Annotated in this window: 74 protein-coding genes, 1 tRNA gene and 4 pseudogenes; 38 read left to right on the top strand and 41 right to left on the bottom strand. The window is 63.3% G+C overall.

Annotated elements, in window-relative coordinates:
* Nucleotides 1-1,726 (top strand): hypothetical protein (locus BEN49_RS28305; RefSeq protein ID WP_158023000.1); only part of this gene is annotated, 1,726 nt, incomplete at its 5' end.
* Between the two features lie 39 nt (nucleotides 1,727-1,765).
* On the opposite strand, the gene BEN49_RS18005 is transcribed toward BEN49_RS28305, so the two are convergent.
* The gene (locus BEN49_RS18005; protein WP_070745841.1) at nucleotides 1,766-3,178 is read right to left on the bottom strand and encodes a carbohydrate porin; all 1,413 of its coding nucleotides are present in this window, start codon (nucleotides 3,176-3,178) and stop codon (nucleotides 1,766-1,768) included.
* Between the two features lie 222 nt (nucleotides 3,179-3,400).
* Nucleotides 3,401-5,449 (bottom strand): M13 family metallopeptidase, encoded by a 2,049-nt coding sequence (locus tag BEN49_RS18010; RefSeq protein WP_239691991.1) that lies wholly within the window; start codon nucleotides 5,447-5,449, stop codon nucleotides 3,401-3,403.
* 153 nt (nucleotides 5,450-5,602) lie between these two features.
* Here BEN49_RS18010 and BEN49_RS18015 point away from each other — a divergent pair, with 153 nt between their 5' ends.
* A complete protein-coding gene (locus BEN49_RS18015) occupies nucleotides 5,603-6,034 on the top strand; it encodes a hypothetical protein (RefSeq protein ID WP_070745842.1) in 432 nt (143 codons plus the stop codon).
* A 177-nt stretch (nucleotides 6,035-6,211) separates the two neighbouring features.
* On the opposite strand, the gene BEN49_RS18020 is transcribed toward BEN49_RS18015, so the two are convergent.
* The 3 genes from BEN49_RS18020 to BEN49_RS18030 form a co-directional block, all read right to left on the bottom strand.
* A complete protein-coding gene (locus BEN49_RS18020) occupies nucleotides 6,212-6,514 on the bottom strand; it encodes a DUF4286 family protein (RefSeq protein WP_070745843.1) in 303 nt (100 codons plus the stop codon).
* Nucleotides 6,515-6,617: 103 nt separating this feature from the next.
* Nucleotides 6,618-7,058 (bottom strand): DUF6526 family protein, encoded by a 441-nt coding sequence (locus BEN49_RS18025; RefSeq protein WP_070745903.1) that lies wholly within the window; start codon nucleotides 7,056-7,058, stop codon nucleotides 6,618-6,620.
* A gap of 83 nt (nucleotides 7,059-7,141) precedes the next feature.
* The gene (locus BEN49_RS18030; RefSeq protein WP_070745844.1) at nucleotides 7,142-7,549 is read right to left on the bottom strand and encodes a hypothetical protein; all 408 of its coding nucleotides are present in this window, start codon (nucleotides 7,547-7,549) and stop codon (nucleotides 7,142-7,144) included.
* A gap of 204 nt (nucleotides 7,550-7,753) precedes the next feature.
* On the opposite strand from BEN49_RS18030, the gene BEN49_RS18035 reads away from it, so the two are divergent.
* The gene (locus BEN49_RS18035) at nucleotides 7,754-8,197 is read left to right on the top strand and encodes a GNAT family N-acetyltransferase (protein ID WP_070745845.1); all 444 of its coding nucleotides are present in this window, start codon (nucleotides 7,754-7,756) and stop codon (nucleotides 8,195-8,197) included.
* 111 nt (nucleotides 8,198-8,308) lie between these two features.
* On the opposite strand, the gene BEN49_RS18040 is transcribed toward BEN49_RS18035, so the two are convergent.
* Nucleotides 8,309-10,888 (bottom strand): TonB-dependent receptor, encoded by a 2,580-nt coding sequence (locus BEN49_RS18040; RefSeq protein WP_239691992.1) that lies wholly within the window; start codon nucleotides 10,886-10,888, stop codon nucleotides 8,309-8,311.
* Between the two features lie 233 nt (nucleotides 10,889-11,121).
* Nucleotides 11,122-11,463, bottom strand: a complete 342-nt coding sequence (locus BEN49_RS18045; protein ID WP_125916998.1) for a hypothetical protein — start codon at nucleotides 11,461-11,463, stop codon at nucleotides 11,122-11,124.
* A 317-nt stretch (nucleotides 11,464-11,780) separates the two neighbouring features.
* Between BEN49_RS18045 and BEN49_RS18050 the strand changes: the two genes are divergently transcribed.
* The 6 genes from BEN49_RS18050 to BEN49_RS30210 all read left to right on the top strand — a co-directional run bounded on the left by BEN49_RS18050 (nucleotide 11,781) and on the right by BEN49_RS30210 (nucleotide 18,177).
* Nucleotides 11,781-12,692 carry an NAD(P)/FAD-dependent oxidoreductase gene (locus BEN49_RS18050; RefSeq protein ID WP_070745847.1) on the top strand — a complete coding sequence of 304 codons (912 nt, stop codon included), beginning with the start codon at nucleotides 11,781-11,783 and terminating at the stop codon, nucleotides 12,690-12,692.
* 684 nt (nucleotides 12,693-13,376) lie between these two features.
* Nucleotides 13,377-13,820, top strand: coding sequence for a Fur family transcriptional regulator (locus tag BEN49_RS18055; RefSeq protein ID WP_070745848.1), 444 nt, complete (start codon nucleotides 13,377-13,379; stop codon nucleotides 13,818-13,820).
* Between the two features lie 184 nt (nucleotides 13,821-14,004).
* Nucleotides 14,005-14,508 (top strand): hypothetical protein, encoded by a 504-nt coding sequence (locus tag BEN49_RS18060; protein ID WP_070745849.1) that lies wholly within the window; start codon nucleotides 14,005-14,007, stop codon nucleotides 14,506-14,508.
* Between the two features lie 128 nt (nucleotides 14,509-14,636).
* On the top strand, nucleotides 14,637-16,466 hold the full coding sequence (gene htpG / locus BEN49_RS18065; protein ID WP_070745850.1) for a molecular chaperone HtpG: 1,830 nt from the start codon (nucleotides 14,637-14,639) through the stop codon (nucleotides 16,464-16,466).
* A gap of 89 nt (nucleotides 16,467-16,555) precedes the next feature.
* Nucleotides 16,556-17,422 carry a carboxylesterase/lipase family protein gene (locus BEN49_RS30205; RefSeq protein ID WP_262490217.1) on the top strand — a complete coding sequence of 289 codons (867 nt, stop codon included), beginning with the start codon at nucleotides 16,556-16,558 and terminating at the stop codon, nucleotides 17,420-17,422.
* Nucleotides 17,401-18,177 carry a carboxylesterase family protein gene (locus tag BEN49_RS30210; RefSeq protein ID WP_262490218.1) on the top strand — a complete coding sequence of 259 codons (777 nt, stop codon included), beginning with the start codon at nucleotides 17,401-17,403 and terminating at the stop codon, nucleotides 18,175-18,177. Before BEN49_RS30205 ends, BEN49_RS30210 begins: the two co-directional genes overlap by 22 nt.
* 38 nt (nucleotides 18,178-18,215) lie before the next feature.
* On the opposite strand, the gene BEN49_RS18075 is transcribed toward BEN49_RS30210, so the two are convergent.
* Nucleotides 18,216-19,130 (bottom strand): class I SAM-dependent methyltransferase, encoded by a 915-nt coding sequence (locus BEN49_RS18075; protein WP_125917000.1) that lies wholly within the window; start codon nucleotides 19,128-19,130, stop codon nucleotides 18,216-18,218.
* Nucleotides 19,131-19,246: 116 nt separating this feature from the next.
* Here BEN49_RS18075 and BEN49_RS18080 point away from each other — a divergent pair, with 116 nt between their 5' ends.
* Nucleotides 19,247-20,215, top strand: coding sequence for a YpdA family putative bacillithiol disulfide reductase (locus tag BEN49_RS18080; protein WP_070745852.1), 969 nt, complete (start codon nucleotides 19,247-19,249; stop codon nucleotides 20,213-20,215).
* 90 nt (nucleotides 20,216-20,305) lie between these two features.
* Here BEN49_RS18080 and BEN49_RS18085 read toward each other — a convergent pair whose 3' ends face one another.
* A complete protein-coding gene (locus tag BEN49_RS18085) occupies nucleotides 20,306-21,691 on the bottom strand; it encodes an SGNH/GDSL hydrolase family protein (protein ID WP_070745853.1) in 1,386 nt (461 codons plus the stop codon).
* A 33-nt stretch (nucleotides 21,692-21,724) separates the two neighbouring features.
* A complete protein-coding gene (locus BEN49_RS18090) occupies nucleotides 21,725-23,032 on the bottom strand; it encodes an OmpP1/FadL family transporter (RefSeq protein ID WP_070745854.1) in 1,308 nt (435 codons plus the stop codon).
* 196 nt (nucleotides 23,033-23,228) lie between these two features.
* Here BEN49_RS18090 and BEN49_RS18095 point away from each other — a divergent pair.
* Together BEN49_RS18095 and BEN49_RS18100 are read left to right on the top strand one after the other, a co-directional pair.
* Nucleotides 23,229-24,388, top strand: a pseudogene (locus BEN49_RS18095) (acyl-CoA dehydrogenase).
* Between the two features lie 166 nt (nucleotides 24,389-24,554).
* Nucleotides 24,555-25,481 (top strand): AraC family transcriptional regulator, encoded by a 927-nt coding sequence (locus tag BEN49_RS18100; protein WP_070745855.1) that lies wholly within the window; start codon nucleotides 24,555-24,557, stop codon nucleotides 25,479-25,481.
* 117 nt (nucleotides 25,482-25,598) lie between these two features.
* Here the strand turns inward: BEN49_RS18100 and BEN49_RS18105 are convergent, their stop codons facing one another.
* The 3 genes from BEN49_RS18105 to BEN49_RS18115 are packed head-to-tail and all read right to left on the bottom strand — an operon-like array spanning nucleotide 25,599 to nucleotide 27,501.
* Nucleotides 25,599-26,366: a geranylgeranylglyceryl/heptaprenylglyceryl phosphate synthase gene (locus BEN49_RS18105; RefSeq protein WP_070745856.1), complete on the bottom strand. Its 768-nt coding sequence runs from the start codon at nucleotides 26,364-26,366 to the stop codon at nucleotides 25,599-25,601.
* Nucleotides 26,341-27,102: a hypothetical protein gene (locus tag BEN49_RS18110; protein ID WP_070745857.1), complete on the bottom strand. Its 762-nt coding sequence runs from the start codon at nucleotides 27,100-27,102 to the stop codon at nucleotides 26,341-26,343. The genes BEN49_RS18105 and BEN49_RS18110 overlap by 26 nt, the downstream gene beginning before the upstream one ends.
* A 30-nt stretch (nucleotides 27,103-27,132) precedes the next feature.
* Entirely contained in the window at nucleotides 27,133-27,501 is a 369-nt protein-coding gene (locus tag BEN49_RS18115) for a phage holin family protein (protein ID WP_070745858.1), read from the bottom strand.
* 182 nt (nucleotides 27,502-27,683) lie between these two features.
* On the opposite strand from BEN49_RS18115, the gene BEN49_RS18120 reads away from it, so the two are divergent.
* On the top strand, nucleotides 27,684-28,826 hold the full coding sequence (locus tag BEN49_RS18120; protein ID WP_070745859.1) for a J domain-containing protein: 1,143 nt from the start codon (nucleotides 27,684-27,686) through the stop codon (nucleotides 28,824-28,826).
* Nucleotides 28,827-29,009: 183 nt separating this feature from the next.
* Here BEN49_RS18120 and BEN49_RS18125 read toward each other — a convergent pair whose 3' ends face one another.
* Both BEN49_RS18125 and BEN49_RS18130 read right to left on the bottom strand, forming a co-directional pair.
* Entirely contained in the window at nucleotides 29,010-29,579 is a 570-nt protein-coding gene (locus tag BEN49_RS18125) for a fasciclin domain-containing protein (RefSeq protein ID WP_070745860.1), read from the bottom strand.
* Nucleotides 29,580-29,765: 186 nt separating this feature from the next.
* Nucleotides 29,766-29,838, bottom strand: a tRNA-Phe gene (locus BEN49_RS18130).
* A 173-nt stretch (nucleotides 29,839-30,011) separates the two neighbouring features.
* Between BEN49_RS18130 and BEN49_RS18135 the strand changes: the two genes are divergently transcribed.
* The 7 genes from BEN49_RS18135 (at nucleotide 30,012) to BEN49_RS18160 (ending at nucleotide 36,405) form a co-directional block, all read left to right on the top strand.
* The gene (locus tag BEN49_RS18135; RefSeq protein ID WP_070745861.1) at nucleotides 30,012-31,415 is read left to right on the top strand and encodes a 4Fe-4S dicluster domain-containing protein; all 1,404 of its coding nucleotides are present in this window, start codon (nucleotides 30,012-30,014) and stop codon (nucleotides 31,413-31,415) included.
* A gap of 59 nt (nucleotides 31,416-31,474) precedes the next feature.
* Nucleotides 31,475-31,699, top strand: a complete 225-nt coding sequence (locus tag BEN49_RS18140) for a hypothetical protein (protein WP_070745862.1) — start codon at nucleotides 31,475-31,477, stop codon at nucleotides 31,697-31,699.
* Nucleotides 31,700-31,795: 96 nt separating this feature from the next.
* A complete protein-coding gene (locus BEN49_RS18145; RefSeq protein WP_070745905.1) occupies nucleotides 31,796-32,647 on the top strand; it encodes a (Fe-S)-binding protein in 852 nt (283 codons plus the stop codon).
* A gap of 160 nt (nucleotides 32,648-32,807) precedes the next feature.
* Nucleotides 32,808-33,134: a hypothetical protein gene (locus BEN49_RS18150; protein ID WP_083326223.1), complete on the top strand. Its 327-nt coding sequence runs from the start codon at nucleotides 32,808-32,810 to the stop codon at nucleotides 33,132-33,134.
* Between the two features lie 5 nt (nucleotides 33,135-33,139).
* On the top strand, nucleotides 33,140-33,304 hold the full coding sequence (locus tag BEN49_RS28310; RefSeq protein ID WP_158023001.1) for a hypothetical protein: 165 nt from the start codon (nucleotides 33,140-33,142) through the stop codon (nucleotides 33,302-33,304).
* A 107-nt stretch (nucleotides 33,305-33,411) separates the two neighbouring features.
* The gene (locus BEN49_RS18155) at nucleotides 33,412-35,325 is read left to right on the top strand and encodes a CHU_0125 family OmpA-like outer membrane integrity protein (RefSeq protein ID WP_070745863.1); all 1,914 of its coding nucleotides are present in this window, start codon (nucleotides 33,412-33,414) and stop codon (nucleotides 35,323-35,325) included.
* Between the two features lie 165 nt (nucleotides 35,326-35,490).
* Nucleotides 35,491-36,405, top strand: coding sequence for a proline and serine-rich protein 1 family protein (locus tag BEN49_RS18160; RefSeq protein ID WP_125917002.1), 915 nt, complete (start codon nucleotides 35,491-35,493; stop codon nucleotides 36,403-36,405).
* 82 nt (nucleotides 36,406-36,487) lie between these two features.
* Here the strand turns inward: BEN49_RS18160 and BEN49_RS18165 are convergent, their stop codons facing one another.
* Nucleotides 36,488-36,964, bottom strand: coding sequence for a DUF4293 family protein (locus BEN49_RS18165; RefSeq protein ID WP_070745865.1), 477 nt, complete (start codon nucleotides 36,962-36,964; stop codon nucleotides 36,488-36,490).
* Nucleotides 36,965-37,057: 93 nt separating this feature from the next.
* Here BEN49_RS18165 and BEN49_RS18170 point away from each other — a divergent pair, with 93 nt between their 5' ends.
* From BEN49_RS18170 to BEN49_RS18180, 3 genes are all read left to right on the top strand, one after another.
* Nucleotides 37,058-38,260 carry a thiolase family protein gene (locus BEN49_RS18170; RefSeq protein WP_070745866.1) on the top strand — a complete coding sequence of 401 codons (1,203 nt, stop codon included), beginning with the start codon at nucleotides 37,058-37,060 and terminating at the stop codon, nucleotides 38,258-38,260.
* An 88-nt stretch (nucleotides 38,261-38,348) separates the two neighbouring features.
* Nucleotides 38,349-39,110 (top strand): tRNA pseudouridine(38-40) synthase TruA, encoded by a 762-nt coding sequence (gene truA, locus BEN49_RS18175; protein ID WP_070745867.1) that lies wholly within the window; start codon nucleotides 38,349-38,351, stop codon nucleotides 39,108-39,110.
* Nucleotides 39,111-39,240: 130 nt separating this feature from the next.
* Nucleotides 39,241-41,028, top strand: coding sequence for an ABC transporter ATP-binding protein (locus BEN49_RS18180; protein WP_070745868.1), 1,788 nt, complete (start codon nucleotides 39,241-39,243; stop codon nucleotides 41,026-41,028).
* Nucleotides 41,029-41,244: 216 nt separating this feature from the next.
* Here BEN49_RS18180 and BEN49_RS18185 read toward each other — a convergent pair whose 3' ends face one another.
* From BEN49_RS18185 to BEN49_RS18210, 6 genes and pseudogenes are all read right to left on the bottom strand, one after another.
* Nucleotides 41,245-41,955, bottom strand: coding sequence for a hypothetical protein (locus BEN49_RS18185; protein ID WP_070745869.1), 711 nt, complete (start codon nucleotides 41,953-41,955; stop codon nucleotides 41,245-41,247).
* A 120-nt stretch (nucleotides 41,956-42,075) separates the two neighbouring features.
* The gene (kynU, locus tag BEN49_RS18190; protein WP_070745870.1) at nucleotides 42,076-43,356 is read right to left on the bottom strand and encodes a kynureninase; all 1,281 of its coding nucleotides are present in this window, start codon (nucleotides 43,354-43,356) and stop codon (nucleotides 42,076-42,078) included.
* Between the two features lie 265 nt (nucleotides 43,357-43,621).
* Nucleotides 43,622-44,154 (bottom strand): annotated as a pseudogene (locus BEN49_RS18195) (3-hydroxyanthranilate 3,4-dioxygenase).
* A gap of 124 nt (nucleotides 44,155-44,278) precedes the next feature.
* On the bottom strand, nucleotides 44,279-45,724 hold the full coding sequence (locus BEN49_RS18200; RefSeq protein ID WP_070745871.1) for a hypothetical protein: 1,446 nt from the start codon (nucleotides 45,722-45,724) through the stop codon (nucleotides 44,279-44,281).
* A gap of 363 nt (nucleotides 45,725-46,087) precedes the next feature.
* Nucleotides 46,088-46,399 carry a hypothetical protein gene (locus BEN49_RS18205; RefSeq protein ID WP_125917006.1) on the bottom strand — a complete coding sequence of 104 codons (312 nt, stop codon included), beginning with the start codon at nucleotides 46,397-46,399 and terminating at the stop codon, nucleotides 46,088-46,090.
* A 280-nt stretch (nucleotides 46,400-46,679) separates the two neighbouring features.
* Nucleotides 46,680-48,035: a glycosyltransferase family 39 protein gene (locus tag BEN49_RS18210; protein ID WP_158023002.1), complete on the bottom strand. Its 1,356-nt coding sequence runs from the start codon at nucleotides 48,033-48,035 to the stop codon at nucleotides 46,680-46,682.
* A 655-nt stretch (nucleotides 48,036-48,690) separates the two neighbouring features.
* On the opposite strand from BEN49_RS18210, the gene BEN49_RS18215 reads away from it, so the two are divergent.
* Both BEN49_RS18215 and BEN49_RS18220 read left to right on the top strand, forming a co-directional pair.
* Nucleotides 48,691-49,458 (top strand): class I SAM-dependent methyltransferase, encoded by a 768-nt coding sequence (locus BEN49_RS18215; protein WP_070745874.1) that lies wholly within the window; start codon nucleotides 48,691-48,693, stop codon nucleotides 49,456-49,458.
* Nucleotides 49,459-49,519: 61 nt separating this feature from the next.
* The gene (locus tag BEN49_RS18220) at nucleotides 49,520-50,485 is read left to right on the top strand and encodes a glycosyltransferase family 2 protein (protein ID WP_070745875.1); all 966 of its coding nucleotides are present in this window, start codon (nucleotides 49,520-49,522) and stop codon (nucleotides 50,483-50,485) included.
* Between the two features lie 169 nt (nucleotides 50,486-50,654).
* Here BEN49_RS18220 and BEN49_RS18225 read toward each other — a convergent pair whose 3' ends face one another.
* On the bottom strand, nucleotides 50,655-51,254 hold the full coding sequence (locus BEN49_RS18225; protein ID WP_070745876.1) for a Uma2 family endonuclease: 600 nt from the start codon (nucleotides 51,252-51,254) through the stop codon (nucleotides 50,655-50,657).
* 102 nt (nucleotides 51,255-51,356) lie between these two features.
* On the opposite strand from BEN49_RS18225, the gene BEN49_RS18230 reads away from it, so the two are divergent.
* From BEN49_RS18230 to BEN49_RS18260, 7 genes are all read left to right on the top strand, one after another.
* A complete protein-coding gene (locus tag BEN49_RS18230) occupies nucleotides 51,357-51,986 on the top strand; it encodes an acyltransferase (protein ID WP_070745877.1) in 630 nt (209 codons plus the stop codon).
* A gap of 38 nt (nucleotides 51,987-52,024) precedes the next feature.
* A complete protein-coding gene (locus BEN49_RS18235) occupies nucleotides 52,025-53,320 on the top strand; it encodes a nucleotide sugar dehydrogenase (RefSeq protein WP_070745878.1) in 1,296 nt (431 codons plus the stop codon).
* Nucleotides 53,321-53,338: 18 nt separating this feature from the next.
* Complete coding sequence (gene galE / locus BEN49_RS18240) at nucleotides 53,339-54,361, top strand: UDP-glucose 4-epimerase GalE (RefSeq protein ID WP_070745879.1); 1,023 nt, start codon at nucleotides 53,339-53,341, stop codon at nucleotides 54,359-54,361.
* Between the two features lie 69 nt (nucleotides 54,362-54,430).
* Entirely contained in the window at nucleotides 54,431-55,486 is a 1,056-nt protein-coding gene (gene rfbB, locus BEN49_RS18245) for a dTDP-glucose 4,6-dehydratase (protein WP_070745880.1), read from the top strand.
* Between the two features lie 97 nt (nucleotides 55,487-55,583).
* The gene (locus BEN49_RS18250; protein ID WP_070745881.1) at nucleotides 55,584-56,591 is read left to right on the top strand and encodes an SDR family oxidoreductase; all 1,008 of its coding nucleotides are present in this window, start codon (nucleotides 55,584-55,586) and stop codon (nucleotides 56,589-56,591) included.
* A 127-nt stretch (nucleotides 56,592-56,718) separates the two neighbouring features.
* Nucleotides 56,719-57,600: a glucose-1-phosphate thymidylyltransferase RfbA gene (gene rfbA / locus BEN49_RS18255; protein ID WP_070745882.1), complete on the top strand. Its 882-nt coding sequence runs from the start codon at nucleotides 56,719-56,721 to the stop codon at nucleotides 57,598-57,600.
* 169 nt (nucleotides 57,601-57,769) lie between these two features.
* Entirely contained in the window at nucleotides 57,770-59,845 is a 2,076-nt protein-coding gene (locus tag BEN49_RS18260; RefSeq protein ID WP_070745883.1) for an OmpA family protein, read from the top strand.
* An 81-nt stretch (nucleotides 59,846-59,926) separates the two neighbouring features.
* On the opposite strand, the gene BEN49_RS18265 is transcribed toward BEN49_RS18260, so the two are convergent.
* From BEN49_RS18265 to rsmI, 5 genes and pseudogenes are all read right to left on the bottom strand, one after another.
* A complete protein-coding gene (locus BEN49_RS18265; protein WP_070745884.1) occupies nucleotides 59,927-60,268 on the bottom strand; it encodes a hypothetical protein in 342 nt (113 codons plus the stop codon).
* 117 nt (nucleotides 60,269-60,385) lie between these two features.
* Nucleotides 60,386-60,568 carry a FeoB-associated Cys-rich membrane protein gene (locus tag BEN49_RS28315; protein WP_070745885.1) on the bottom strand — a complete coding sequence of 61 codons (183 nt, stop codon included), beginning with the start codon at nucleotides 60,566-60,568 and terminating at the stop codon, nucleotides 60,386-60,388.
* A 170-nt stretch (nucleotides 60,569-60,738) separates the two neighbouring features.
* Nucleotides 60,739-61,539: an inositol monophosphatase family protein gene (locus BEN49_RS18275; RefSeq protein ID WP_070745886.1), complete on the bottom strand. Its 801-nt coding sequence runs from the start codon at nucleotides 61,537-61,539 to the stop codon at nucleotides 60,739-60,741.
* A 169-nt stretch (nucleotides 61,540-61,708) separates the two neighbouring features.
* The gene (lnt, locus tag BEN49_RS18280; RefSeq protein WP_070745887.1) at nucleotides 61,709-63,421 is read right to left on the bottom strand and encodes an apolipoprotein N-acyltransferase; all 1,713 of its coding nucleotides are present in this window, start codon (nucleotides 63,419-63,421) and stop codon (nucleotides 61,709-61,711) included.
* Nucleotides 63,408-64,203, bottom strand: a pseudogene (gene rsmI, locus BEN49_RS18285) (16S rRNA (cytidine(1402)-2'-O)-methyltransferase). The gene lnt and the pseudogene rsmI overlap by 14 nt, the downstream one beginning before the upstream one ends.
* 113 nt (nucleotides 64,204-64,316) lie before the next feature.
* Here rsmI and BEN49_RS18290 point away from each other — a divergent pair.
* Together BEN49_RS18290 and BEN49_RS18295 are read left to right on the top strand one after the other, a co-directional pair.
* Nucleotides 64,317-64,835, top strand: coding sequence for a hypothetical protein (locus BEN49_RS18290; protein ID WP_070745888.1), 519 nt, complete (start codon nucleotides 64,317-64,319; stop codon nucleotides 64,833-64,835).
* 54 nt (nucleotides 64,836-64,889) lie between these two features.
* Complete coding sequence (locus BEN49_RS18295) at nucleotides 64,890-65,096, top strand: hypothetical protein (RefSeq protein ID WP_070745889.1); 207 nt, start codon at nucleotides 64,890-64,892, stop codon at nucleotides 65,094-65,096.
* Nucleotides 65,097-65,246: 150 nt separating this feature from the next.
* Here the strand turns inward: BEN49_RS18295 and crtD are convergent, their stop codons facing one another.
* From crtD to BEN49_RS18310, 3 genes are all read right to left on the bottom strand, one after another.
* A complete protein-coding gene (crtD, locus tag BEN49_RS18300) occupies nucleotides 65,247-66,740 on the bottom strand; it encodes a 1-hydroxycarotenoid 3,4-desaturase CrtD (RefSeq protein WP_070745890.1) in 1,494 nt (497 codons plus the stop codon).
* Nucleotides 66,741-66,883: 143 nt separating this feature from the next.
* Nucleotides 66,884-67,351: an IS200/IS605 family transposase gene (gene tnpA, locus BEN49_RS18305; protein WP_070745891.1), complete on the bottom strand. Its 468-nt coding sequence runs from the start codon at nucleotides 67,349-67,351 to the stop codon at nucleotides 66,884-66,886.
* A 150-nt stretch (nucleotides 67,352-67,501) separates the two neighbouring features.
* Nucleotides 67,502-68,701, bottom strand: a complete 1,200-nt coding sequence (locus BEN49_RS18310; protein ID WP_070745892.1) for a class I SAM-dependent rRNA methyltransferase — start codon at nucleotides 68,699-68,701, stop codon at nucleotides 67,502-67,504.
* An 83-nt stretch (nucleotides 68,702-68,784) separates the two neighbouring features.
* On the opposite strand from BEN49_RS18310, the gene BEN49_RS29735 reads away from it, so the two are divergent.
* Both BEN49_RS29735 and BEN49_RS29740 read left to right on the top strand, forming a co-directional pair.
* Nucleotides 68,785-69,075 (top strand): hypothetical protein, encoded by a 291-nt coding sequence (locus tag BEN49_RS29735; RefSeq protein WP_239691994.1) that lies wholly within the window; start codon nucleotides 68,785-68,787, stop codon nucleotides 69,073-69,075.
* Complete coding sequence (locus tag BEN49_RS29740) at nucleotides 69,027-69,260, top strand: GNAT family N-acetyltransferase (protein ID WP_239691995.1); 234 nt, start codon at nucleotides 69,027-69,029, stop codon at nucleotides 69,258-69,260. The genes BEN49_RS29735 and BEN49_RS29740 overlap by 49 nt, the downstream gene beginning before the upstream one ends.
* 1 nt (nucleotide 69,261) lies before the next feature.
* On the opposite strand, the gene BEN49_RS18320 is transcribed toward BEN49_RS29740, so the two are convergent.
* On the bottom strand, nucleotides 69,262-69,702 hold the full coding sequence (locus tag BEN49_RS18320) for an SRPBCC family protein (protein ID WP_070745893.1): 441 nt from the start codon (nucleotides 69,700-69,702) through the stop codon (nucleotides 69,262-69,264).
* Nucleotides 69,703-69,782: 80 nt separating this feature from the next.
* Here BEN49_RS18320 and BEN49_RS18325 point away from each other — a divergent pair, with 80 nt between their 5' ends.
* Nucleotides 69,783-70,856 carry an aminotransferase class I/II-fold pyridoxal phosphate-dependent enzyme gene (locus BEN49_RS18325; protein ID WP_070745894.1) on the top strand — a complete coding sequence of 358 codons (1,074 nt, stop codon included), beginning with the start codon at nucleotides 69,783-69,785 and terminating at the stop codon, nucleotides 70,854-70,856.
* A gap of 125 nt (nucleotides 70,857-70,981) precedes the next feature.
* On the opposite strand, the gene BEN49_RS18330 is transcribed toward BEN49_RS18325, so the two are convergent.
* The 8 genes from BEN49_RS18330 to BEN49_RS18360 all read right to left on the bottom strand — a co-directional run bounded on the left by BEN49_RS18330 (nucleotide 70,982) and on the right by BEN49_RS18360 (nucleotide 79,241).
* Complete coding sequence (locus BEN49_RS18330) at nucleotides 70,982-72,103, bottom strand: putative sensor domain DACNV-containing protein (protein WP_070745895.1); 1,122 nt, start codon at nucleotides 72,101-72,103, stop codon at nucleotides 70,982-70,984.
* A 106-nt stretch (nucleotides 72,104-72,209) separates the two neighbouring features.
* The gene (locus BEN49_RS18335) at nucleotides 72,210-72,761 is read right to left on the bottom strand and encodes a hypothetical protein (RefSeq protein ID WP_070745896.1); all 552 of its coding nucleotides are present in this window, start codon (nucleotides 72,759-72,761) and stop codon (nucleotides 72,210-72,212) included.
* Nucleotides 72,762-73,101: 340 nt separating this feature from the next.
* Nucleotides 73,102-74,919: a DEAD/DEAH box helicase gene (locus BEN49_RS30625; protein WP_317040474.1), complete on the bottom strand. Its 1,818-nt coding sequence runs from the start codon at nucleotides 74,917-74,919 to the stop codon at nucleotides 73,102-73,104.
* Nucleotides 74,813-76,075, bottom strand: a complete 1,263-nt coding sequence (locus BEN49_RS30630) for a type 1 periplasmic-binding domain-containing protein (RefSeq protein ID WP_317040473.1) — start codon at nucleotides 76,073-76,075, stop codon at nucleotides 74,813-74,815. Before BEN49_RS30630 ends, BEN49_RS30625 begins: the two co-directional genes overlap by 107 nt.
* Nucleotides 76,076-76,205: 130 nt before the next feature.
* Complete coding sequence (locus BEN49_RS18345; protein ID WP_070745897.1) at nucleotides 76,206-77,438, bottom strand: ABC transporter permease; 1,233 nt, start codon at nucleotides 77,436-77,438, stop codon at nucleotides 76,206-76,208.
* Between the two features lie 9 nt (nucleotides 77,439-77,447).
* Nucleotides 77,448-77,819, bottom strand: coding sequence for a hypothetical protein (locus tag BEN49_RS18350; protein WP_070745898.1), 372 nt, complete (start codon nucleotides 77,817-77,819; stop codon nucleotides 77,448-77,450).
* A 91-nt stretch (nucleotides 77,820-77,910) separates the two neighbouring features.
* Complete coding sequence (locus BEN49_RS18355) at nucleotides 77,911-78,720, bottom strand: class I SAM-dependent methyltransferase (protein WP_070745899.1); 810 nt, start codon at nucleotides 78,718-78,720, stop codon at nucleotides 77,911-77,913.
* 89 nt (nucleotides 78,721-78,809) lie between these two features.
* On the bottom strand, nucleotides 78,810-79,241 hold the full coding sequence (locus tag BEN49_RS18360; RefSeq protein WP_070745900.1) for a ribosome-binding factor A: 432 nt from the start codon (nucleotides 79,239-79,241) through the stop codon (nucleotides 78,810-78,812).
* 144 nt (nucleotides 79,242-79,385) lie between these two features.
* Here BEN49_RS18360 and BEN49_RS18365 point away from each other — a divergent pair, with 144 nt between their 5' ends.
* On the top strand, nucleotides 79,386-80,819 hold the full coding sequence (locus BEN49_RS18365; RefSeq protein ID WP_125917008.1) for a hypothetical protein: 1,434 nt from the start codon (nucleotides 79,386-79,388) through the stop codon (nucleotides 80,817-80,819).
* Nucleotides 80,820-80,823: 4 nt separating this feature from the next.
* Here BEN49_RS18365 and BEN49_RS18370 read toward each other — a convergent pair.
* Nucleotides 80,824-80,986: pseudogene (locus tag BEN49_RS18370) on the bottom strand (IS5/IS1182 family transposase); the annotation flags it as partial.

Here is an 80,986-nt window from a genome sequence, read left to right on the forward strand (position 1 = left end):
GCGGCGGCGCGGCTGGGGCTACGTGGCGCTGCGGGCGCGCCAGCGGCAGCTTCGGCCCGGCCGGGGCCCCAGTGGGTGCACTGGCCGCGGCGACGTGGTGGCCCGCGACGTGCTGTTTACTTCGGCCGGAGCGGCTGACTCGGCGCGGCTGGGCTTTGCGGCGGCGTGGCGCGCCACGTTGCGCGAGCCCACGGGCCAGCTAGGTGGGCACCGGCTGGGGGCCCGGCAGGTTTATTTTTCGAGCCAGGAACAAGTATTTCGCCTCGATTCCATGCGCATTGCGCCGCCCGCACCGGGGCAGGGCAAGCCGGGGGCGGTGCGCGTGGCGATGGCGCTGCCACACCTGGTGGTGCGCGGCCTGCGGGCGGCCACCTGGCAGCACCAGCACCGCCTCGTGGTCGATTCGGCGCGGCTGGCGGGGGCCCAACTCACGTTTCGGCCGCCGAAGCAGGCCCCGCCGCCGCTGTGGCAGCTGCTGGCGCCCCTCGCCAAGCGCATCGATTTGGGTCGCCTGACCATTGCCGACGGCTACCTGGCGGTGGCGGGGCTGCGCCACCGGCCGGCGGTACGGCACGTGTACGCCGAGGCCCGGGCCCTGCGCGTGGACTCCGCTGCGGGGCAGGCCGGGGCCCGGCGCATTGTGTACGCCCGCGCCTGGAAGGGGCACACGGGGCGCCTGTCGGCCGTGTTCGACGCGCCAGTGTACCCAACCAGCGCCGAACGCATGACGGTTGACACGGACGCGCACCTGCTTCAAATCAACAAGTTATTGGTGCGGCCCGTGATGACGGCGGCCCAGCTCAACCTGCACAAAGGCTACCAACTGTCGCAGCTGACGATTCGGCTTGACGTACTGCGGGCCCAAGGCTTTGACTTCTCCACGCTGTCTGACCGCAGCGAGGTGCACATGGCGCGGCTGATGCTGGAGAGGCCCTGGATGCTGGTAGGCAGCGACGGCCGGGGGCCCCTAAACCCGCACATTTCCATTATGACGCCCGAAGCCCTGCGTAAGCTCAAGCTGGTGGTGGACGTGCGGCGGGTGGACGTGCGCAACGGCACCATTGCCACGAGCTACCGCAGCACGAGCACGCCCCTGGTGGGCACGTTCAACATCACCCGCTTCAACGCCACGCTGCACAACTTCAGCAACGATCCGCGGCGGCAGTCGTTGCAGCACCCGCTCACGGGCACGGCCACCGCTTATTTGCAGGACAGCTGCCGGATGGAGCTACACCTCTCGGCGCCCATGCTCGACCCCCAGGGCCACCACCGCCTCTGGGGCAGCTTCGGGCCGGCGTCGCTCAGCATCCTCAACCCCATGACGCAGCCCACGCGCTTAATTGCCTTCAAAGGCGGTGCCGTGCAGCAGATTCGCTTTGCTTTAAACGTTGACCGCCAGCAAGCTACCGGCCAGGTCTGGGCCGAGTACACGGGCTTGAAATTCGACCTCTTGAGCTATAAAGAAGGCGAGGTGAAGAAGACATTGTGGAGCCGCGCCAAGAGTGGGCTGGTGAACGGCTTGGTGATCCGCGACGACAACCCGCGCCCCAGCGGCCGCCTGGTGATGGGCGACATGCAGGTGCGCCGCGACCTGCGGGCCTCCGTAGTTACGGTGTGGCGGCAGGGCCTCATCCGGGGCGTGCTGCACAGCGCCGGCGTGCCCGGCCCACTCGCCCAAAAGCTCAGCCAGAAGGCCGACCAGGGCCCCCTGCCCAACCGTAAGTAGGGCCCCGGGGGCCCTAATTTGTGGCCGGGTGGGGGCTTGTTAAAACTCGACGTGCACCCGTAGGCCCACCACGTGCACCGGGCCCGGCAGGCGGCCAGTGTTGTAGCCGGGGTTGAAAATAATTTGGTAATCAGGGCTTAGCGCGGCGTGGTAGCGCGGGAAGTCGATGCTGTAGTACACCTCGCCGATGTACTCCAGGCCGTAATCCAGCCGCCCATCGCCGAGTATGAAGCCCGAGCCGCCGGCCGCCAGGTAGGCGCGGTGGTCTTTGGAAAGGCCGTTGGCCACCAGGGCCCCGCCGAGGCGGTCGGTGGGGCGCTTCCAACGGGCCCCGGTGCTGGTGAGGCCCACGCTCAGGCTCCGGTCAATTTCGGTGAAGGCCCAGGTTTCGTTGTGGCCGTCGTTGTAGCTGAAGCGACCGAACACCCCCACTTCTTTGCTGATTTCCTGCTCGGCGTTCACCACGAAGCCGTACTTGGTGCGGCGCTCGGCGCGCACGGCCGTCACGTCGGGTAGGGCCCCGGCGGCATTGCGCACGGCCAGCACGTAGCTGCCCATCGCCGCCTGGTTGCGGAAGCCCAGCAGGCGCACCGCGCCGGGGTGGCCGCCCAGAGTGTAAGGCTTGGTGGCCTCCACGGTGAGGGCCTGGGCTTTGCCGTAGTGAAAATCGAGGGTGGGGCCGTTGGCATCGGTGGGCATGGCCCCAATGCCGGCGCGCAGGGCCACCCCGGGGGCTACGTACTCCAGCACCGCGCCCACGGTGTAGCCGCGCACGTTGGCCGGGTAGTCCCAACCGCCGGCGCTCATCAGGCTCCAGTTAAAAAACTGGGTGCGCGGGTCGTGCGAGTAGCTGTTCTGGTCGAAATAATCGGCCACGCTGAACTTGCCCGCGTTCAGGGCCAGGTAGCGCCGGGGGCGCAGGCCGGCCACCTGGTTGAGGTCGTCGTCAAACTCTTTCTCCTGCTCGGCGCCCAGCGCCCACAGCTGCCGGAAATAGAGCCGCGCCAGGTACACCTGGGGCGCGGGGTCGCCAATGCGGAAGGTTTCGCCGTTGGGGGCCCCACCGATGCCGGTGGCCCCGCTCAGGCCGCTGCCGCCGGCTACTTCGGGGTTGAAATACACGGCCGCATTTTTCCACAGCCGCCGCCCGATGAAGAGCGTGGTGGTGAGCGAAAGCTTGGCCTGCTCCCGCGCCTGCAAGCTGAACGGCCCGGCGTAACGCGGGCTCAAATCATTGTGCCACTGCTGAATAATGGTCTGCTGAAAGTGCAGGCTCCAGTTGCTGGCCGCGTCGTGGTCGTGGTGCACGGGCTCCTGGGCCGAGGCAGCGGCGGGTAGCTGCGCGGGCAAACTACCCACGGGCGAGGTAACGCCGCCCTGGGCCAGGGCGCGGCCCGCGAGCAGCAGGGTGGCTCCTGCCAGCCCCAGCGGGCGGAAAAAATAGCGTGGCATCAAATCAAAAACAGAAATCACCGCAACCGTTGCGGGTGGCAAAGGTACCGGCCAGCCAAGGGCCTCACCACGTTTTCACAAAACTTTCATCTTGACAGTCAACCACTCACGCCTAAAGTTGAACTTATCCAGGGCCCCAACAACAAACCGGGCCCCGGGCCGCCAGTACGGCGCCCGGGGCCCGGTCTTCAGGTATCACCGCTGACGAAAACGCGGCTTTTCCTACCAGATTTTCACCCGCGCCGAGTCCGGAATGAACAGCTTCTGGCCGGGCTTCACCCCAAAGGCTTCGTAAAAGGCGGGCACGTCGGCCATCGGGCCGTTCACGCGGTACTGGGCCGGCGAGTGCACGTCGGTAAGCAGCTGCGAGGCCAGGGCTTCGTCGCGCACGTGCATCTGCCAGCCCAGCGCGTAGCCGAGGAAGTAGCGCTGCACGGGTGTGAGGCCGGCCACTTTTTTACCTTCCTTGTACTCCTTGGTCTTCTTAAAAGCGTCGAGGCCAATGACGATGCCGCCGAGGTCAGCAATGTTTTCGCCGGCCGTGGCCTTGCCGTTGATGTGCATGCTATCGAGCAGCGTGTAGCCATTGAACTGCTTGACAATCACGGCCACGCGCTGGTTAAAGTGTTCGCGGTCGGCCTTGCTCCACCACTCGTGCAGGTTGCCGTGGGCGTCGTACTGGCTGCCCTCGTCATCAAAGCCGTGGGTCAGCTCGTGGCCGATGGTACTGGCCCCGGCGTAGCCGTACACCAGCGCGTCGTCGGCATCAGCGTCGAGCAGCGTGGGGATGGCGAAGGCGGCGGCGGGCAGCACAATCTCGTTGTTCGAGCCGTTGTAGTAGGCGTTGTAGGTCTGGGGCGTCATGCCCCACTCAGTGCGGTCCACGGGCCGGCCCAGCTTGTGCAGCTGGTAGTTGTACTGCCACTGGTTGGCGCGCATCACATTGGCGGCCAGTGAGCTGCGGTCAATGGTCAGGGACGAATAATCCTTCCACTTGTTGGGGTAGCCCACCTTCGGCGCTATTTTGTGGAGCTTGTCAAGGGCCACTACTTTGGTGGGCGCGCTCATCCAGTCCACATTTTTGATGTGCTCGGTAAAGGAGGCCACCACGTTTTTCACCAGCGTGTCGTAGCGGGCCTTGGCCTCGGGCTTGAAGTACTCCTTCACGAACAGCTGGCCCAGCGCGTCGCCCAGCGCGTCTTCCTCCATGTCGAGCACACGCTTCCAGCGGGGGCGCATGGCCTTGGCCCCACGCAGCGTGGTACCGTAAAACTTAAAGCTCTCGTCGGCAAATGGCTGGCTTAGCGTGGGCGAATACTCGCGGGCCACCGCCCAGGTCAGGTAGGCTTGCCAATCGGCCACCGGCTTGGTTTTCAGCAGCTGGCCCACCGTTTGGTAAAACTCGGGCTGGCCCACAATCACGGTATCCACGCGGGGGGCCCCCAGCTGGCCGAACCAGGTTTGCCAGTCAATGCCCGGCGTCAGCTTGTCGAGCTGCGCGATGGTCATCTTGTTGTAGTTTTTGTAGGGGTCGCGCAGGGCTTCGAGCTTGCGCGACGACTTAGCCAGCGTGGTTTCCAGGGCCATCACCCGGGCCGCATTGGCGTTGGCAGCAGTCGAGTCCTGGCCTAGCAGCTTGAAGACGCTGGCCACGTGGCGCACGTAGGCGCGGCGGATGTTTTTGGTGCGCGTATCGGTGTTGAAGTAGTAGTCGCGGTTGGGCAGGCCCAGGCCGCTCTGGTACAAGTACAGCGCCATTTTATCGCTGTTCTTGTCGTCCTGGCTCACCCGAGGCCCTATCAGGGCGCGCACGCCCAGCTGGATTTCGTGGGCGACGACGGCTGGCACCTCGGCCACCGTTTTCATCGCCGCAATCCGTTCCAGCTCGGCCTTGATGGGTGTGGCCCCCAGCTTATCGGCCTTCACTGAGTCGATGCCTACGGCCCAGAAGTCGCCGATTTTCTGCTGGTTGCTGCCGGCCGCGGCGCTGGCTTTGGCCGCCTCCACGCTGGTTTCGCGCAGGCGGGCGTAAATTTCCTTCTGCACCTCAATGCCGATGCCCGCGTTGCTTTCCGAGGCCGGAATCGGATGGTTCTTGATCCAGGTGCCGTTGGCGTAGCTGAAAAAGTCGTCGCCCGGGGCCACCGTGGTGTCGAGGGCGGCGCGCAGCAAATCGGGCTTGGCGCCGGCGTCGCCCGCGGTGGGCGCCGAATTGCAGGCGGTGGCCAGGGCCGCCAGCAGCGGCAGGGCCAGGAGGTTTCGGTTCATCATGGGGCGGTGGCGTAGGGCCCCGGGCGGGGCGCGGTGGTCGGTTCGGCAATGTTAAGCCGAAACCGGGCCCCAGGGCCCCTTGGTGGCCCAGCAATAGATGAAGGGTTGGTGTTTTGCGTACACGGCGCATCTTCCACCGCTACCGTTTCCGCCGTGTCGCTCCGCCTGCTGCTATTGCTCAATTTTGCCCTGGCTGCCTACCTCACCGGCCTCATCTGGACGGTGCAGGTGGTGCATTACCCTAGCTTCGCGCTGGTGGGCAAGGCCGAATTTCCGCGCTACCACGCCGCCCATACCGAGCGCATGAGCTACGTGGTGCTAGCCCCTATGGTGGTGGAACTGGCCCTGGCGGCGTGGCTAGCCTGGGCCGGGCGCGGGGCCCTGCCCCACGGCGCCAGCTGGTGGAGCTTCGGGTTGGTGGTATTCGTCTGGGCCGTCACGTTTTTCGTGTCCGTTCCGTTCCACAACCGCCTGGAGGCCAACGGCTACGATTACATCACCATCGACGGCCTCATACGCACCAACTGGTTGCGCACCCTGGCCTGGTCGGCCCGGCTAGCGCTGCTCGGCTGGCTGCTAAAGTAGGGCCCCCAGGCGGGCGGGTGCCGGTAGCCGCCCAGGGGCCCTAAAAAGGCTGTCATTCCGACGAAGGAGGAATCTGAATAAACCCGTCAAAGAACAGTTTCCAGATTCCTCCTTCGTCGGAATGACAAACGCTTTTACTTGGATAACGCCAAAGCAAAAAGACCCCGGGGGCCCTGGCTACGCCACTATTTCCAGCGTGGTGCGGAACGAGGCGTACTTGCCGGCGAAGCGCCGGTCCATGTCGGCGCGCAGGGCCGGGGCAAAGTGCTCCTGGTAAGCTTCGAGCTGCTCCAGGCTCAGGCAGTAGTACTGCGAGGCGTAGGTGATGCCGTCGTCCTCCTCGTTGAGCAGGCGGCAGAGCTGGTTTTTGATGAAACAGCCCGTGGCCATTACCTCTGGCATGTGGGTGTCGCGCATGTAGGCCACCCATTCGTCTGCCGCGGCGGGCTCTAGGCTGGTCGTAACGTTGTAAAGAATCATAACAAACTATAAATCAGTAAGCAAGAGCAGCCAGCATCGAGAAACCGGCCCGCCCAGCGCACAAAGCAAGCGCCGCGGGGGCCCTCTTTCCAAGTGGCCGGTCTCAGACCCGCATGGCGTCAAATTGGAAATCGTTGATGCGCGCTTTAATGTCGGCCGGCGAAAGCTGTTCCTTTACCGCGGCTTGGGCCAGCGCGGGCAGTTCGGCATCGCCGGCCAGGCGCAGGGTGAGAATCTGCTTCAGCGACAGGTTTTTTTCGAGCGGGGCGAAGCGCTGGCCGCTCACCTCAAAGTAACGCTGGCGCACTTCGAGGCGGCAAATGCGGTCTTGCAGCACGAGGGCGTAGTGCTGGCGCAGCATCAGAAGCACCCCCAGCCCCACCACCGCCAGGGCCGCCACCGTGAACCACAGGCGGGCAATCTGGTCGTCGTCGCCGGCCACGTGCACGTAGCGGGTAATGCCGTAGCCCGCCACAATAAAGGCGGCGGGCAGCAGCACGAAATGGTGCCAGGGGTACAATTGAACGGGATTTTTAGCAGCCATGAAAAAAGCCAAGAGTCAGCGGGGTGGGCAATAAAAAAGCCCCGGCGCGGGGCCGGGGCTTTTCCTACGGGCAAGCCCAGCGATTAGTTCGCGGCCTTGGCGGCCTTTTCTTGGGCTTTTTCCATCTGTTTAGCGGCTTTGGCCTGCTGCTTGGCGGCCTTTTCCTGGTCCTTAGCAGCCTTTTCAGCCGTCTTCTGCTGCTTCATCTGCTCCTTGGCCATTTTAGCCTGCGAGCGTTGGGCACGCATCTGGCTCTTCTGGTCCTTCAGCACGCGCTGCTGCTCTTTGTAAGCGTTTTTGCTTTCGCGAGTTGCCTGGCTGGCATCCTTTGCCTGAGCTTGCTGCTGCTTGTAAGTGTCGCGCGCTTCGGCAGCTGTGGGCGTAGGCACGGCCATGGCGGGGTCGGCCGTGGTGGTTGCGGGAACGGTGGTCTGGGCGTGGGCGGCGGTGCCGGCCATTACCAAAGCGGCCAATACAAAAATCTTTTTCATGGCGAATAACTGGGCAGCGGAATTGAACTGCGCGCCTATTACGCAGACGGCCAAGCTCAAGTTCAAGCTGGTAGAATAATGCGCGGCGCTGGGGCCCCGGGGCGGCTCTCGGCACAAGCCAGCAATAAATTTGCGCGTCGCGCCCACAGTGGGGGTACGACACACTTTTGCACCTTTGCCTACAGGCCCTCGCCTGCTTTCGTTATGGCCCCGCTTTCTGCTTTTACCATCAGCACCGACCCCGCCCGGCTCGACGTGGCCGCCGTGCACCGCTACCTCAGTGAGGAATCGTACTGGGCGCGCCACATTCCCTACGCCACGGTAGCCAGGGCCCTGTCCAACTCCCTGTGCTTCGGGGCCTACGCTGCGGATGGCCGCTTGGCTGGTTTCGCCCGCGTTGTGACGGACAGGGCCACGTTTGCCTGGCTGTGCGACGTATTTGTGCTGCCCGAGTTCCGGGGCCAGGGCCTGTCCAAGCAGTTGGTAAGCACCGTGCTGGCCCACCCCGACTTGCAAAACCTGCGCCGCCACCTACTGGCCACGCTCGATGCCCACACCCTCTACCAGCAACATGGCTACACACCCCTGAAAAACACCGAGCGCTGGCTGGAAATTGCGCACCCCAACCCCTACCCGGGGCCCGAGTAAATGTAGCGCGGACTTTGTAGTCCGCGGCTCTCGCTTCGTCCTGCCGATAATCGTACAGCGACCGGGCAGCGCCGCGGACTACAAAGTCCACGCTACAGTTGTGCTACATCCTTACTTGAAGCTCAGCGGTACCACCACTTTCACGCTTACTGTGCGGCCCATGTTGAAGACGCCCATGCGGCCGGTGGTGTAGTTCAGGTCGGCGTATTTGAGGCGGCTGAGGTGGCTTTGGTAGGCCACGTCGAACAGGTTGTTGGCCGTGACGAAGAGCGAGAACAGCGTGCGGCCCCGGGCGTCGGCCACGTCGGTACCCACGCCGGCGTTGAAGAGCGTGTAGCCAGGCGTGGCGGTTTCGGTATCGAAGGCCGAGAAATAGCGATTTTGGGCAAACGTGTGCTCCACTTGGAAGCGCACGTAGCTGTTGGTGAGGCGTTTGCCCTGGCGGCGGAAGTTGCCGCGCAACTCCGACTGCAAGCGGTCGGCGGGGATGAAGGGCAGGTAGCGCTCGGCATCACTCACGCCCAGCTGGTGGGCGCGCACCATCGAAAAAGAGTTCTCGAAGTGCAGCCAGTCGAAGGGGTGCGGGTGCACGTCGAAGGTGGCCTCGCCGCCCACTAGGCGGGCGCGGCCCTGAGCGTACTCGTACACGCCCACGCTGGGGTCTTCGGCCGTGGCCACGGTCATCGAGTCGGTGCCGGCGCGGTTGAGGATGCGGCGCGTAAAGATGTAGTTGTCAATGCTGTTCTCAAAGGCGTCCAAGGTCAGGCGCACGTGGTCGGTGGCGTAGCTGATACCGCCGTCGACCTGCAAGCTGGTTTCGGCCTTGAGGTCGGACTGGCCAATTTCGTAGCGAATCGTGCCCTCGTGGCGGCCGTTCGAGCCCAGCTCGGCAATGTTGGGGGCCCTAAAGCCGCGGGCCACGTTGGCCTTCACCGTGAGCCGGTCGCTCAGGTTATAGGCCGCGCCTAGGCTGCCGCTGTAGTTTTTAAACGTGCTGCGAAAGCCGCCGAACTTGGTTTCGGAATCGGGGGCCCCGGAGGTGGTGGGCCGGCCGTCGGTGTCCAGAAATAGGGCATCGGCCCCGATGCGGCGTACGTCGTAGCGCAGGCCGCCGCTGAGGTCGAGGTTGCCGATGGATTTTTTGGCCACGCCAAACAGGCCGGCCTCGTTCATCACGTAGCCCGGGATGAGAAATTCCTGGCCCAGGTTGCGGTTTTGCTGGTGCAGGCCGCTGGTGCCCACGGTCAGGTTCCAGCCGGCCATTTCGGGCAGGTAGTAGCGCAGGGCGTAGTCGAGGGTGCGGAGCTGGAAGTAGAGGCTGGTTTCGGCGGGGTCGAGGGCGTTGCCGAACTCGCGGCGCAGGTTCTGCTGGTAGTTCACTTGCAGCGCCAGCCGGGCCCCACGGTCACCGAGGATGAAGCTGTTGTCGGCACCGATACGCAGGTGGTTGATTTGCTGGCGCGGCACGGCCAGCTCGTAGCCGCTGAACCCGGTGTTGGCCACCGGCACCGAGACCAGGGCCCCGGCAACGGAATAATCGCGCACGAAGCGCCCGCTGGCCGAGTCGCGGGCCCCCTCAATCAGGCCCAGCTGCTGGTTGAAGGTGCTGAAGGTGAGGTGCGAGTAGCCCCAGCTTTTGTTCAGGCCCACGTAGCCGTTGGCATCCCACTCGTTGAAGCCCGAATTGAAAACGCGGCCATCGTAGCGGTTCTGGTAATCGCCGGCCACCTTTCGGCTACCGCGGGCCAGCCAGTTCAGGCCGTTCAGGTTGCCCGCGTTTTCGAAGGAGTAGCCCTGCTGGCGGTTGTTGGTCTGGTAGTTGGCCGTGGCCGAGCCGGTGATGTGGCCCTCGGCAATGGGCTCGGGGGCCAGAAAGTTGATGACGCCGGCCATGGCGTCGGAGCCGTACAGCAGCGAGCCGGGGCCCTTGATGATCTCGGCCCGGTCGATGCTGAACTCGTCGATTTCGATGCCGTGCTCGTCGCCCCACTGCTGGCCTTCCTGCTTGGCGCCGTTGTTCAGGGTCGTCACGCGGTTGTAGCCCAGCCCGCGCACCACCGGCTTGCTGATGGCGGCCCCGGTGGTGATCTGGCTCACGCCCGGCGTGTGGGCAATGGCGTCAATCACGTTGGTGCCCGAGGTTTGGTTGAGGCGGGTGCGGTCAATAACCGTGGTGGGCACCGGCGAGCGACGCGCCTCGGTAGCCGCCGACACGCCCGTGACCACCACCTGGCCAATTTCGGTGGCCGCTGGGGTCAGCTTCACGGCCAGCGGCTGGCCCGCGCCCGTGTCCACGGTCAGGCTTACGGTGGTGTAGCCCAGCGAGCGAATCTGCACCCCGAACCGCCCCCTTGGCAGGTTGGCAAAGCTGAAATTGCCGGCCCCGTCGGTGGCCGTGCCCTGCTTGAGGTCGGTGAAGAGCACGGTGGCCCCCGGCACGGCCTCGCCGGTGGCGGCATCGGTTACGTGGCCGGTGAAGGCCATTGCGGCCGCTGGCCGGGTCCGCGGCGCGGGGGCTGGGGTTTGGGCCCCGACGTGCAGCGCCAGCCCGCTTAGCAGCAAGGTGTTGATGGCCACCAAGCGCAAGCCGTTGCGGGCCCCCAGCGGGGCGAGGAAAGTGGCGCGCGACCAGCTAGCTGCCGCGAAAGAAAGCCCCGGCCAAGGGCCGGAGCCTTCCCGCAATTTCTCCAAAACCAAACGGGAGAAGGCAGAAGCCGCCGAACGCGGCAAGGCGTATTTATTGAGTCGTGCGTGAGTCCCCATACCAAGTTGTGTTATTTAAATGCGTGGCCATCAGCGGCAAGCCTTGCGCAAAGCAGTGGGCAAACCGCCCCCGGCGCCAAGCCAGTGGGCGCAGCCGATAGCCCCAGAAAATTAAGTGAGCGGCCGGGGCCCCAGGGGCCCTGCCAGGTAATGCGGCGGCGCTATGCCAGCGGGGGCCCCCGCAGGCAGCGCTGCGCCGCCACGGCCTCGGCCCACACCGACGCCGCAAAGGGCGTGCGCAGTCCCACCACAGCCGAGCGCGTGGGCACGGGCACCGCCACCGGCGCGGCCGGCTGGAAAGGTGCGTCGTAGAGCACGTCTTCGTGGCAGTGCTTGTGCTGAGCCGTCAGCAAGGCCTTGCCCTTGACTGGGCCGAAGCTGGCGCGCCGCGCCGGCTCGGCGGTAGTGTGCACGTGGGCGTGCAGTGCCAGTACCCACGCCTCGGGCAGCAGCACCCGCACGAAGCAGAGCAGCAAGAAAGCAGCGCAGAGTTGGCGACGCAAGAGCACGAATAACGCGGGCAAGGGGCTACGTGGCAGGGCCACGCGGCCCGCAGGCCGGCAGCCCACCGGGTCCCCAAAGGTATGGCGCTGCAACATAATTGCGCCAAGTTGCAGCGGACATTCTTTTTCTGATCAATTAATTAAGCTCAACCATACTTTATTGTCAGTAGCCAGCAACAAGTAGTTAGCAGGCACGTAGCAGGCATTATCACAAATGCAACTAAGTTGCATTTGTGATAATGCCTGCTACCTTCGCAATACCAATGGGCCCCAGGCGACCAATGCCCACCTGAACCAATCAATTTTTGCCTTATCCTATGCTGCACGAAGTCATTATTGTGGGCGGTAGCTACGCCGGACTAAGCGCCGCTATGGCCCTGGGCCGGGCCCGCTGCCGGGTGCTGGTCATCGATGCGGGCCTGCCGCGTAACCGCTTTGCGCCCCACGCCCACAACTTGTTGCTGCATGACGGCGACGCCCCCGCCGACCTGGCGGCCCAGGCCCGCCAGCAGCTGGCCACCTACCCCACCGTGCAGTTGCTCGCCGCCGAAGCCACGACGGCCGAGAAGCTGCCCGACGGCACATTTGCCATCGGCACAGCCCGGCACGGGAGCTTCCGGGGCGAGGTACTGGCCCTGGCTACCGGCCTGCGCGATGAGCTGCCGCCCGTGCCCGGCTTTGCCGAATGCTGGGGCAAGAGCATCATCCACTGCCCGTACTGCCACGGCTACGAGGTGGCCGACCAGCCCACCGGCCTGTGGTTCAACGGCGATGCCGTGGGCGAAGTGGCCCAGCTGCTCCTCAACTGGACCCGCGACCTGACGGTGTTCACCAACGGCCCGGCCACGTTTGGGGCCCCCGTGCGGGCGCAGCTCGCCGCCTGGCGCGTGCCCGTGGTCGAAACGCCCATTGCCGCCGTGGCGCAGGCCGGGGGCTGGCTCCAGGGCCTGCGCTTGGCCGACGGCCGGCTGGTCGCCGCGGCGGTTCTATACGCCCGGCTGCCCTGGCGGCAGGCCAGTGCGCTGCCCGCCCAGCTGGTTTGCGCCCTCACGGAGAACAACTTACTCCAAATTGATGCGCAAAACCAAACCACCGTGCCCGGCGTGTACGCCCTGGGCGATAACTGCTCGCCACTGCACCAACTGGTGCAGGCCATGGCCGCTGGCAACGCCGTGGGCGCAGGGCTGAGCAAGCTGTTCATCGCCAAAATGCGGCGCTGGGCGGCCTGAGGGTTTAGCGAGAACTCCACTGGCGCGGGCGGTGCAAGTGCACGGGGGCCCCGGGCGCACTTGCAAAATGAGGAGCTTATCGCCGTATTTTTACCGGCTGCCCTTCGCGCCCTACCTGCTCATGCTCCTTCCCATTATCGATTCGCTCGTGGCGCAAGCCGACGCGGAGCTGTGCCTGCTGCGCTTCCAGTGGGCGGTGCCATCGGAAGACCATACCCGGCCAGCATTCATGCGGGGGCTGGTCTTGCTGGCCGAGCGCCAGGCCGTCCGGGTGCTGGTCGATTTTACAGGGATGCCGCCCACCTCCGTTACCGAAGAAGTTTGGCTGGCCCAGCACTGGGTGCCGGGTATTCTCCGGCAGGCGTGCCTACTGCAAGCAGCCATGGTGTTCGACAATGAGTACGATTTGCATAATTGGGCCAAGATAGAAAATATGCTGGGCCCCAGTCACTTGCGCAGCTTTCAGTTTCAATTTTTCGACGACGCGGCGGCGGCCCTGCACTGGCTCACCGGCTCCGACGCGGCCGTGCGGCGCCTGCAAGCCGAGTGGTTTGGCGCGCCCGCCGGGGGCCCCCGGGGCGTGAGTTGGGGGCCCCCGGCGGGCGCGGCCGGAAACCCTGCGCGGCAGGTAGGGGTTTTCGCAGCGGGGCGGCGCATGCCGCCCCTTACCCATAGTTTTGACCCATGCCCCCCGCCGCTCCTGCCCCCGACCGCCTCGCCCAAACCATCACCCGCCACGGGCTGCGCCAAACGCCCGTGCGTCGCGCCGTGCTGGCCGCCCTCACGGGCAAGGGCTACGCCCTCACCGGGGCCGAGATTGAGCAGGAAACGGGCCCCGGCACCGACCGCATCACCCTGTACCGCACCCTCAAAAGCTTCGAGCAAAGCGGCCTCATCCACCGCGTCATCGACGATTCGGACGTGCTGCGCTACGCGGCCTGCTCCATCGAGTGCAGCGCCGGGGCCCACTTCGACAACCACGTGCACTTCAAGTGCGGCACCTGCGCCCACACGTATTGCCTGAGCCAAGTCGCCATCCCGGCCGTAACGCTGCCCGGCGGCTTCCAGGCCGAGCGGCGCGACTACCTGCTTTCGGGCACGTGCCAGCTTTGCCAGCCTGCTGGCTAACCCCAATTGGCCGAGTGAAGCAGTGCATCAGTCGGGTTTTTCGCCCCATTGGCCGTAGTACCAAATCCGGAAGCGGCGTTTTTTAGTAGTTTGGGCCCGTAAGCAATGCACAATTTTATACTGGCCTTTGCGTACTATTGCACTAACCTTGCAGGGCCCCGCGCCGTTAGGCGCTATATCTTATATGATTATCAACGAAATTGGCGAACTGCTGATGCAACACAGCGAGCCCTTGGGTTTGCTGCGCACCAATTGGGCCGCGGGCCGCGACATGAGCCATTTCCGCGACGCCCTCACCCGGGCCCAGGCGGTAGCCCAGCGCCTGAGCGTGCGCCGGTGCTTGATTGAGCTAGATGCTCTGCCCGATATTTCGGCCTACGACCAGGCTTGGCTGGCCACCCAGTGGATTCCAAATTCGCTGCATCTATCTCTAAAACAGGTAGTTATTGTGCTTTCGCCCCGGCGCATCTACAACCAGCAAGCCGTGGAGGGCCTGCTGTTGATGGCCCGGCCGTTCATCAAGTTCGACGTGCAGTTTTTCTCGCAGCCCGTGGCCGGCCTGCGCTGGCTCACCGACTACTCGCCGCTAGTGCCCGAGTTGCTGCACGAGTGGGACGTGGCCTTCGGCCCCACGCCCCCGCCGCCGGGCGGCGTGCAGGAGCCCCGCGCCTACTACGACCGCCCCTGAGGGCCCTCACGCTGTCAACCTGACAGTTTTTTTCGGCTTGGAACGCACTTTGAAGCGGCCCCCGTGGCGGCTCGCCTCGGCGTGCCCGGCCAAAATTTCCACTTTGCCTTCACCCAACCCATTCTGCCATGCAGGAAACCGGCTCCATCTCGATCCACACCGAGAACATCTTCCCGATCATTAAGAAGTTCTTGTATTCCGACCACGAAATCTTCCTGCGCGAGCTGGTAAGCAACGCCGTCGATGCCACCCAGAAGCTCCAGAGCCTGGCCCGCCAAGGCGAGTTTCAGGGCGAGTTGGGCGAGCTGAAGGTGCGCGTGACCGTGGACAAGGACACCCGCAAAATCACGGTGTCGGACCACGGCCTGGGCATGAGCGCCGAGGAAATCAAGAAGTACATCAACCAGATTGCCTTCTCCGGGGCCACCGAGTTTGTGGAGAAGTATAAGGAGACGGACGCCACGGCCAAAGACCAGATCATCGGGCAGTTCGGCCTGGGCTTCTACTCGGCCTTCATGGTGGCCAAGGAAGTAGAAATCTGGTCGCAGTCATTTAAGGAAGGGGCCCTGACGGCCCACTGGACCTGCGACGGCAGCACGTCGTACACCATCGACGAGCCCACCGGCGAGCACGCCAAAGCCGAGCGCGGCACCGACGTGGTGCTGCACGTGGCCGATGACTCGGACGAGTTCTTAGAGGTAGAGCGGCTGCGCACCATCCTCACCAAGTACTGCAAATTCCTGCCGGTGCCGATTGAACTGGAAGGCCAGCTCATCAACGACACCACGCCCATCTGGACCAAGCAGCCAAGCGAGCTGACCGACGAGGACTACCTGAAGTTTTACCAGGAGCTGTACCCCATGTCGATGGACGCGCCGCTGTTCTGGATTCACCTGAACGTGGACTACCCGTTCAACCTGACCGGCATCCTGTACTTCCCCAAGGTGAAGGACGAGCTGCAATTCTCGCGCAACAAGATTCAACTCTACTCGCGCCAAGTCTTTATTACCGACGAGGTGAAGGACGTGGTGCCCGAGTTTTTAATGCTGCTGCACGGCGTAATTGACTCGCCCGATATTCCGCTGAACGTGTCGCGCAGCTTCTTGCAGGCCGACGCGGCGGTGCGCAAAATCAACACCTACATCACCCGCAAGGTGGCCGACAAGCTCGGCGACCTGTTCAAGAAGGACCGCGCTGGTTACGAAGAGAAGTGGTCCGACATTGGCATGTTCGTGAAGTACGGCATGCTGTCGGACGAGAAGTTTTACGACCGCGCCAAGGACTTCGTGCTGCTGAAGAATGTGGCTGGCAAGCTGTTCACCATCAGCGAGTACACCGAGCACATCCAGGCCAACCAGCAGGACAAGGACGGCAACACCGTGGTGCTGTACACCAACGACGCCGAGGCCCAGCACGGCTTCGTGGCCGCCGCCCAGGAGCGCGGCTACGACGTACTGAATTTCGACCACATCCTCGACCCGCATTTCATCGGCCAACTGGAGCAGAAGCTGGAGAAAACCAGCTTCAAGCGCGTGGACGCCGACACGGTGGGCAAGCTCATCGAGAAAGACGAAACCACCGAGAGCGTGCTCAGCGAGGACGACCAAACCAAGGTGGCTGAGGCCTTTAAAACGGCCATTGCCAACGATGCCATGCACGTAAAAGTGGCCGCCTTGAGCCCACAGGACGCGCCGGTGGTCATCACCCAGAACGAGTTCATGCGCCGCATGAAGGACATGCAGCGCACCGGCGGCGGGGGCGGCATGCAGATGTTCGGTGCCTTCCCCGAAAGCTTCGACGTGACCGTGAACGCCAACCACCCCGTGGCCCAGCGCGTGCTGGCCGAGGGCGGTGAGCAATTGGCCCGGCAAGCCTTCGATTTGGCCCGCCTGGCTCAAGGCATGCTGAAAGGCGAAGCCCTCACGGCCTTTGTGAAGCGCAGCACCGAGCTGCTGTAAGTCACTAGCAAAAAGCTAAAAAGCCCTGCTGCCCATTCGGTAGCGGGGCTTTTTTGTGGGCAAATGCCAAGCTTTACGTAGCTTGCTGCATGAAAATATTTCTTGCCATTGCCCTACTCACGGGCACGCTGGCGGCCACGGCCCAACCCGTCAAAAATGCGCCTACGGGCCTGCAAAACAACCAAGTGAAGGTAGCCAGCGGCCCGCTAGCCGGTGGCCTGGCCGCCAGCGGCATCCGCGAGTTTAAAGGCGTGCCGTACGCCGCGCCGCCCGTGGGGCCCCGGCGCTGGCAGGCCCCGCAGCCGGTGCAGCCGTGGACGACCGTGCGCGCGGCCACGCAGTTTGGGCCCCGGGCCATGCAACTGCCGCTGTTCGGCGACATGAACTTCCGCTCGGACGGCGTGAGCGAGGACTGCCTGTACCTGAACGTATGGACGGGTGCGAAGTCGGCCCAGGAGCGCAGGCCGGTGCTGGTGTACTTCTACGGCGGGGGCTTCGTGGCCGGCGACGGCTCGGAGCCGCGCTACGACGGCGAGGCCATGGCCAAGCGCGGCATCGTGGCTGTGACGGTAAACTACCGGCTCGGCGTGTTCGGCTTCATGGCCCACCCCGAGCTGACCCAGGAATCGCCTCACCACGCCTCCGGCAACTACGGCCTGCTCGACCAGGCCGCGGCCCTGGCCTGGGTGAAGGCGAACATCGCGGCCTTCGGCGGCGACCCGCAGCACGTCACCATCGCCGGCGAGTCGGCCGGATCATTCTCGGTGAGCGCCCAGATGGCGTCGCCGCTCTCCAAAAACCTGATGGTGGGCGCCATTGGCGAAAGCGGCTCGCTGCTGGGCTTGCAGCCGCTGCCCACGCTGGCCCAGGCCGAGCAAACCGGCACAACCTTCGCCGCTGCGGTGGGGCCCCCACGCTGGCTGCCCTACGCGCAATGCCGGCTGAGCAACTGCTAGCCGCCACCGGCAAGCCCGACGCGCCCCGCTTCTCGACCAACGTGGACGGCTACTTCCTGCCCCAATCGCCCACCGAAATCTTCACCGCCGGCAAGCAGGCGCACGTGCCGCTGCTGGTGGGCTGGAACTCGCAGGAAATGGCCTACCAGATGGTGATGGGCCCCAACGCGCCCACCGCCGAGAACTACCAGGCCGCTGTGCAAAAGCTGTACGGCGAGCGCGCCGCCGGGGCCCTAAAGCTCTACCCCGCCGCTACGGCCGAGCAGTCGGCCACCGACCTGGCCAGCGACCGGTTCATCGCCTACAGCACCTGGAAATGGGCCGATTTGCAGACCCAAACCGGGGGCAAGCCCGTGTACCGCTACCTCTACGCCCGCCCCCGCCCGGCCATGACGCCCGAAATGGGCAACGCCACCGCCAACCTAGCCGGCGGCATCACCAAGAGCACCGGGCCGGTCGCCGCGCCCGCGCCGCCGGCCAAGGGCGCCGTGCACTCGGCTGAGATTGAGTACGCGCTGGGCAACCTGCCCACCAACAAAGTATTTGCCTGGACGCCCGACGATTACAAAGTATCGGAGCAGCTGCAAGCGTATTTCGCCAACTTCATCAAAAACGGCAACCCCAACGGCAGCGGCCTGCCCACTTGGCCCGCCGCCAAGGCCGGCGCCGGCGGGCAGCTGCTGCGCGTGGACGTGAACACTCGCGTTGAAGCCGACCAAACGCGCGCCCGCTACCTTTTCCTGGAGCAGAAATAGCCAACTCGCTGGGGGCCCGGGGCAGCCGCACCGGGGCCCTATTTCAGGTTTTTAGCCACCACAAACATCCGGTCGCCGAAGCGGCCGGTGAGCTTGTTGAGGTAGTAGGTGGGGTACTGGCCGGCCAGCTTGCTCACCTTCTCGATCAGGCTGCCGCCCAGGCGAATGTGCTTGGGCGGCTTCACGGGGTTCAGCAGGTCAACCACTTCGAACCCGTTCTTCTCCAGCATCTTGCGGATGGTGTTGGGCGTGAACTCGAACAAGTGGTAGGGCGGTATGTCCATCTTGCGCTCCTTGCCCAGGGCCCCGTACGCGGCAAAACCTAAGCGCACCGAGGGTAGATTCAGTACCGAGGGCAGGGCCAGCACCAGCAGCCCACCGGGGCCCAAAATGCGGTGGAACTTGGCCAGCGTGGCCGAGGGCGAGCGCAGGTGCTCCAGCACGTCGCCCATGTAGGCCAAGTCGAACTGGTCGGCGTGGAAGTCCTCGGTGGTTTCGATGTTGCCGGTCACCACGGGCAGGTGCAGCTCGCGGCGGGCAAAGTCTGCGGCATGCTCGGATATTTCGAGGCCGTGGGTGGTCCAGCCCAGGGCTTGCAGGCTCTTGAGGGTGTAGCCCGGGCCGCAGCCCACCTCCAGGTACCGGAATTTCCGGCCCGGGTAGTGGGCCAGCACGTAGTCGGTGAACTTGTCGGGCCGCAGCTGGTTTAAAGCTTCGTTCTTCTGCCCGTCTTCGATGAACTTGACTTCCCGCTGGGTACGGTCGTAGTTGGGCCGGTCGGTGAAATATTCTTTGCCGTAGAGCCGCTCCAGCTGGGCCGGCGTGGGCTGGGGGTCGAGGAACATCAGCTCGCAACGGCGGCAGCGGGTGCCTTGCAGCTTTTCGCCCTCAAATTCGTAGTAGAAAGGCAGCTTTTTAAAATCGGAGCTGCCGCACAAGTCGCAGGTACGCATGGCAAGGACGCGGATTGACTGGTTGGCGCCGCTGCCCAATCCATTTGGTACAACAACGCGGGGACGCGCCCCGCAAAGGTCGCCCTACTTTACGCAATTAGCTTAGCTCCTTCTTTATGCTCGATGTTCTTGTGATTGGGGCCGGCCCCGTGGGCCTGGCCTGCGCCCTCGAAGCCCAGCGCCGCGGCCTGCAAGTGGCCGTGGTGGACAAAGGGGCCCTGGTAAATTCCATCGTGGGCTACCCCTACAACATGGAGTTTTTCTCCACGCCCGAGCTGCTCGAAATCGGCGGCTACCCCTTCCCCACCTACCACTACAAGCCCCTGCGCGAAGACGCCCTGGACTACTACCAGCGCGTGGCCCGCGCTGAGAACCTGGTTCTGCGCCTGCACGAGCGGGTGTTGAGCATGAGTGGCGAGCAGGGCAACTTCCTGGTAACGACCGACAAGGGCAGCATCCCGGCCCGGAACGTGGTGGTGGCCACCGGCTTCTACGACCTGCCCAACCCGCTGGGTGTGCCGGGCGAAGACCTGCCCCACGTGAGCCACTATTACCGCGAGCCTTACCTGCACGTGGCGCAGCGCGTGGTGGTCATCGGCGCCAAAAACTCGTCGGCCAAAGCAGCCTTGCAGCTCACCCGCGCCGGGGCCCAGGTCACGCTCCTCGTGCGGGGCCCCGAGGTGAGCGACTCGGTGAAATACTGGATCCGGCCCGACCTGGTGAACCGCATCAAAGAAGGCAAAATCACAGCTCACTTCAATACCACCATCACCGCCATCCGGCCCGATGCCGTGGAAATCCTTACCCCCGAGGGCCCCCGGGAAGTGCCCACCGACTACGTGTACGCCCTCACCGGCTACCACCCCGACGAGGCCCTGCTCGGCCGCCTGGGCGTCGAGCCCGACCCCGCCGACGAGGCCCGCGCGCCCCTCTTCGACCCCGCCACGCACGAAACCACCAACCCCGGCGTGTTCGTGGCCGGCACCGTGTGCGGCGGCCGCGCCACCAGCCGCTGGTTCATCGAGAACGGTCGTCACCACGCCCAGCTCATCGCCGCGCACCTCGCGGCCAGCGTGCCCGCGTAGGGGCCCCAGCAGTTTGGTTCCAACGCAAAAAAGCCTCCTTCCCCAGCCGTGGGAAAGGAGGCTTTTGCTTGAGGCCCCAGGGGCCCAAGCTTACTGCGGGAAGACCACGCCGCGGTATTCGTTGATGTTTACCGTTGGGATGGATGCGCCATAAAAGTTATTGATGTTTCGAATAAGCTCGTTGGCTACCAAAGCGTAACCGCGGGGCGTGGGGTGCACCCCGTCGAGGCCAAACAGGTTGCCACTAGCGAAAACAGCTGTGTTTGATACGGCGTTAAACGCTACGCCTTGCTGCGCTACGGTCGTGAAAAACGTGTTCATATCAGCCAGCGCCACCTTATTCTGGCGGGCAGTTTTGGCGATAATGGCGTTGAGCTGGGTAGTGCGGGCCACCACCGCGGCTACTTCCGCTTCGTCGAGCACATACTTGCTGGGCAACGGATTGGACTGCGTAGCCGAATATCCCACGCCTACAGGAAAGGGGTTGGCCGTGCCGCTGGCCGTACCAATAACTGCCTGGGCTGTAAGGGTCAATAGATCTGCCGAGGTAGCCACGCGCACGGTACCAGTACCTGTGGTGATGTACAGGCTGGCCGCGGCAGCGTTGGGCAATTGCGGGTTGGCCTTAATACTCGCAATAACGGTGGCTACCGGCACAGTGGTGAAATACGGAATTCCGGTCACGTTCGGGATGTTGGCCGCAATGCCGGCCACCGTGCCCCTTTTCGACATAGTACTCAGAATGGCCCGGTAGCCGATGCCAAAGCGCGTAGTATCCGTAAGGTTGCTGAAAGGATCGGCCGCACTGGCCACCCCGCCGTTGGAGGCGTAGGTCAACACGTCGTTGTTACCCATCCAGCAGGTGAAGAAGGTTGGCGTCTTCTGGCCGATGTACGTCACGTAGTCCTTGCTGGGCTTTTCAGCAGCCGTTAGCAAACGCTCGTAAAAAGGGTTGAGCAAACCGTAAGGTGCCAACCCGTTGGTGAGCGCTGATAAGCTGCTCAGCACCGAAATACCGGGTACGCCAAGGTTATCGGGCTGGGCACCGCTATAAGCCGCTAGTTGCAGCTGGCCACTGGCCAAAACACTGCCAGTAGCGGCCAGTTTCTCGCCCAAGTAGCTATTGGCCGCAGAGGGTATTACGGGCGCCAGGGCCCCATTCACGACCTGTAGCTTGATGTAGCCCGACCCATCTTGCTGGGCAGGGGCGAACGAGGGCTGCATGAAGCTGGCGGGGCCCTTGCCCGTCTTACCGAATTGCTGGGCCAGGATGGCGGGGTACGACGTGGCCTGCGCCTCATTGTAGAGGCCCCCGTCGGAGTAGCCCGACGTGAGCGAGTTGCCCACGGCCACGTAGCTGGTAAAATCGGCCGAGCCAGCCGCAGCCGCGGGCGCGTCGATGTTGGGCTGGCAGCCGCCCAGCGCCAAACCCAGCAGGGCCAGGGCCGGCGCAGAATACTTAACTATCGGTTTCATAGATATTTATGCTTGTAGCGAAAAGAAGATCCGTTAGAACGAGTAGCGCACCCCGATGCCGGGAATGAAGATATCGGTGCGGTAGGTGCCGGCCACGCGGTCGGTGGTGCCGTTGTTCAGCAAGTCGGCCTGCGACTGGCTGCGCTTGGCGAAGCGCTCGAACTGAAACGAGGCGTCGATTCCCAGGTGCGGGTTGGGCTGGTAGGTGAGGCCGGCGGTGGCGATGTAACGGCCGGCGTCGGGGGTTTCGGGCGTCACGTAGCCGTCCTTTACCGCCGCAAAGTCATAGGCCGAGCCCAGGCGTACAATCAATTGTTCGGTGGCTTTGTACTGGCCACCCACGCGGAAGGCCAGCGCGTCCTGGTAGTAGCGCTTCGAAGTGCTGGTGGTGCTGCCGCCCACCAGGCCGGTGTTGGCAGGGGTGGGGGTGCCGGCGTTGCCGTTGTTGCCCGAAAAGTTAAAATCGAGGGTACGGTAGGCGCTCCAGAACACCAGCGAGGCGTCGACGCCAATGGTGAGCCGGTCGGTGGGCATGATGCCAATGCCCACCGATGCGGTGGCCGGCAGCGGCAGCGTGGCGTCAAAGTTGGTGGCCGTAAAACCACGGTTGATGGCGGCAGCGGAGGCCCCGGTGGGCAGGCCGGCGTAGCTCACACTGCCCCCTTTCACTTGGGCGTCGATTTTCGAGCGATAGCTGATGCCCAGGCTTAGCTTATCCGAAGGCTTAAAGTACAAGCCAGCGTTGACGCCCATCTGGAACTTGGTGGTGCCGTCGAGGGTGATATGGCCAGGGCCCGTGGGCAGCGGAATATCTTTTTGCAAGTTCACAGAGCCGTAGGCCAGCATCGTCACGCCCACGCCCACGCTGAACTGGGGCGAAAACGCGTAGGAGAACGTGGGCTGCACGTACACCGACTGTAAATTAATTTCCGTCAGGCTGTAGCGGCCCTCCCAGTTGTCGGCGTAGCGCAGCTGGCTGCCGTAGGGCGTGTACACGCCCACCCCAAACTTGTACTTGCCCTCCTTGCCAAACGCGGCGTAGAGGTTGAAGGGCGTTACCAACAGGTGCTGCAGGTCGCGCTGGGCCCCGCCGTTTTCGCTCGTATAAGCCCCGCGGGCCAAGGCAAAATTAGCGCCCACCTGCACGCCGTTGGCGCGCACCATGGCCAGGGCCCCGGGGTTGTAGAACATGGCCGCCTGATCCAGCGAGAGGCCCACGCCCACGCCGCCCATGCCAATATTTTGCTGCCCGCCCAGGTTCACCTGGAAGCCACTGGCCGCAGCCGTGGCGGCACTGCCCAGCAGGGCCCCGCTGGCAAGGAGTAAAGTTTTTAGCGTCATAAAAGAAGAAACATGGAGTAAATAGTGATTCCGGGCCCTAAATGTAGCGGCAAATACGCAATCGATTTCCAAAACTGTTCGGCGTGCCGACTATATTATTTGAGTTTTGTATCTTAGTACTGCCAAAAGGCGCTAGGCGGCGTATTTTTGGGTTTTTCTTATCCATTTCCCACTTTTGGCCCCGGCCGCCCACGCTATGCTACCCGACGTCATTTCTTCTATCTACCAACTTAGTGAGGAGCAGCTAGCCGTGCGCGACGCGGCCGCGACTTTGCCCAGTCCGAGCTGTGGGCCGGCGTGATTGAGCGCGACGAGCACCAGAAATTCCCGGCCGAACAGGTCAAGAAAATGGGCGAACTGGGCTTCATGGGCATGATGGTGAGCCCCGAGTACGGCGGCTCGGGCCTCGACACCGTCAGCTACGTGCTGGCGATGGAGGAAATCAGCAAGGTCGATGCTTCGTGCTCGGTTATTATGAGCGTGAACAACTCGCTCGTGTGCTGGGGCCTAGAGGAGTACGGCACTGAGGAGCAGAAGCAGAAGTACCTGCCGCGCCTGTGCTCGGGCGAAATCATCGGGGCTTTCGCCCTGAGCGAGCCCGAGGCGGGCTCCGACGCCACCAGCCAGCGCACCACCGCCGAGGACATGGGCGACCACTACCTGTTGAATGGCACCAAGAACTGGATTACTAACGGCACCACGGCCTCGGTGTACCTGGTCATCGCCCAGACCAACCCCGAGCTAAAGTCGCGCGGCATCAACGTGTTGATTGTGGACAAGAACACGCCCGGCTTCATCCAGGGCCCCAAGGAGAACAAGCTCGGCATCCGCGGCTCCGACACGTGCTCGCTGATGTTTACCGATGTGGTGGTGCCCAAGGAGAACCGCATTGGGGCCGACGGCTTCGGTTTTAAGTTTGCCATGCAGGTGCTGGCTGGGGGCCGCATCGGCATCGCGGCGCAGGCGCTGGGCATTGCCTCGGGGGCCCTGGAGCTCAGCCTGAAGTATGCCAAGGAGCGCAAAGCCTTCGGCGTGGCCATTGCCCAGCACCAAGCAATCCAATTTAAGCTCGCCGACATGGCCACCAATATTGACGCCGCGCGTTTGTTGTGCTTACAAGCCGCCGCCGACAAGGACCGCCACGGCGATTATGCTAAATCCGGGGCCATGGCCAAGCTCTTCGCCTCGAAAACGGCGATGGACGCGGCGGTGGAAGCCGTGCAAATTCACGGCGGGTACGGCTTCGTGAAGGAATACCACGTCGAACGCTTCATGCGGGACGCCAAAATCACCCAGATTTACGAGGGAACTTCAGAGATTCAGAAAATTGTAATCTCGCGGGAAATCCTCAAATAGGGCGAATTGCCACATTTTCAGATTATTTGCACAAAACCCAGCTAAAAAAAGGCTGGGTTTTTAGTTTTTCTCGCTGTTTATACGTTGTATTGTACTCGGATTGTATCATTTACTAGAATTTGCATTAGAACTACACTTACTAACCGCCCTACAAGGATATTTTAAAATGGAAGATTACAATAAAGTCATTGAATCGTTAGGTGTTCGCTACATCAAGTCCAAGAATTTGGTGTTGCAGCAGCCCTTTACCGTGCGCAATTCTTATGATGTCGGCAACACCCTTATCCTGTTGCACAAAGGCCGCATCTCCTTCGGCGAAGACTCGCACGTAGTCGAGGAGGGCGAAATGCTATTCGTGCCCGGTGGCCGGGCTACCCGCGTGGGCTACGGCAATGAGCCGGGCGGCCGCGTGATCACCAACGACGACCTGATTACCAACAAAGACAAGTTTTTCTCCTCCAACGACCACATCGACCTGATCGGCGACGCCGAGCAGAGCCACAGCTTCGTAAGCTTCGACGCCAAGGTATTTGACTCGGTAAACTTCTTCGCGTCGCTCGACGTGCCGGCGTTCCTGATCAGCAAGAACAAGAAGATGGCCAACCTGATCCGGCAGGTGGTTGAGGAGAGCATCCAGGACCTGCCCGGCCGCGAGCGGCTCATCAGCATCTACACCGAGAACCTGGTGGTGGAAGTAGTGCGCTACGTGTTGCAAAACAACATGTTTGTGGAGCAGCTGGCCACCAACAGCACCTACTTCAAGGACCCGCGCCTGATTGACCTGTTCAACTACATCAAGGAGCACCTCGGCGGCGACTTGTCGAACAAGGTGCTTAGCGGCGTGGCCAACGTGAGCGAAGACTACGTGGGCCAGTATTTTAAAATGCTGACCAACATCAACCCGCAGGACTATATCGAGTACCAGCGCATGGAGCGCGCGGTGTTCCTGCTGCGCACCACCAAAAAGAGCATCCGCGAAATTGGCAAGGATGTGGGCTACAAGGACACGGCCTATTTCTGCCGCCGCTTCAAGATGATGTTCGGCATTCCGGCCGGCAAGATGCGCCGCCGCGAGTCGGCGATGAACATCTAGCAGCGCCAGGTAATCGGTTGTAGTTAATTCGGTAGTTAGTTAGGGACCCCACGGCCAGTAGTGCTGTGGGGTCCCTGCTGTTTTGGGGCCCCGGGGCCAGCCCACTGGGGCCCACCTCTACTCGGCAGCCACCGCCGCGGCCCCGCGCACCGCGGCCACCGCGGCGGCCAGAAACGCCGGTTCCTCGGCAATGCGGTTGCCCACCACTACCACGTCGGCCCCGGCTGTGAGGGTGGCCGTGATTTTCTCGGCGGTGTTGAGGCCCCCGCCCACGATGAGGGGTGTGGCCACTGTGGCCCGCACCGCGGCCACCATGGCCGCCGACACGGGGTGCAGGGCCCCACTGCCGCCGTCGAGGTAGGTGAGGCGCAGGCCCAGCTGCTCGCCGGCCAGGGCCGTGGTAGCGGCAATCCCGGGTTTGTCGTGCGGCAGCGGGGCCGTGCCGCTCATGTAGGAAGCCGTAGTAGGCCGACCGCTGTCGACGAGCAGGTAGCCGGTAGGCAGCAGCTCCAGCCCGCTGGCACGCAGGCGCGGGGCAGCCACCACGTGCTGCCCAATCAGGAACTCGGGGTTGCGGCCCGAAATGAGGGAGAGCAGCAGCAGGCCATCGGCGGGGCCCTCCAAGTGCAGGCTGTGGCTCGGAAATAGTAGCACCGGCACCAGGCTATTGGCCTTTAGCAACGCCAGAAGGGCAGCCTGATGCGCGCTTAGCACCAGGCTGCCCCCCACAAAAAAGTAATCAATTGGGTGCTCAGCTACACGCACCAGCAGTTCACGCAGGCTGGATTCGGTAAAATCATCGGGGTCGAGCAGCACCGCCAGCGCTTTGCGGCCGTGCTGCCGGTGGGCAATAAACGAATCAAGCAGGGTGCTGGCGGGGCGCATCCGGGGAGCTGGGCTGGGCGGGGGAAAACGGCCCCGCGGCTCCCGCACCAGCGGCAGCCGCGTCGGCGCGGGCCGCAAGGTCGGGATTTTTGGGCGCTTGCGCGTCCTCTACAGCCGATTCCACCGCTTTGTGACCCACTAGCGCCGCAATGCTTACTGCTGCGGCCTGCGAAATCAGGCCCCGGGCCACATCCGACTGCCACGCGGCTTTCGCCAACGAGCCCAGCGTGCTGGCAGCTTCTGATTTAAACCAAGATTCTTTGGGCGCCGGCTTGGCATCGGTAGCTTTTTTAGCTCCAGGCTCCGACCGAAGGGCCGGGGGACGGGAAGGCTGCGCGGCCGGCTGGGGCTCAAATGGATCGGGCTCGTGCGCGGCAGCGGGGCCCTTGGGGGCCGCATCGAAACCCATTGCTTCTTGGAACACGGCTGCCGAAGCGGCCGCCGATTTGGGGGCGTTGGGGTCGCGGGGGCCCTTCTTGTCTTTTTTACCTTTGGGTGGCGCCGTGGGACCACTTTCGTTAGCGTAGCGACGGGGCTTGGATTTGCTGCTGAACAGCTTAGTAATCAGCCATATGCTGCCAGTCAGCCCGGCGCCGGCAATCACTACCTTCCCCACTTGCACGGTTTTTTCTTTTATCTGTTCGACGTCACCGCGCAAGGCACGCTCGTACTCAAGTTTTTTTTGCTCCAAGAACTCTTTTTCGCTGTCGAAAAGCGGGTTGTGCAGGTCACTCATGGCGAAAGGATAGGAAAGAGGCAGAGGGTATTAGTGCTTGTTCGATTTGTAAATAGTGTCCTTCAGCGTTTTGTCAGCTAAGCCTTGAAACGCTTTTTTATCAATGCCCACTAGTACCAGCACCAATAGTAGCAGGTAGAAGCCAGCTACGGCCGCGAAGCCCAGCGAATGGCTGTCGAACACGTCGTTCAGGGCCAGCGCGGCGTACAGGTTGAGAAATAAGAAGAACATCAACCCGAAGAAGGCCAAGAATATGCCGTGCGCCACGCTGACGAACAGGCCATTGGTGCGCTGCTGCAACTCCAGCCGGATCAGGTCGATGCGGGTATCGACGTAACCGGTGAGGTTGCTGATGAGGGTTTCGGGGCGCGGGGCGGAAGAATGGTCGTCGTGGGCCATAGGTGCGGGGGAGAAACAGAGAATAGCAGATAGGCAGTGCCTACAGGTGGCACTGGCCACTTCTACGCAAAAATGCCAGCCAGGGCTGACTTTTGCTCCGGACGAGTACGCAACCCCGCCGGTTACTTTGCTGTTGCGTGGGCTATGGGGGCCCTGGGCCCCGTTCCGCTTCTAGTTTTCTCGTGAGCCAAACCCATTACCAAGTGCTGGGCGTTGCCCCAACCGCCTCGGCCGCCGATGTGAAGCGCGCCTACCGGCAGTTGGTGGTGCGCTACCACCCCGACAAGCACGGCGGCGACGTGCGCTACGAGGAGCAGTTCAAGGCCGTGGCCGCGGCTTACCGCGTGCTGGGCGACGCCGGCCGGCGCGCCACCTACGATTTTCAGCTGGCCCAGGCCCTCCGCCGCGCCGACGATGAGCGCCGCCAGCAGCAATACCGGCCCGCCGGCCAGCACGTGTACGGCGTGCCCATGCCGCCGCCCGCGCCGCTGCGTACGCGCCCACCCGCCAGCAGCCGCGAGCGTCACTACCAAAGCATTCCGCGGCAGCGCGTGCGCTTCGTGCGGCGCGACTGGCTGCTCACGCTGGCCTTTTTTGCCGCGACGGCGCTGTTTAGCCTGGCGGTGAAGGCCACAATGGACCGCGTGACGGCCAATGCTCACTACCGCCGAGGCCTGGCCGCCTACGGACGCAGCGACTTCAGCGCGGCCTATTTGGCGTTTGGCCAAACGCTCGACTTCCGCACCGACGCCGCGGGGGCCCTGCGCCGCCGCGGCGAGTTGCGCTTACTAGTAATCCACGACCCCGAGGGGGCCCGCACCGACCTGCAAGCCGCGCTGCAACAGGAAAACCCGCCCGCCGTGCGTTCCCAGCTCTACTATTACCTCGGCCGCTGCGAAACGGCGCTGGGCCACCCCCCGCAGGCCGATGCGCAATATTCGCAGGCCCTGGCCATCGACTCGGTCTTCAGCGCCGCTTGGCTAGCCCGGGGCCAGGGCCGCCTGCTTGACCTGCGCCGTCCCGCCGCCGCCCTGGCCGATTTCAACCAGAGCTTGGCTCAAGCACAGGCCGCTGGACAGCCGGGGCCCTGGCGGGCGGCGCAACTGCGCGGCTTGGCCCTGGCCACGCTCGGCCGCTACCCCGAAGCGCGCGCTGCCTACGAGGCTGCCCTGCTGGCCCACCCGCGCGATGGCCAAACCCATTTCTTACTCGGCCGCCTGGCCCAGCACCTGGGCGACGCCCCGGCGGCGTGCGAGTTCTTCCGGCGGTCGCTGGAACTGGGCTACGCTTTTGCCGCCGCGGCTTATGAGCAAAGCTGCCCTTGATTATTGGGCTGTTGGCTTTTGGATGATGGCCGGTGGCTTTCTCGTTGACAACGAGCTGTTTCGGCTTAATTAAGTACAGATCTGGTTCAGGCTAGGCACTTGGCTGGGCCCCAACGCACAACAAAAAACCCCGCTGGCTTTGCGCCAGCGGGGTTTTATTTTTTTCGAGCGGGTTAACGCAAGTTAGGGCATCAGCACGCTGTCCACTACGTGAATTACGCCGTTGCTCTGCATCACGTCGGCGATGGTCACGGTCGAAATACCGCCTTTCTCGTCCTTCAGCTCGATGTTTTTGCCTTTCATCATAGCCGTCAGGGTACCGCCGCTCACGGTTTTGAGGGTCGCCGTGCCTTTGCCGGCTTTGATGGCCTTCTTGAGGTCAGCGGCCGTCATACGGCCAGCTACTACGTGGTAGGTCAGGATTTTGGTAAGGGTCTCCTTGTTCTCGGGCTTCACCAGGGTCTCTACCGTACCGGCGGGCAGCTTGTTGAAAGCCTCGTTGGTAGGAGCAAATACGGTGAACGGACCGGCGCTTTGCAAGGTCTCTACCAGGCCCGCAGCTTTCACAGCAGCTACCAGCGTGGTGTGGTCCTTCGAATTAACGGCGTTTTCAACAATATTTTTCGTGGGGTACATGGCTGCGCCGCCTACCATTACGGTGCCGGCGGTCATCTTGGACTGGGCCATAGCAGCGGTCGAAACACCAGCGCTCAAAAGCACAACAGTAGCCAGGGAAAGAATCGTCTTTTTCATTGGGTTAACAGATAGAATGGGGGGTTTGAAATTGATACCCCACCTACGCCGGGTGCAGGCCCAGCGGATTTCGGCACGGTATTTTTTTTCGTTGCCGGAGTGGCTACCCTCTCTATTTGCCTGACTAAGGGGGCCCCAAGAGGCATAAAAAAAGCCCGCAGCAGAACGCTACGGGCTTTTTGGAAGTGGCAACAGTTGGAATCGAACCAACGACACCAGCATTTTCAGTGCTGTGCTCTACCAACTGAGCTATGTTGCCGTGTCCCGAAGCCAAACTTTCTTTGGCTTCGGGACCGCAAAGGTAAGCAGGCAAAACCAGGGCGCAAGAATTTCAGTAAAAAAAATGCGTCGGGGCCCTTGCCGAACACATTTTGTTCGGCATGCCTACTAAATTGCGTTCCCAAACGGTCCCGATTGGCTATATTTACTGCTATGTTGCAATCCATTCTCTTTGCGCTGCTACTGGTGGCCGCGTTCGGCCTATTTGCCTGGCAGGTCCGGAAAATCCGGGCCAATGTCCTCGTTGGGCGCGATCGGGACGCGGGCGGCCATCCCGCCGAGCGCCTGCGCAAAACTATTCTCGTGGCCTTTGGGCAGCAGAAAATGTTCAAGCGCCTCACCCCAGCGCTACTCCACTTGGTGGTGTACGTGGGCTTTCTGGTCATCAACATCGAGGTGATTGAAATCGTCATCGATGGGCTATTCGGTAATCTTTTTGGGTTTCACCGCTCGCTCCAATTCCTGGGGCCCGTGTACGATGGGCTAATGGCGACCAACGAGGTGCTGGCCGCGCTAGTAATTGTGGCGGTGGCAGCCTTCTGGTGGCGCCGTAACAGCAAGCCGCCGCTCAAGCGCTTCACGGGCCCCGAGCTGCGGCTGTGGCCCAAGCTCGACGCTAACATCATCCTCTACGTTGAAGTAGTGCTGATGGTGGCCCTGTTTTTTATGAACACGGCCGACCTGAAACTGCACCAGATGCGTGGTGAAGACCTGCCCGGCACCTTCCCAATCAGCAACCTGCTGGTAGGGCTGCTGCCCACTGGCCAGGGCACGCTGCACGTGCTGGAGCGCATCGGGTGGTGGGCGCACATCACCGGCATTTTGCTGTTTTTGAACTACTTGCCCAGTTCAAAGCATTTCCATATTATCCTGGCGTTCCCCAACGTGTGGTACTCGCGCCTGGTGCCGCAGGGGCAGTTTTCCAACGTGGAGAGCATTACCCACGAGGTGAAGGCCATGATGGACCCGAGCTACGAGGTGCCCGCCGCGCCGGTGGGCCCCGACGGCTCGGCGTTGGCCCCTACGTCCTTCGGCGCGAAGGATGTGGACGACTTGCCCTGGACCAACCTGCTGAGCGCTTACTCCTGCACCGAGTGCGGCCGCTGCACCTCGGTGTGCCCGGCCAACCTGACGGGCAAGCTGCTCTCGCCCCGCAAAATCATCATGGACACCCGGGACCGGATGGAGGAGAAATATAATTCGCCGCTCATTTTCCGGCCCAACGTGTACGGCGCCGAGGCCAAGCACGAGCCCATTACCGACCTGGCCAACGCCACGCTGCTGCGCGGCAAGGTGACGCCCGAGGAGCTGTGGGCCTGCACCACCTGCAACGCCTGCGTGGAAAGCTGCCCCGTGAACATCAACCCGCTCGAAAGCATCATCGAAATGCGCCGCTTTTTGGTGCTCGAAGAATCGGCGGCTCCGAACTCGCTCAACGTCATGTTCTCTAATATTGAAAACAACGGGGCCCCGTGGGCCTTCTCCCCTTCCGACCGCTTCAACTGGGCCGACGATTTATACGTAAAAGGCTCCACTCCAGTAGCCGCCGCGGTGTAGCCGCCTGCGCGCGGCCCGATTGGTATTCTAAAAATCCCACCCTTTTTCCGTTTCGCGCCATGCAAAAGCCCACCGATTCCTCGCAATCCGCTGCTTCGACCGACTCGTCCGCGGGATTTACCACGACCACCGCCACGCGCCTCAGCCCACCGGTGGCCACCTTTCGGCAATATCTCGAAGGGCCTGCAGAAGCCTTTGAAGTAGCCCGCCGCCAAGCTAAGGCCGCCCGCGCCCTGCCCGGCGGGGCCCCCGACGCCGACGTGCGGCGCTTGTACGCCCGCTAATCCTCTCCCACCCCGGGCCTCCCTGGTCCGTCTGCCTTTTCTGCCCGTATGCTGCCCGAAACTGCCCCGGCCCCGCGCCAGATTACCGTTCCCGTCATGGCCGATTTGGCGGCCCGCAACGAGTCGCCCGAAATCCTGTTCTGGGTAGGCTGCGCCGGCGCCTTCGATGACCGCTACAAGCGCGTGACGCGCGCCTTTGTGCGCATACTGGACCATGTGGGCACCAAGTACGCGGTGTTGGGCCTGGAAGAATCGTGCACCGGCGACCCCGCCAAGCGGGCCGGCAACGAGTTTCTGTTCCAGATGCAAGCCATGCAGAACATCACGACGATGAACGGCTATGGGATTAAAAAAATCGTGACGGCCTGCCCGCACTGCTTCAACACAATTAAGAATGAATACCCGGCGCTGGGCGGTGATTACGAGGTGATTCACCACAGCACGTACTTGCAGCAGCTCATCAACGAGGGTAAAGTAGGCGTAACCGGGGGCGAAAGCTTCAAGGGCCGCCGCATCACCTTCCACGACAGCTGCTACCTGGGCCGCGCCAACAACATTTACGAAGCCCCGCGCGACGTGCTGGCGGCCCTCGACGCCGACCTAGTGGAGATGAAGCGCAGCCGCGCCAACGGCTTGTGCTGCGGCGCTGGCGGGGCCCAAATGTGGAAGGAAGCCGAGCCGGGCAAGAAGGAAATCAACATCGAGCGCACCGAAGAGGCCCTGGCCACGCTGAGCGGCGCCGCCGCTGCGCTGGCCAACCTGGGCGGCGTAGAAACCGAAACCACCGCCCCGGGGCCCCACGATTTGCAGGGTAGCATCATTGCCGTGTCGTGCCCGTTTTGCATGACAATGATGAGCGACGGCGTAAAGAACAAGGAGCAGGAAGGCAAAGTGCAGGTGTTCGACCTGGCCGAGCTGGTGGCTTCTGCCGAGGGCATCAACGCCTAAAATCGCAGATTTTGCAGATTTGATGGATTTCACGGATTTTTTTGGGTGATTTTTGTTTTCTCCTTCGCCGGGCGGCACTGTTTGAGAGAACAAAGCTGTTGCGCTAAGGCAAGCCAAAAGCCTGCGAAATCTTCCTGAACATCTGCGAAATCTGCGATTTATGAATGTGCCTTTTGCTGACTTACCCGCCACCGCGCGGGTGTGGATCTACCAAGCCAACCGGCCCCTGACCGAGGTAGAACTGGCCGCTGTGGGGCCCCATTTGGCCCAGTTTGCCACGGCCTGGACCAGCCATGGCGCGGCCCTGTGTGCAGCGGCCGAGTTCCGGCACAGTCAGTTTCTGGTCATTGGGCTCGATGAAGCAGTGGCCGGGGCCAGCGGCTGCTCCATCGACGCTTCGGTGCGCTTCGTGCACGAGCTGGAAAATGCGCTGTCCATCAGCTTGCTAGACAAGGCATACCTGGCCTTTGGGGCCCCGGCGGCCTAGAGCTGTTGGAGCGCCGCGCCCTGAAGCCCGCCGTGGCCGCCGGCACCTTGGGTCCCGACACGCCCTATTTCGACAATACCGTGGCCACCAAAGCCGAAATGGCGGCCCGGTGGCCCGCGCCGGCCGGCCGCACGTGGCTGGCACGCTACTTTGCACCGGCCGCGGCCTAGCTGGCCAGGGCCCCGCGGGGGCCCAAACCCTGCGGAAACGTAGTATCATTGCTAACCCAAAACGGTGCCCGAACGGGTCGCCTAGGGTCGCTTCCCCTTCCTTGCCCATGAGAAATACCTTATTCGTTTGCGCGGCGGCTGGCTCGGCGGCGCTGCTGAGCGGCTGCGCAACGTCCGGCAAAGCCGACAAACGCTTCGCGCGCGGCGAGTACGAGGCCGCCATTGGCCTCTACAAAGCCGAGGTAGCCAAAGGCAAAGCGGCCCCCATGGCCAACTACCGCATCGCCCAAGCCTACCGCCTGTCCAACCGCGTCGAGCAATCCGAGCCGTTTTACAAAGCGGCGCTCGACGGCAAAGTGCGGGCCCCTGACGCGGGTTTCTACTACGCCGAGGCGCTGCGGGCCAACGGTAAGTTTGACGAGGCCGCGGCCCAGTTTAGCGCTTATGCCACCAGCGGCACCAACCGCACCCTGGCCGCCCGTGCCGAAACCGACGCCAAGAACGCCTTGACCAGCAAGGAGCTGGTGGGCCAGGCCAGCGGCTACGCCGTGCGCCCGCTCGATTCGCTAAACACGGCCGCCTCGGATTTTGGGGCTACCATAAAGCCTGACACCAAAGAATTCGTGTTTGCCTCGGGGCGCACCGGCAAGAAATATCCCGGCAACGGCGAGAATTTCACCGACCTCTACGCCGTCACCTTCACCGATGCCACGGCCATGACTGGCGGCACGGTGGCTCCATTGGCGGGGCCCTTTAACTCGCCCGGACGCCTGGAAGCCAGCGCCACCTACACGCCCGACGGCAAAACAGTGGTGTTTGCCCGCTCGAACGACGGCAGCAAGAAAGGCTACCTGAGCGTCGATTTGTGGATTTCATACTTCAAAACCGGGGCGTGGACGGAACCCGTTCTGGCTAACATCAACGACCGGACGGCGGATGACTTTTCGCCGGTGTTTGCGCCCGACGGCGTGACGCTGTACTTCGCCTCGGGCCGCCGCAGCGGGCTGGGCGGCAACGACTTGTTTAAGGCCACGCTGGGGCCCAACGGGCGCTTTTCGGCAGCTGAAAACCTGGGCGACGCCATCAACACGGCCGGCAACGACAACTTTCCCGGCGTGGCGCCCGACGGCACCCTGTACTTCTCGTCGGATGGACGGCCGGGCTACGGTAAGCTCGACATTTTTATGGTGCAAGCCGGCAAGCCCGTCAACCTGGGCCCCGACGTGAACAGCTCCGCCGACGACTTTGCGCCGCTGCCGATGAACGCCGAAACGGGCGTGTTCAGCTCGAACCGCGCCGGTGGCAAGGGTTCGGATGACCTGTACGCCTACAAAAAGAAGTCGCTGAAAACGGTCAACTTCTTCGTGGACGGCACCATTTTGGAGCGCGACGCCAAGCGCAACACCACGGCCCCCGTACCCGGCGAAACGGTGACAATTACCGACAGCAAGGGCCGCAAAACCGATGTGGTGGCGGGCCCCGACGGCAAGTTTACCGCCCCGCTCGACTCCGTAACCAGCTACGCCTTCCTTAGCGACCGGGCCGGCTACTTCACGGCGCGCGCTTCGCTGAGCACCGTGGGCCGCAAGCCGGCGCAGGCGCAACTCACGCAGCCCCAGACCGATATCCGGCTGCCGGTGACCCTCACGCTGAATAAAATCGTCGTGAACCGGGCCATTGAGGTGAAGGATATTTTCTACGATTACGACAAGTTCAACATCCGGCCCGATGCCGCTATCCGCCTCGATACGCTGGTGCAGACGCTGGCCGACAACCCAAAAATCAACATCGAGCTGAGTTCGCACACCGACCAGCGCGGCAAGGACGCCTACAACCTCAAGCTCTCGCAGCGGCGGGCCGAGGCAGCCGTGGATTACATCGTGAGCAAGGGCATTGACCGGGCCCGCATCACGGCCCGCGGCTACGGCGAAACCCGCCCGATCATTATCAAGCCTACCTCGGAGGCTGAGTACCAGCGTAACCGCCGCACCGAGTTCAAGGTGACGCGAATTGACAAGTAAACCGCTCACCGCAAGCCGTTTTCGCAAAAGACCCAGCCCGACCGGCTGGGTCTTTTGCGTTGGTGGGGCCCCTGAGCCACCGGCGAATTTCTCCCCTGGCACGGCGTTTGGATTTGGCTGATGCAGGCCGTTGAAACCCCTCGCTGCCCGCCCATTCGCCCCGCCATGAAGACGCTTCTTACCCTCGCTGCTACCAGCTGGCTCGCCCTGGGGCTAGCCACGGCCGGCCACGCCCAGCCCGCCGGGCCGCCTACGGCCGTCAACTTCACGTCGGAGCGCGGGGTACCGTTTGGCCTGGTGCTGGACGGGCAGCTGCTGGCGGCCCCGGTGGTACGCGCGCTGCGCCTCGACTACCTGGCCCCAGGCCAGCACTGGGCCGAGTTCAGCGTGCCCACGGGCGCGGGCCTGCAACGCACCCGGGTGAGCGTGTGGCTGGAACCGGGCCTGGAAACCAGCTTTGTGCTGGTGCAGCGCCCCGGCCGGCCCACGCAGCTGCGGCAGGTGAGCCGGGGCCCCCTGCTGCCCCGCACCTACCCCGCCTGGGCCCCGGGCCCCGACGACTACGGCCCCGGACAGGGCCCCTACGGCGACAACGACAGCGGTGGCGGCGACTACGGCGGCGCTTACCCGCCGGCTGGGCCAGGCGGCTACCCCGCGCCGGGCAACACGAGTGGCTACCCAGGCCCCGGCAACGCGCCCAATTATCCGGGCTCCGGCAACCAACCTAACTACCCAAACCCAGCCGGCCCGGGCTACGGCACCGCGGCCCCGGGCGGTAACTACCTGGCCCCGCTGGATCCGCGCGACGCTGCTGAGCTAGCGCAGGCGCTGAGCCGCTGCCCGTTTGATGAACAGCGACTGGCCACGGCGCACCAGGCCCTGGAGCGCAGCAGCCTGCGGGCCAATGAATTGGCGGCCTTGGTACGAACGTTATCGTTCGACAAGTCGCAAAAAGAGCTGGCCATTTTTGGCTACAACCACTTGGTCGATCCGCAAAATTTCTACCGCGTGTGCGAATCCCTCACCTTCCCAACGAGCGTGCGGGAAGTGCAGCAAGCCGTGGGGCTGCTGCGCAATTAGCCCTTTGGAACCCTGCAAAAAGGTCGCCCGCTTCTCCTTACTGAGATACGGGCCGGCCTTTTTTTATGATGCGACAGGGCCCCTAGCGCAAGCGGTCCATGCTGCGCACAAGGCGCTCATCCTGGCGGATGTAGCGGCTGGCCAGCAGGTTGAGCACTAGGGCCAGCGTGGGCAGGTAGAAGCCGGCCAGGTAGTGGCCTTCCATTTTCACGTTCAGCATGGCATCGGCGCGGCTCGAGTACAGGAAGGCGGCTCCCAGCGTGGCTACCACCAGCAGCAGGTTGAGTGAGCACACCAGCAGCTGCACCGAGCGGCGGCGGTACTGGAAAATGGCGTAGAGGGCCGTGGCCGCTGCCGTAATTGCCAGCGCGCCGATGGGCCAGGCCGAGGCCACCACCTCGCCCGCGGCGGCCGAGGGGCCCCGGTAGAGGTTGAAGGCCGTGAGGGTGAGGCTGCCGTTGGTAAGGGGGTCGGTTTTCGTCCAGAGGGGCAGGGCGGCGGTGGCCAGCATGGCCAGGGCCAGGAGCAGTAAAAACACGCTTTGGATTCTTTGTATCATCTTTGTCGTTGTGGTTATGATGCCGGCCCGTGCGGGGCCGGGCCGCAAATTTAGCCTGTACCGGGGCTTTGCGCCCCTCTATTCTTCTTGCTGATGCCAAGTGCTTACATCGTGGACGCGGTGCGTACCCCGATTGGAAAATTCGGCGGTGCGCTGAGCAGCGTCCGCCCCGACGACCTGGCCGCGCTCGTGCTGCGCGAGCTCATGCGCCGCAACCCCACCGTCGACAAAAATGCTGTGGAAGACGTCATCATGGGGGCCGCCAACCAGGCCGGCGAGGACAACCGCAACGTGGCCCGCATGGCGGCCCTGTTGGCCGGCCTGCCCATCACGGTGCCCGGCGTAACGGTGAACCGCTTGTGCGCCAGCGGTTTGCAGAGCATTATTGATGCCTCGCGGGCCATTAAGTCCGGCGAGGGCGACGTGTACCTGGCCGGCGGCTCGGAGAGCATGACCCGGGCCCCGTTCGTGATGGCCAAGTCGGAAACGGCCTACGCCCGCGACTTTATGGCCCACGACACCACCCTCGGCTCGCGCTTCACCAACCCCAAGCTGAACCGCATGCACTTCCCCTACAACATGGGGCAGACGGCCGAGAACGTGGCCAAGCAGTTCAACGTCAGCCGCGAAGAGCAGGACGCCTTTGCCTTTGAGAGCCAGCGCAAGTACCACCGCGCGGCCGAGAAGGGGCGCTTCCGTAAGGAAATCGTGCCCGTGTTCCTGCCGCAACCCATCGGCGACACGGCTTTGTTCGACACCGACGAGCAGCCGCGCATCTCGACTTTGGAAAAGCTGGCCTCCCTCAAACCCGTGTTCCAGCCCGACGGCGGCACCGTGACGGCTGGCAACTCGACCGGCATCAACGACGGCGCGGCGGCCGTGCTGATGGTGAGCGACGAGGCCCTGAAACGCTACAACCTCAAGCCCATGGCCCGGGTGATAACCTCGGCCGTAGTCGGCGTGGACCCCGCCGTAATGGGCCTGGGCCCCATCACGGCTATCCGCAAGGCGCTGGCCCGCGCCGGCCTCACGCTGGCCGACATGGACCTGATTGAGCTGAACGAAGCCTTTGCGGCCCAGACCATTGCCTGCATCCGCGAGTTGGGCATGGACACCGAGAAGATGAACGTGAACGGCGGCTCCATCGCCATTGGCCACCCGCTGGGCTCGTCGGGCTCGCGCATCACGGCCACGCTGCTGCACGAGATGCAGCGCCGCGAAGGGGCCCGCTACGGCCTCGCCGCCATGTGCGTGGGCGTGGGCCAGGGCGCCGCCGTAATTTACGAAAAGGCCTGATTTTTCAGTTATCAGTTAACAGTGAGCAGTTATCAAAGGATAAATAGCCATTTTGATAACTGCTCACTGTTAACTGATAACTAACTTGATGCGTTATTTCCTTCACCTCGCCTACGACGGCACGGCGTACTCTGGCTGGCAGGTGCAACCCAACGCGCCCACCGTGCAAGCGGCCCTCAACGGGGCCCTGGCCAAGGTGTTGCGCCAGCCCATTGCCACCCTCGGCAGCGGGCGCACCGACGCCGGCGTACACGCCCGCCACCAGGTAGCGCACTTCGAGGCCGAGCTGCCGGCCGGCATGGACGAGGCCTTGCTGCTCTACCGCCTGCGCCGCACCTTGCCCGCCGATGTGGCGCCGCTGCGCCTGCACCCGGTGCCGCCGTCGGCCAATGCGCGCTTCGACGCCTTTGCCCGCACCTACGAGTATTTCTTATTGAGCGCGCCCGACCCTTTTCGGCGCAACCAGGCCCTGTACCTGGACCGGGCCCCCGACGTGGCCTTGATGAACGCCGCCGCCGCCCACCTGGTGGGGCAGTTCGATTTCACCACGTTTTCGAAGGCCAAGGGGGCCGAAACGCACTACGTGTGCCGCTGCACCGAGGCGGCCTGGCACCCCGTGCCGGGCGGCTGGGTGTTCCGCATCCGGGCCAACCGCTTCGTGCGCGGCATGGTGCGGCTGGTGGTGGGCACGCTGCTCGACGTGGGCCGCGGCAAGCACACGCCAGTGCAGTTCCAGCAGTTACTGTGGGCCCAGCAGCGGGTGGCGGCCGGCACAGCAGCCCCGGCCCAGGGCTTGTTCCTGAGCCGCGTGGAGTACGAGCCGGGGCTGATACCGGAGGGGATGGAATAGGGTCCGGGGGCGGGCAGCCGGCGAAAAGCCAGCAGTCCGCCCCGCCTGGGGCCCCAGCGGCGCCTTCCAGAACGATTCAACCAAACGTTGATTCGCCCCAACTTTTTGGGCTGGCGTAACTTTGTACCCTATGCAACCCCAACCCGCTACTTCCGCGACCAAAACCGGCCAGGTGTTCGACTGGCAGGTGCTGCGCCGCCTGCTCAGCTACGTGACGCCCTACCGCGGCGTATTCATCGGCCTGATTGTGCTCACTGTGGCCACGGCCGCGCTGGGTACGCTGCGGCCCTTCCTCATCCAGAAGATGGTGGACGTGAGCATCGAGCAGGGCGACCGTACCGGCCTGAACCACATGTTTTTGTGGCTGCTGGGCCTACTGGTGGCCCACGCCGGCGTGAGCTACTTGCAGACCTACTACGGCGGCTGGCTGGGCCAGTATATCGTGCGCGACATCCGCACCGACCTCTACCGCCACCTGCTGGGCCTGAAGCTGAGCTTTTTTGACCGCACGCCCATCGGCGTGCTCGTGACGCGCAACATCTCGGACGTGGAAACGCTGTCCGACGTGTTTAGCGAAGGATTGGCGGCGATGGTGGGCGACATCCTGCAAATCCTGTTCATCATGGCGTTCATGTTCTACATCGACTGGCGCCTGACTCTCATCAGTTTATCGGTGATTCCGCCGCTGCTTTTCTCCACCTACGTGTTCAAGGAAAAGGTGAAAGTGTCGTTTCAGGACGTGCGCAATGCGGTGGCCAAGCTCAACTCGTTCGTGCAAGAGCACCTGACGGGCATGAGCGTAGTGCAGATTTTTGGCAACGAGCAGCGCGAATTCAAGAAGTTTGAGAAGATAAACCGCGAGCACACCGACGCCAACATCCGCTCGGTGCTGTACTATTCGGTGTATTACCCGGTGGCCGAAGTGCTGGGGGCCATCGGCGTGGGCTTGCTTGTCTGGTACGCGGCCCAAGGCCAGATCGAGGGCACGATTTCCAAGGGGGCCCTCATTGCGTTTATCATGTACAACGCGCTGTTCTTTCGGCCCATCCGCCAAATTGCCGACCGCTTCAATACCCTGCAGTTGGGCCTGGTGAGCACCGAGCGCCTGCTGAAACTGCTCGACAGCGACGACCTGGTGGCCACCACCGGCGACTACGTGCCCGCCGCGCCGCTGGAAGGTGACGTGCGCTTCGACCACGTGAAATTTGCCTATAACCCGCCCGAGTGGGTGCTGAAAAACATCAGCTTCCACGCCAAGCCGGGCCAAACCATTGCCTTCGTGGGGGCCACCGGGGCGGGCAAAACCAGCATCATCAACCTGCTGAGCCGGTTCTACGACATCCAGGAAGGCAGCATTTTGGTGGACGGGCGCGACCTGCGCGACTACGACCTGAGCGTGCTGCGCCGCCAGATTGGCGTGGTGCTGCAAGACGTGTTCCTGTTTGCGGGCAGCATCCGCGACAACATCACGCTGGGCAACCAGGAAATCGGCGACGCGCAGATTTGGGAGGCGGCCGACCTCGTGGGGGCCCGGCGCTTCATGGAGCGCCTGCCCGGGGCCCTGGACTACCCGGTGATGGAGCGCGGCGCCACGCTTTCGGTGGGCCAGCGGCAGCTCATCAGCTTCGTGCGGGCCCTGGTATACCAGCCGCGCGTAATTGTGCTCGACGAAGCCACCTCGTCAGTTGATTCCGAAACGGAGGAGATGATCCAGAACGCCATCGAGAAGCTGATGCAGGGGCGCACCTCGCTCGTCATCGCCCACCGCCTGAGCACCATCCAGAAAGCCGACCAGATCATCGTGCTCGACAAAGGCGAAATCAAGGAAGTGGGCACCCATGAGGAACTGCTGCGCCTCGAAAACGGCTACTACGCCCAGCTTTACCGCATGCAGTACGCGCTGGGCGAAGCCAGCTAAGTATTGAGCTATTGGTTAGGGCCCCCAGGCACCCGGTAGCTCTAGCGGGGCGGCTCGTCGGCAAGAAGCAAAACCAAGCCCCATTGGGCGACCGAATACTTGGGTCGCCCCAATGGGGCTTGGTCGTTCACTTAAAGCTATTTACTACCGACGGGCCGCCCCGCTGGGGCTTACCAGGTGCATGCGGCTTGTCAATAATTAATCCGGTCCGGGTACTTAAACCGATTTGGTAGATACCGCTGGGGGCCCCGGCGCGGCCGGCGCGCTCCCGGGCACAATGGGGTTACCCTTGTTGTCCTTCAGCATGGGCAGGAAGCTGCGCAGCACCAGCACCAGGGCCATAAACAGCAGAAACGGCAGCAGCCAACTGCGGCTGCGGTAGGGCTCAGGGCCCACATAACGCGGCCAGAACCAGAGGAAAAACGCGGCTAGTGCCACCACGTTCACCACCACCGGCACCAGCAGCAGCGCCGTGGGATTGGCCGCGGCGGCGGCCCATTTCAAGGCGTAGCCCCCCGCCAGCAAACAGCCGATGATAAAAGCCGCCAGCCCCGCCAGGGCCTGCGTACGGCGCAGCCGAAACAGGTTGATGCCTAGCAACACCCCACCGGCCACCATCGAAAACATGAGCGAAAACAGCACGATGGTACCGGGCGAAAACAGCTCGGGACCATCGGCCGTCTCGGGGTCGAAGGGCGCTTCGCGGCGGCGCACCACCTCAGCCGCGTCGTACTCGACGCGCTGCTGGGCTACGGCAGTTTCGAGGCCGGGGCGCAGGGCGTCTTCCTCGGGGGCGGGCTGGCCGCGGCGGCGCAGCTCGGCCAGGGCCGCCAGCACGGCATCGTCGCGGTACTGGGCGTAGCCGCTCACGTACTGGTGCAGCTCGGTCAAGCTTTTGGCTTCCATTTTAGCCGCGTAATCTTCCATTCGGGTACTTGGTTGTAATTGCTTAGGCAACGGTTTTTTTATACTTGCGGAGCCCCTAATTAGTTCGCTGGCGTTGCGCTAAGCCGCAAAAACCGGACCCTAAGCACTAATTACCAATAGCTAAGCGCCAAAGAAATCGTGCATGGCCACCCCGGCCCGCCGCACGTCCTCAAACGAATTGTACAGCGGCACGGGCGAGAGGCGAATCACGTTCGGCTCGCGCCAGTCGGCCACCACGCCTTGGGCGGCCAGGTGGTCGAACAGCTCGCGCCCGCGCTGGTGCACCAGCACCGAGAGCTGGCAGCCGCGCTGGGCCGGGTCGGCGGGGGTAATGATTTCGAGCCGGTCGGTGGGCAAGCCCAAGGCCCTGATCAGGCTTTCGAGGTAAGCGGTGAGCGGCTCGCTTTTGGCCCGCAGTGCGGCCATGCCCCCGGCGCGGCTCACCAAGTCGAGGCTGGCGCGCAGGGGGGCCAGCAGCAGCACCGGCGAGTTCGACAGCAGCCAGCCATCGGCCCCGGGCGTGGGGCGGAAGCCTTTCTTCATCTGGAAGCGCTCGGATGGCTCCTGGCCCCACCAGCCGGCGAGGCGCAGCAGGTCGGGCTGGTTGGCAAACCGCTCGTGCACATAGGCCCCGGCAATGCCGCCGGGCCCCGAGTTCAGGTACTTATAGGTGCACCAGCAGGCAAAATCCACGTCCCAGTCGTGCAGGTGCAGCGGCACGTTGCCGGCGGCGTGGGCCAGGTCGAAGCCCACGGTGGCGCCCACTGCGTGCCCCGCGGCCGTGACGGCGGCCATGTTGAACACCTGCCCGGTGTAGTAGTTGAGGCCCCCGAGCAGCACGGTGGCAAGCGAGTCGCCCAGCTCGGTAATCTTGGCCGTAATGTCTTCCGTGCGCAGCGTGTGCTCGCCGGGGCGGGGCTCCAGCTCCACAATGGCGTCGGCGGGGTCGAGGCCGTGCAGGCGGGCCTGGGTTTCGAGGGCGTACTGGTCGGAGGGGAAGGCGCCGCCTTCCATCAGCACCTTGTAACGGGCCCCGGCGGGCCGGTAGAAGGACACCAGCAGCAGGTGCAGGTTCACGCTCAAGCCGTTCATTATCACCACTTCGTGCGGCAGGGCCCCCACCACCGGGGCGCTGGCCTCGGCCAGGGGGCCGTGGGAGTGCATCCAGGGCGCGGTGCCGTGGAAATGGCCCTCCACGGCCAGCTCGGCCCAGTTGGTCAGCTCGGCGTCGAGGGCAGCGCGGGTAGCCTTGGGCTGCAAGCCCAGCGAGTTGCCGCAGAAGTAGGCCACCGGCTGGCCGTCGGGCCCGTTGGGAAACAGGAATTCGGAGCGAAAAGCAGCCAGTGGATCGGCCGCATCGAGGGCGGCGGCGTGGGTGGGGTCAAGGAGCGCAAGGGACATACCCAAAGGTACGGCCAGGGCCCCCGGCCGGGTGCCCTACGCCATAATAACGTGGGCGCTACCACCGCGCCAGGATTCGTTTACAGCGTTTTAAAAGGCCGCACTAAACGGAGTGGCACTCCGTTTAGTGCGCGCGCGGCAAGGGAGTGCCACTCCGTTTTACAATCGTTTGCTGGCTATTTGCACACGAAATGAGAAACCGGGCTGATGGCGCAGCGATTACCGGGCAGCCGGCGATAAGCCGGCAGCCCGGCCCGGTGGGGCCCTATTGCGCCGGGGCTGGGGCGGGCGCTTCGAGGTAGGTGCCGCACACTTTGCAGGTGCGCAAGGCATCGTCGGCCCAGAAGCGGTTCATGATGGGCGGCAGCTGGGCCACGATGTCGGTGATTTCGGCGAACTCCTCGTGCAGCTTGTTTCCGCAGTTTTCGCAGTACCACTGGAAGCCGTCTACCTCGCCGGGGGCCCGGTAGCGCTCCAGTACCAGGCCCACGCCCCCGGCCGGGCGGCGCGGCGAGTGCGGCGTGTTAGGCGGCAGCAGGAACATGTCGCCGGGCCCAATTTCCAGGTCCACGGGCTGGCCATCGTCGATGATTTTCAGCGTCATCGTGCCCTCGATCTGCAAAAACAACTCCTCGCCCGCGTCCACGTGGTAGTCTTTGCGGGCGTTGGGGCCCCAACCACCATCACAATAAAATCCTGGTTATCCTTGAATACCTGCTGGTTCCCCACCGGCGGCTTCAGCAGGTGGCGGTGTTCGTCAATCCACTTTTGGAAGTTGAAGGGGCGGGCGATGGGCATGGCGGCAGGCGTGAAGGTGGTGAGGCAAAGCTAGCTACCAGCGCCGGCCTACTTTTGTTGGGGGCCCGCGCGCCCTTATCGTCAACAGCTTGCTTGCCCAACGCATAGCAGCGCTACCAGCCTGCTATTGGTAATAACGCTTGCGGCCGTGCGTTACGCCCCAGTAACGCAGCATATCGGCTGGCACGGCCGACGCGGCAGAGTCCGTCACCGGGGTCCAGCTCAGCACCGTGTAGTTGGGGGGAATGCGCACTAGCACTACGGACTCCGGGGCCTGGGCCAGTTGCACTAAGCCACGCCGCTCGCCGGCGTTGTCGCCGTTAAGTTGCCTTACGTGTCGGTCGGCGTAAATAAAGATGGTGGCTACCACCAGGACCGCTGCGAGGTAGTAGCCCCGGGCACGGTTTCGCAGCTCGAATAGCAGGAAGTAGGTCGATTCGCCGTAAGCGTAGAAGAGGCCCAGCAACACCGGCAAAATAGAATCGTGGCGCAACAGGTAGGGCCGGTAGATGCGGTAGCCACCCAAAGGCAATAGCAGTATGTAAGCCACCGCGAATAACGCTACCCCCCGCAGCGCGCCCCATACCCACTGGCGCTCGGCCGATGGCCGAGCCCGGCGCACCAGCCAGGCGTTGGCCAGCAGCCCGAGCACGAGCAGCGGCATTCCCAACTTACCAGTTAGCTGCTTATACACGCCAAGGGGCAGCAACTGGTACAGTTGCCACAAGGTGTGGTCGTGGGTATTTTCCGCGTTGTTGCGGCCGATATAGAGCGAAAGCACACACAGCGCGCCCAGCCCCGCCAGCAACCCCATTGCCTGAGCTGACAGCCAGTTTTCCGCGGCGGCCCGCGGCCCAGACCACCATTGCCACGCCCACCATACCCCAATGCCCAGCAGCACAACCAACGCCGCCGCCGAGGCCACGGGCCCGTTGAAGGCAATGACAAGCATCAGCGGCACTAGCAACGCCAACTGCCCAAAGCCCAAGCGTAGGGGCCGCTGCTGCCGGGCGGCCCGGTAGAATGGATAAAACAGCAGCAACAGCAGCGACGCTGGCGCCGCATAGAAAAACGTGTACGTGATGGAGCGGTCCGTGATGCCCATTTCATCGTTGTAGCCATTGGTCTGAAACAAGGGCACTAGTAGGGCAACGACCAGCCAAAAGCCCCAGCGGCCCGTTGGCCCGGAGCGGCCCAGGCGGATGTACGCGGCCAGTGTGCACAGCAGCAGCGCCTGCAAGCCCGTGGCAAATAGCGCCCCGGCCGCGTACAGGCTGTTGATGGGCGAAACGACGTATTGCAGCAAATGCGGCACCTGCTTCCAATACAAGCTGAGGATGGCGTGGGCAAAAAAACGATTGGGGGCAGCGTATACTGCGTTTTTGGTAAGCACGGCCCACCCGAGCGGGTCGTTCATCACGGCGACGAACGCTGGGGACGGCAACGCGACGTGCGCCAGGTCACCGTCGAGGGGCAACTGGTAGTTTTGCCAGAAAGTAAACGCCAAGTCCAGCACCACAAACAAGACCAGCAGGCCGCGCCAATACCGCTTATTCACAGGGCCGGGCATTGGGTGGCAAGGCGGCGGTCATTGCGGCTACGCTGCCGCTAATTTCAGAGCAACTCATTACAAGTCCAATAGTTAGCTTTCTCATACCAGATTAAAAAATCAGCAAAACTGCCGGTCCGGTACCGGCAAAGGTAGTGCAGCCCCACCAGCAGGCGGCTTAAGGTGTGGAGCCGCAGGCATGCCTTACCCGCGAAAAGTACAGGGTGCTGCCGTGGGCGGCCAGCCTCAAAACCAGCTACCCACTGGGGCCCCAGCAGGTAGGCGACACGCGCGCCCATTCTGCTGGGCTTACTTGAAAGGGAAGCGGTACGAGGGGGCGATGAGCCCGCGCCAGTATTCTACCAAATACCACACCGGGCGGGTCTACCACAATTCTGTGAGCAGCAGGTCATCGGCGTAAGTTGGAGCCGAGGAATCGCCGTTCAGTAGATAAATTACGAGTTGGCTATTGGAATCAATGTTCTTGGGCAAGTCCAGGCTGCGGCTCACCTGCTTCCAAGATTCAAACGGCCCACTATCGACCAGAAAAATGCTTTTGCTAAAGAAGGGGTGGTCGGGGTCGTTGGCCGTGGCAATGGTGGCCACCAAGCGGGCATCACTCTCGGGGCCCGGCACCCACACCCAAGCACTCAGCGTGAGCCGGCGCGGGCGGTGGTGCGGGCTAAGCTTTCCCAAGGAGGCTCGGTAGGTGGTGGAATACGGGTGCTGTGGATCAACGCTGATGGCATACCGGCCCGCATGTGCCTTTTCGGTGGTAAGGCCGGTGGGGAAGACGGGCAGCCAGCCGGCCGCTGGCTTATCAAAATCAGCGTGCATCAACTCCCGCTCCCGCACCGGGGCCCTGCCGGCGCGCGGATGGCACCCCGGTAGGCCGAGTAGGCTGAGCCAAGCCAAAGGCCAAAAGAATTTTGCAGTCGGGGCCATGCTTGGGATTATGTGGCTAAAGGGCAATATTTTACCAGGGCCGCCCGCGGTCGCGCCGGCGAAGCACTACGGCGGGCACCCGGCCCACAAAGTCGAACGCCGCCGCGAAAGCAGCGTGCTGCGGCGCCAACTGGGCGTACTGGCTGGGTGACATTACTGCGTAGTCAAGGCTGTCTGCGGCCATGCGGTCCAGAAAATTATCGACCGTGGGTGCGCTAGGGCCCTGGGGATTCCAAGCCAACCCCCGCCGGTCGAAATAAACCAACCCCGTATTGGGCCCTTGGTCGATGATCAGAATGCCAGAGGTTGGCGGTACGCCCGCTCGCCGCAACTCCTCGGCCCCGCCGCGCATCCACAGATGGGTGTAGTACGGGGAGAAAGGAGGATAATCGTCGCTCATGCGGCGGTGCAGGCGCTTATAGCCGCCCACCGCCAAAAAGACGACCAGCACCCCCAGCCCCAGGCTGGTGGCGTAGCGCCCCCAACCAGTATAACGACCCAGGTTGAGCAGGGCGAGCAGCAGCAGCAGCAGCACCGGCGGCACCAATGAGCAAATCAAGTAGTAATCGTGTACGCCCAACTGCCCCCCCATCAGCTGCACGAATATGTAAGCCACCGCGACGGATGCCAGCAGCAGCAGGGTCAGGGGCAGGTGGCGCCGCAGGTTGGGGCGCAGAAACACTAACAACAGCACCGCGCAAACAACCAGGATGCGGTAGTGCGTAGGGGTAGCGTACTCGGCCACCCAATCGCGACTCACAGATTGCAGCACGTTGTGCAACTGTTCGGGATCTTGGATGGGGGTGGTGGTAGCCAGGAACTGCCCTGATTGATAGATTTCGTTCAGGTGCTGGTTGTGGAAGAAAAACGCGACAATCAGCCCGCCACCCAGCCCCACCCAGCCCAGCAATTGCCAACGCTGCTTGGGTAGCAGCAGCGCCGGCTCCAAATAGGCCCACAACAGGGTGATGCCCACCACCGCCCCAAAGTGCAGGGCAGTAGTTGTTTTAACCAGCCCGGCCAAAGCCAACAGGAGTACCGCCCACCGCAAATCCGCAAAGCGACGCTCATCGAAAAAGCGTAGCCAGTAATAATACCCCACAAAGCTCAGGCTCAGGCTAAAAGCATCGGGCATGACGCTGCCCGCGTAAAAGGCAAAAAACGGCGAGGCTAGCAAGAAGGCCCCCGGCACTAATCCGGCTACGAAGTGACCAGTGCGCTCGTAAACCACACGGAACAAGTAATAAAAACCCAGCACCACCACCGCCGCATCCAGCAGCCGCAGCACCGTGTTGATGCTGCCACGCCCGAATACCAGCCCGCCCAGCGCCGCCAAGTACGCCTGAATAGGAAATTCGACTCCCGTTATCCCGCCAATCGAATCCATCGTCGAGGTGCGGGGCGTAAAAAAGTAAAACCCGTAGTCGTAAAAATTAATGGCTAATGCCAGTCGGTCGGACTGACCCCAAGTGTGGATCCCGGTAGGCAACGCTTGTAGGTAGGGCAAGTAGTAAGCCATTGCTACCGCACTAAGCAAGAGCGCCGCCGCTGCGTGGTATGCGCCCGCCCGCAATGATTGCCCAACCGCACTGAATAGGGGTAAACTCACTATTGAAAAGCTATTATTAGAATCAGGTATTCAGCAAAAATAGGCACGGGCGAACGGTTAATAATTGTGCTTCTGGGACGTTCAGGCAAAGCCCGCCGCACCAAACAGTTAATTTGAACAGACTGCTAGCGCTGCAAACCCAACCGGCGGAAACGGCAACGAATTGGGCAAATCAAGATTTGGCGCTGCTGAGCTACTGGCCAAAAAGGCGGTTGCATGAGTGCAAAACGGACGCGCTTACCTCACGCTCACGGTGCAAAACCTTCGCCCAGAACCGGTGCTTCGATTGGTTCTGGGCCACCGCTGATCCGAAGTGTCATGTACCCTCCCCGTGGACGCTCAATGCCGCAGCCCAGGTCCAATGGCTGGCAATGGGTCTTAGAATTGGACAAATATTGAAAGCAGCTCTTTCGGCTGCGTACTTTTGCCTGCTATGGACTTGAGCTACGAAGCCAAATATCACCAGCTGGAGGAGCAACACTGGTGGTTTGCCAGCCGGCGCGATGCCGTATACGACCTAGTGCAAGGCCTGCGCTTGTCGCCACAGGCAGCTATCCTGGAAATTGGCTGCTCGGGTGGGCCCCTAATGCAGCGCCTGCGCACGGCCGGCTACGCCGACGTAACCGGCATCGACGTGAGCGGCCCGGCCATTGAACTGGCCCAGGCCCGCGGCGTACCCAACGTGGGGGTGATGGACGGAGCTGCCCTAGAATTTGCCGACGCTCGCTTTGATTTGGTGATTGCCTCCGACGTGCTCGAACACATCGAAGACGAGGCCCAGGCCCTGCGCGAGTGGGCCCGGGTGCTGCGCCCAGGTGGGCAGCTGTTGGTGTTCGTGCCCGCCCACGCTTACCTCTGGAGCGCGCACGACGTAGTGAACCACCACTTCCGGCGCTACTCCCGCCAGGGCCTGGTGCGGGCCCTGGCGGGAGCCGGCTTGCCGGTCCGGCGCAGCTCATTTTGGAACGCTGCCATGTACTTCCCCACGGCGGCCCTGCGGCTGGGCAAACGGCTAGTGCAGGGCCCCACCGCGCCCGAGATAAAGCCTGGCAACACCGGCGACCTGCATCACTTTCCCGGCCTGGCCAACCGCCTGCTGTTGGCCTGGGTAAAGGCCGAAAACCGCTTGTTGCGCCGCCTCAACCTGCCCCTGGGCGTGAGTGTGTTCGCCCTAGCCCAAAAGCCTGTGCTGGGAGCCTGACCCGAGGCCTGGTGCCCCCTGTCTTTCCCGATTTACCCGCTTATTTCTTTCCTTAACCTGCGTGGAGCTGTCCGTCATCGTTCCCATCTACAACGAAGAAGCGAACATTGCCGAAGTGTACCGGCGGTTGTTGGGCGTGCTCGAGGCCATGCCCTTGCCAGGGAATTTCGAGCTGATTTTTGTAAACGACGGCTCGCGCGACCACTCTTTTACCCTATTATTGGCCCTGGCCGAGCGCGATACCCGGGTACGCTATATCGACTTCAGCCGCAATTTTGGGCACCAAATTGCCGTATCGGCGGGCCTCGACCGGGCCCAGGGCGATGCCGTGGTCATCATCGATGCCGATTTGCAAGACCCGCCCGAACTCATTCCGCAGCTATACTCGAAGCTGCGCGAAGGCTACGAAGTAGTGTATGCCAAGCGCCGCTCGCGGCAGGGCGAGAGCGTTGGCAAGCGTCTGACGGCGCGCTTATTCTACCGCCTCTTGGCTGGCATCACCCACATTTCTATACCGGTTGACACTGGCGACTTCCGCATCATTTCGCATAAAGTGGTGAGCGGTCTGCGCCTGATGCCGGAACAAAACAAGTTCTTGCGCGGCCAGATTTCGTGGATTGGCTACCGCCAAACCTACGTGGAGTATGACCGGGCCGAGCGCGGCGGTGGGGCCACGGGCTATACTTACCGCAAAATGATCCGCCTGGCCTTGGACGGCATCACGGGCTTTTCGGACACGCCCCTCAAGGTGGCCACGCTCGGCGGCTTTGCCGTGTCGGGCGTGGCGTTCTTGGTAGCGCTCTACACATTGTACTCCCGCTTCATTACCCACGACTACCAGCCGGGCTGGGCTTCGCTCATGGTCAGCATCTTGTTTCTGGGCGGCGTGCAGTTAATCTCAGTAGGCATCATTGGCGAGTATATCGCCCGGCTTTCGGCCAACGTGCGCCAACGGCCGCTCTACCTCATTTCGGCCACCAATACAACATCGCCTTCCCCCGAACAGCCAGGGCCGGCGGGGGATTAGCAACCGCGTATTAGCAATTGCCTAAGGCCAATGGCGGTTCCAACCAGCAACTGGGCCAACGACCCAATTTCGGAGTGTTTTACGAAGATGCCCAGCTCCTGATATCTGCCCGTCGGGGCCCTGTGCGCAACCCGGCCGAAGTGCTCCAGCCGTAGCGGCGCCCGGGGCCCTAGCCGGCGGTGGCCAGCGGCACGGCGGCGTAGGCATCGGCCAGGGCCAGCTGGCAGCCGATGGGGCTCAGGTCGAGCACGGCAGCGGGGTCGCGGGTTTCGGTCAGCACCCAGCGGCCCAGCTCGTCGCGGGTATACAGCTCGGCGTGCACCCGTTCCGAATCCAGCAGCAGGTACTGGCGCAGGCTGGGAATCTGGCGGTAGTACATGAATTTTTCGCCCCGGTCGTTGTTGGCCGTCGACGGCGAGAGCACCTCCACCAGCAGCGTGGGGTTGACGAGCGTGTCGGGCTTCTTGTCTTCGTTGAACACCGGCGGGCCGCACACCACCGTCAGGGCGGGGTACACGTAGGCGCTCCCGCTCAGGATCTGCAGGCGCTGGTCGCTGCCCACCGGCGTACAAGCCGAACCGCGCAGCTGGTTGCCAATGGAAATGGTAAGGTTGGCGCAAATGCGGTTGTGGGCGAAGCTGGCCCCCGCCATCGCCCGGATTTCTCCCTCAAAATATTCATGTTTGAAGGCCGCCGCCCGCTCCAGGCGCAGGTAGTCGGCGGGCGAAACGTATTCGGGAGCATCGGCGGAGAAAGCGGGGAGGCCCATAAGAAACAGCGGTTGGGATTTATCCAAAAATACAACCTGGGGCCCCACCGTTCCCAACCCGCGCCTTTCCTTACCTTTGCCCACGTACACCCACTGGCCCGCATGCCCCACGCTGCCCCTGATTTTTATGCTCACCCCACGGCCGTGCTCGACGAAGGCTGCCAGATTGGGCGCGGGAGCCGCGTGTGGCACTTTTGCCACGTGTGCGCCGGGGCCGACATTGGGGAGGACTGTAACCTGGGCCAAAACGTGTTTGTAGCCGACGGCGTGACACTGGGCCGCAACGTGAAAGTGCAAAACAACGTGAGCCTCTACGGCGGCGTGGTGTGCGAAGACGACGTGTTTCTGGGGCCCTCGGTGGTGTTCACAAACGTGAAAAACCCGCGCAGTGCCGTGCCCCGCCAGGGCCCCGGCCACTACCAAACCACGCACCTGGCGCAGGGCGCGAGCGTGGGGGCCAACGCCACCATCATGTGCGGGGTGCGGCTGGGGCCCTACGCCTTTGTGGGGGCGGGCAGCGTCGTCACGCGCGACGTGCCGGCCTACGGCCTGGTATTCGGCAACCCCGCCCGGCCCCAGGGCTGGATGAGCGCCGCCGGCCACCGCCTGCGCTTCGACAAGAAGCGCCGCGCTACCTGCCCCGAAACCGGCGAAACCTACGAATTAAGCACCGACGAAAAAACCGTGCGCCCCGTGCCAGCCACCGCCGACAAGCTGCCCCCTTCCCGCTAATTATTCCTTCTATTTTAGCCACTTACCATTACCGCAACGTGTACGACCAATTATTGCGCAAGGAGGCCACGCTGGCCGTTATCGGCCTCGGCTACGTGGGCTTGCCCATCGCCCTCGAATTTGCCAAGCAGCTCAAAGTCATCGGCTTCGACATCAATGCCGGGCGCGTGGCCCAGATGAAGCAGGCCATCGACCCCAGCGGTGAGCTGGAAGCCAAGGACTTCGAGGGCTGCGACATCACCTTCACCGATTCGCTGGAAGTGCTGCGGCAGGCGCAGTTCTTCATCGTGGCCGTGCCCACGCCCATCGACGAGCACGCCCAGCCCGACCTCAAGCCGCTGCTGGGGGCCTCGGGCTCGGTGGGCAAGGTGTTGAAAAAGGGGGATTACGTGGTGTTTGAGAGCACCGTGTACCCCGGCTGCACCGAGGAAGACTGCATTCCGGTAATGGAGAAGCTCTCGGGCTTGAAATTCCCGAACGACTTCAAGGTGGGCTACTCGCCCGAGCGCATCAACCCCGGCGACAAGGAGCACACGCTGCGCCGCATCGTGAAGGTGGTGAGCGGCAACGACGACGAGGCCCTCGAAACAGTCGCCAAGGTTTACGAGCTGGTGGTGGACGCCGGCGTGCACCGCGCCAGCAGCATCCGGGTGGCGGAGGCGGCCAAAATCATCGAGAACACCCAGCGCGACGTCAACATTGCGCTGATGAACGAGCTGTCGATGATTTTCGACCGCATGAACATCAACACCTACGAGGTGCTGGAGGCGGCCGGCACGAAGTGGAACTTCTTGAAGTTTAGCCCCGGCCTGGTGGGCGGCCACTGCATCGGCGTGGACCCTTACTACCTGACCTACAAGGCCAAGGAGCTGGGTTACGACGCCAAGGTCATCCTGAGCGGCCGCACCACCAACGACAACATGGGGGCCTACATCGCCCGCAAAACGGTGCAGATGATGATCAAGAAGGGCAAGGACGTGGCCAAAAGCCGCGTACTGGTGATGGGCGCCACCTTCAAGGAGAACGTGGAGGACATCCGCAACTCGAAGGTGGCCGACGTGATTCAGGAGCTCAAAAACTTCTCGGTGAACGTGGACATCGTGGACCCGCACGCCGATTCCGACGAGCTGCTGCACGAGTACGGCTTCCGCCTGACGGCCAACGACGACCTCCGCACCGACTACGACGCCGTGATTGTGGCCGTGGGCCACAAGCCCTACGCCGAGAAAGACGAAGCGTATTTCCAGTCCATCACGGCCGACAACGCCGTGCTGGTCGACATCAAGGGCCTGTACCGCGGCCGGATGCAGGAGCTGCACTACTGGAGCTTGTAACTAACTGACCCAAAAACCATGAGCAAGATTCTCGTCACCGGCGGCGCCGGCTACATTGGTTCCCACGCGGTGGTAGAGCTGGCCCAGGCGGGCTACGAGCCCGTCATCGTCGACGATTTTAGCAACTCGCAAGAGTCGGTGCTGGCCGGGCTGCGCGCCATTTTGGGCCGCGACGTGCCGTGCTACCACAGCGACTGCGGCGACGCCGGGGCCCTGCGCGGCGTGTTCCAGAAGGAAGGCAGCATTGCAGGCGTTATTCACTTCGCCGCATTCAAGGCCGTGGGCGAATCGGTGCAGAAGCCGCTGGCCTACTTCCACAACAACGTGGGCTCGCTGCTGACGCTGCTGCAAGTGATGCCCGAGTTTGGGGTGGAGAACCTGGTGTTTTCGTCGTCGTGCACCGTGTACGGCAACCCCGACGCGCTGCCCGTAACGGAGGCCACGCCCACCAAACCGGCCACCTCGCCTTACGGCCGCACCAAGCAGATGTGCGAAGACATTGTGCACGACGTGGCGGGGGCCAGCAGCAACCAGCTGCGCACCATTCTGCTGCGCTATTTCAACCCAATTGGGGCCCACGCCTCGGCCAAAATTGGCGAGCTGCCCTTGGGTACGCCCAACAACTTGGTGCCGTTCATCACCCAAACCGCCGCGGGCATCCGCGAGAAGCTGACGATTTTCGGCAACGACTACGACACGCCCGACGGCACCAACGTGCGCGACTACATCCATGTGGTGGACCTGGCCAAGGCGCACGTGGTGGCTGTGCAGCGCCTGCTGGACCACAAAGCCACCGAAACGGTGGAAACCTTCAACGTGGGCACCGGCCACGGCAACACGGTGCTGGAGGTGGTGCAGGCCTTCGAAAAAGCCAGCGGCCAGAAGCTGAACTACAGCATCGGGCCCCGGCGCCCCGGCGACGTGCCCGCCATCTACGCCGACGCCACCAAGGCCGAAACCGTGCTCGGCTTCAAAACCGAAACCTCGCTGCTCGACTCGCTTGCCAGCGCCTGGAAGTGGCAGCAAACGCTGGGCAAGTAGTGCTCGGCGCTAGCGCTTGGGGCCCCGGCTTCCCCTTACGATTGCGATTTCAACCTTAGACTACGCTTTATGAAAATTATCATCACCGGCGGCGCCGGCTTCATTGGCTCGCACGTGGTGCGGCTGTTCGTCACGAAGTATCCTGATTATCAGATTATTAATCTCGACGCGCTGACGTACGCCGGCAACCTGGAAAACCTGCGTGACATAGAAGGGGCCCCCAACTACCGCTTCGTGAAGGGTGACATTTCCGACCAAGCCTTCATTGATGAGCTGTTTGCCCGCGAGGAGCCCGACGCCGTGATTCACCTCGCCGCCGAGAGCCACGTGGACCGCAGCATCACCGACCCCATGGCGTTCGTGAAAACCAACGTCATCGGCACCGTGAACTTGCTGAACGCGGCGCGCAACCTGTGGCAACCGGGCGGCTACGCCGGCCACACCTTCTACCACGTGAGCACCGACGAGGTGTACGGCTCACTGGACTTCGGGCCGGAGATGTTCACGGAAGAAACTTCCTACGACCCCCGCTCACCGTATTCGGCCTCGAAGGCCAGCTCCGACCACTTCGTGCGCGCTTGGCACCACACCTACGGCCTGCCCATCAAGCTCAGCAACTGCTCAAACAACTACGGCCCCAACCACTTCCCCGAGAAGCTGATTCCGCTGGCCATCCACCGCCTGCGCACCGGCCAGCCGGTGCCCGTGTACGGTAAAGGCGAAAACGTGCGCGACTGGCTCTTCGTGAAGGACCACGCCACGGCCATCGACGCGGTGTTCCATAAGGGCAAGCTGGGCGACACCTACAACATCGGCGGCGTGAACGAGTGGCAGAACCTGAAGCTCATCGAGTTGCTCTGCGATGTGGTGGACGAGAAGACCGGCCAGGGCCCCGGCACCTCGCGCCAGCTCATCAAGTTCGTGACCGACCGCGCGGGCCACGACATGCGCTACGCCATTGACAGCAGCAAGATCATGAACGAGCTGGGTTGGAAGCCGTCTGTCACCTTCGAGCAGGGCCTGGCCCAAACCGTGGACTGGTACCTCGCCAACGAGGAATGGCTGAACAGCGTGACCAGTGGCGCCTACCAAGACTACAACACCCAACAATACAGTAATCGATAATATGAAAATGTGGAAGATGTGAAAGTGTGCACTGTTTGTTTGCCGCTAGTGCTTTTTCACATCTCCCACATTTTCATACTCTAACACATCAATCATCGTGTACGACCTTCCTTTCCACGACCGGCCGCTGTCGGATACTACGTTTCTCGTCACCGGCGGCGCGGGCTTCATCGGCTCGAACCTGGTGGAATACCTGCTGAAGTACGGCGCCAAAAAGGTGCGCACCCTGGACAACTACTCCAACGGCTTCCGCAAAAACCTGGCGCTGTTTGAGGGCGACCCGGCCCTGGAAATTGTGGACGGCGACATCCGCAACGCTGAGACGTGTGCCGCGGCCTGCTCCGGCGTGGACGTGGTGCTGCACCAGGCGGCGCTGGGCTCAGTGCCGCGGTCCATTAAGGACCCGGTGCTGACCAATGACGTGAACGTGGGCGGCTTCGTGCAGATGCTGACCGCCGCTAAGGACGCGGGCGTCAAGCGCTTCGTGTACGCCGCTTCCAGCAGCACCTACGGCGACCACCCCGGCCTGCCCAAGGTGGAAGACCGCATCGGCAAGCCGCTCTCGCCCTACGCCGTCACGAAGTACGCTAACGAGCTGTACGCCGACGTATTTGGCCGCACTTACGGCCTGGAAATCATTGGTTTGCGCTACTTCAACATCTTTGGGCCCCGGCAAGACCCGGGCGGAGCCTATGCGGCCGTGATTCCGCTGTTCATCGACGCCATCCTGGAAAACCAGGCCCCCACACTGAACGGCGACGGCGGGCAAACCCGCGACTTCACCTTTGTGGAGAACTGCGTGCAGGCCAACATCCGCGCCGCCCTCACCACCAACCCCGGGGCCCTGAACCAGGTGTACAACATCGCCGTGGGCGACCGCACCTCGCTGGTGCAGCTGTACGACATCCTGCGCGAGGAGGCCGGCTCGGACCTGGAGCCGCAATTTGGCCCCGACCGCGCTGGCGACATCCGCGACTCGCTGGCCGACATCAGCAAGGCCAATAACCTGCTCGGCTACGCCCCCCAGATTCGCATCCGCGAGGGCTTGCAGCAGACGCTGGACTGGTTCAAAGCCAATCAGGAATTCATCAAGGAACGCAATTAATTGAACGTCATGCTGAGCGCAGTCGAAGCATCTCTCCCGCAGCAGTAAACAAATTACTCAGCGAGAGAGATGCTTCGACTGCGCTCAGCATGACGTTCTCAAACTTATAAGCATCATCTTCAATCATATGAAAGGCATTATCCTCGCCGGCGGCTCCGGCACCCGGCTGCACCCCCTCACCCTGGCCGTCAGCAAGCAGCTGATGCCGGTGTATGACAAGCCGATGATTTACTACCCGCTGAGCATCCTGCTGATGGCGGGCATCCGGGAAGTACTGATTATCACCACGCCCCACGACCAGGCGCAATTTAAAAAGCTGCTTGGCGACGGTAAGAACCTGGGCTGCGACTTCCAGTACGTGGTGCAGGAAGTGCCCAACGGCCTGGCGCAGGCCTTCGTGCTGGGGGCTGACTTCATCGGCCAGGACAGCGTGGCGCTGGTGCTGGGCGACAATATTTTCTACGGCGCGGGCCTGGAGGAGCTGCTGAAATCAAACAACAACCCCGACGGCGGCGTGGTGTACGCCTACCACGTGCACGACCCCGAGCGCTACGGCGTGGTGGAGTTTGATGCCGATAAGAAGGCCCTCAGCATTGAGGAGAAGCCGGCTAATCCTAAGAGCAACTACGCCGTGCCGGGCCTGTATTTCTACGACAACAGCGTGGTGGAAATTGCCAAGAACCTGGAAATGAGCCCCCGCGGCGAGTACGAGATTACCGACGTGAACAAGGAATACCTGCGCCGCGGCAAGCTGAAGGTGGGCATTCTGAGCCGCGGCACGGCCTGGCTCGACACGGGCACCTTCGAGAGCCTGATGCAGGCCGGCGAGTACGTGCGCGTGATTGAGCAGCGCCAGGGCCTGAAGGTGGGCGCGATTGAGGAAGTGGCCTACCGCCAAGGCTTCATTACGGCCGACGAGCTGCGGGCCCTGGCCCTGCCGCTGCGCAAGAGCGGCTACGGCGATTACCTGATGAACCTGCCCGAGCAGTTGGTGCTGGGCGCGCAGTAGGGCCCCGGGCCGAGCACAAAGTGGCCGAAAGCCGCGGTTTGGCTAGCGCAGGCGCGCGGCCGGGCCGCGGCTTTTGCCTAATTTAGCAAGGCTAAAACGTGTCCTATCCTTTCCGCACGCCTCTTTCGCGCGCTTTTGTATCTGTGGCAGTATTATGGGCCGAACTTCTATGAAAATTCCCGTTTTTTCCTTTGCCCTGGTGGCGGCCCTAGGGCTGGGGGCCCCGGCGGCGCGGGCCCAACACGCGCAGTGGGCCAGCAAGCTGGTGGGCGTGTCGTCGCAAAAATCGGAAGGCAAGGCGGCGTATTCGCCCGAGCAAGTCCTAGGGGCCCCCAACGCGCTGCCGCTGGGCCAAATCAACGACAAGGCCTGGATTCCGAAGAAGGAAGGGCGCGACGAATTTATTGAAGTGCGCTTCGCCCGCTCGGTGCTGGCCCAGCAGATTACGGTGGTCGAGAACTTCAACCCCGGAGCCGTGACGAAAATCGAGCTCATTGATACCAAAGGCGTGCACCACGAGGTGTACACCAACGACAACCCGGGGCCCCTGCCCGACGCGTACCGCACGCTGGAAGTAAAAATTGCTCCGGCCAAGCCGGCCTACCGCACCATTGGGGCAGTGGTGCACCTGAACACGGCCAAGGTGGAGGGCGTGAACCAGCTCGACGCCATCGGCGTGGCCGACGTGACGCAGACGATGGTGAAGAAGGACTTCAAGGCCCCCGATGCCGACGCGGCCGGCGTGGCCCGTTTTGACTCGTCGCTCGTGAACCTGGGGCCCTCCGTGAACAGCCCGTACGTGGACACGCACCCCGTGATTTCGCCCGACGGCCGCACCTTGTACTTTGCCCGCCAGAACCACCCGGGCAACACCGGCGGCAAAAACGACCCGCAGGACGTGTGGTTTTCGACCCTGCAAAGCGCCAGCGCCAAGGCCTGGGGCCCCGCCAAAAACATGGGTGGCCCCGTGAACACCGCCGGCTTCCCCAACGGGCTGGCCTCGGTGTCGGCCAACGGGCAGCGGCTGCTGCTGCTGGGCCACTACACGCCGGAGGGCCTGATTCCCAAGGGACCCAGCACGTCGGAGCACCGCCCGGGCGGCTGGTCGCAGCCGGCTAACGTGGACATTGAGGACTTCTACAACAACGACGACGAGCACGCCGACTACTTCCTGGCTACCTCGGGCAAGGCCCTGCTGCTGGCCGTGCAGCGCACCGACGGCCTGGGCGAGCAGGATTTGTACGTGAGCTTCCCGAAGCCCAGCCCTCCCGGCCAGCCCGTGACGTGGACCCGTCCGCGCAACCTGGGGCCCAACGTGAACACCAAAAAGGCTGACTTTGCCCCCTTCCTCGCCCCCGATGAAAAGACGCTGTACTTCGCCAGCGAGGGCCGCGGCGGCTACGGCAAGTCCGATATTTTTTACTCCAAGCGCCTTGATGATACTTGGACGAACTGGAGCCCGCCCCGCAACCTGGGCAGCGTGGTGAACTCGCCTGACTTTGACGCTTATTACACCGTATCGGCGGCCGGCGATGATGCTTATCTGGTGTCGACGCGCAACGGCATGGCCGGCTCGAAGGATATTTTCCGCATCGCCCTGGCCCCCGCCTTCAAGCCCGAGGCTGTGACGCTGGTGCGCGGCCAGGTGCTGGACGCCGCCACCAAGAAGCCTGTCAAGGCCATCATTCACTACGAAAACCTGCTGACGGGTGAGGAAATTGGCACCGCCGAATCCGACCCCACCGACGGCTCCTACACCATTGTGCTGCCCAGCGGCGTGCAGTACGGCTACCGCGCCGAGGCCGCCAACTACATCGCCGAGAACGCCAACCTCGACGTGACGGCCCGCGACAAGTACTCGGAGCAAACCCAGGACCTGTTCATGGTGCCCTTTGCGGTGGGCCAGACGGTGAAGCTCAACAACATCTTCTTCCAGCAGAGCAAGTACTACCTGCGCACCAACTCCTACCCCGAGCTGGCCCGCCTCGTGCGCATCATGCGCGACTACCCGACGGTAGAAATCAAAATCGGCGGCCACACCGACAACCAGGGCGACCCGGCCCTGAACCTCAAGCTGAGCCTCGACCGGGTGAACGAGGTAAAGAAATACATCATAAGCAAGGGCATCACGCCCTCACGCATTACCACCGAGGGCTACGGCAGCGAGAAGCCCGTGGCCAGCAACGACCAGGAAGATACCCGCGCCCTCAACCGCCGGGTGGAATTTACCATCACAAAAAAGTAACCTAGGGCCCCAAATGCCAAAACGCCCGCTGCACTTGGTGCAGCGGGCCGTTTTAATTAGCAGGCAGTATACGAAGAAAGCCTACTTGTCTTTCTTGGTCAGGTTCTTACCCAAGTCTTCCACTTTCTTCAGGAAGTCATCGGTGTCGGTATCGGCGTACACGCCGTAAGCCGAAGAGATAGTGCCCTTCACACCGTCGTTGGCTTCGATGGCGTAGAGGATAGAGGTGTCGTCGGGGTTGCTTTCGCCTTCGAAGCGGTAGAAATCTACGATGGTTACTTCCTCCGGTGTGTAGCTTTTGTTGGTGCTCGTGTCCATGGTGTGCAGGCGGCCGTCGGTCACGGTAAAGTCTTGGTTGTAACCGTCTTTGCTCAGCTTCTTTTCAACGTTGACGAGCGAGCGTTCTTCTTCTTTGTCTTGCATGACGCGGGGCAATAGGGGTGAGAAAAGCCCCGCCGGAAGGGCAGCGGCTACTCGGCTATACGGCACCCGGGCGGCCCGGGGTTACCGCCCGGGGCCCTAAATATTCCGGGGCCACATTCAGCGCCCAGCGCGGGCCGCAATGGTGCGCTCCAGGCGGTCCACATCAATACCCCCGCAGGCGCCGCAGCCCTTAGCGCAGCCCACCTGCTCCTTCGAGAAGAAAGCCCGCCAGGCCCGGCGGCCCAGGAAAAACAGGGCCCCCAGCACGATGGCAGCCACGAGGATATATTGAACTATCATAGCGGTTTGAAAACGCCGGGGCCCCAGCAAAAGTTTGCGCCGGGGCCCCGGGGTGCATTTGGGGCGGGGGTGGCTATTGGTTAAAAGCCAAATAAATTTACGTGTTGCAGTCCACCGTTTAACACAGTTCATGTAAAGGGACAAAACCAAGCCACGCCAAGGCCCCTACCCTACGCCCAAAACTCCCGGATGGTGGCCTGCATCTCCTCGTGCAGGTGGCCGTTGCTGGCCACCACTTCGCGGCCGAAGAGCGGGTCGCCGTCTTCCAGGAACTGGGTGATGCGGCCGCCGGCCTCGGTGACGAGCAGCAGGCCCGCGGCCACGTCGTAGGAGTTGATATTGAACTCGAAGTAGCCATCCATGCGGCCGGCGGCGACGTAGGCCAAGTCGGTGGCGGCCGAGCCCATGCGGCGCAGGCCGTGGGTGCGCTGCATGAAGCTGCCCAGCACCTGCAGGTACTTGTCGAGCTGCGCGAATTTACTGTACGGGAAACCGGTGGCGATGAGCGAGTTAGCTAGCTTGGGGGCCCCGGTTACGTGGATGGGCTGCTCGTTGCAAAAAGCGCCGTGGCCCTTGGCAGCGCGGAAGCTCTCGTCGCGGTTGGCCTCGTGCACCACGCCCGCCACTAGGTCGGGGCCGTGCAGCAGGGCCACGCTCACGGCAAACACCGGTAGCGAGTGGATGAAGTTGGTGGTGCCGTCGAGCGGGTCGATGATCCAGGTGAACTCCTGGGTTTCGTCGGGGGCCCCGGCGGTGCCTTCCTCGGTGATGAAGCCGGCGGCGGGCAGGATTTCGCGCAGGCCGGCCACCAAGCGGCGCTCGGCTTCCTGGTCCACGTAGCTCACCATGTCGTGCAGGCCTTTGTTTTCAATCTTGCTGGGGTCGAAGGTTTTGGCTTCGTGCAGGATGAACTGGGCAGTTTCGCGGCACAGCGCGGCCACTTGGTGCGAAAGGGCGAGGTAATCGGTCATGCTTGAGAGTTAGAATATTAAGGCTTTAAAATTAATTTAGGAGCTATATCAACAAGCGCTGTCATGCTGACGAAGGAAGCATCTTATCGGGATAGATACAGGTCGTTCAGCAGTGATAGGATGCTTCCTTCGTCAGCATGACAGCACCCATTTAAGTAGCTCTAACACGTCATGCTGCGCTGCGCTCGGCATGACGTTCCTGTAAGTGATTTTGGGGCCCGCGAAGGCCCGGGCGATGACCCAAACGAGCAGCAGCACGGCCAGGATTTGGCAGCCGCGGCCGATGTACTCGCCCGTGCGGGTGTAGAAGGTCAGCTTGTCGTTCAGGTGCACCGTGGCGCGGCTGGCGGCGCACCCAGGTGGGGGCCAGCTGCGCGAGGGTGCCCTTTTGGTTGATGAAGCCGGTGAAGCCGGTGTTGGCGGCGCGGGCTAGGTCGCGGCGGGTTTCGATGGCGCGCAGGGCCCCCAGGCGCAGCAGCTGGCGGTAGCCGGGCGTGTCGTCCCACCAGGCGTCGTTGGTAACCAGGCCCAGCAGGTTGGCGCCGTCGCGCACGTATTGGGCCGTGAAGTCGCCGTAGATGGACTCGTAGCACACGAGGGGCCGCACCACCAGCGCGGGGGCCCCGGGCACGCGGAACAGCTTGGTTTCGGGCACCGTGCCGTAGCTGCCCACGTAGCCGCCCAGGTCGATGTGGTTGATGAGGGCGGTAAGGAAGGTGGGCACTTTCTCGACGCCCGGCACCAGCCGCTCCTTGTGGTAGAACTGCACTGGCGCGGCGGGGCCGGCGAGGTAGGCGGCCGTGTTGCACACGTCGTAGTAGCCAAGGTCGTCGCGGAAGAGGGCCGTTTCGCTAGCCGCTTCCTTGCTGGGGTAGCTCACGATGCTGGTCATGCCCGTGATGAGGGCCACGCCCGGGTGCTGCCCCAGCCAGGCCCGGATGCGCTGGATGCGGGGGTAATTGTTGATCACCCGCTCCTGGTAATGGTCGGCTAGGCTGGTTTCGGGCCAGAGCACGAGCCGGGTTTGGGGCGTGAGCTGCTGGGTGCTGAGGGCCAGCAGCCGCGTCAACTGCTCGTCGTAGGAAACGAAGTCGGGCGCGTCGGCAAACTTCTCGGTGTAGGGGTTGATGTTGGGCTGCACCACCACCACCTCGGCCCCGGGGCCCTGCTCCTGGTAGGTGGCGCCGATGGCGAAGGATAGCAGCAAGGGCAGCGCAATGGCTATGAGGGGAATTAAAAGTTTTGAGTTAAAAGTTAAAAGGGCGGTTTTTGGGCCCCGGACTAGTAAGTCCCCAGCGCCTGTTAACTCTTCACTTTTAACTTTTAACTGCCCGTCAATTAGCCAAAAGAATACGGATAAATTCACCGCCCACACCCACACCGAGCCGCCGAGGAAGCCGGTGTACTCGTACCACTGCACCCACTGCGGCACGGCGGCGAAGCCGTTGCCCAACGTGAGCCAGGGCCAGGTCACATCCCAGCGCAGGTGCAGCTGCTCGAAGGCAACCCAGTAGACGGGCAGCGTGAGGTAGCCAATCAGGGGCCCCAGGCGCTTCTTGGTTTGGCGGAAGGCCATGAGCGGCAGGCACATGAGCCCCGCGTTCAGGACCACGGCCGCGATGCCGCCGCCCAGCGTACTGTAGCTCACCCACCAAGTAGTGCTGGCGTTCCAAAGCAGCACAAACAGGTAGGTGCCGGCAAACACGCGGCCTTTGCGGGCCCCCTGCTGCGTGGAGCGGCGCTCCATCAGCAGGTAGGGCACCCAGCCCACGAACAGGCCCAGGGGCCAGAGCGTGCCGCTGGTGGACCACCCGGTCCAGAGCAGGGCGGCGCCGAGCACGGCCAGCACGGCGGGGTGCGCCGCGGGGCTAGTCTTCGCCAAATTCGTCGGAGTCACGGGCTTCGTTTTCAAGGGATTCATCTACTTCGTCTTCTTCGCCGCGGGCGTAGCGGCCGGCCTTGCCGGGGCGGGGCGGCGGGGTGGGGTTGCCGGCCACCACCAGCACAATTTCGCCCTTGATGGCGGCCCAGGGCCCCAAAATCGGCGGCCAGGCTGGCCAGCGTGCCGTTCACGGTTTCCTCGAACAGCTTCGTGAGCTCGCGGCTGACGGAGGCCGGGCGCTGGGGCCCAAACACCTCGGCCAGCTGGGTGAGGGTTTTCACGAGGCGGTGCGGCGACTCGTAAAAAATCATCGTCCGGAGCTCGGGGGCCAGTTCTTGCAGGCGGGTTTGGCGGCCTTTTTTCACGGGCAGAAACCCTTCGAACGTGAACCGCTCGGCCCCGAAACCCGACTTGAGCAGGGCGGGCACCAGGGCGGTGGGGCCCGGCAGGCACTCCACGGCCAGGCCGCGGGCCAAGCACTCGCGCACCAGCAGGAAACCCGGGTCGGAGATGCCGGGTGTGCCGGCGTCGCTCACCAAGGCCATTTTTTCGCCCTTTTCGAGGCGCTCCAGCAGGCGCGGCACTTGCTGGTGCTCGTTGTGGAGGTGGTAGCTGAGGAGCGGTTTTTTGAGGCCCAGGTGCTGGAGCAGGCGCCCGCTGACGCGGGTATCCTCGGCCAGCACCAGGTCGGCCTCGCCCAGCACGCGGATGGCCCGCAGGGTGATGTCCTCCAGGTTGCCGATGGGCGTGGGCACGAGGGTGAGGGCGGGGGCGTCGGGCATGGGGGCAAAGGTACGGGCGGGCCCCAGGTTAGGGCCCCACTACAACCCAAAGGGCCCAACCGTAGTACACCCTTCTCCCACCCGCTTTGCTTTTAACCTTAATTTTTAGCCCTATGCCCGTCGATCCGAACAACCGCCCCATCCGCGTCATCAACGACGACACTACCGACGAAGAGATGCGCGCCGGCCACCACATTCCCAACGCCGATCCGCCCAAGAACGAGGCGGCCCGCGGCGGCTTCGGCAACCGCGATGGCAAGCAGGGCTTCGGCTCCGACACGGCCGGCGGCTCGACGGCCCTGGGCGTGAACGAGGACGCCGATGCCATGACGCCCCCAGCCGATAACATGCGCTCGGACGACGAGGGCCGCGACGCCCGCGCCGACCAAGACCTACCGGCCCGCGAAACCTACGACGACGACCCCGACCTGGTGGCCGTGCACAACCCCGGCGGCCCCGTGGATGAGCTCGACGCCGACGACCGCCGCAAGGGCCCCGATGAGATGGAAAACCCCGCCTCGCGCGTGGGCATGGGTGAAATGGAGCCCAAGCCCCTCAAGCCCATCACCGGCACCGATACCAACGCCGAACTGACCGACCCCAACGCCTCCGACACGGCCATCGACCAATAGGGCCCCAAGGCCCCGGTTCCAGCCATTCTTTTTCCCACCTTACCTACTCCGACCATGCCCACCCACCACAACGACCAGAAGGACAACGAGCAATCCGACGAGCGTCACCTTGAAGGCCAACCCAAAGCCGGCGCGCTGCCAGTGGGCGACTTCAGCGAAGCGGAGGAAAACAGGCTGGAGCAGGAAGCCCTGGACGCCGGCATCACCCACCCCAACCGCGGCCACGACAAACCCAGCATCGACAAGCCGGCCTATGATTAACGTTGCTGCTTAAATAGCAAAAAGGGGCCCCGCGCTACGTAGCGCGGGGTCCCTTTTTTGTCATTCCGAGCGAGCGAGGAATCTGAATTGGGGCTCCCAGATTCTCGCTGCGCTCGGAATGACACGCATGAGGTTTCCACGCACCCCGCTTTACCCAATAAGCTCCGCCACAATCTTGGCTGAGAGCAGGCAGAGCGGAATGCCGCCGCCGGGGTGCACCGAGCCGCCGCAGAAGTACAGGCCGTCGAGCCGGCTTGAGAAGTTGGGGTGGCGCAGGAAGGCCGCCAGCGGGTTGTTGCTAGAGCTGCCGTAAAGGGCCCCGCCGGACGAGGACGTGTCGGCGGCAATGCCGGGCGGCGTCCAGATTTTTTCGACCCGAATGAGCGGCTCGATGGGCGTGCCCAGGGCCCCGGACAGCCGGGCCAGCACGAGGCGGCGGGTTTTTTGGGTGAGGGCGTCCCAGTCCTGGCCTTCGTCGTGGGGCACGTTCACCATCACGAACCAGTTTTCGTGGCCGGCCGGGGCGTCGGCAGGCGTCTTTTTGGACGTGACGTTGACGTACACCGTCACGTCGTCGGCCACGGTTTTGCCCTCGAAAATGGCCTTGAACTCCTGCTGGTAATCGTTGGAAAAGAAGATGTTGTGCAAATCCAGTTCCGGGAATTCGCGGGCGATGCCCCAGTAGAAAATCAGGGCCGATGAGGAGCGGGGCTGGGCCAGCGTGCGCTCGGGCGCGGGCTGGGTGGGCAGCAGGCGGCGATAGGTGGGCACCACGTCCATGTTGCTCACCACCCGGCCAAAGTCGTATACATCCTGGGTCGTACGTAGGCCCGTGACGTGCTTATCGGCCACCAAAACCTCCTCCACCGGCTCGTTGAATCGGAATTCCACCCCGAATTCTTCGGCTAGCCGGTGCAGGCTTTCGGCAATGGCGTAGATGCCGCCTACGGGATAGAACGCGCCGATACCGTGCTCGAGGTGCGGAATCATGCTCAGCGTGGCCGGGGCCTGGTACGGGTCGGAGCCGTTGTAAGTAGCGTAGCGGTCAAATAGTTGCACCAGGCGCGGGTCGGCGAAGGCCTTGGCGTGGCGCTGGTGCATGGTGCCGAGCAGGCCCAGCGCCGGCAGGGCCCCCACGGCCTTCAGGGTTTCGGAACTGAAGTAGGTGCCCGCCTTGTGCAGCGACTTGTGCAGAAACGTGCCCGCCGTGGCGTCGTACGCTCGGCCGCTGCGCGCCAGAAACTGCGTGACGGCCGCCGCCGGGGCCCCTAATTTTTCCTCCACCTCGGCGGCAAACTTGTCGGCTTCGGCCCAGGCCGCGAGGCGGGTGCCATCGGCGAAGAAATAGTTGGTGATGGGATCGAGCCGCTCGTAGCGGAAGTAGTCGGCCGGCGCGCGGTGGGCCAAGCGGAACACGTCGTCCAACAGCTGCGGCAGGGTGAAGAGCGAGGGCCCCGCGTCGAAGCGGTAGCCGCCGGGCAGCTCAAACTGGTGCATTTTGCCGCCAAACGAGGGCCCTGCCTCGAACACCGTGACGGCGTGCCCCGCCACGGCCAGCCGCGCGGCCGCTGCCAGCCCCGCCACCCCCGCCCCGATGACGGCCACGGGTTGTTTGATATGATTCTTAGGCTTGCTCAAACTCATACGTTTCCAATAACTTGCAAGAACCCCCAATAGAATACCTAACGGAAATACCGTCAGCCCCAGCGGGGCGGCCCATCGGTAGAAACCCTGAATCACCGAACCGCTAAAGCCCCAGCGGGGCGACCCAACCGCTTGCGCTAATCCTAATTTTCTTTCAACTCCTGGAAGAGGTATTTGTCTTCAAACGGCACCTCAAATTTTTTCAAGAACGACCGGTACTCGTCCAAAAAACTGCGTTTGGCATGATGCTCCTCCTGTCGCTCGATGTACGCAATGACGGCGGAAAGCTGCGAGGCGGAGTAAGAGAAAGCGCCGAATCCTTCTTGCCAGGCAAACTTACCGGGCAACCAGTTTTGCTCGTTGATAAATTTCGCCGCCGACGCCTTCACGTCCCGTACCAAATCCGACAGCGCCATTTCGGGCCGCAGACCGATGAGCAAATGAACGTGGTCGGGCATTCCGTTGATGGCCAATAGTTTTTGGCCGTGCGCGGCAACGATGCCCGTAATGTAGCGGTAGAGGCGAGCCGCTTGGTTCGGCGGGATGCAACCAGCCCAGTATTTCACCGCAAACACCACGTGCAAATGAATTTGGGTGTAGGTATTGGCCATGGTGCGAACGGTTTGGGTCGCCCCGCTGGGGCTTTAGCCGTTTTAGTGAACACTAATTTCTACCGATGGGTTGCCCCTCCGGGGCTGGCAAAACCACTACACTGGAGCCCACTACTTGTTCATAATCAAATAAACTAGCACACCAGGGCCCTACTCCACCGCCAGCACCAGCCCTTTCAGGTACGCGCCTTCGGGGTGGAAAAGGCTGACGGGGTGGTCGGCGGGCTGGGTGAGGCGGTGCAGGATGCGGGCGGGGCGGCCGGCCTCGATGGCAGCGGCCAGCACGGCGCCCTCAAATAGTTCGGGGCTAACCACTTGTGAGCAACTGAATGTAAAGAGCAACCCGCCCGGCGCCAGGTGCGCGATGCCCGAGGCGTTGAGGCGCTTGTAGCCCATGAGGGCGGCGTGCCGGGCCCCCATGTGCTTGGCGAAGGCCGGCGGGTCGAGCACGAGCAGGTCGTACTCGGCGGGGTGGTTTTTGAGGAAGCCGAGCACGTCGTCGGCGTAGGCGGCGTGGCGGTCGGCGTGGGGGGCCAGGGCGGCGTTGCGCTCGGTGAGGGCAATGGCCTTCTTGCTGGAATCGACGGAGTGCACCACCTCAGCCCCGGCGGCCAGCGCGTACACCGAGAAGCCGCCCGTGTAGCAGAACGTGTTGAGCACGCGGCGGCCGGCGGCGTAGCGGGCCAGCAGGGCCCGGTTGTCGCGCTGGTCGATAAAGAAACCGGTTTTCTGGCCTGTTTCCCAGTCGATGGCGAACTGGTGGCCGTTCTCGGTCACGAGGTGCTCAGTGCCGGTGCTTTCGCCGAACAGGTAGCCATTTTTTGCATCCGGCACGGCATTGCCGGGCACGGTTTCGGCGCTTTTGTCGAAGATGGCGCGCAGCTTGTCGCCGAACACGGTTTGCAGGGCCCCCGCAATGTCGGGGCGGGCGCGGTACATGCCCACGCTGTGGGCCTGCACCACGGCCACGTCGCCGTACACGTCGATGATGAGGCCCGGCAGGCCGTCGCCCTCGGCGTGCACCAGGCGGAATACGTTGGTGTCGGCCGCGCCGGTCAGGGCCAGGCGCTGGCGCAACTGGTAGGCATTGCTGAGTTTACGCACCCAGAAATCGGGCGTCGGCAACTCGGCCTCGGTGCCGAAATCGAGCATGCGCACGGCAATGGAGCCGCCGCCTGAGAAGTGGCCCATGCCCAGCAGTTCGCCGTCAGCGGCCTCTACGCGCACGGCGTCGCCTTCGCCCGCCTCGCCCTTGAGGCGGGCAATGGCCCCCGAGAAAACCCAGGGGTGGCGGCGGCGCAAGGAGTGGTCTTTTCCGTTTTTGAGGACGATGGTGGCAGGAGTTAGCATAGGCCCGCAAAGTTACGGCCTGGCCTGTGCCAACTTCGCGGCACCGCTTTCCGCCCTTGGTTTCACCGTTTTTGCCTTTTGCCATGCCCACCAGCGTTGCCATCATCGACTTCGAGGCCGCCCACCAGCCCGCCTTCCGGGCCCTGAACCACGCGTGGATTTCGCGCTACTTCACCCTGGAAGCGCCCGACCACCAGGTGCTCGACAACCCGCAACGCTACGTGCTGGGCCCGGGCGGCCACATTCTGATGGCCGTGCACAACGACGAAATCGTGGCACTTGCGCGCTCATCAAGGAGCACGACGGCGTATACGAACTGGCGAAAATGGCTGTGGCGCCCGCCGCCCAGGGCTTGGGCATCGGGTGGGCCCTAGGGCAAGCCATGCTGCAAAAAGCCCGGCAGCTGGGCGCGCACCGCGTCGAGTTGGTTTCCAATTCCACACTCGGGCCAGCCTTAGCGCTTTACGAAAAGCTTGGTTTCCAACACGCGCCGCTGCTGCCCTCGCCCTACCAGCGCGGCGACGTGCGGATGGTACTGGACCTACCCGCCGCCGGCTGAGCTACCGAAACCAGCGCCGGTAGATGGGCTTGCGCCAGGCAAACTGCGCCCACATGGCCGGGTAAATCAGCACGTCCAGGGCCCTAAAAGCGGTGCGGTACTCCAGGTTGTCCACGATGACGCTGCCGCCCCGGGGCCCCTGCTCGATGAGGTGGCGGTGCCGCCAGTAGCGCAGCGGCGGAGGCAGCCGCTGGCCCTCGTCCACAAAGTAGTGGGTGCCGTCGGGCAGCACGCCATCGTCGGTGATGAGGGAGGTCCAGGGCAGCTTTTTGATGCCCGTGTTCAGCTCAATTTCCACCACGTCGCCGGTGCGGCTGCCGTCGTAGCGCACCAGCTTCAGCTTCGGGAAGGGCGGGGCCAGCGCCAAAAACAGCTCGCGGGTAAAGCCCGCCATTACCTGGGCGGGGCCCTGGCCCACAGCAGTACGAAGAACAACGCGCATTCCTGGGCTTACGCCGGGGCCCCGGTTTGGTTGGCGGCTAGGGCCCCGCCTAACTTGCCGGGCACCTTCGCCGCCGCGCCATGTTCGATACCGACCACCTTCCCGGCCGTACCCTGCGCACGGCCGCTGGGCGCGAGTACCTGTTTTGCAGCGGCACCGGCTACCTGGGCGCGGCCCGCAGCCCCGCCTTCGCCGCCCTGCTGGCCGAGGGCCTGGCACGCTACGGCACCAACTATTCCAGCTCGCGCGGGTCGGGCGTGCAACTGAGCATCTTTGCCGAAGCTGAGGTTTTCCTGGCGAATTGGGCGGGCACGGCGGGGGCCCTCACGGTATCGTCGGGCTACCTAGCGGGGCAAATGGCGGTGGCCACCCTGGCTGGCGCGGGCCGCTTCGAGTACGCGCCCGGCACCCACCCGGCGGCCTGGCTGGCGGGCCAGGCGGCGCCGGTACCACCAGGGCCCCACGCGGCCTGGGCCAGCGGCTTGCTGGCCCGCCTGGCCGCGGGGGCCCCAGGCCCGGTGGTCATCGTCAGCAACTCGCTCGACCCGCTGCGGCTGGAGCCTTACGATTTTGTCTGGGCCGCCCACCTGCCGCCCGGCCGCCCCACCACCCTACTGCTCGACGACTCGCACGGCCTGGGCCTGACCGGGCGCACCGGGGCCGGCGTAGCCACGCTGCTGCCGGCGCTGCCACCCCACGTGCGGCTGGTGGTGGTCAGCTCGCTGGGCAAGGCGCTGGGCGTACCGGCCGGCGCGGTGCTGGCCGACGCAGCGTTCATTGCCCAACTGCGCGGCAGCCCGTTTTTCGGGGCTAGCTCGCCCGCGGTGCCGGCATACTTGTGGGCATTGCTGGCGGCCGAGCGGGAGGGGCTATACGCTGAAGCGCGGCAGCGGCTGGGGGCCCGGGTGGCGCAATTTGCCGCCGCCGTGGGGCCCCTGGGCCTGTTCCGCCACCAGCCCGGCTTTCCGGTTTTCTACACTGAGGCTAACGCGCTGGCCCCGTTTCTGGAAGCGCGCGGCATCCTCATTTCCAGCTTCGCCTACCCCACGCCGGCTGATGCGTGCATCACCCGCGTAGTCCTCAACGCCCTGCACACTGCGGCCGACGTAGCGCAGGTGGCCGCTGCGTGCCAGGATTTTGCCGCGGCACGCTAGGGGCCCCGGCGGCGGGGCAGCGGGCCTTGTACTTAGCCCCGCATGGAATGTCCTGGGGCTCTAGGACAAGACCAAGCGCAGCTTGGTTGTACAGACATAGGCTTCTTGTTAATCCTTTAAACAGCTCACAGCAGCAGCACGTCGATGCGATGGGCATGCACCTGCTGTAAGCCTTCGGACCACACGAACACGGTAAAGTTGCCGTCCTGTGAGGCCACCAGGGCCAGGGCATCGTGCTGGTCGTGCACAAACTGGGCGGCGGCGAGGTGGCGCGTGCCGCCGTTCTGAGCCGGGTGGGTGCGCAGGGCGGTGCTGCCCAGCACGGGCTCCGTCACTATGAGCTGCTCGACGGGCCGGCTGTGGGCGGCGCGCGTCACCTTGGCCCCAAAGGCCAGCAATTCATAATCCTGGCTAATCACGGTGGCCCCGTCCACGGCCGTGAAGCCGCCCACTATTTCGATGGCCCGCAGCGCCGCCTCGGAGCCCTCGGACCCGGCTTGGACCAGCGCGGCGGTGATACCCGGGTAGGCCGGCAGCACCGGGTAGCTCAGTGGCTGCACCACCGAGCCCTGCCACTGCGCCGAGCCGGGTGGCACCACCAGCACTAGCCCGCCGCGGCCGTGGGCCCGCATGGCGGAGGCCAGCTCCACCAGCACGTCGATGGTAGTAGCGCCTGCCGGGGCCGGGATGCTGGGCAGCGAGGCCCGCAGCTCGGGGTAGTCGTCCAGGCCCAGGTTTTCTTCGTCCACGATGCGCACCTGGTCACCGCGCAGCACGGCCACGTTCACAAATTTGCCGAAGCCGTCGGCCCGGCGGTGCTTCACCACCAGCAGGCCCGGCTCCACCACTTCCACCACAAAGCACACGGGCGGGATGCGCGTGGCGGCTCCCCACAGGTACAGGCCGTCGTCGTCGTGCCATACGCCTAGGTGCACGCCGGGGTGCTCCACGGCCGGGGCCAACTTGATGAGGGCCTGGGGCGTAAGCCGCGGCCGGTGCCCAAACACCAGGGGCCCCGCGGCCTCCGTGGGCGGCAGCAGCGCCAGCGAAATACGGGGCGGGCGGCCTTCCTCGCGCCGCAAACTGGCCCAAAACGCCACGTCAATCACCACCTCCATCAGGCCGGCTGGCGGCACTTCGCCCAGCTCGGCCCCCAGCTGGCGGGCCGCCGCCAGGTGCTGCAAAAAGTGGTTTTCGAGGGCGGGGGCCACCATGCGGGCGGCCAGGTAAGTAGGTTCGGAAAGCATACAAGTAAGGCGGGCCAACGGGGCCCCAGGGAGAGGTAGCAACCGCGGGGGCGGGCGGGAGTTTGGGTAGTTACGGCATCGCGGGCTAGCACTGTTACCGATCAGCTCACCAGCCCGCTGGTGGATGCCCTGGGGGAGTGGCCTTTAGCTCGAACTTCGACAAGCGCCCACCGTCGTCGCGGCTGCCCCAAAAGCGGAGGCGGCCACTTTCGAAGCGCGCCTCCAGGGCCCCACCCATTTGGGCGTACTCGCCCGTCAGGCGGTCGGTAACGAAGAAAAGCGGGGCGTAACTGCTGATGTTGTATGGGGCCACCGAAGACATTACCTGGCACATCACGCACTCGATCTTCCAGATGCCCGCCGCTTGGTTGCCGGCAACATCGCCTTCAATGTTGCTGTGGTAGTCAAACGTGCCGTTCGCGCGGAGGGTCAACTCGGCGTAGGGCGTGGGGCGGCGGCGGCCTTCCACGCCCTGGCGGTACGGCTGGCCGGCCACCAGCACGGTGGTATCGGGTAGGGGCCAGTTGGCTTTCGAAAGGCGGTGCACCAGCCTCGGGTAGGGCTTGCTTCGCAGCAGGGTATCGGCCAGGAAGTAACGGCCCGGGGCCTGGGTGCGCAAGGCCGTTTTCTCGGCCTCCAAAGCCTCCCACTGCTGCACGTCGCGGTTGCTTTGTAGATGACCTGGGCTGCTTTGCCGGCCGCCAGCAGGCCCACCAACACGATGGGCAGCAGCAGCCTCGCCGCTTCCAGCCGCTGCGCCCACGGCATGGGCCCCGGCGCGGCGCGCAAGCGGCGCCACCCGCGCAGCCCGTCCCGCGTCAGCACCCACAGCACCCCGGCAGCGCCAAGCAATCCAAGCCCAATGACGATCATCAGACCGATCATGAACGCCTGGAAGAATGCTGAATCAACGAACTCCAGCAGGAACGGCCGCACGAACACAGTGCTTATAAGTGGCTCAAATCGACGCACATAGGGCCACGGGAATTGCTGGGGCCCTACCCCAACAGCTCCTCAATATCGGCCCGCGTCAGGGTTTTAATAACCGCCTCGTCGGTGGCAATCAACTCGCTGACCAGGTTGAGCTTGCGCTGTTGCAGGGCCAGAATTTTCTCCTCCACCGTGTGCTGGGTGATAAACTTGTAGACGAACACCGGCCGCTGCTGCCCGATGCGGTGGGCCCGGTCCACGGCCTGGGCCTCCACGGCGGGGTTCCACCAGGGGTCGAGCAGGAACACGTAGTCGGCGGCGGTGAGGTTGAGGCCCACGCCGCCGGCCTTGAGGCTGATGAGGAAGATTTGCAGCGCGTCGGTTTCCTGGAAGCGGGCCACTTCGGCGGCCCGGTCGCGGGTGTTGCCGTCGAGGTAGGCGTAGGGCAGCTGGCGCTCGTCGAGGGCGGCGCGGACCAGGGCCAGGTGCTGCACAAACTGGCTAAACACCAACACCTTGTGCCCCTCGTCCACCACATTGCGCAGCATGCGCAGCACCTCGCGCAGCTTGCCCGACTCGTGGGTGTAGGTGGCATCGGCGAGGTGCGGGTGGTTGGCCATCTGCCGCAGGCGCGTGAGGCCCTGGAGCAGCAGAAACTGCGTGCTGGCAGGCCCGTGCTCGTCCAGGTTTTGCAGGATTTTGTTGCGGTAGAAGCTCTTGGTTTCCTCGTAGGCCTTGGCCTGCTCGGCCGTCATGTCGCAGTAGCTGAGCTGCTCGGTTTTGGCCGGCAACTCTTTGGCTACCTGCTCCTTGTGGCGGCGCAGAATAAAGGGCTTGATGAGCGCGTGCAGGCGGCGCGTGCGGCCCTCGTCGCGGTGCTGCTCGATGGGCTTGAGGAACTCCTTCCGGAAAAACGCTTGCGTGCCCAGCAGGCCGGGATTAATGAACGACATCTGCGACCACAAATCCATCGTGCTGTTCTCCACCGGCGTGCCCGTGAGGATGAGCCGGTGCTTGGAACGCAGCTGCCGCACGGCCTGCGAAGTAGTGCTCGACGGGTTTTTGATGGCCTGCGACTCGTCCAAAATCACGTAGTCGAAGCGGTAGCTGGCCAGCAGCTCGGCATCGAGCCGCACGATGCCGTAGCTGGTCAGCACCACGTCGTAGTCGGCAAACTGGGCCACGTCCTTGGTGCGGTACGTGCCCGTGTACACGAGCATTCGCAGGGAGGGCGTGAACTTCTGCGCCTCGTTCAACCAGTTGTACACCAGCGAGGTAGGCAGCGCTAGTAGCGAGGCAGCGCCCTGCGCCGCGCCGCTTTCGGCCCGCTGCTGGAGCATGGCCAGCGTTTGAACCGTTTTGCCGAGCCCCATATCGTCGGCCAGGCAGCCGCCAAAATGGTAGTCCTGCACGAAACGCAGCCAGTTATAACCGGCCTTTTGGTAGGAGCGCAGCTCGCCGCGGAAGCCAACGGGCAGCGGGTGGTCCTCCACCTCGGCAAAGTCGCGCAGCTTTTCCAGCTTGCGGCCCAGCGTCACGGTGGCCAGCTCGTTGCTATGCAAGTCGGCCACCAGGGCGAGGTGGTGGCGGCGCAACGACAGCGTTTCGTCCTGCTCCTCGCCAAAGGCAAACAGCTCCAAGTAATCCGTAAACCAGGCCTCGGGGATGATGGCCACCTGGCCGTTGGGTAGCCGAAACTCGCGCCGCCGCTGCAAAATGTGCCCCCGCAGCCGGATGAACGGTACCGCAATGTCGCCGAAGTACACCGTGCCGCGCACGTCAAACCAGTCGCCCGCTTCCTGAATGCCCAGCTCGACGCGCACGGGCCCCAGGAAATAGGGCTGGCTGGCCCCGGCGGCCGGCTCCACGGCAAAGCCCTCGGCCACCAGCGCCTCCGCATTGTCGTGCAGCCACTGGAAGGCCCCCGCCCGATCGAGCACCGCGTGGCCCTCGGGCAGCGCCAGGCCGCGGTCGGCCAGCGCGGCCACGGCGGCCCGTTCGTCGTCGGTGCTGCGCAGCAGGCGGTGGAAGGTGTAGCTGTCGTCGATCTGCTCCAGGCGCACGCTCACGCGCTTGCCAGGGTCGAAGGGCACTAAAGCATCGCCGTAGCGGAAGCCGAGCTGGAAGTACAGGCGGTCGGTACTGGGGCGCGGCGGCGGGCTTGGGCTGGGGCACGCGGCCCCGGCGCGGGGGCCCTGGGGGCCGCTCGGGGGCCTCGGGCAGGGCCCCGGCGGGCGGCACGTCGCTGAAGGTGAGGCGCGGCCGGGCCCGGTAGCGGTCCGTGACGACGGCAAAGCCCACGCCGCGGGCGTGCACGTCGAACGCCTCCATGAGCGGGGCCACAAACTTCTGGAAGTAGCTGGCCTCTACCTGCCGGGGCACCACGATGAACTTCTTGTTCAGAAACGGCTGCAATTTGCGGCCGTCCACGTCGTTGTGGAACGAGTAGATGATGCCGTCCAACAGCAGCCAGGCCGGTTGCTGGCAGACAAGCAGGGCCCCCTTGTACTGGAAGTCCAGCTTCTGGTTTTGGTACTGAATAGTGGGGAAATAGTGCGTGCCGTCGTCGTTGCGGCGGAAGTGAAATAGCACCGAGGCTGGCACTGGGGCCAGCGCAATTTCGCGCCAGGTAGGCTCGCCGTCGCGCCCCATGATGAACACCTGCTTGCCGTGCAGGCGGGCCAGCACGGCGGCCATGCGCGTTTGCACGTGCCGCGCCACGGCGTCTTGCAGCGGCTTGTCGCCCTTGTCGGAGCTGTAGGTTTTTAAGAAAAAATCGGCGGGCGCAATCTTACGGGGCCAAAACTCCTTTATTACCGCTTCTTGCTGAAGCTGGTCACACAGTTCAATCAGCTCAAAATCAATGGCATCGAGGCCGCTGGCGAACTCGGGTGCATTGCGGGCCGAGGCCGTTTGGTGCAGCAGCGTGAGCTGGCCCTTGGGCCCGCGCTGAACCAAGTAGGCCGCAAACAGGTGGCCCAGGAACTCGTGCTCAAAAAGCGAGTAAACAATTTGAAAAGGTTCGGTAGACGATACTTTCATAGGCGGCCACGGGAGGGCGCAAGTTAGGGCCCCGCGTGGCTTTGCACCGCATATTTTTTGGACTTTATCGCGTCTAAAAATAGACCGGGGCCCTAATGCGGCACTTGCGGGGCCTTACGGCCGGCCCAGCCTACAGGTTATCGCGCAATACCAAGCGGCCCGCGTTCAAGGCCGGGCGGATGCTCACGGCCAGCGTGATGAGCACAATGGCCAAGCTCGTGAGTAAGATATCGGAGACCTTCATTTTCACCGGGTACGCATCGACGATGCTCGTGGCCATGCCCATGCTCACGAGCCCGAAGCGCTGCTGGGCCCAGCAAATGCCCACGCCCAAAACCAACCCCACCACCGCGCCCACCAGCGCCACAATGGCCCCCACGCCCAAAAAGGTTTTGCGCACAACCTCCTCCGTGGCCCCCATCGCCATCAGCACGGCAATATCTTTCCGCTTGTCGATGACCAGCATCGAGAGTGAAAAGAAGATGTTGAGCGAGGCAATGAGCAGAATGAAAGCGAAGGTGATGAACACGAACAGCTTCTCGATTTTGATGGCCTTGAGCAGGCTCACGTGCTGCTCGTCGGAATCGAGCACCGTGAACTGGGGGCCCAGCTTCTCGCGCAGTTCCTGCTTCACGCCCTCCACCTGGAAGCTGTCGCCCACCTTCACGTAGAGGCCGGTGCGGCGGCTGCTGTAGCCCAGCAGGCGCTGGGCAAAGCGCAGGGGCACAAACACGTAGCTGTCGTCCATGTGCTGCTCGATGAGGAACACGCCGCCGGCCTGCAGGTTTTCCTCGTTGAAGGCCTTGCTGGGGTCCATGCTCAGGGTGGTTTTGCCCGCGACGTTGCGCGGGTAGAGCATGTGCATGGGCGTAAGGCCGTTTTTGAGCGTAATGCTGAGCTCGTGCTGCACCCCGGCCCCGATGAGGGCAAAGTCGATGCTGTCGTGGTAGAGGCGGTGGTCGCCCTCGCGGATGCTGGCGTCGATGCCGCTCTGGCCAAAGTAATTTTCGCTCAGGCCGCGCATTTTCACCACCATCCGACGGTCGTGGTATTGCAGCAGGGCGTTGTCCTCAATTACTTGCGTGAGCAGGGCCACGCCCGGTGTGGCCTGGATGCGCTGGAGCAGCGGCGCCGTGACGGCAAACGACTTGCCCTTGGTGGCCGTGATGACAAGGCTGGGGTCGGACTTGCCGTAGAGGGTGCGCACGAGGTCTTCGAGCCCGTTGAAGACCGAGAGCACGATGATGAGCGACATGGTGCCCACCGCCACCCCAATCATCGAAATGTTGGAGATAATGGAGATGATGTTGCGCTTTTTCTTCGAGGAGAAGTAGCGCCGGGCAATAAGGAAGGGAACGTTCACGGAATCAGGTTAGCCAGCGGCGGTGCGAAGAACGCTGTCCATGAAATCTTCTGGGCGCTTGAGGCGGGTTTCGTGCTGCTTCAATACGACATCCGTCAACTCTTTGATGTCCCTTTTTATCCCTCGGATTTCATCCAGGAAAATGATGTTGAACTGGTCCTGGCGCTCGTTAAATTTTTCCTGGCGCTCATTAAACTTCTCTTGGCGCTCGTTAAACCCTTCCTGGTTGCGCTGAGCATTTTGTTGCAGCGCAAACATGGATTCCTGCTGCGTCAACATCCGCAGCAGGAGGTCGTTGGCCACTTCCTGCTGCTTCTCCTGCCGGTCCATGCGGGTAATCAGCACTTGCGTTAACTGCTGCATTTCGTTTGAATCGGCCATGAGCGGGATGCGGGGAAAGCGAAAAGGGGAAAGCGGAAAACGGTTCTACAAGGTACGGGCTTTTGCCAACGGCGGCCGGGGCCCCGGGGCCCTATTTCCAGGCCTTTACAATCAGGCCGGTGCCCGAGTCGTGGGCCGAGCGGGCGTCGAGCCAGTTCAGTACCAGGCAGAAGGGGAACACGACGGCGTAGTAGAACGGCAGCAGCACGAAAAACAGCCGCGACTTGCCCAGCATCAGGATGGGGTACTTCATGCTCAGGCGCCACGACACCTGGCCCGGCTCGCCGTAGCTGTAGCGGGCCTCGATGCGCTCGAAACCGGCGGTGCGCAGCTTTTGCTGAATTTCGTGGATGTTGTAGCCGTCGCGCACGTGCTCCTCGATGAAGCTGGTTTCGGCGTCGTCGTGCACATCAGAACCGCCCTGGTCGCTGGGCGTGGAAATGAGCAGCATCCCACCGTCCTTCAGCGAGGCGTGGATGTTGCGGAATACCTCCACGTCTTCCACAATGTGCTCCATCACGTCGACGGACAGGGCCAGGTCGAAGCTGTTGGGCTCTTGGTACAGCACCAGGTCCTGCACGGCAAATTGCACGTTGGGCCGCCCGATCTGGCGGAAGAAGCGGTTGGAATCGGCCACCTGCTCCTCCTTCACGTCCACGGCCAGGATGTGCCAGGACCGGCCCAGGCTGCTGAGCCAGTAGCTATATTGGCCGTAGCCGGCCCCTGCGTCGAGGATGTTCAGGGGATCCTGGGTGCGTCCCCGGGCCCATTGGCGCAGCTCGCGGTGCACGTGCCAGGTGCGCAGCAGCAGCAAATCGAGCAGGTGGTAAAACAACCGGCGCAGGCCCGGGGTGCGGTTGAACACCTCGCCAAGCGTCTTCTTAATCGGGTCGTAGTACAAGGACGGTGAATCGGTGAGTGAGTGAATTGGTCAATGGCTTAACAAATGAACGAGTGCAGAAAATACCAATCACTCATTCACTTATTCACTCATTCGCCCTTGAACAGGCGCGGGCGTGGTGCAGGCCCGTCGGTGGGGCCCTCCGCGTCGGGGGCAGCCGGCGGCGCGGGCGGAATGTGCAGCTGCCCCAGCACGCCGTCCATGTGGGCGGCGTAGGCGGCGCTGTCGTCGTGGAAGAAGGTGAGTTCGGGCACCACGCGGGCCGTTTTGCGGATGCGCTTGGCCAAAGCCTGGCGGATTTCCTTGGCGTTGTCGCGCACCAGGGCCAGGCGGGCGTCGGCGTCGTTGCCCAGCAGCAGGCTCAAGTGTACCCGGGCCTGGCTCAGGTCGGGCGTCATCTTCACCAAGCTGATGCTCGGGGCCAGCCCGCCGCCGAACAAGTGCGGCAGGTCGCGCTGCAACACGGCGGCCAACTCCTGCTGGAGCAAGCTGGCCATTTTTTGCTGTCGTTTGCTTTCCATATAGTTTGCAAAGGTACGCCTGCGGGATGCTGGGCCGGGTGCCACCAGGCAATGAAGTTCCGAACCCTGGCCATACCGCTCGGGCCCCACCGGGCGGCGAATACCTTTGCCAGGCCAATTCGGCTTTTCTATTTCCTTTTTTCTGTGCTGCGCTTTTTCCGAGGTTCGTTGCCTGCCCAGTTGCTAGGGCTGCTGCTGCTGCTGCTGGCCCTGCGCCTGCCGCTGCTGCTACTGCAAGGCTTGCCCCTCACGGCGGGCGAGCTGAGGGCTATGCTGGTTGGCGAGCGGGTGCACGGCGGGGCCCTGCCCTACCGCGACCTCTACGACCGCACGGCCCCGCTGGCGGCCTACCTGTTCGGCGGGCTCGACTGGGTGGGGGCGCGGCCCATTTTTCTGTACCGGGCGCTGGCACTGGCGCTGCTCCTGCTGCAAGCCTTGCGCCTAAATTTCGTACTAAATCGTGCCGATGCCTTCCCCGACCGGGGCTACTTAGTGGCCCTCGTGTACTTGGTGGTGGGCTGCCTCAGCACCGACCTCGACGCGCTGTCGCCGCTACTGGTGGGGCACACCTTTGTATTATTTGCCCTCAGCGCCTTGCTTCCGACTTCGCGCGAGGGCTACGATAACCGCCGTTTGTTTCGGGCCGGTTTTCTGGTGGGGCTAGCGGGGCTGTGCTACTTACCGCTGGTGCTGTTTGCGGGCGTGGGGCTGTTAGCCGTCATCATTTTTGCGGCTAATGCATTTCGCAGCTTCCTGCTACTGTTGTGCGGGCTGTTTTTTCCCTACGCGGTGGCGGTCACCTACTTTCTCTACGCCGGGGCCCTGCCCAACTTCGTACAATTTCATCTCGAACCAGCTTGGCTTAGCTTCCGCACCGGGGCCCCGGGGGGCCTGCCACTGCCGGTGCAGCTGCGGCTACTAGCCCTGCCCGCGGCCGTGTTGCTATTGGCAGTGCTGCGGGGCCTAAGCACACCACTAGGGCCGGTATTCCAAGCCAAGTTCCGGCAATTGATGGTGGCATGGTTGCTGGTGGATCTGGCAGTGCTGGCAGCGGGCGGCGGCACCGCCCCTGGGGCGCTGGTGCTACTGCTACCCTCATTGGCTTACTTTAGTTTGTTTTTGTGGCAGGCCGGCCGGCCCGCTTGGGCCCCTGAGGCTACTTTTCTATTATTACTCGCCGCTGTGGTGGTGGTACGCTACCGGACCCTAGTGCCCGGTCTCGAAACCGTACTGCGCCTACCAACCGAAAGCAGCTTCTCCACCCGCCCTGATCCGGCTCTAACCAACCTGCGCAATCAACACTTACTTGTACTGGGGTCTGACCAGCGCGCTTACCTTACAAACTCCTCGGCCACGCCCTACCTTGATTGGGACTTAGCCCTGCGCGATTTTGGGTATCTTAACCAATATGCCGCCGTGGTACGCATCGGCCGCCAAGTGGGGGCTGATCCGCCTCCCTATTTGCTTGATCAGAGCCATTTATTACCTCAACTGCGCCACCTATTGCCCAGCGTATTCGGGTCCTACGTTCCCGCTGGGCCTGATGGGCTGTACCGACGCACGAAAACGGGCAAATAAGAGGCTATCCAAATAGGCAGTTATACCAGGTGATTCGCGCGCAGGCAAAATGGAGCATGGCGAGGTAGTTTTCGGGCTTTTTGGCCCAGCGAATGAGCACGTGCCGGAAGCGGTTGAGCCAGGAGTAGGTCCGCTCTACCACCCAGCGACGGGCCTTCTGACCCGCT

This window comes from Hymenobacter coccineus (assembly GCF_001816125.1).
GTDB classification, from domain to species: Bacteria; Bacteroidota; Bacteroidia; order Cytophagales; family Hymenobacteraceae; genus Hymenobacter; species Hymenobacter coccineus.

Bases quoted from the DNA above. Each gene is read 5' to 3' on its own strand.
- BEN49_RS18150 (WP_083326223.1), top strand. From the start codon at position 32,808: ATGAATGTGCCTTTTGCTGACTTACCCGCCACCGCGCGGGTGTGGATC.
- BEN49_RS18330 (WP_070745895.1), bottom strand. From the start codon at position 72,103: ATGCTTTCCGAACCTACTTACCTGGCCGCCCGCATGGTGGCCCCCGCC.
- BEN49_RS18055 (WP_070745848.1), top strand. From the start codon at position 13,377: ATGCCCCCCGCCGCTCCTGCCCCCGACCGCCTCGCCCAAACCATCACC.
- BEN49_RS18135 (WP_070745861.1), top strand. From the start codon at position 30,012: ATGTTGCAATCCATTCTCTTTGCGCTGCTACTGGTGGCCGCGTTCGGC.
- galE (WP_070745879.1), top strand. From the start codon at position 53,339: ATGAGCAAGATTCTCGTCACCGGCGGCGCCGGCTACATTGGTTCCCAC.
- BEN49_RS18060 (WP_070745849.1), top strand. From the start codon at position 14,005: ATGATTATCAACGAAATTGGCGAACTGCTGATGCAACACAGCGAGCCC.
- BEN49_RS18035 (WP_070745845.1), top strand. From the start codon at position 7,754: ATGGCCCCGCTTTCTGCTTTTACCATCAGCACCGACCCCGCCCGGCTC.
- BEN49_RS18320 (WP_070745893.1), bottom strand. From the start codon at position 69,702: ATGCGCGTTGTTCTTCGTACTGCTGTGGGCCAGGGCCCCGCCCAGGTA.
- BEN49_RS18085 (WP_070745853.1), bottom strand. From the start codon at position 21,691: ATGAAACCGATAGTTAAGTATTCTGCGCCGGCCCTGGCCCTGCTGGGT.
- BEN49_RS18310 (WP_070745892.1), bottom strand. From the start codon at position 68,701: ATGCTAACTCCTGCCACCATCGTCCTCAAAAACGGAAAAGACCACTCC.
- BEN49_RS18290 (WP_070745888.1), top strand. From the start codon at position 64,317: ATGCCCGTCGATCCGAACAACCGCCCCATCCGCGTCATCAACGACGAC.
- tnpA (WP_070745891.1), bottom strand. From the start codon at position 67,351: ATGGCCAATACCTACACCCAAATTCATTTGCACGTGGTGTTTGCGGTG.
- BEN49_RS29735 (WP_239691994.1), top strand. From the start codon at position 68,785: ATGCCCACCAGCGTTGCCATCATCGACTTCGAGGCCGCCCACCAGCCC.
- BEN49_RS29740 (WP_239691995.1), top strand. From the start codon at position 69,027: ATGGCTGTGGCGCCCGCCGCCCAGGGCTTGGGCATCGGGTGGGCCCTA.
- BEN49_RS18105 (WP_070745856.1), bottom strand. From the start codon at position 26,366: ATGCGCCCCGCCAGCACCCTGCTTGATTCGTTTATTGCCCACCGGCAG.
- BEN49_RS18115 (WP_070745858.1), bottom strand. From the start codon at position 27,501: ATGGCCCACGACGACCATTCTTCCGCCCCGCGCCCCGAAACCCTCATC.
- BEN49_RS18050 (WP_070745847.1), top strand. From the start codon at position 11,781: ATGCTGCACGAAGTCATTATTGTGGGCGGTAGCTACGCCGGACTAAGC.
- BEN49_RS18020 (WP_070745843.1), bottom strand. From the start codon at position 6,514: ATGATTCTTTACAACGTTACGACCAGCCTAGAGCCCGCCGCGGCAGAC.
- BEN49_RS18125 (WP_070745860.1), bottom strand. From the start codon at position 29,579: ATGAAAAAGACGATTCTTTCCCTGGCTACTGTTGTGCTTTTGAGCGCT.
- BEN49_RS18230 (WP_070745877.1), top strand. From the start codon at position 51,357: ATGCCCCACGCTGCCCCTGATTTTTATGCTCACCCCACGGCCGTGCTC.
- truA (WP_070745867.1), top strand. From the start codon at position 38,349: ATGCGTTATTTCCTTCACCTCGCCTACGACGGCACGGCGTACTCTGGC.
- BEN49_RS18325 (WP_070745894.1), top strand. From the start codon at position 69,783: ATGTTCGATACCGACCACCTTCCCGGCCGTACCCTGCGCACGGCCGCT.
- BEN49_RS18350 (WP_070745898.1), bottom strand. From the start codon at position 77,819: ATGGCCGATTCAAACGAAATGCAGCAGTTAACGCAAGTGCTGATTACC.
- BEN49_RS28315 (WP_070745885.1), bottom strand. From the start codon at position 60,568: ATGATAGTTCAATATATCCTCGTGGCTGCCATCGTGCTGGGGGCCCTG.
- BEN49_RS18145 (WP_070745905.1), top strand. From the start codon at position 31,796: ATGGCCGATTTGGCGGCCCGCAACGAGTCGCCCGAAATCCTGTTCTGG.
- BEN49_RS18260 (WP_070745883.1), top strand. From the start codon at position 57,770: ATGAAAATTCCCGTTTTTTCCTTTGCCCTGGTGGCGGCCCTAGGGCTG.
- BEN49_RS18010 (WP_239691991.1), bottom strand. From the start codon at position 5,449: ATGATGAACCGAAACCTCCTGGCCCTGCCGCTGCTGGCGGCCCTGGCC.
- BEN49_RS18025 (WP_070745903.1), bottom strand. From the start codon at position 7,058: ATGGCTGCTAAAAATCCCGTTCAATTGTACCCCTGGCACCATTTCGTG.
- BEN49_RS18295 (WP_070745889.1), top strand. From the start codon at position 64,890: ATGCCCACCCACCACAACGACCAGAAGGACAACGAGCAATCCGACGAG.
- BEN49_RS18225 (WP_070745876.1), bottom strand. From the start codon at position 51,254: ATGGGCCTCCCCGCTTTCTCCGCCGATGCTCCCGAATACGTTTCGCCC.
- rfbA (WP_070745882.1), top strand. From the start codon at position 56,719: ATGAAAGGCATTATCCTCGCCGGCGGCTCCGGCACCCGGCTGCACCCC.
- BEN49_RS30205 (WP_262490217.1), top strand. From the start codon at position 16,556: ATGAAAATATTTCTTGCCATTGCCCTACTCACGGGCACGCTGGCGGCC.
- BEN49_RS18185 (WP_070745869.1), bottom strand. From the start codon at position 41,955: ATGGAAGATTACGCGGCTAAAATGGAAGCCAAAAGCTTGACCGAGCTG.
- BEN49_RS30630 (WP_317040473.1), bottom strand. From the start codon at position 76,075: ATGAAAGTATCGTCTACCGAACCTTTTCAAATTGTTTACTCGCTTTTT.
- BEN49_RS18265 (WP_070745884.1), bottom strand. From the start codon at position 60,268: ATGCAAGACAAAGAAGAAGAACGCTCGCTCGTCAACGTTGAAAAGAAG.
- BEN49_RS18155 (WP_070745863.1), top strand. From the start codon at position 33,412: ATGAGAAATACCTTATTCGTTTGCGCGGCGGCTGGCTCGGCGGCGCTG.
- BEN49_RS18210 (WP_158023002.1), bottom strand. From the start codon at position 48,035: ATGGATTCGATTGGCGGGATAACGGGAGTCGAATTTCCTATTCAGGCG.
- BEN49_RS18090 (WP_070745854.1), bottom strand. From the start codon at position 23,032: ATGACGCTAAAAACTTTACTCCTTGCCAGCGGGGCCCTGCTGGGCAGT.
- BEN49_RS30210 (WP_262490218.1), top strand. From the start codon at position 17,401: ATGCCGGCTGAGCAACTGCTAGCCGCCACCGGCAAGCCCGACGCGCCC.
- BEN49_RS18005 (WP_070745841.1), bottom strand. From the start codon at position 3,178: ATGCCACGCTATTTTTTCCGCCCGCTGGGGCTGGCAGGAGCCACCCTG.
- BEN49_RS18275 (WP_070745886.1), bottom strand. From the start codon at position 61,539: ATGACCGATTACCTCGCCCTTTCGCACCAAGTGGCCGCGCTGTGCCGC.
- BEN49_RS18140 (WP_070745862.1), top strand. From the start codon at position 31,475: ATGCAAAAGCCCACCGATTCCTCGCAATCCGCTGCTTCGACCGACTCG.
- BEN49_RS18080 (WP_070745852.1), top strand. From the start codon at position 19,247: ATGCTCGATGTTCTTGTGATTGGGGCCGGCCCCGTGGGCCTGGCCTGC.
- BEN49_RS18100 (WP_070745855.1), top strand. From the start codon at position 24,555: ATGGAAGATTACAATAAAGTCATTGAATCGTTAGGTGTTCGCTACATC.
- BEN49_RS18030 (WP_070745844.1), bottom strand. From the start codon at position 7,549: ATGAAAAAGATTTTTGTATTGGCCGCTTTGGTAATGGCCGGCACCGCC.
- BEN49_RS18215 (WP_070745874.1), top strand. From the start codon at position 48,691: ATGGACTTGAGCTACGAAGCCAAATATCACCAGCTGGAGGAGCAACAC.
- BEN49_RS18360 (WP_070745900.1), bottom strand. From the start codon at position 79,241: ATGGAAAGCAAACGACAGCAAAAAATGGCCAGCTTGCTCCAGCAGGAG.
- BEN49_RS18165 (WP_070745865.1), bottom strand. From the start codon at position 36,964: ATGATACAAAGAATCCAAAGCGTGTTTTTACTGCTCCTGGCCCTGGCC.
- BEN49_RS18200 (WP_070745871.1), bottom strand. From the start codon at position 45,724: ATGCCCGGCCCTGTGAATAAGCGGTATTGGCGCGGCCTGCTGGTCTTG.
- BEN49_RS18075 (WP_125917000.1), bottom strand. From the start codon at position 19,130: ATGCGTACCTGCGACTTGTGCGGCAGCTCCGATTTTAAAAAGCTGCCT.
- BEN49_RS18160 (WP_125917002.1), top strand. From the start codon at position 35,491: ATGAAGACGCTTCTTACCCTCGCTGCTACCAGCTGGCTCGCCCTGGGG.
- BEN49_RS18170 (WP_070745866.1), top strand. From the start codon at position 37,058: ATGCCAAGTGCTTACATCGTGGACGCGGTGCGTACCCCGATTGGAAAA.
- htpG (WP_070745850.1), top strand. From the start codon at position 14,637: ATGCAGGAAACCGGCTCCATCTCGATCCACACCGAGAACATCTTCCCG.
- BEN49_RS18180 (WP_070745868.1), top strand. From the start codon at position 39,241: ATGCAACCCCAACCCGCTACTTCCGCGACCAAAACCGGCCAGGTGTTC.
- BEN49_RS18110 (WP_070745857.1), bottom strand. From the start codon at position 27,102: ATGAGTGACCTGCACAACCCGCTTTTCGACAGCGAAAAAGAGTTCTTG.
- rfbB (WP_070745880.1), top strand. From the start codon at position 54,431: ATGAAAATTATCATCACCGGCGGCGCCGGCTTCATTGGCTCGCACGTG.
- crtD (WP_070745890.1), bottom strand. From the start codon at position 66,740: ATGAGTTTGAGCAAGCCTAAGAATCATATCAAACAACCCGTGGCCGTC.
- kynU (WP_070745870.1), bottom strand. From the start codon at position 43,356: ATGTCCCTTGCGCTCCTTGACCCCACCCACGCCGCCGCCCTCGATGCG.